Below are 113,242 nucleotides of genomic sequence, written 5' to 3' on the forward strand. Positions count from 1 at the left end.
ACACGCCTTCATCAAGGCCTCAGCCACCTTGAAGCGCATAAAGGGAACATATTCCAGGTTCTGGACCTCGATGTCCTTGACTTCAGCCAGGAAGTGCAGGAGAGCCTCAGGTCGAACTGTCACCTTGCGTACTCGAGAGTGCGTCTCATGAGGGGCCACCTTGACGGCTCCCGAAGACAAGCCCTGGGCGTCGCTCACGTCATTCATAATGTACCTCTGGTGAAGTGTGTATGTGGACTCATTAGAAGTGACACCGTGCGATTGTTAAACATGCGGCCAGCGATAGTTTGTTCGATATGAGCGATAAAAATGTCGAAACGCGCACGTTGCGCTATTTCATAGCAGTGGCGGAGCACCTCCATTTCTCAAAAGCTGCCGACGCGCTGGGAGTGTCGCAGTCGGTCCTGAGTGTGGCGATCCAAAGACTGGAGACTCAACTGGGCGTCAAGCTGCTACAGCGCAACAAGCGACAACCCGTCTCGCTGACTGATGCCGGCAAGATCTTTCACGCGCATGCACTCATCGCTCTTCAACATATAGATCTGGCAGTACAGATCGGGATGCAGGCCGCGCGTGGCCTGGCGGGCATTGTCAGGGCGGGCTTTGTTGGTTCGGCAGTCACCACGGGCGCTCTCCAGGGCGCACTGAAACGTTATCGTGCGGAACATCCGGCCGTCCGTGTAGAGATCGTGCCTATGGAAACGCCCGTGCAACTGGAAGAACTGAGGACGGGCGCCATCGATATCGGCATTGTCCGAGCCAGGCGTGCGTATCCGGAAGGCGTGGCCGCTATCGAATTTCAGTCAGAGCGACTCGCCGTCGCCATGGCAGAAAATCATCCACTCCACTTGAAGGACGAGTTGTCGCCCTCAGATCTTGCCGGAGAGGTTTTCATCATCCCTCAGTTTGATGAGAGCGAAGGCTTTTCGGAGATCTTGGCGGACTTGGCCAAGGCGGGAGGCATTCTTGGGCAGCAGCATCAGCGCGTAAAGGACTTCATCTCGGCCGTTGCGCTCGCCGCCGCGGGATATGGCGTGGTATTGGCCCCAGAGTCCATCGTGAGGCTTTCGCCGCCCGGTATCGTATATCGGTCGATCACGGCGTTCGATCGGCGGGTAAACCTTGCTCTAGCGTTTCGAACTCGTGGGAATTCTCCGGCAGTCGTCGCTTTGATCGATACTGTGCGCGGGGGCAACCACTAGAAGAAGACTGCGTCCATTGCACGCTTCTGCCCGCAAGGGGAACTAGAGTCAGTTGAGGCGCTTGGTCGGGCACTCTCGGCGACCTTCAGTCCTAGCAGCAGCGGCGGCGCGAACTGGTACGTACTTCAAAGCACCTGGTGAAGGGCGTTTAAGGTAGCCCTTTAGGATTGTTGCAAGTTGCGCATCCGGAAAGCCTGCCGATACGCTGACGGAGAGGTATGGATCTGCTCGGCAAATTTCTGCCGTAGGGATAGCGCCGATCCAAATCCGACGGCGGTCGCCACCTGTTCGATCGGGAGATCTGTAGTTTCGAGTAGTTGCTGTGCCTTTGAGACTCGTTCAGAAGCTAGCCACTTGATAACTGTAGTGCCAGTTAACTCTCGAAAACGGCGCGTAAAGGTTCTACGGCTCATCCGTGCGACGTCTGCAAGGTCGTCTACCGCTAGCGGTTGCGCAAGGTGCGTCCGCGCCCAATCAAGCACACCGGGTAACCGATGTTCGCTTGGCAAGCTGGGCACGGGCTGTTCGACGTACTGCGCTTGACCTCCCTGGCGATGGGGAGGCGTCACCAACCGCCGTGCAATGCGGTTCGCGACATCTGCTCCAAAGCGTTGACGCACCAGGTTAAGACAACAGTCAATTGCCGCGACTGTGCCAGCCGAGGTAACGGCGTTTCCGTCATCCACATACAGCACATCGGGTAGGAAGACGGTCTCTGGAAAGCGCTGCACGAATAGGTCGCGGAACGCCCAGTGCGTCGTTGAGGATCGGCCATCAAGCAAGCCCGAGTCACCTAGGACAAACGCTCCTAAGCAAAGACCTACAACTTGCGCGCCACGCCTGTGTGCCCGCTGCAACGCCTCTGCGACCGTAGGGGGCGTGCCCTGTTCGGGGTGATTCCAAGCGGGGACGATGACGATGTCAGCGGTCTCCATAGCCTCCAGGCCAAGTGTCACATCAATGGCGATCCCTTGGTCCGAGTGAATTCGTCCGGTCGTGCTGGCGCAATACTGAATGTCGTAAAGGGGGGAGCCCTCGTTGGAGGTCTCTCCGGCGAAGACGATGCCCGGAACGGAAAGGTGAAAGAGGCTCACCCCGTCAAATGCCAGCACAACAATCCGAATAGGTTCCACCAGAGTCTCGCTATGTCAGTTTGGCCCAATTTTATCGAAGATAGTCATTTGGGCCAATAGCGCTGTACTTGGCACTTAGAGACAATTTCAGCCTGAAATCTCTCGAGGCAAGCATTGCGCCTCTAAACTCATGACGAACCAATGAACATGACGAATTTCTTGCGGTCCCCTTTTTTTATAGGCTTCCTGACGGCGGCGGCCGTCGTGGCCCTACCAACAGGAGCGGTAGCCCAACAACCCGCGTCGGGGAAGGCACCCGTCGTGAATTTCCAGCAGATTCGCAACGCGACGATCAAGTTGAGCTACGCCAACACGACATTTTTGGTTGATCCCATGCTCGCCCCGAAGGGCGCCTACGCTGGCTTCCCGGACACCCCACGCAGCGAACTGCGAAATCCTCTGGTGGATTTGCCCATACCAGTGAGCGATGTGCTGAAGGCTGACGCGGTGATCCTGACACATTTGCACGCCGACCATTGGGATGCAGCGGCGAGAAGTCTGGTACCGCGAGATATGCCAATTTTTACGCAAAACGAGGAAGACGCCACGACGGTGCGCAAGGACGGCTTTACCGATGTGCACGTACTCACGGAAGCGGGAACCGAGTTCAAGGGAACAAGGATCTTCAAGACCGGTGGACAGCATGGCACTGACCAGATGTTCGTAGTGCCTCAATTGAAGGATTTATTGGGTATGGCGATGGGTGTGGTCTTCCAGCGCCCGGGCTACAAGACAAGCTATGTGGTGGGCGACACCATCTGGCGCCCCGAGGTTGAACAGACTCTGACTAAGTTCAAACCAGACGTGGTTTTTCTGAACACGGGCTATGCGCAAGTCAATGGCTATAACGGGTCCATCATCATGGGCAAGGACGACATGCTGCGCGCATACCGGTTTGCTCCTGAGGCCAAAGTGGTCGCCATTCATATGGAAGCGGTCAACCACGCACTCCTGTCGCGCAAGGAACTGCGTGACTTCATCAGCAGCAAAGGTATGGACAGCCAACGGACCATGGTGCCCGAGGATGGCGAGTCTCAGGAATTTTGACGGCAGCTTAAAAACTTGCGACTCGACCTGTGCCGCGGTCCGTCGCGTTCAATCCCAGGAAACAAGCAAATGAACAATCGTGCCTTTCTCGTTGTCGATCTTCAGAACGAGTATCTCCCTACCGGTCAACTTCCCTTGGTGGGGCTTCAAGAGGTAGTCGCCAATGCCGCACGCATTATTGCCGCGGCCCGTGAGCGCGGCGACTTAATCGTCCACTGTTGATTTGCAGGCAGAGTTGACCCACTTTTACGTTTGATTTGCATCTAATTCTGACCCACCTCGTGAACACTATCCTGCTCGGTACCCGTGCAGGAGACAGGAGTGATCGACGTGGCTCTTCTCAGCATTATTCGCCGTTGGCACTTGCGTGATCATGTCTCTTTACGAGAGATTGCCAAGCGACTTGGCATATCGCGCAACACGGTGCGACGCTATCTGCGCTCGGGCACCATTGAACCAACCTACAGCCGTGCGGCTGGGCCTACCGTTCTAGACGGCTATGCGGAGAAGCTTTCGGCATGGCTCAAGGCCGAGACCAACCGCACGCGCAAGCAGCGACGCTCGCTGTTGCAGCTGCACCAGGATCTCTGCGCTCTAGGCTACACGGGCTCTTACGACCGTGTCGCCGCTTTCGCGCGACGATGGCGACAGGAACAACAGGAACGATCTCAGACTTCAGGACGGGGCACGTTCGTGCCATTGACGTTCGCACCAGGCGACGCCTTTCAGTTTGACTGGAGCGAGGACAGTGCGGTGATCAACGGCGAGCGCACCAAGCTCCAGATCGCGCAGTTCAAGCTTTGCCACAGTCGCGCCTTCTTCCTGCGCGCCTACTGGCTCCAGACACACGAGATGCTGTTCGATGCGCACCATCACGCTTTTGTGGCGTGGGGAGGCATCCCGCGTCGAGGTATCTACGACAACATGAAGACCGCTGTGGATAGGGTCGGCCGCGGCAAGTCGCGCGAGGTCAACGCCAGATTCTCCAGCATGGTCAGCCACTATTTGTTTGATGCGCAGTTCTGCAACCCCGCGTCAGGCTGGGAGAAGGGACAGATCGAGAAGAACGTGCAGGATAGCCGGAGGCGGATCTGGCAACGCCTGCCCCACTTTTCGAGCTTGGAAGCGCTTAACGACTGGTTGGCCGACGAGTGCGCCAGGCTGTGGCAACAGATACGCCATCCGGCATGTGACCAGAGCATCTGGCAGATATGGTCCGAGGAACGCCCATTTCTGATGCCTGTTGGCCAGCCGTTCGACGGCTTTGTGGAACACACCAAGCGCGTTTCCCCCACATGCTTGATCGCCTTCGAGCGTGACCGCTATAGCGTCCCCGCGTCCTACGCCAACCTGCCCGTGAGTTTGCGGGTCTATGCGGATCGCCTCGTTGTCGTCGCCGAAGGTCACGTCATCGCGCAGCATCCTCGCCACATCAACCGGCGCCATGACCGTGGTGCCACTTTCTACGACTGGCGGCATTATCTCGCCGTGCTGCAACGCAAGCCTGGCGCGCTGCGCAATGGGGCGCCGTTCACCGCGTTGCCGGAAGCATTTCGCCAACTTCAGGCACTGCTTCTGCCTCACGCTGGCGGGGATAGAGAGATGGTGGAGATCCTGTCGTTGGTCTTGTTGCATGACGAGCAACTGGTCCTCGCCGCAGTGACCTTAGCGCTGGAGGCCGGTACGCCATCGAAGCAAACCATTCTCAACATCTTGAGCCGACTGCTCGACGGCACACCGCTACCGCCGCTGACGGCGCCCCAAGCGCTCTCGCTCACAGTCGAACCCGAGGCGAACGTCGGCCGCTACGACACCCTCCGCACTCAGGAGCCACGTCATGCAGCATGAACTCATGATCGAGCGCTTGAAGGCGCTCAAGCTGCACGGTATGGCTCAAGCGCTCACCGACCTCGTGCAGCAAGACTCTCCGGCATACCAGAGCTGCTCTCCCATCTTGAGCCAGCTTCTACGGGCCGAGCTTACCGAGCGAGAGGTACGATCTATTGCCTATCAGATGAAGGTGGCCAAGTTCCCAGCATATCGAGACTTACAAGGCTTTGACTTCGGATGCAGCGAGGTCAACGAAGCCCTTGTTCGGCAACTGCACCGCGGCGAGTTCATCGAACCCGCTCACAATGTCGTATTAGTTGGCGGCCCTGGCACCGGTAAGACGCATCTGGCGACGGCCTTCGCGGTTCACGCCATCGAACACCTGCGTCGCCGAGTTCGCTTCTTCTCCACGATCGAGTTGGTGAACACGTTGGAGCTCGAGAAGCAGGCCGGCAAAGCTGGACACCTCGCCCACCGGCTCATGCACTCGCACGTCGTGATTCTCGACGAACTCGGGTATCTGCCATTCAGCCAAGCCGGCGGTGCGCTGCTGTTCCACCTCATCAGCAAGCTCTACGAGCACACAAGCCTCATCATCACCACCAATCTCAGCTTCGCTGAATGGGCGAACATATTTGGGGACGCAAAAATGACGACTGCTTTGCTCGACCGACTCACCCACCACTGCCACATCGTCGAGACCGGCAACGACAGCTACCGATTCAAAAACAGCAGCACACAGCCCAAAAAGGAGCGTAAAACAGCCAAATCTGTAGCAACCCTGACCCAATCAAATTAGGGCTGGGTCAGTTTTCGATGCAAACGCTGGGTCAGTTTTCACTGCAAACCAACATTCAAGCGTTCTAGACAAACTCGGACTTGTTCGCGAATGTCGTCGCGTCCCGCTAGTTCGGGAGGGGGGCTGCCAGCGCCCGGGGCATACGGATTAAGTATAGGGTCCATGTGTACTGAAATTAGAAAAGTTATCGTAATTCAATAATTTCACTAATTTAACTATAAGGCAAGCCAAACACAAGGGTCATCAACTGTCTATCCATTGCATCCACCAGCCTTGATAGTACTTGCAGCCTGCAATTTCTTCGAAGCCGACCACCATCATGCCTCGGTCCGAGCTAAAGGTCAGAAGTTGAGGATCCAGCAGGTCCGGGATAGGGCTGGGCAGCTTGGCGCCGAACTTGGCCAAGCCCTCCAGCGTCATACAGGGAACGTGACGATTCAGCCCCTTGTGCAGCATGGAGTACATGTGCACGGTTCCTACTACGGGCTCCCCTAGGTCGTGGTCTCGGCGACATTCGCCGAGGACGTGGGTCCGAAGGACGCTGCATTGGAAGTTCAAGGTTAGCCCCGAAATACTGTATAAAAACACAGTATATTTAATCTCGGAATCCGCGGCATTTGACCCCGATTCCGGCTGACTGGGGACGGAACATGACTAGCGACGAATGGACGCAGCGGGACACGTACTACTGGCAAGGTCCGGCTGGATGGACGATCTGCCGTGTCTTCGTTGATGGCATGTGGCAGTACGAGCTGTGGTTTAGTCGTGGTGAAAATGGCACGATCTATGGCATGCGCGCCTCGCTCGCGGCGGCACAAGATCTCTACAAGCAAAAACTGGGCTAGCGCTATTTGGTCGGTGGTTCCGCGACCAGGCGATCGGCGGGGAAGGGCACAAGGAAGTCGCGGCTATCGGTCGCCGACGCGGTCAGCCAGTCGTTGTAGGCGCCTTCCGGCAGAATCACGACCATGCGCTTTTCCTTGCCAGCCTGGTGGTAGTCGCGGAACAGTGGATCCTGATCTGCGTTTATGGTCAGCATGGTGTAGCTCTCCTGCACCTGGCCGGCGGCGTCGCGCCATCGGTCCCATAGCCCGGCAATCCCCAGCGGCGCGCCGTCGGCCCGGGTGAAGCGCGTGGCCACCGCGGCGCCGGATCTCCAATCAGGTTCGAAGATGGCTTCGGCCGGGACGATGCAGTGTTGCCCGCGGCGCCAGGCATTTCCGAAGGTGAAGGACTTGGGCGCCGTTTCGCTGCGGGCGTTGAAGGTCGACAGTTTGCCGGCTTTGTCCAGACCGTCCGCCTTTGTCATCGCGCTGATCAGACCCCACCGCCCTACGACGGCTTCGCGCTCCGGAACCGCTTCGTCGCCGGCGTCATGCTCCGCCGGCCGGCGCACGAACACGCCTTGATACCTAGGCCACATGTCGTATCGCGCGATCGTGGGCGGCTTCTCGTGAACGCCGAACTTCTTGAGTAATAGCTCGGCGTCCTTCAACGTTTGATAGTGGCTGCACATAGCGTGGATCTCCCAAGACACGCCTCATGATAAATTGCCGGCGTCGTGCCGAAAGCGACCATAAAGCCCCGCCTATTCGTTTGGGTGGTTTATGTCAGATGTTGTTGTTTTTCTCAGGAGTCAGCCGAGGTTCGGCGATCAAATCGTAGCGTATCCGGCACTCAGCCTCGTGAAGCAATTTTGGCGCGATAAGCGGGTCCGCGTGGTGTCTCGTTACGCGGTAGGGCATTTCTACGCAGGCCTTCCCTGGGTCGACGAGTTCGTCCAGGCCGACGCGTTCGCTGCGCAGATGCGCGCGCTCCCACGCAAAGCGCATGCGGCATTGAGCCTTCACCATTCAAGCGAGCGCTACCCACTGATCAGCTTTCTTCGGAGGCCAGTCCTGCGGATGGGATTCGAAAATGATCGTTTAGGCGACCGTGTGTGGACCCATTCGCATCGCAAGGACATCAACGAATACATTGGACTCGCAAACCTGCGTTTGCTCGCAACGCATCAGGATCATGATCCTGAACGGACGGCACGGCACGCCTTCATGGAAATCGCCTCTGCCCATATCGGCAAAGTGGAGCCGGCGGACATAGTTCTGATACCGGGTGGCGGGGCAGGGGACTTTAAGCGCTGGGCGTTGGACCACTATCTAGTCCTTGCTGACCTCCTTAAGAATCACCTCGGCGGCTCGGCCGACTTCACTTTTGTTCTTGGGCCTGACGAAGGCAATATGCGTGATCGCATTCATAGATTAGGTCGAAGGGATTTCAAGATCGAGTTCTGCCGGACGGTAAAGGAACTTGCCGCGCTGATGCACAATGCTCGTCTCGTCGTTTCAAACGATTGCGGTCCATCACACATCGCGCAAGGCTTATGCGTTCCATATGTCGGGGTCTTCAATGAACCAAATCCAGAGTGGTTCTGGAAGCGGCGCTACACCCGCGACGTTGTACCGGACAACAGCATGGCCGAAATCAATTCCATCGTGCCGGCACGGGTCCTACGGGCATGCCTGGACGTCCTCGTCCAACCCCGATTTTCGTGAAACGGGGATGTCCGCGTCAACACGCCTTTGGCAGGGGCTGGCCCCTCTATCGAAATAAAAAAGGGGCGGATAGGCGGGCCTTGAGTTTTTGGCTTTGGCCCCCATCAAGGTAGGTCCGGTGGCGTTATCACCGCCACCGGACACCCGCCGCCATTCGCGCTGCGGGTAACTTTATAGATCCGAAAGGAGATCTATGACGAAAGGTCAATACACCTTGAAGACCAAGGAAGAAGCGCACGAACTGAACGAGCTGTTCAAACGTTACGGCGCTGGCCTGACCGACGAGGAACTGCAGCGTATCGAGAAGTCCAAATACGCCAAAGTGCGCGTCCCGCTGAACGCTCCCAAGGACTAACCTTCGGAGCTGGAAGTCGAATTGGTACCCGAACTTCCTATAAGGGGAAGGTGCTCCAACACCTTCCCCTTATTTTTTGGGTGAGCACTTTGCTGTGATCAGGGCGAAATATACAACATCGCGGCCAACCTCAATTTAGGCATTCTTGACTGTCTACTAAGACAACCTCGTGCATCGGTTCTTTTCAGACTGCCGCGGATGTTTAGGCGATCGTAACTTTCCGCGTATCCCAGCTGTGGTCCAGTTCGCTTAGGAAGCTGTGTTCGTACCGCTCGTCGACACTCCGTAGCAGCTATCGTCAGATACCAACTTCGAAAAAAAAGGGCCACCCTTATGGGGTGGCCCGTCCTCCTTGAGGGACGAAGTCAGCTTACCAACTGCTTCGCAAGGGCGACTTCAATGCTGTCGCCTCCCTGGTTGAGAATGTCGAGACCGGAATCAGGCATGTCGCCAGACGTGGACTGCGATACTGCAATCTTCTGTGCCATGAGTTGAAGGCAGCGCATTTGTGCCGACCCCTGATAGCCAAGAAAATCAACGTCAACGTCGCGCGTTTGCCCGATCCGCCAACTACGCCTTGCGGCCTGCTGCAACGTGTAGACGTTGTAGCCGGTCTGCATAAACAAGATGGTCGGAAACTCCAGCATATCCAGACCAGTCTTCACCAGCTCGGGATTGCAAACAAGCGCATCGATGCCGCGATCCACCTGCTCCATCACCCAGTCCTCCCGCTTTTCGGCGCACACGCTGGAACGAAGCACGGCACTGCGCAAGCCAGCCTGGTCAAGCAAAGCCTTTAGCCTGGCCGAAGTGTCGCGCGTGCCGGTATACGTGGTGTAGACCAGCGTGCGCCGACCATGCGCGGCCTCCCGCCTTACACGTTCCAGTAGCGCGCCTTCTTTGGGCGTCATCTCCTGGTTTCCGTATAGAGCCGGCAAGCTCAACAGCACCGACTTGGTATGCGGGTGCCGCACAGTCTCCGGCCGAAAACAACATTCCGGCCATGCCAGAAGGGCGTTTAGAACAACCCCCATGAGAGACTTATCGCCGGCGCGAAGCGCGCGACGAAGTTCCTCAACCAAAGTACGCTCAAGGTACTGATAGGCGGACTCCATGTCCGGTGACATAGCGACCTCCACCATGCTCTCGCGATAAGGTGGAAGGACATCTTGCCCCAGTTGCGACAGTTTCAAGAACGCCGTGTAGGGGACCACATATCGCATGATTCCCTTCGGACCAAAACCCGGTCCTTTCACGGTTGAAACTGTCTTCTTGTCCCCCTTCGCCGTCCGATGGGATCCTGAATTGGATTCCTTATGGATGTCGATCAGGACGCCGTGCTCGCGCATGAAGGCCATTGTGGCCGAGGCCATTGAGCCCTTGGAATTGAAGTTGAACCCGTCCTCAATCATCATCCGCGGATGCAGGCGATAAAGAAGGTGGTAGAGATCGTCGGCATAGCCACCCATCAACGTGCCAGTCAGTGCGAGAGCCTTTGAGCACTTGCGTGCCAACACCCCCATTGCCTGGCCTTGAGCTGAGCCTTCGTTCTTGTACTCATGGCCTTCGTCTGCGATAAGCAACCCGAAGTACCCCTGGGGCAGATAGTCGGGTAGGGACAGGCCATTGCTGGCCCATCCCCCCCTAAGAACCGTACGTGAGAGTTTCCCCTCATACGGCTCAAGCCTTTCAAAGCCCGCTTTCGCGAACCGGCTTCACCACCTTGAGACCATTGACATGAATCTGGTTATGACAGTTCGGATGCACCATGATGAGATTGGTGTTCCCATCTTTTCCGCCATCGACCCGCCGGATGATGTGGTGGACATGCCACCCCGTCTCCTGCGTGATCAACTCTTGGCAGATCGGACAACGACGATCCTGTTCCAACCAGAGGTTGATGAGCTTCTTCCTGCCCCTCAGTGAGTTCTGCATCTTGAGGCTTACACGCTCCTCAAAGTACGTCTCCCACGTCGGGTCGAATGGATTGGCTTCCAACTTGATTGGCCGGTGTCGCCGAATGGGCGTATCCGTTGCCTTCCGCAGTGACGACAGGATGGGATTCCCATCAGGGAACCTTTCACCCGTTGCCGCCGCAAATACCCAGTTACGGGTGCCTACGGAGTGGAAGTAGCGCTGCTTGATCCAGACGCTGCTTTTCTGCGGATGCCGACGAACGGCCCACTGCCACAACACACGCCAAATCTCATGATCGACACGCGCGAACGTCGCTTTGGACACGACGTGCTGGTGATAATTCGCCCAGCCTTGGATCATTGGGTTGAGCATCCGAATCAGCCGAGGCTGATCCAGCGCCTTATTGCCTTTGACAGCCGAGCGCACTTTCTCCAAGAAGGTCGCCACGTTCGCGTTCGACGGCTTGATCAACAGCTTGCCGTTGTACTTGCGCACGTTTTGTCCGAGGAAGTCGAAGCCCTCGTCGATGTGCGTGATCTTGGTCTTCTCGGGTGAGAGCGTGAGCCCCCGTTCCCGCATGAAGTCCTTGATGATCGGCATGACCTCCTGCTCCAGTAGCTCTTTCGAGCGTCCCGTCACAATGAAGTCGTCCGCATACCGCACATAGTTGACCATCAAACGGGTCTGTACACCGTTGGCGTACCGCTTTCTTCCGAACGCGGCATCCAGTTTGGCTTCCAGTCCGTCGAGGACGAGATTCGCCAGGGTTGGCGAGATGATGCCCCCTTGCGGGGTACCGGCTTCAGTTGGAAAAAGTTGCCGATCTTCCATGTATCCGGCCTTGAGCCACTTTTTCAGGATCTCGCGATCCGTCGGTGCATGACCCATGAGCCAGTCATGGCTGATGTTGTCGAAGCAGCCTTTGATGTCGCCTTCGAGAACCCATTGCGGTGCCACCTTCTTGGACAGTGCCGTGAAGCACTGTTCGATGGCGTCCGCCGTGGATCTCTCCGGTCGGAACCCAAACGAGCGTCCGTCCGCTGTGGTCTCGGCCACGGGTTCAAGAGCCAGCAGGTATAGCGCCTGCATCGCCCTGTCTCTCATGGTCGGGATACCCAGCGGTCGCATCTTCCCATTGGCTTTAGGAATATAGACACGCTTCAGCGGTTGGGGACGATACCCGCGCCGCTTGATTGACAACATGGCTTGAGACTTGGCTTCCGGGGTGGACCACGTGATGCCATCCACACCCGGCGTCTTCTTGCCTTGGTTCTCGGTGACTCGTCTGACGGCTAATGCTTTGCCGCTGAACGAGTGGGTCAGAATCCACTGCAGGGCTTTCACCTTGCCGTGTTTTCCTTGCCGTGTCGCCTTTACGATACGCGCTTGGAGCCTTCGCACCTCACGGTGACACGCAGCCCAGTCGATGCTGTGCCATGTGACCGATTCGTGTGAGGGCGCACCCGCGCAAGCAATTTCTTGCGTAGTCATCTGCATTCCCTCTTGTAGAAGGTTGGACAAGTTTTCTCGTAGAGAAAGACCAAGTGGAAGTCTGCCCGCTTTCGCGTGGGGTGATGTCGCCTTGCGGCTCAACCCCTATCCGCCCCATTACAGGACGGCATTCGCTTTCTCCACATTCCTTTACCCGCACCGCCAACAGCATTCCTTGCGGTCTGCCTGCCCCGAAGGGCAGCGATACGGGCTTACCGTGTTTCACCTGAGTAACGAGATGGGTTAGACCCTGCCTTTCCACCGGCGGTCATGATGTCCGTGTGCCCCCAAAACGGATAAAGGGCAACCGACCGCATACCTTTTGGTTCAAGCCTGTCAGCATCTTTGGCTTGTTGTTCATAACGGTGTTTAACAGCAGTTCACTTGCGTTGGTCATACCACCCAGCCTAGCGCTGTAACCGCATTGATGCTCGCAGGTAACACCTTGCCTCACGGCATCGGTGCGGCCCGAAGGCCCAGCTACATTGTCTCGGCAGCTTCACACAAGACCGTTACCAGTCCTGCATGTGCCGGTAGGCTACTGATGACGGAACATCAGGTTCCTCGGCGGGGTTGCCCCCGTTGGAACAATTACTCAGGCGACTTCACGTCGCACGCGTTTGATGAACTCAGTGGGCTGAAACCCCCCTTGTCCAAAAGATACCTCCGTATAGGCAAGTGCCCGTTCCATGCGTTTAGCCTGGCGGTCCGAGAACACCAAGTCACCTTCTTCATCCATCAGATTGATGAACTCGTAGACGTTGTCCTGCAGCATGTCACCAAGCATGTCCTCGCCAAAGCGAGTCAGGAGATTGTCCGCAGTGCGGGGACCCACCGTTGGCATTTGAACGAGCGCCTTCTTGACCATATCGCGATAGGTCGTCGGGGTTGCGCGCTTTGGGATCAAGGTCCAAAGCCGCTCGCCACAATTGCACGCTCCACGACGTTCGTTTAAGGCCGAAGTCGCGAGCGCAGGGGTAAGCGGCACGCCATCTTCATTGCACACAAACTGACCGCAGCGCGGGCAGCAAGCGGCGCTTCTGCAAACCCGTCCCAATTCGGAATCGAACAGTACCGGCCGTGTTGCAAACGCAGGACGCCAATCGAACCCCATACGCATCCGGACACGCCCCAAGATGAAGAACTGAGGCGAAGTCGGCCGGTCGCGCATTGTCCGCAATTGAAGGAGCTTTCGAAGGGTGTCCGGACCGTTGAGGATCCAAACTTGCGCACCGGGCACAGTTGCCCGGATTTCCCGTCGCCATTTGTAAACCAAATGAGGCGGTGCGAGCACGAGCGTTCTAGGGAGACCAGCGTGATGGAGAAGTGTGGCTACGAGAATGCCCATAAGGGTTTTTCCCGTCCCCATCTCCGCATTGATAATTCCAGCAGGCGAATGCTGGGTCAACAAGGTGGTGATCGCGTGAACGACACGACGCTGTGCAGGAAAAGGTGTCCTCAACAAGGAGTCGATGATGACATCCCAGTCGGCACGCTCAAGGTCATCAAAGATGGGAGGATTTTGTTTGCGTACAGCTTGCAGCAGGCCAGACCCGAACTTGCTAATAAAGTCCGATAGCGGAATCCGACGAGTTTGATCCGGTTCAGCCTCGTTCAAGGCGGCGGCTTCTTCATGAAAGGTTGCATTCATCGTGGTGCTCCAAAAAAGAGAGACACCAAGCCCGGCCGGGATGGTGTCCCGGAAGGGTAGGGAAAGCGGTATTTACGCCTCGACGACGAGCTTCAATTGGCCGTTGCGGACGTACGACGAAATGCGCGCCGAGAAGTCGATAGGTATGCGCACAAAGATCGGGTGAATTCTCCCGGCCGGCCGGCACATCTCGTCAGTAAGATCGACGAGCAGCTCTGTGCTCAGCTCGCCCAAGATAAATTCACGCCAGTGGTCCATTAGAGGCACTTCGGAGACCTGTTTAACCAGGTTCCATACGCGATCATCCGCCGCGTCGGCCTCCGATGTGTCGACGCAGTCTTGTAGAACCCAACCACTGCGCGTTGCCCGTGATGGCTTCAATAGGGATGGGTCATAGATCCAGCAGTGTAGAAGTCCGCCAAAAAGGGTCTGTTTCGGCAGTCTGCCAGTGTGCTTATCCAACCTTTTGACGTCGCCGATCGAAATGACGGTTTCCACTGATGATGAAGCCGTAACCAGTGTCAATTGCCGTAGCCCGCCCTCCTGTGTACCGAGCTGCAGCGATGCGAAAAGTTGTTGTACGGAACCATCTCGGCCGTAGAAGGAAAGGAAGGCGAGATCGCCATTGGGAAACCGGACGCAAGCGTCCACGAACAAGTCTTGCAGTTCGCGAATGCGGAAAATCATAGAAGCGCTCCTGTAAACATAAGCCGGTCGCGCCGGCCAGAAGAACTAGACCGCTGTAAGGTGCGGCAGCAGGTCGCGGATGTGTTGAATGGATCGAGCGGAAAGGCGTACCTCGAACAACCGGTCAAGGTCTACGATTTGCTCCTCCAGCGACGGGGCTGCGTCGCACACAATGCGGCAGAAGTCCAAGAGGCTTCGCGCACGAGTTTGTAGTTCCAGCTCGTGGACGGTGGCGTCAGGAAGCGGAAACGGCGCGCCGTCCAACTGCTCAACGTACCGTTCCATAGCTTCGCCATCGTCGTGGAAGTCGTCGTGGAGGAGCCTGTGGGAACTGCGTGTCTCCCATAGAGAACCGGAGTTGAACGCCGATTCCGCCAATTGGAGGGCAGTACCAACGTTCGATGCTTCCACGCCGATCTTGATGCTATGTATATGAGGAATTTCGAAAGTGACGATGAATTTGGAAAGCGTTGTCATTGGGCGAATCCAAGCGACAGCGGGAGCCCCCTGCGGGGTTACCCGCAGGGGTTAGAAGGACACTCCAGGTCAGAGAGACCACGGTCAGGGCGTGAACCCATGGAGCCAAACCGAAAGGATGCCGGTTACGCCGGCGGCGGCCCGAGAACGTCGGGCTACGTAAAACGCTGTCATAAGCGCACCGAATATGCGCTTTTGGCAGCACCCTCGCCAAGGCGAGGGGCTGGACAGACGTGGCGCTTGCCACAGTCATCAAGTCATTCAACGGATATTGACGAGTTGGCCCAAATCCGGACCCGGTGTGAAGTTGATTCCAACGATCGTGGGAACGAACTTGTCGCGCATCACTATCGTGGTTCGCACATCGCCGTTACTGGCCTCCTCAAGCTGCACCTCTTGGTCCTTGACCTTGATGGTGTCGCCGCGGATCAATAGCTTTGTGCCGTCGTCTCCTTCAACAACACCGCTTATCTGGCCGGCCGCCAGCGCGAGCGCCAAATGCCAGTCAGAGAGGTTGCATAGAGGTCGCCTGTGTGCGACTTGGCCAGTATTGAAGATACGGCCAAACTGCGGCCACAAGGTCGCAGTTTCAACACGTTTAAGCTCGTCATGCAGCTGCTCTGGGTCGATCTTCGTGGAGAAAAAAGCAAGCTCGCCGGAAACGTTTGGGATCAGGTAGGGCGCAGTTCTCCATTCCTTGGGAAGCTCTGGCGGCAGCTCGCCCTGACCAATCGTGCTGAGCCGCTTAACCACTTCCGGATCTGGTGCCTCAGAACGCCTTTTGACTCCTAGCACGACAAGCTGGCGAAATTCCTGCTCTGGCGCAAGGAAGGCTTGTATGCCCTCGAAGTTACGGGAGATCATCGTCGCGAACTGCTTGTCCATGACGTAGTGCGGGACTATCAAGACCAGCACACCGCCAAACGCTAGCGCCGGAACGGAGGCCTGATAGAAGACTTTCTCTAGGCGGTCATAATGCCTATCACCGGTGTGGCCCTTGTCGGCCACCACGGCGCCGTAGGGAGGATTCAGAAATAGAAGTCCCATCGAGCGAGCAGATACGAATGCGTCGTGTATATCCGCGTGCAGTGCGGTGCGCAAAAGATTCTTCGCGTGCCAGGCACGACCTTTGTCGAATTCGACGCCATACGTCTCCGTAGTTGGCGACCCATGAAGCGTGTCTACAGTCGACGCTATCCAGTGAAGTGCTGCGCCTTCTCCGCAGCAGGGGTCATATAGTCTGGCGCCGGCATCGGGCTCCAAAAGTTCAAGTGCTGATGAAACCCGCGTAAGTGTTTCTTCGTCCGTTGGGAAATAGCCGTTTCGAACGAAGTTCTGAGCTAGCCTGGGGAAGATAAGTGCCATAGTGAGCTACTAGGAAGAGTTGATAGGGCAGGCCGGCAGATGCCGGCCCAGGATGTAGGGCAAAAGTTCCTACTTGGAATGCCACGTTTGAGAGGCCGCACGGAAGCTGTAGTCGAGCCGCTTACCGAGCCAGTCCCGTTGAGACCGAAATAGCGCGCGGTCGACAGAAGGATCAAGCTTCACTGGCTGACGGGCTTTGATTAGCTCGCTGAGCTCTGCGCCGAAGATTTCCTGCAGCTCGCTGTTTTCAATATCGCCAATCGAGGCCACGGGCTCGTCGGCTGCGATCGCTTCAATAGTGGCCGGCGCTGGCAGAGATACAGACACCGGCGCAGGCATGGTGTCTGCTTCTGATTGAGCCGTGACAGGCCGGGACGTACGTTCCTCGTCGGCTGGATCAGGCTCGCTAGCTTGAGTCGGCATTTCGGCGTCGTCGGGTTCATCGCTTTCAAGCATGACTTCGGCCAGCGCTGCCCGTATCTCAATCGTGATCTTTCCGTACCACGTGTAGGAGTGCGGATAGATTTTTGAGATCAAGAATTCACCTGGATAGGTGCCGGATTGGAACTGCTCCAGGATCTTGTCTTTGATCTTGAACTCACCGATCGCTGTTTGCAGCTCGCCGACGTTGAAGTCGCCATTGCCGCCTCGAATCGTCTTGACCTCCAGCGTGCCGGAAATCTTAATCATGGTGTTGCTCCAGAAATAAAAGCGGCCCCCGGAGGGGCCAAGATGAAAATGAGGGGCTGCGGGCTAAAAGCCCGCACGGGGGATTGAAAACTATGCGTCAGGATCTAAGAGGTTCGAAGGTCCTGGTGCGGCTGGGCGAATTGCTGTTCACTTTACGAAGAAGCTGGATGATCAAGATGTCGTTCAAGCTTCGCCCTAATTTCCTTTGCTACGCCCCGCCATGAATGCGGGTGAAACAGCGGATTCTCGGGCCACTCTTCGAGCGCTTCGTCGCTGAGCTGTGACACGGTTGTTGCGTGCTTGAGCAAGGCGTCGACGACGAACATCTGGGCAAGCGGTCCGAAAGAGGAATACTCCATCAGGTCCGCGACGCATTCGACGTTCGTCATTCGTTCGCTGGGGGAAGGGTGGGTCATAACAAGGCCTTCAAGAATATGAGGCCCCCGATCGGGAAGCCCCGATGGGTGAGAGAACGGCAAGCCCTACTTAGAGCTTTCGGTGAAGGAGCCGTCCGCCTGGTGCGTGACGACACGGTTTCCGACGTTGTTGAGACTGTCGTGCAACGTCTCGATGAACATGCTTTCCGGCACGACTATCCCAAAATTATTCAGGACGGTGCGGTAATAATCGAGATTTTTGCCGAAGGCGTTCGATTCGAGAAGATTGGAGTAGAGATAGAAATCCGCTTCATCTGCCTGGGTGGCATCAAGAAGCTCGACCGGCCTGAGAATGACCATGAAGAAGTAGCTCAATTGGCGGTCCCAACCGAGATTCACGGTAACGGGATGATCTTTGTGAACGGTGTCAAAGTAATGGTTGCTCATTGCAGACCTCGAAATAGAACCCTATCGCCCCACGGGCGTGGGCCCGGATTGGGAAGAGGCAGGGCGCCGAGTGGACGCCGCTGCCTGGGCTTAAATCGGGACGACGCGTGTCGCGCCGGCACCGCTCAGAACATTTACCCGTTGACCGGGCTTTAACGGAACGTCCGCCTCTTGGGCGACCGCCTGCATCTGGCCGCTATCGAGCCTCACTATGACTTCGATACCCGCGGCTTGAGATACCTTGCGCTCGACGGAATTACCTGCAATTCCGCCAATCAACGCGCCCAGGGCCGCTGCGACATAGGACCCCTTATGGTTTCCAATGAAGCTGCCTGCCAAGCCACCGAGTGTGGAGCCCGCAGCCACGCCTGCACCAGAGTTGTAGCTGGCCTGTATGGTGATAGGTCGTGCCGAAAGGACCGTCCCCGATTGGACCTGCTGCACCTGCTGGGCTTGCTGGTAGCTGTACACGCCACCTGATGCGCTTTGATTCGCACATCCGGCGAGTAGGCCGGCCATCACTACCGTAGTAACGGCGGCCGCGCGGCGTGTTTTTTGCGAGATGATCACTATGCCGTCTACGCGAGCGCGGACAGCAACAGTGAGCCTTGAGCCGAGCGCAAAGGCGCCCCAGATAAGTGAGCCAACGCAAATGCCAAAAGCGATGGAAAGGGCTGCAACGCTGAGGGTTGAACTCATGTCGGTTCTCCAAAATGAAAATGGGGAACCGCCGCCCCAGTCGGGGAGGAAAGTTCCCCGATGGGCTGAAAAAGACACTCCTGGTCGCTAGACCTGCGGTCACCGAATGGTGGAGCCAAACCGCGCACTGCAAAAGATGTCAGATGAGCTCTGACGGGCGTACTGGGCGGAATCCTACACACAACATGCACGGTTTGGCAAGAGCGCTACAGAGCTTTTTAGCTCCCGCGGAGCGTTCTATCATGTGCCCGTTGTGCTGCGCGGTGGCCCGCGATCTGGTCGCAACATAGGATAGAAATTGAACCTCGAACTGTCATCCCCGAAACGCATGAAGCGAAAGGCTTCAGCGGCAGTCTTCCTTGTCGCAGCTATCGGTATATCTGGTTGCGCTGGGAAAGTCCAAAGTCTCCAAGTGGCGCCTGATGGCTTAGACTTTGACTACACGGTAGACACTGGCGCGGCGCTTGGGGTTGTACGTGCCTTCGGGGATCAGGGCAAGACAGTTGTGGTGCTTGATCGGCCGTTGCCAGGCGATATCCGGTCTGTACCCATCTATCTGCAAGGAGGCGTACAGGGGTCGGCAGATGTGCAGGGGAACTACATTATTCTGGCGGGCAAGCCCGATCGGTTTACCGTGCTGCTGCCAGCAGGGAAGGTCGACGTCGTCCGATCTACTGCGCCTGCACAACCGCCGCGGGAATCCGGTGGCGAGTTAGAGGATAGCCCTCAAGCGGAGGCAGCAACGCATCCGGACGACGGGGAGGAAATCGAATCCAACCTGGACTGGGGCGCGGTCGATGGCCAGCGTGCCGGTGCCGCTACATATCGCGGGGGGCAGGTGCCCGCGAGGCCAGCCGGCCCTAGCGATGGACGGCAAGGCCCCCTACCCCAAAGCATTGAATAACTTGAAAAGGAATTTGCGATGAACATTCTCTCTCCCTGGATCAATAAACTGGCAGTGGGTTCGAAAGCAATGCACGCGCGCCTTGGTGACGTGACAGTGCTTGCCGTGTGCGGTGAGGAGCGGGAAGATCGAGAGGTTGAGTCAGTGTTCCTGGACGCGGACGGCAACACGCTAATGGTTATCGAAGTTGTATCCGCAGCAGAGCTGAGCGAGATAGACCCTTGCCGGGACCTGGCGCCCCGTCGCACTGCGACCGCGACGATATTGCCATTCAAGGCCGCAAGTCCACAGTAAAGGACTCGTGGGGGTCTGGAATTTCCCCACCGCGGGGCGCAAATCTCGTTGATTTCTCGGCCTCGCAAACGTAAGATATCGGCTAGAAAGCGCTCCGACTGCTTATGTCGGAATCTTTTGTAGCAAAGCGGTTTGGCTCCACCATTCGGTGACCGCAGGTCTAGCGACCAGGAGTGTCTTTTTCAGCCCATCGGGGAACTTTCCTCCCCGACTGGGGCGGCGGTTCCCCTTTTCTTTAGGAGATCCGTCATGGCTCAAGCAAACACCCCCAAGTACTTCGACGCCCACCTTCGTGGCCTCGGCTATGTCCGTCGCGTCCGCGAAGTTAAGCCCAAGAAAGGCGCGCCATTCCTGTCGTGCAGCATCAGCATCTTTCACGGTGAAGCGCAGGAAGGCAATGCGGATTCACTCACCTGGCTGAATTGCGACGTCAAGATTGTCGGCAAAGAGGCCATCAAGGTCATGACCGAAAAGCTTCAAGAAGCTGCGAACGACTCCAACCGAAAGGTCTTGGCGTCCGTGACCATCGGCGATCCGTACATCGATACCTATAAGATCACGACCGGCACTCGTGCAGGTCAAACAGGAGTAGTCCTTAAGGGCCGCTTGCTGAAGATCCACATGGCGAAAGTCGATGGCGTGTTGGTCTATCAGTACGTTGAACCCGAAGCTTCGGCTGAAGGTGTTCGAACTGGCACGGACGGCAACTAAGTCCAAGCCAAACCCCGAAACTCCACTTACGTGGAGTTTTCTTCAATGGACGCCGCCAGCGCCTATTGAAGAGAACTTCGCAGGTTGTTCAGTGCGCGCCGCACTCAAAATGGCGCATCCCGAGTATCTGGTTAGGCTGCTGAACAGGCCAGATGAAAAAAGCAGTGTCCTTCACCCTCATTCGATTCGGCGAATTGGCGTTCCTCGATCGAGACTGAGCTACCCGTCGCGGCCCTGAACCGGCCGCGGCTTTCTCTACGATTCTCCGCTCTGCTAAGGCAGGGCACTTATAGCCCGAGTAGGCTTGCCAGAGGCGATCTCGTCGCTTCTGGCAAGCCTACAATTGAGCTTACTCGGGCGCCAACCCCCACCCTACATCCCAGGCCTGCAGCGGCCCATAACGCCTGCAACCTTAGCGCAAGAGCGCATCAACCCCCGCACGGCACTGCCTGGCGGGGGTTTTTTGTTGGAGACGTGCGGTCAGAGGACGTACACCACCGCACCTTCCGGGATAGCACCAGGCAGCACAGCTACTGCCGCTCCTGCCGATGGCGAGTAGAGGTGGCCGCTTCGGGCTATGCCCACCAGGTAGGGCAGCCCCGTCTCCTCTTCTGGGAACATCAGATACAGGTCGGGCTGGGCATCGCCGGGAACGAAGAAGACGTATGCCCTGCCGGCGTCGATGTGATTGGCAGTCCCGGCCTGCGGCTTGAACCAGGTCGGTAGATCAAGCGAGCTGTTGGGCGCAGGCCCGGAAAAGGCGGGGTTTACACGGGAAAACTGCGCGACTGCATTCGCATAGATCCGCAAGCTTCCGCCGGCGGAGCTCGCCTCCTGGTGAAGCAGCACATCAACCATGGTTTGGTCGGAACTTGACGCCCAAGCCGCTAAGAGCGTCAGCAGGGCGAATAGGGGAAGCATAAGCAGGCCCATAGAGTCGACGTCCTGTTAGAAAGCTAGCGCGACAGAGGCGATCATGAAATACCGCAGCATGTGTATCCCTGCCCGACGTTGCCGGCATACAGGCTCTTGCCCATGACCGTATAAAAATTCTGATTGCTGCCGGAGCTCGTCACGCTCGTGACGATCATGCCGGCCGGGCACCATGAATTATCTGCAGGGAGGTTGTCGCTTGCACGGCCGGCGAAGTAATACTCGCAACGCAGCTGCCCACCGCCGGACTTGCGCCAAACGCCTGACTGGCACGCCAAGGGCTCTCCGATTCCTGTGCGGGCCACTAGACCATTTGCTTCGCAAGCCCAACCCTCGTTGGCAACGCCGCCGACGTATAGATACTCGTAGGCGTTGAGCCGGCCATGCGAAAAGGTTTGTCCCATTGAACGCACGGCGCCGCCTCGAATCTCGCCATTGGTGACCACGTGGTTGTCGTGCAAGACGCGAAGCCAACCGTCATTGCCGGCGGTGTACCAGCCCGTGCTGCTTGCACCGTCGCTGCTCTGGACGATAAGGGCTCCCTTGGTGCTGACATTGCCGGAGGCCTCGACCGTCTGTGTTCGAACAGTGCGGACGTTGTTGAGATCGTTGCCGTTTACGTCGATGCTTGTGTTCATCCGGTTGACTTCCGGCCGGCCGGCGACGGCATTCCGGTAGAGATAGTCGGTTACCTGTCCGGCACTATTGAAGAACAACGCGGTGGCCAAGTTTCCGCCCGGCAATGAAAGCCCAAAGCTGGCGACCGGCACCTGCCAACTGCCCATCGACCCCTGAGCGATCGCGGGCTGCCTTGTGAGTACGAAGCCGCCGCCTTCCAGCATGGCGGCAGTTCGGCGCAGGTCCGTCTCTGACACATCCGCCCCGCCTCCGCTAACGAGCAGCGCTTCAAGGATGGCCTGCCCGCCTTGAGTGGCCCGACGAACGGCGAGCGTGTAAGCCTGGCCATAGGGGTTGAGAAGAGGCACGGCTGCGGGCAAGTTTCCGGCGTTCCGTATTGTGTCCAGCGAGACAGTAACGGGTCCGCCCGCGGTAGAGGTCAAAAGCGCAGCGTAGTTGTTCTTGACATAAGCGGCGGCGGCATTACCGACTTGCTTTTGATGGAAAGCAGCCTGCCGGCTTGTAATCGTTGCGACGTAATCGGCTTGATACCAGTTCCACAGTCCCATGACCGCTGCGAACAGAAGGGTCACGAGCAAGGCCTCAAGCACCGTGAAGCCAGCTTGCTTGCGTCTGGTCGCGCCTACTCGATAGTGTCGTTTCATGTTCGATTCCCAAATATCGCTGCCGCCTTCTGGGCCGCAATTTCCGTGTTCAGCCCGGCGAAATCGCCTTTCCGGATCTTCGCGCGTATTGCGGTGTCTTCTTTGCCATCCAAAACCAGCCAGTTGATCTGTAGGCGCTTCGCAATACCCGTAGCTGTCTTTACGGTTTCAAGTTGTTGATGGATCACTGCAGCGATGTTGTCGGCCAGCATTGCATTGAAGGATTCGACAGAAGCGCCGGATCCGGCGCATAGCGACTGCAGCTTGGTGAACGTTAGCTCGGGGCTGTCGGCGTGGAGCGTTGTCAGCACAGGCCATCCATTGCCGCTCACGCGAACGACCTCAATGGCTGATGGCGGGTCCCGTGTCTCGCCCAAGTAGAAGATGTTGGCGCGAGATCGAAGGCCCCGCATTAGCTGTTCCTGATAGCCACCGTGCTCGCGCGCCACCTCGATCTGGATGGCACGTCCCTTTCCGTGAATTCCGTTCAGCGCCGTCTCTGGCGGGTCGGCTAGAGCAATGCCAAGGCCACCGTGCCGTTCAAGGCGGTCAATAAAGATTGCGTCGGCCGTGGAAGTCTTCCCGTGCCGCATGCCCCCCGACACCACAACTAGGCCGCTCAGTTTTGGCCGAGTTAGGTGATTGAATAGCCGCTCTGCCATGCCGAGCGACTTCAATGGCCTTGTCTTTACGTCTGCCCTGGCAAGGATGAAGATGTCTTGAGAATCGACGTCAAAGAGCTGCGTCACTCGGAATTTCTCTTCAGCCAAGGTGGCGGTAAATTCGGATTTTGTCAGCGTGCGAAGCGCCTGCCTGCATTGCTGTCGCAGCAAGATGACGTCGGCCTGCAGATGGCCCGGCACCTTATCGGTGAGGGACTGGCTACCCTCCAGCTCACGAAGCTCCGCGTAATCAGGGCCGATGATCATGTCGACGAATCGCAGGTCAAGCAGGCTTGTAGCCTGCTCCAAGGTAACGGGCATCGTCTCCATCAGCGCGCAGTCAGTACGAGGTCGACGTTGCCGGTGGTCGGGCAATTCGTCATGCTGACGAACTGAGCCGTACGGGACAGATTGGCACGCAGCGGGATGCAGTTGCTGCTCGGGACCGCCCGATAAGTGATGACGAATTGCGTCGCGGTGCCCACAACGGTGACTTCTCCGTTCCAGCTGTGATAGAGGGTGCCGGTGGTCGCGCCAATCATATTGCTAGGAATCGCGCCGGCGGCCTGCAATGCGGCGGTGGTCACATTTCCATAGCCGTTCATGTCCCGCAGAAGCTTGGCACCCTTTACCAGCTGCGCGATGTTCTGAGCTTCTTGGTTGTTCTCGGTATCCTTGTTGAGGACGTAGTAGGCCCCGAAGATCGCCGCAGCCACCACAACCGCCAAGAGCATCCAGGCCAAGAAATTATCAACGGAAGCTCCTGCCTGGCGGGCGAGCGGTGTACCCGCATGAGGCAGGGCGTGTTGGTCGGTCACCTTCACATCGCGCTCCGGCGCGGGCTCGCATTCAGCCAAGTGGTGGTTGATGGAGGAAGGGTTAACGTAGGTCGTCATGTAATGCTCCAAGGATGAAACAGTTGATGCTCTGCGCAATTCGCGCGCGGTTAGAAAGCTCGATCGCCCATTGCGGCGGTTTGCAGTCCGAATAGGCCAAAAAAGATGAGAGCTGCAAGGGCGGTCACGCTGATCAGGCCCACATAGAAAAAGGCCTTCCCAGAGGCTTCAAGGCGCTCTGCAGCAGTCTCTGCGGAGTTGGTCGCAAATTCAGACAGGGCAAAAGCGAAGCCCTCGCGAGACGCGATCGTGGTGATGTATGCGATGGATTCTTCGTCGGGGAACTTGTGGCCAGCAAGCTCCAAGGCGACGCCCAGGTTCTTGCCCATGCTCAGTCCATACATGGTGTCCTGCAAGCGCTGTTGCAGCCACGGATTGGCATGCTTGTGAATATGGACCATGGTCTGCAGGAGATCAGCGCCGGCATTGAGCAGAATTGCGAGATTGGAGAAGAAGACCGCACCCTGCATCGTCTTGTATGTCGACCACGGCGGCAGGCACTCAAACGCCGGACGTAGACGCCCCGTCCAGTTTGGCAACGACCACCGGATTGCGTAGCCCACGCTGACAAGGCCTAGCAGAATGAAGATGCCGTAATGCCGGACAATCTCGCTCATCCAATAGACGACGGCAGTCTGTCCGGTCCATGTTGCTGGATCGGAGCCTCTGGCGTATATCGGAACAACCTTAAAGGACACAAATGTGAGTAGGACTATCGCCATCACGACGATCACCGACGGATAGGAAACAGCGCTGACGATGGCTGATCGAACTCGCGCTTGACGCTTGATGTGCTTGATCGCGTCGTCGCAACCCGTGGCAATGTCGCCGGCCTTCTGGGCAGAAGCCAGCATAGAGATCTCGGTCGGCGGGAGCCATCCTTCGAACGCCTCTGCAAATCGGTCCCCGCTCATGCCACTGGACAGTCTTACCAGAACCTCGTGCGCAAAAACGGCGATTACCGCCTTGGGGCGTCGCCCGTTTCGGCTGTGCGCCTTTTGAATGTCGACCAACGCGTCGTAGACCGGCACCTTGGACCGCGCCATGGAATACAGGGTGCGGTAAATGAGCATTCGCCGGCGGGAGCTAAGCTTTGCCATGGCGAGACCTCCATTGGCTAAACAGCGATCCGCTCTTACGTCCATGCAAGCGATCTGGTCGTTGCGGTCGCGCAGCTTCGTTGAGCCAGTCGTCACTATCCAGTGGCCGCACCATCAGCTCACCGAGGTCGGGGTCCACTCGGCCCGCCTCAATCAGGCGAATTAAGTGGGCGCACTGGGTGATCCCGCCCATCTTTTGGACCCAGTACTTTTGGGCGGCGAAGGTTCCCTGTTTGCGATAGACCGACATCAGGGCTGGGTTAGGAGAGACGACCTCGGCGCAGACTGTGCGTCCGACTAGGCCGCGGCGGCAACTAGGGCAACCAGGCCCTCGTACACGAACGCCTGAGACGTCGCAGAAGCGCCGTACACGGTCTCGGAGCCCCACCTCAAGCCGATCCTCTACGTCGAAAAATGGAGCGCTGCAGTGCTGGCACAGGATAGGCACCAGCGCTTGATTGATGATGCCGATGAACAGGGTCGGGTCGGTTAGCAGGTTTCTCGGGACCCCCGAGTCTTCCAGGCGGTCGAAAGAGCTCATTGCGTCTTTCACGTGGAGCGTGGCCAGTGTTGGGTGGCCTGTGAGCGCTGCGCGAATTGCCGAGCGTACGGACGCCTTGCCACGAATTTCACCAATCAGGATCGAGTCTGGGTCTGATCGAAGCATGTGATCGATCGCGTCGACCCAGGCGGCTTCAATCTCTTCTTCACTGGTACCGGCCGGGATTATTGGCTCTTGGACAGCGACATAGACGACATCGTTGCCATCGCGCTTGGTAACCACGCGAATGGGTTGTTCGACGGGGTCCTCGGCCGTGGCGATGATAAGCTCGCCCTCGGCATGTAGAAGAGCCTGCTTGAGATAGTGGTTGAGTGTGGTGGATTTTCCGGAGCCGGTCGTGCCGGTCACCAGCACAATCCCGGACGTCTTGCGCGAAAACTGGCGTATTTGCGTGCATTGTTCCGGCAGATACCCAAGTTCCTCCATCGACTTCGGGGTGTCACCCGTGTCGGGATAGAGACGGATGACGAGCTTCCTCCCGCGGGCTGCTGGGCCGGTCGCGACTCGGCATACGAATAAGCCCGACTGGCGAGCGTAGCGTTCCATCAAGCGGGCATTCTGCTTTCGTGATGGCTCGTAGTTGTCGGGCTTTTCACACATCGACGTGTAGAGCGTCGATACCAGATCTTCGGCGACGGCTCGATCGAGCGTGAACCGAGCTTCCGGAATGCCGTTGATTCGGTATTTCACATAGGTTTTATCCACGTCCGGCAAGAAGTGGATGTCGCTTGCACCGAGGCGCGCCGCCTCGGAGATCATTCGATTTATTTGTTCTTGCTGCGCTGTCTTTGTACTTCCTGGGCCTTCGGTGATCGATAGCGAAGCGCCATCCTTGGCGGTCTGCTGCAGTCGTTTGATTTCGGAGTGGCTAACCAGCCGCGGGGAAAACGTCACACGGTTAAGGCGCAGGCGCGACATATAGGACATTACGCGCATGTCATCGCTGTGCTCCTCGTCGACGTAGAGCACACCGTCATCGGCCAATACGACGCGGTCGATGACGTACTCGGGAGCCTGCCACGCGCCGCCCACCGCGCTCAAGTTCTGAACGCGACGGAGCGGCTCGGCCGCTGAGGGGAGCTCCAGGTCCTCGATGCCAGGGGCATTTGGGGCGTGGATCGTGGTGTCCATGGTCGCTTACCTTCCGGGTTGGAATGGCATGGCAGTGCCAGGGAACGGAGAGTTAAGCCGAACCGGGCCGTCGGATACCGCTTGCGGAGCTTCTGCGGAAAAGCCCAAGCGGAGATCTTGACCGTTGCGGGACAAAACGACGCGGTCGACAGAAACGGCCTTCACGCGGTATCCCCCGGGCACGTCTTCGCCGAGCCGTGCAGTCGCCTGGGCGCCGCCGGCATACACGAGAACGGCGTAAAGCTGGCTGCCAACGCCTTGGACAGAGCGGACAGCGGGAACACCAGTCGCGCTGCGGTCTTCGACCCGCGAGGTCTTTTCGTAGGCCAGCTTTGCTTCGTTCATGCCGGTGAGCGCTTCGTACGTAAGCCGGCGGAGTTGAATGTCGGCAAGTTCCGCAAGCGTGCCCGCCGGCGGCGGGCTGTGATCGGTCGTTCGCGCGACTTGCGCGCCGGCGTGTGGGGCCGAAGCAAAAAGCAAAGTCAGGGCCGCGCAAAGCGCGGCTACGGTCCTACTTTCCATAGATCTCACCTTTCATCGAGTAGGAGAGCTTTCTCTCCTTGATGGTCGTAGACTGTTCCAGCAGGCGCACGCCTCGTGTGTCGAACCCCCTGAAAATGGAGTCTGCGGGCCAGTCGGAAGTTATTTCGAAGGTTGCGGTCGCCCAGTCCGGTGGTTGTGTGGTCCCTTGGCTACCTAGTTCTCCCGGACTGGGCGGAGCCTTTGGCGAGACCGTGATCGGAATAATCTGCTTTTGGAGATGCGACACCAGGCTGTCGACTCTGAAGCCGATGTCCGCCATCTCGTCGTCTCCGCCGGCCGGTGCTTTGGATATGACTCGTACGGTCGCCTGGTTGGCGTCTGTTTGGATAGAAACGGTGGCGCCTGGCGGGAAAGCGGAGGCTGCGGCCGCTCGGAAATCCAGGACAGTCGCGCGTGGTAGTCGCACGTACGCTGCCTCGAAGCCACTGGGCGTGCAGTTGAGACCTTTGAGTTCCCACGCGCTGACATAAAGTGGAGCTGATCGCGCGGCGTGCTCGCAATGTGCAATCATGGCCGGCACGGACGGCGTGGTCGTCCATGGATGCACCAGAGCTGCCGGCAGGACATTTTGGCCGCTATCCAGTTTGACGCGCGCCAGCTCTGCCAGGCGCAGCTGTTCTAGGCGTTCTTGCCGTTCACGCTCATGCTCACTCCACACGTAAAAGGCGATGGCGGATGAAATTAGCGCCAGCACCGCAGCTGCAACAAGCACCCATTCCCGCCGGCTTAGGCCAAAGCGAAGAGGCTTCAGCTTGTGTTCCCTTGCTGCAGCTTTCTCAAGAGCCGCCAATGTGACGGACGCATCCCCCCCAAATTCGAGCTCTGGGGGTGCGTAGACCGTAACTTCCTTGCCCTTGGATGAGAGAAGGGCGTAGAGGGCTCGCACCGCCTCTTGAGCTTGCTCGAGGGTTTGAAAAACAACGTCGGAATCCGGTACTACGCCGCCGTCCTTAAACGCGACAATCGCGAACCGGCCATCTCCTACGGCGAAGGCTGCAATAAGGGGGTCCAGAGTGGACTGCCCTTCTTTGCGTAGGAGCAGGTCGGCCACGATCGAAGCCAGGCTGAACATGCCTTTCTGAACGCCCGCTTGTTTGCGGACGAAGCCGGCCTGAATGATCGTGGGGAGTCGCCGGATAGCGACGATGTCCATGCCGTCCCGCTTTCCGATCTCCCGAGCCTCCTTCATCACCTTTTGAGGCTGCGATAGCGTCTGCCAGTAAAGCCCGGACACGAGCGACTTCGAGCCAGCAGAAATGACCGTCACGCTGCCAGCGTGTGCTTGGGTTTGAGCCATAGTAGCCACCTCAGCTAGACCTCGCGCCGTACTGGCCAGAGGTATCCGTCATTTCTTGAATCTCGGAATCGTCCTCTAGCACAATCGGGGTGATCAGAATGACGACCACTTCACGCCTGTTGTTGGTGGAGCCGCCGCCGCCGGTAAGCCAATTCGACGCGCTGAACATGCCGCTGCGATTGCCCCGATCGACGTTCTGCTCGAAGCCGGAGAGAATCAGCGTCTGGCCAGATCTCAGTCGCACGCGCTGCGAAAAGATTCGGCTATCAACCTCCGGAACCTCGATTGAGTTATCGCCACTGGTGACGGTTCGCAAGCGCGGGTCTGTGGAGAGGTTCATCGTGAACTGCAGGAGCATTTGATCGCTGTCGATCATGAACGGCAGCAGGTCCATCGAGAATCCCGTCGTGACGGTGCCGGGCGTCAGGGCCGAAGTTGATCCGACCTGCGCGGTTGCGGTGTTAGACACGGCGGCTAGGTAGCTCGTCTGCTTGGCAACCTGGACGGGCACGGGTTGATAGTTGAGTGTGGTGACAGAGGGCTGTGTCACGATTGACACGCGGCCTTGGCTCGACAGCGCGCGGAGAATGGCCTTTGAACCGGCGAACTGGCCAGCGGTGCCGGTTGCGGTGTCCAAGATCCCTATCGATGCAGACCCAGCACTCGATGCAGCAGTAAATGCATTCGCGACTGTGATCCCATAATTGCCATTCAACGATTTATAGACCGCTGTCAGGTCCAAGCCCTGGTCGTCGGTCTCCGTCCGCTGTACGACCGCGACGGTGATGTTGAATAGCGCCTGACGCGTGATATTGCGATTCTCGGTCTTGAGATATGCAGCGATCCGGCTGAGCACGTCCGGTGTGTCTGTGACGGCGACGGTCCCCGTGCTGACAGACAGACTGGACTGCCCTAATCCGGGCGTCAGCATGCTCTTTATCATGCGATCGACGTCTTCGGCCAAGTTCGACTCAATCGAGACCATAGTGGTCTGCGTCGAGCCCCCTGAGACCGTGCTTCCGCCCGACCCGGAGGACGAAGTGGCGCCGGACGCGCCTTGGCCGCCAGCGCCCGATGACGAGAGCTGGGTGCCGGACTGGACGACCGACTGCATATTGGTTTTCGACTGGATCGCGTATATGCGGAAGACCTTGGTGTCTAAGTAGTGGATCTGCACGGCGCCGTCGCGGAAGCTCCAACTCAGCCCGAGGCGCGCGGTTACCGCGTCAAGGAGGCCAGGCAAAGGCTTGCCGTCCCAACGAATCCCTGAAATCGTCGTGTCACGAGCAGACATGGAGAGGGGCGCGGAGGCGGATCCGCCGGCGCCCAGCGCGCCTACACCCCCTGGCGGCATGGGTCCGCTTGCGCCGCTTGGTGGTGTCATATCGGGCGTCCGCGATCCCGCGCGGCTCCCGCCGCTCAGCGCTGCGATAGCGTCTGCCGTGATTCGGACGGGAACGCCGCATAGAGCCGTTACCGTCTGCCCGAATTCAAAGACGCTGATCGGCGCGGCTGGAACAAAGGTGATTGGACATTGAAGCGGTGCTGGATACGCCGCGGTCGATGGCCGTAGGATCGGGGTTTTGGACACCCAAGGACGATCGATTACCTCGACAGCGCGATCGCGCACTTTGCGCATACTGGCCGCGGATGCGGCGTGTTCGCCATAGGAATCATCAACGCGTGCCTCTGTGTCTTTTATCCGCTGCAGGGCGCAGCCTGAGAGTGTCGTCGCTACAGCCACAGCCAGTACGATTGCCCTTTTCATTACTTCTTCTCCCAGACTTCCAATACCTTGTTGTCTCGATATGCGAGACCTCGAAACTTCCTTTTCGCGACGTCGTACGCTGACAAGAGATCGTTTGCCGCATCCCAGAACTCGCCACGAAACGTGGCCGGAGCTTCAATGGCGTAGTCGAAGTCAGGTTGCCATTTCACGGACTGCCAGCCAGCCGTCTGCGCCCATTCGTCGAGCGTTTGCTGGACGGTCTTTCCGACATCGGCATGCCACTCCTGGACGGGTGCTGGCCCGACCGCATTGCCGGTGATGGGAGCGTCGGTGCTGGATACGTCGACGGTAGCCACGACCGGGCCACTGCCCTTGGTGTCTACAGGCACCGTCTCGGCAGGGTGGGAACGACCGGTCGCAACGTCCGGCGCAGACGCTCCGATCGCGACTCCCATGAATGCCGCGAGACTCGACCCGTCAGGCACAGACGGGATCAGAGGCTGTGCGGCTGACTGGATGGGCGGGGCCGTCACGACGATCGGCTTGTAGGACGGATCCGGGCCTGCCGCTGCATCAGCGGCCGTGCGGCGAAATGCCAACTGTTCCCTGGTGGCGGGCGTCGACGCGCTACCGGTCTGCCTAGAAGGCGTCGCCATGCCGGTATAGCTACCCTCCGGGGGTAGGCCAGCCCGCCAAGCAAGTGCCTCCCGTCGCCCCAGCCTGAAGGCGAGGCGGGCTTCCATATGAGGAATGACGATATAGGGGGACTGGGCTTCCCATGCCAGCAAGATACGACCGCCTGGCGCATCGGCAAATATGGCGGGAATTTCGGTGCCTGGCGCGAATTGCAGATAAACCCTTTGGCCGTTGTCGAAGACCTGAACAGGAGAAATGCCACTGTCTCCCGATTGCTTCCAGTTGAATTCATAGAATGCGGGCCTCGCAACGGCAAACTCAGGCTGCGCGGCGACGGAGATCGGCGCGAGCAGCGCGAGGCAGGCGCCCGCGAATAGGGAGGAAAGGCGATGCTCCATTTAGTAGCTCCTGACGATGTTCGGGTCGAGCACGAGGTCTCGCGCGACGACGATGTTGATCTTGTCGGCCGGTTCGAGCGTGAGCGTTCGCTTGATCGATTGATTCCGCTGCAGGATTTGCCTGACCGTATCGCTGAGGGCCTGGCCAGCAGTGCCCGTCAGCGTCGACGTGGAGCTGCCGTTGTTTGATCCACTGCCGCCGACGTTGATTGTCACGTTCTGGCTGTTGTCATAGCGGCCCGCCAATGCCGCCACAGCAGCCACGCCAAATGCACTGCCAAACCGCTCCCAGAAGTGGTCGTCGACTTTCGCGGCAATGCCGGCAGCTCCTGTGCGATCAGATATGTCCCAACCGCCCAGGGCCACTCTGGCGCCGCTCGGAAAGTCCATTCTGTTGACCGACATAAGCATGCGGCTTTGGCCTTCGGCTATATCCGTGCTTACCTCCCCGGTAAGGGCTGTACCCTTTTCAATCAGAAGGTGCGTGCCATGAACGCTGTCGTAGATATCCGATGTCACCAATGCTCGGAAAGTGCCTGGGGCGTCAGTGTTTAACGACTGTTGAATCACTGCTGGAATGATCCAGCCTTCTCGGATGTAGTACGGGGATGGGGCAGCGGACGCGAAAAGGGGGGATTTGATGCCGGCAGAGTTACCGACCTGTCCTCCAGGGGCGGCCTGCGGCCCGACACCTTGCCCGACCGTGTTGGCCGACTGGCCTCCTGGCGGGACCGGAGGCACATTCGGTCGCGCGAATCCGCTGGTATCAATGCCGGCCGCGGCGGCGATCGCCGTGACGTCGCGAAGGGCGGATTCGGGTGTAGCCATTGCGCGCGGTGATGGGCCGGAAGCGCCCGCCACAGGTTCATCCTGCTCTTGGGATTCCCAGAAGCCAATTTCGATACCAGAGAGATCCTCTTGCTGTGCCAGTCTCGTATTGCCGCGGTGCTCTTCGATCCGTTTGGCATCGGCTTCTGTACGTGTGGGCTGAGATGGCGCCGCAGGCTCTGCCGGCTGACTCGGATCCTTCGCGGGCGCATGGACTGTCTCTTCCTCGTTGCGAGCCAGGCGGTCCCGAAGCTGGTCTGCAATCAGTCGTTGGACCGCAAACGGGTTACCAGCTTCCTTCGCTGCGCGATCTTGCTCTTCTTTTTTGGCGCGAGCTTCCGCGGCAGACTCGGGTGCCACCCCGGCGATTCGTCGAATCACGACAAAGCCGAGAACGACCGCAATGAACGTGATCAGCACGATCTTGACCAGTCCACGGGACACAGCTGTGCGACGCTGCGGAGACGCCCCGGCAGGAGAATTTGTGACGGCGCTCATTGGTACGACGCATTGTTGAGGTTTTTGACACCCGACACGCCGCAACCGAACAGGCCGCAGGCCTTACCTCGGCGGTTGAATACACGGACTTCGTCCTTACGCAGCTTGAGGAGCGCGCCGTCGGGAAACAGGCGCTGAACGACAAAGTAGTTGCGGCGTACCGTAAAGTTGACGAGCTCAGCAGTTCCATCGGCACCCAGCGCGAAGATGGCGGGAATCTCCTGTACATCGGAAGGAAGCTGGATCCAGGTGAACTTGCCGTCATCGAACACCATGGCCGGCTTGAAAGGTGCAACCCCGTCAATGCGATAGTCAAAGTTCGCCTTGGAGATGTCGACAATATCGGCCGGCCGTGCGTCGTGGTCTGACCGGCCACTAGGAGCGGGGCGGCGGGCGGCAGGCCCGGGAGCCTCCCACTCTGAGGCGGCCATCGGCCCATTCTGCATGCTCGGCATGGCGCTATTGCCGCCGAACGTGTCCAGGCCGGCCGAGGCCAGATCTTGGTCGGCGTCTCCGGTCCAATTCACGCGCTTGTAATACGAACCTTTCGAGGCAGAGACGAACGTGACCTGGTAGGTGCGCAGGTTCGTGATAATCGTGGCGGTATTGAGCAGGTTGTCGCCTTTCGACATCACAAACAAGTCGCGCTTCGTGCGCGCCGGCTTGAATGTCCAGCGGCTCGCGCTAGTGTCCGACGCGTAATAGCCCTTGAGGGTCTCCCCTGGCGCGAACTCCAGGTGGACCATCGTGAATGGGCGCATCAGCACGGGATAGTCGTAGTCGCGGTCAAAATTGAACGTGACCAGTCTCGCGTCTAGGGGCATAGGGACGGCCGCGTTGGGACCAGCATTGGCCCGTTTTTGAGCAAGTGCCACCTCTGCTCTGACGTCGCTCTCTTGTGCTGCGATGGTGCCCGAGCACAGCAGGCAGACGACAGCGGTAAGAATGCAAGTGACTCTGCGCATTACTGTGCTCCCAGAGGCCGGACGCTGCTGGGGCCGAAGTAATCGGTGAGCGTCCACCACTCGACCTTGACGCCCAGTGGATTGGATCGTTGCTCTTCGATGCCCTGTTTGTCTGTGGATAGCAAAAACCGGACGGTCAAGAGCTTGGTCTTGGGGTCGCCAAACTCCTTCCCGTTGACGCGCTCCTGAAGCGTCAGGAGCATGTAGGCTTGTTTGCCGTCTACGCTGTACGTAGTGGAATTCTCGGTGACCTCGCGTGTAAGGCCCTGCTGGTCTGCGATGCGAGCCCCAATGGGATCTACCTTGGCGAAGTAGTTCGTGACCTGGTCTGTGGCTGCGCCGATGGTCCAGCTGGTCGCCTTGGGAATGTCTACGTCGATTGAGTCGGACGGATTGGGCTTAATCGTCAGCAGCCAGGTCGCCCATTGGCGCAAAAAGAACGTCTTGTTAGCCGTTTCCGGGGTAAAGCGCTCTGCCACGCGATCAGAGATCCAGACGGCACCTGACCGCGCATCCCACTCGACAAAGTAGGGCGTCTGCTGCTTAAGCGGAACCAGTTGGAATAACGCAATTCCCTCAACGGTCGCAACGAGGAAAAATCCAAACGCGACGATTGCTGATCGATCGGCTTGTTGTAGGGGACGCTGAAAAACCGCGTAGTACAGGCGATGGGCGCGCTCGGTCAAGGGCAGCACATGTGCATCGAATTCTGGTGTGGCGGGTGCTTGACCAGCGGGGCCTGTAGTGTCCGCAGGGCGAAGATCGGGACGGCGGCGGCTCATGAAGCGGCTCATGAAATTGAGGGGCATGATTAGGCTCTGCGATGTTGGATGAGTGATGGCGCCGTGCGGTGAGCAAGTCCAATGCACTTATCTCTTGAAGAAAGTCCGTAGGAAGGGATAAACTGGGCCTGAAAGTTCGATCCGTGGCCTCGATTTATCTTGGCCAAACCAGCGGGCAGGGCGTCCATGCGGAGGCCCTCCATACCAGAATGATCCGAATTGCCGTTTGGTAGACTCGGATCCGTCGAACAAGAAACGTATGGGGTACTTTCCATGTCCAGAGCAAAACTCGTATTGCTGCTCACAGTCGTCGCGATCGCCGGCGGCGCGACGGTATTTGCGCTACAGAAGCCGCAAGAGCGCGCTGCAACTATGTCGATTGAGCAATCCAGCGTGGCGAAGCGCGAGTCTTTCAAGCAGATGACACCGCTTTGCCTGGCGGGCATGGACTGCCCTGCAAACGCAGCTGCTGGAGAGAAAAAATGAGCGGACTTGTTGGCTTCGTTGTTCTCGGGCTCTTGGCGCGCGCCTTCCTGAAGGGGTTCGCCTCGGCCGGCCGCGAGGAAGGCGGCGGCGAGACTTACGCGACCCGCTTCGACAAAGAATGGGAAGAAGACTGGGACCGCGAAGCGCGGGAAGGCTGATCGCATTACCGCTTGCCTCCGCTACGCAGGATTTTCGCGGCCACACCTCGGCCTACCATTCCGCGCCCGAAGCTCTGTGCGTTAGAGCTGCCGCCCGACACGAGCCCTTGAGCAAGACCTGGAACTTGCCACATCATGAAGGCTGCGATAAAGCCAAGAAGCGCGATAGCGATCATCGCGATCTCATTCGAAGCGAAATAGAGATCAGCTTCTTTTCGACTGTCGATCTTGTCGTAGAAACCGACCAAAGTCGGGACGATCCCTTTCGTTACCAGAACAGCGACGAACCACGCGACTAACTGCTGCAGCGACGCGGCGATCATGAAACGCAGCCAGCCATCGAACAAAAATGAGACGGCCGGAATGATGGAGAGGCCCACGAGCAATGGACCAAGGGCCAGGCCGAGCTGCAACATGACATACGACATTTGCAGGACGACGATGAATGCGATCGACATCAGCACCATCGCGATGATGGCAAGTACTTGGCACAGGAAGATCACCAAGATAATCGGCAGGTTCTTTAGGATCTCGAAGAAGCCAATCTGATCCTTGCTGACACATTCTGAAGGACGGGAGTCGACGATCCAGTCCAGAGGGTTCAGCGACCATCCACCGTGGATCTTGCAATAGAGCGACTTTTCAGATTCCTTCCGCTTGCCGTCGGCAATTAGCGAAATGGTATCCATCGTCAGCTTCAGTATTTCGACGGGATTCGCCGAGCCCTTTGTAATCTTGGTCGCGGCCTCTTGAGTGGCCGTAACGAACATATCGCGCGGCACCCCGTTCATGCTCTGGACGATTACCATGACAACCCCCATCCTCAAGATCAGGTTGAACAGGCTCACCAGAAACTTGACGGTGTCGCTGGCTAAAAAATAGTCGCGTAACAGGAACCACACGGCTGTGCCGGACGCTCCAACGGACAGGATGATCAGGCCTTCTTCTTTGAAGATATCGGCCATGGCAAAGCCTGCCGTGTTGACCGCCGAGAACGCTTGATTGAATAGGCTTGCGACGTCCACATCAGCCTCCGAATTGCCAGCCGAGCGTTCGCACGCCGGCGTCGAGCGCGTAAAGCGCCGTCAACGCAATCACGACGGCAATAAAGCCGGCGAGCGCATTGGGTGATGTGCAGTCGATCTGCACGATGGCGAGGGCCACCGAAAGGCGCAGGGATTTCGCTGCGGCACGTAGCGGTTTGTGCTCAAGTCTCCCGCGCGCGGCTATTTCAACGCGATACCTACGCCGCTCCCTGCACACGATTCTGAGCTCGTGACGACTACGGCAAAGGACCAAGAGCACCCGCCGGAGAGGCTTTCCAGTCATGTCTATAGACCGAATTCGAGTGCCGGCATCTTTCCGATGGCGGAGCGCTTGCTGGCAGCTTCCTTCGCGACCGCGTCGTAACGCAGTTGGGCACCTTCCACGGATAGCTTGTTGAGGTCTTCTTTCGTTGCTCGGTCTTGTAGATCGAGGACGACCTGACGCTGCATAAGGCTGCGCATTTCAAGAAGCTCCCCGGCCAAGACACTCGACTGCTGGTTCAGCAGCTGCAGGCCTTGGACGTTTCCCTCAATGCCCGGTATCTGTCGGGACAACTGCCGGAGATTCGCGGCACGAGACGCGAAGGCCTCCATCGTTGCAAAGTCCTGGTCTAGCTGTTTGCGGTAGACCCCGCCTTTAGTTTGTGCGAGGTGAACATAGGCCGTCCCCCAGCGCTCAGGCGTCATGTCTAGCGACTTCATCTCAGCGCTGGCGCTGTCGTACATGCGCTGAAGCTGCGACCCCGCCTGGTACAGGTCGGAGACACTCGAAACGAGATCGCGCATGGACAGGCCTTGGCCCCCATAAGCCTGATCCGCCAGGTTCAGCACGTTGCCGCCCAGGCGCTGTAGGTTCGTGATGTTCTGTTGCACCATCATCGTCTGTTGAGTCAGCTGCTGGGTCTGGTTCATAACGCTCAGCAGTTGTTGCGCGAAGTTGGCGCCGTCAAAGGTCGGAATCCCCGATGCCCTCGGCGCCGCGGTGATGCAACTTAGGGCGACCGCCGTGGCAGCGCGGATGAACGTCCTTCGGGTTGGTGATTGCATGCTCGGCTCCTCAATAATGAACACGGTTGTAGATTGCACCGTCGATGATTACGTCGATCGCGCGTGGCCCCTTGTATGGCAACCACACGACGCTGCTGTACACGTTTACGGTCGTCGGTACGCCGCCGCCTGCGTCGCCACCGAGACCGCAGTTATCGCAGACGTCCAACTGACCCACATACCCGCTCACGCACGCACGTGCACCGGCCGAGCCACCGTCGTCGCTGCTCGACTCCGATGGGGCGTAGCTTCCCTGAAGGAGGTACTTAGGCCGCAAGGGCCTTGTCTCGTCAGTCGCCGCACCTTGAGCGACGAATTGGCCGCGGCGAGCCGGCGTATAGCCTGTTGGGCAAAGGTCATAGGGCTCCCGCGATTTTTTGGCGTAATTGTTGTTTCCCGCGATGGCGCATGTCGGAAACGGGCCCGGGGGAACCGCGTTCAAGACGCGCCATAGGCGATTGAGATAGCCATTGCATTGGCTGGGAGGCCTCATCCCTGCAAGGCACAGCAACACACCGCATCCCCATTCAGATCCGCCAGGCTCGTACTCCGATGTGTCTGGAAGGTGGGGCAGGGCCCCTGCCGCGTGCGTGGCCAATGAGGCCAGCAGCAACGTAGCTGCGACTCCGACAACGAACTTACGGATTTGGGACACGTGACACCTCCTGGAAATATGCCTCACGCCAGTCCGGACGGCCGGATGCTCGGTGATGGTCAAACAGGGCCTGCGCATCAAGCTCGCTTCTGAGCACAGCCAAAGATCGCGGGTCCAGGCGGAGAGCTACCTTGCGCATGAACCCATCCTTCTGCGTGAGGAAGTAGTCTTGTTTCGGCGTACCTTCCGCCAATTGGTCTATTTGCTGAGGATTCAGGCCGAGTTCGGTGAAGGCCTTGCGCAGCGAAGGTGACGTCTTGGCTGCCGGGTACGGCAGAACGATTCGGTTCGGGACGTTGTCGCGGATAGAGGCGTAGATTGGGGAGTTGATGTAGCGCTCAGGCGATTGAGCGTCCATCCATACGCAGCCGAGGAGCTTGCGTAACGTGTCGATCCATTCCGCCAGTTTTCGTGCAAATATCGGCTCCTCCAGGTACCCCCACACCTCGGGCAACCCGATGAAGGTGGGCGCAACAAGGCCTGAGTTTCTGCGACTCTCGATCCTGTCCTGAATGCGATAGAAGCAATACAGAAGATAGGGAACGAGGACGTCTGGCTGAGACAGGAGCTTTCCCATTTCAATGCCCAACGCAGCGGCTGCCCGGCCAGTGGCGATCTCGTCAAAGATATCGAGTTCGTTATCGAACCAGCGTGCGTTTAAGCTATCTCCAACCCATTCCGAAAGTGCATTGCGGAATGAACCGACGGGGAGTTGGACGTAGACCGCGTGGAGCTTCCAGTCTTTGCGCCGCAGCTTTATGGTTCCAAGGAGGGCCTTTTCCAGCTCTTCGCGATCGGCGCTGGTTGCCGAGTAGCCGCGTCGTTCGGACAGCGTGCAGATCCAGTCTTTAACGAACTTAAGGTGTCGTACTTCGCCGATCAACGACAGTGGATTGACCGTCAGCCGGTCTGCGCTGGTGTCCTCAGGATCGCAGTAGACGCCGCCCTGCATCATGATTGGAATGCGGCTCGAAAATGTGCGGTCGAAGATGAATACGTCCGATCCGGTGTACTTGCGGAACAAAGTCCAGCCTAAGTTCACAATCGTTGTCTTGCCTAGGCCGGTCTCGCCGCAGACGAGCGTGTGCCCGATGTCATGGTAGAAGCCAGTCCAGAAATACGGGGTGCCGTAATCTGTGGGAAGCCCTGCAAGAGCCGGGGATGGGCGCTTCATCGTGGTGCTCAAGTGCCGATTCTCTTTCGACCCTTGCGACACGGTGCGCAGCGGTACTGCACGCGCCACAACTTCAGATCGAAGCGGTGCCCAGCGCGCGATGTCTCGCCAGGCGCCGGGGATGGACGCAGACCATGTGGATAGGGTGCCAAGCGTCTCGACGAGGGGCAAGAACTTCGCACTTATCAATGCGTCTCCGACTTTTCCCGCTGTAGCTCTGGCCTGTTTCATGGCCTCGTCCCAATCCTCGACGCGCTCGCCCTGGAACGGCGCGGAAAACGAGGTCACGCTGAGGGTGTACTGGCCGTAAGCGATCTTTCCCCGGTTCACGTCTTTCTTCAGGTCTTCCGTTTCGTCGGCTGCTTCAACGCGACCTCTGTCCTCGCGCGGCGAGTAATTTGGATCGCCGGAGTTCGCTGCTACAGAAGCCAAAGCCCGCAAGTCCAAAGCGCTGGTGCGGTGGTATGACCCCATCTTCTCGATCATTCGAGTGCTGGCGCTGGCATCTTGGATTCGATAGACGTGGCTGATTGTCACTTCGCCGGGAACCTTAAGAAGGTCGTCCAGCGCATGAGGACGGAGACGCGAAGGATAAAACTGGTGCGCGGCTGGCACGCCCGTGACCACACCAATGCGCTTGTAGCTCTCGGCTTTGAACAGGACGTAGTCCTCAGCGGGTATAACTTCCCCATTAGCCATCGATTCATCGAGGAAATCGACCATGGCCACCTCCGCACGACGTGGCGCCGCTGGAGCTGCGCACGACGCCAAGAAGGCGCCCAATGTGTCGCCGATGAGCCTTGTCAGCGTCAGCCCTGGCAGGCTGGCTCGCATCCGGGATAGGTGGTTTTCAAACTCCTTGACTGCAGCACTGAGCTCCACCGACGTATAGGCGAAGTCGGCTTGGTCGGACCATATGCCACGAAGCGCGTGAACGATCGCTTGGACAGGGCCAGCCTTTTCATGGGCCATCGCGTGGAAGAACCTGCCCGCGATGCGATCCAAGCCGGCGGAAGCGCTTAACGCGATGGCGACATAGTGCCGGTTTATGAAGTTGGATTTAGTCTTGAACGCGTTGCTGCGCTCGTCTTCGACGATCTGAGAGTACGGATCCGGCATGACCGCGGCGGTGTACGGATCACACTTTCGACGATGCGTGATGAACCAGAATGTCAACGGGTAGCGGCTGGCGACCTGAAATGCGTGTTCAGCTTGCTGCATGAGACCAAGCAGTTGCGCAGATGATTGACTATCGGTGTCTGGACCCGTGTACTCGAAGCAGGCCATCAACGAGGAATCCTTGTTGACGACGATTTGGTCGTTGTATCGGAACATCCACGGCAACAGTTCAGCCGTGGGCGCAAGGCCGCTTGCCCGGGCTGCTTCCAGTTCGCCCAACGTGCCGGCGTCGAGGCGGTAGCCCTCTTTCTCTGTCAATAGCATGGGAAATCTCTGCCGAAGCCGAAGGGGCGCTTGTTCCGCTTTTGGGTCCCAATAGCGCGAGGTGCGTAGTGGTCGTGCTGAGTCTTGTACGCCTGGTACACGTCGATCTTGTCGGGATCCTTGCTCATCACGTACCGCAGGCCGAAATAAATAGGTATGCCTATGAGTGCCAACCAGAAGCTACGGCTTATGACTGCAAAGAGCGGCACGAGCAATAGGAACGCGCCAGCAGCTCGACGGTCGAGGCCGATGATGCGGCGCTTCTCGATGAGGGCTTTGTCGATCTCGACTTCGAGCTCGTCGACCAGGTCGCGTTCGTCCATCGCCTTAGGCCCCGATGGTGCACATCAGGTTTCGCCCGGATATCAGTGCCACGACAGTCGCAATACCGAATATCGAAGCTATGCCTCCGGCAAGGCGCAGAGCGAAGACCTTAACTTTCGACTGACCATCGTCGAGCAACCACAGCAGAATTGCGCCTACGCAGGCGACTAGGACCACAACAGAAATCAGCTCGTTGTTGACCACGGCTTGGAAGCCGCTGCACAGTCGGCCGCCAAAAATGCTCTGCGCAGATGCAGGTGCTGGCATGAGCAAGGAAACTACTGCATAGCTCATTAGCAGTAGTCGATCTGCAGGCTTGGCGAGGGAGCGACCACGGGCCCATACTTGGAGCTGGTTCAGGCGGGGACTATTCATAGTGTTGGTCCTGGAGTTGGATTTTCGAAAACAACAGTCGGGTTTGGTACGAGCCGTTCGCGTCCACTCCCAAGATCTCTCTGATCTCGCGCGGGCCCCTGGATGGCCCGACGCGCTGGGCGTGGACAACGAATCTGAATGTGGATGCGATCTGGCGGCGGAGGTCGTGCAAGGGCCAGTTCTGGGTCTCTGGGGCCATCCGCAACATTGATTCCAGCCGCGGCAGTGCCATCGCGCTGGAGTCAGCATGTAGAGATACCTGGCTTCCCGGATGCCCGGTATTCAATGCATCCAATAGGTCGAAGGCTTCGGCACCGCGTACTTCGCCGAGAACAATGCGGTCAGGCCGACAACGAAGGCTGAGCCTCACGAGGTCGCGGACGCTGATTCCCAGCGCTTGGTTTGCCTCAAGCGCGACATGGTTGGGAACGTTCAAGCGTAGTTCGGCCGTATCCTCGACCGTAATGACCCGATCCGAGCAAGGAACGAGGTCCAGCAATGCGTTGAGTAGTGTCGTCTTGCCTGCTGACGTGGACCCGCTTAGAACAATGTTGTGACGCCGCTCCACAACCCACTGAAAGAAGTCCCGGATTGTTGAGCCACCACGTCGCATTGCGGCTTTTAGCGAATTGAGCTCACGCTGCTCGCTGGCGGCTTCTGAAGGATCCACCGCGACGACGTCGAAAGCGCCGTTTTCCACGTAGCTGTCCAGCGAAATCCGCCGGGCAGCAAAGCGGCGGACGCAGAGCATGGATCCGCGAAGTGCTGTGGGTTTACGCGCCGCCGCGATTCGGAGACCTGGCAGGCGCGCATCGAGCAGCGGGGCGTTGGGTTTTCCGTTCTTGCTGGCAATCAACGTGATCGCTCGATCGACCTGTTCTTCGCTCAACGTGGCGTCGACCCGGCGCATGACGCCCCGCTCCTCCACCCATATGTCGTCAGCAGCGTTGACCATTACTTCATTGATATCTTCGGAAGCGAGGTAGGGTTCAATCGCGCTCAAATGCTGGCGGAGGATGTCTTCGGCATAGGAGGTGGAAATATCCATCAACGGCGCCCCTCGGAATCTTGTGCCTGGGACTGCGGCTGATGTTGGGCCGACGTGGCGGCGAGCGTCGGGCCAGCCGCGGCAGCCTGCTGTGTTGCTGGCATCCGGCCTACTTGCAGGCCCCTTTCGCCTCGGGGCACAAAAGGAACGTGGACAGGGATCAAGGTTCCCGCGCGAATCGCACTGAGCTTTGCCTGGATCTTGTTCGCGTACGCCACACGCTTGTTGGGGCTTGCGGCGTTGTAGGCGCCTACGGCATCCCAGGTGACGCCTAGACGTTCAAAATTCTCGGCAAGGATCCACGCGCCTACGTACGCGGATACGCAGGGGTTGAAGAGGTCCTGTTTGGACACGCCAAACCGCTGCAACCGTTCGAGGTGCATGCTGTTTATCTGAGTCAGGCCGTAGTCGCATGAAGCGTTTGAATTGGCGCAATTGACAGCGTCTGCTTTGCCCGAAGATTCCTGCATAACAATGGCTTGCAAGAGTTGGACGTCTATTCGGTGGTAGGCGGCTGCTGCTGCGATGCAGTCAGCGTGCGCCGGCGAGGGAAGGAAGGCCCACATCGCTATGGCTGCGGCGAATCGATACCTGGTTGGGAACTGCACGGCGCACCTTGAAGGAAAAAGCCCCGCCGGGCACCGAGCCCGGCGGGTAAGCCAGCGGATCGGCAACGAGGGAAGCCGACGTGAGCACTTTCGCCGCGCGTCGGACATTTGGCACCTAGTGAATTAAAAAGCGTCGAAACGTTACTTTGCGACTGCGCTTGTCAGCCACTAAACGGTGTGATATCGGCTGGTGTCTATAGAGCGGCGTGAGGCGTATGTTTCCAACGCCGTGCCACTGGACGGAAACGTTTGGAAGCAAAGTGCTTCGAAGTAGTCGTTTCTTGCTGCGTGACAAACGAAACCAAATGCTTCGAAGGGGAAGGGGCCTAACCAAAGGCCGGGCACTTAAATATGTGCCCTCAAAAGGCGCAAACGCTTAAGGGTTAAGGGCGGAACCCAAGGGGGAAGGGCAACCGCAAGGGCCAAAAAGGTCGACAAAGGTTTTTGGGCGCCTCGATCTTGGGGCGGTGAAGATCACCGAGGCTCTCCTTTTGTCAACATGTCGCAAGAGGTTACGTGTTGGAGAGGCCTGGTTTTCGCATTGACCCGTAAGCACGCTGGCGGCGAGGCTTGTCGCATTTTCCTCGCTGCCCACGCCCCATGACATACCTTCGGCATTCCACCTTTCGCCCGATTCGGCCGCCTGGGGCAATGCCGTTGCCGGACAAGGCCAAAGCGGAGATGCACCGCGAGCTAGGGCGTGTCTGCAACGCGGCTCAGCTCGCAGTTGCCCTTATTTGGCTTGGTCGATTTGATGGCTGGCAGACGGCCACTAGCGGCGAAGGTGGTGCGGAACTCTACGACGTTGCGTGCCAACAGCTGAAGCGCCTGCGTGGCCCGTTCAGCAGTCCTATTAGCTTCGTGGAATGGCTCGTCGACCTGCCGTGTACTCGTTGGCGTGCAGCCACAATCGACTCTACCAGCCAATGGGACCCCCTCGCCGAGCGCTTTACAGACTTTCAAGCCGCTTCGGGCAAGCTTGTGGTGGTTTACGCCTCGGACGTGGGCGCAGACGCATGGCGCAGTTATGTTAGAGGCTACCTGGCAGCGGCGTTGGTGCAGCTTGAGAGTACGAATCATGCTGGCAATCGAGTCTGACGTTGTATTGCTCGCCTGTGCGGGCGCAGCCGCCGGCGCGCTGTATTGGTTGCGGAGGCCGATGACGGGCACGTCAAGCCAATCGCAGGTGGGGCCGGGCCCAGTCCAACAATCGGCTCCGAGCGCGCGGCACCTGGAAGTGTTGCCGGCACAACGCCTCTTTGACGTCACAGGGACCTGGCCTCTCGTAGAGTTGATTCGCCAGCGCATGGGATTCACTCCCGAGAATTTCGAGCGTGACGTGCGTCCGCTGCTAGCGGCATTTGCGGAATTCGTTCAGCTACTTCCAGCGTCTGAGTCGCATCATCACGCGCAACCAGGTGGGCTCCTGGTGCATCTGCTTGAGGTCGCTGCGCACGCGCTGCACTTCCGGGATGCCTACAAACTCCCACTGGGTGTGGCGCCGGAAGAGCAAACGCGGCTGGCTGCGCGGTACACGTATGCCGTGCTCGTCGCGGGCCTGCTGCACGACATTGGGAAGCCTGTTACCGACGTGGTGGTGCAGCTCCAAGGCGCATCTGGAGAATCAAAGCCTTGGGTGCCTTTGGGCGGAACAATGCAAGAGCAAGGGGCTGACTGGTACACCGTCGATTTCCCGGCTCAAAGAGAGTACCGGAAGCACGAACGGTTGGGGTTGCCCTTGTTGCGCACCCTTGTTCCAGGTAAAGCGCTTGCTTGGATTGGCGAACATAGTCCCCTTATGGACGAGCTCTTCGACTACTTGGGCGGAGAACAGAGAAAGGGAGTGATCGCCGAGCTCGTGGGTCGAGCCGACAGGGAATCGGTAGCGAGCAACTTAGCCACTGGTCCGAGAACGCGCTTTGCATCGGCGCGCGCCGTTCCTCTCATCGAACGGTTGATGGGCGGGCTGCGCCGCGTTCTGGCAGAAGGGTCTGTTTCGATCAATCGGGCTGGGGCAGTCGGATTTTGTGATGGTGAGTCGCTATGGTGCGTTTCCGGGTCAATTGCCAAGCTTGTCAGAGACCATCTGGCGCAGACCGAGCAGCGTAGGCCTGGCGCAGCGGGCATTCCAGACGATAACTCGCGGCTATTCGACACCTGGCAGGAATATGGCGCAGCGATATCAAATGAAGCTGGTGCAGCCATCTGGACCGTAAAAATCGCGATTGGGACGTGGTCCCAACGCCTTACCGTCCTTCGATTTCCCTTGTCGATACTGTTCCAGGACCCAGCCCAATATCCGGCGGCCCTGCCGCCTGGTGCAGTCTCTGTAGTTGATGTAAAAGCCCCGCGCGGCGCGGCAGGCGGAAACGCCGACGACCACTGTCCGCCCGCCTCGCCTGTGGCGCCATCGGCGCCGGCAGAGCAGATGCCGCCTGCGCACGAAGAGCCGATCATAGAAGCTACCGATGTTGGTGCAGGCGATGACACGCCTGTTGCTGGCACGAGCCCCGGCGTTGAAGACCTTCCCGAGATGGATGATCTCGATCCAGATGTTGTTGGCGTGGTGCAGGACAGCAATTCGTTACCTGCCTCGATCGAATTAGAAGCGGATGATCAGTATCTCGACGATATCGATAGCGCGATTCCGGAGCTGGTCCAATCCCCAGAGGTTGAAGCACCCGAATTGATGAGTGCGCCAGTTGCCCCACGTGTGAGGGCTGCGCCAGCTCCGGCGGCGCTGCCTGCCATGCCGGCTCGCAAGGCGAACGTAGAGCGCTTCATGGCCTGGATTCAATCCGGTGTCAGTTCTGGATCAATTGCATACAACGAGGCCAACGCCGCAGTGCATTTCTGTGAAGAAGGCATGCTTCTGGTGTCGCCAAAGATCTTCAAGGACTACGCGGACAACTTCGAGGCGCGGATCGACATGCCCACGTCTACAGATGGCGCGCCATCCAAGGAGCCGTGGCGGGTTCTGCAACAGCAGTTTCAAAAGTCGGAGTACCCGCAGAAGAGCGGAAGCGGCTCTTTTCTCCACCGATACAACGTCAGTGGTCCAGGCGGCAAACAGTTGACGGGGATCTTGATCCCCGGACCGGAACGCTTCTTTCAGCCCGTCCCTGCGGCCAACCAGTTATTGAAATCGGCGTCCGCCGGTGCGAGCGCCTGATCTATGTCCCACCCTTACGAGAACCTCTTTCGGCGCCCATATGAAGTAGTTTCGTCGATGGCCGCACTTGCATCGGTCGGTGCGCTTTGGACCTATCAAGGGTTGTTTTTGGTTACCCCTGCGACAGGGGGAGTTTTAAGTGTAGGACTGCTCTCGCTGGCCGCCATTCGAGCTCGGCAAGCGAGACGCCTCATCCGATTCCAACGCAACCTCCGGAGTCTACCCACCTATTCGCTTGCCGCTGACGAGATCCCGTGCTCGTCAACAGAGTTGTTCCTTGGTAAAGGCTTCTATTGGACGCAAGAACACACGCAGCGTCTGTACACCGCCCGCCTTCCACAATACAAGCACTTGACGGCCCGCAATGAGCTGTATCAGTGGGCCCGTCGGATGGAGCGACAGCACTCTGGTTGGATCGCAAATCAGCTCAAGAGGGACGCGTGGTGGAACTCGGTCAAGCCGCTGCCGCCAGTGGGCGGAGACCCCGTTATTCATGGCGTCGAGCCCGACGAGCGCGATATATGGTCCAGCCTTGGGGAGCGTGTCGGGCATACGCTTGTACTGGGAACTACGCGCGTCGGCAAGACTCGCCTTTGCGAATTGCTGGTGACGCAGGACATTCGCCGCGGCGACGTTGTAATTGTTTTTGATCCCAAGGGAGACGTTGAGCTGCTGCTCCGAATGTATGCGGAAGCATGCCGCGCGGGCCGCGAGAAGGACTTCCACTTTTTCCACCTCGGATATCCGGATGCCTCGTCCAGATATTCACCAATTGCGACTTTCTCGCGTATTACGGAAGTCGCAACGCGGCTCGCCGGTCAGCTACCGTCCGAGGGACAAGCCGCTGCGTTCAGAGAGTTCGTTTGGCGCTACATCAACGTGATGGCGCGCGCGATGGTGGCGCTGGGGATGAAGCCCAGTTATGAGGTCATCTATCAAAACGCGGTAAACATCGACGACCTGTGCTTGAAGTATTTCGAATACTGGCTCGACCGCGATCACATGGGCTGGCGTGACGAGATGTCGGAGCCGGACAAGCAACTCCAGGCACAAGCGCAAAAGACAGGTCGAGCGATGTATCCGCTCCAGATCCTCAAGCTAATCCGGGACAAGGGCTGGCATGACCAGATCGCGGACGGTCTCGCGAGCGTTCTCACAAACGACCGATCGTATTTTGAGAAGCTGGTGTCGTCTCTCTATCCACTGCTGGAAAAGCTAACCACTGGACCAGTATCCAAGCTCCTGTCTCCAGATTATTCGGATCCCTCAGATCCGCGCACTGTATTCGACTGGCAGAAGATCATCGACACAGGCGGAATCGTCTATGTGGGACTGGACGCGCTCAGCGATTTCGAAGTCGCCGGCGCAGTCGGAAATTCAATGTTTGCCGACCTTACCTCTACTGCCGGGCGTCTATACAAATTCGGCTCCGGTTATGGACAGGCAATTCCCGGTAAAAAGCGAAACGTGTGTATCCATGCGGACGAGTTCAATGAGCTTGTCGGGGACGAGTTCATTCCGATGGTAAACAAGGCCGGCGGCGCGGGCTATCAGGTCACGGCGTACACCCAGACAGGCTCGGATGTGGAATCCAGGATCGGGTCGAAAGCGAAGGCGGATCAGATCTTCGGCAATTTCAACACGCTCGTGATGCTCCGAGTGAAGAACCTGCCCACAGCTGAAATTCTCACAGACCAACTCCCGAAGGTACAGATCTACACGCGCCAGTTGGACTCTGCGACTGGGGATGGAACAGATGATGGAGTAACCGATTTCACATCCCGAACGCAGGACAAGTATTCGCCGCGGGAGGTGCCGTTAGTAGACCCGTCAGACCTGGTGCAGTTGCCAAAGGGGCAGGCCTTCGCCCTTATTGAGGGCGGTCAGCTCGTAAAGCTGCGGCTACCTTTGGCAAGTAAGGATTCTGATCACCTCATGCCTGCCGGCTTAGCCGACGTCGTTAAGAGCATGCGTTCGACCTATAAGGCGTATTCGGACGCAGTTGATGCCGGCCTGTCCGTCGACATGCACGACTTCGACAGCACGGTTTCAGCCTCTGAGCGTGCGGGCGAGGTCTCGTCCAATGTGACCGTGGAGGGTAGTGGCCGTGGCTTCTAAGGACAGAGCTTCCGGCGAGGATGCGGTGCGTGCCTTCTTTTGGCCTATTCACGCCGTTCTGCATCTATCAGTTTGGCTAATCGTGGTGATGTTCCTGTCCATCGTGGTGTCTCTCACAGTCGCGGTGGCCTTGCAGACCGACAAAGCCCCATCCAGGTACATGAGCGACCTGGTCGACTACTACCTGGAGCAAGCTCCAAATAAGAAGGCCGCCAATGACGCTGCCGGAATTTCTCGGGCATTGGTATTCGGTTGGCCTGGTGTGGCCGCTGCCCTGTCCGACGAGGCGAAGCCGGGTCCTAGCCTCCTTGGCGGGGCGATGCAAAGGTCCACACAGGGGCAGGGCCGCGAGCTGATACTGGTGACCATGCACGCCGTTGAGCTGCTGGGTGTCCGACTGCTATTGCTGTTTAGCGCGTTGCCGGCGCTCGGGTTGTTATTGACGATTGCACTAACGGACGGCCTGGTCGCGCGGTACGTCCGGCGAGAGTGCGGGGGGCATGAATCCGCAACCCGACACACGCGCGCCAAACGTCTGCTGAATCGGGGCATCGTGCCAATGGTAGCCGTGGTATGGCTCATCGTGCCAGCCCGGATGTCTCTGGCGCTGTTCTTCTTACCCGTTGCAGTGGGTGGCGCGGTCCTCGTGTGGGTCATGGCCAAGTACTTCAAGAAATACTTATAACAACGAACTGAACGCCGTCCTAGGACGGTCAGGATGAACGAATGAAAGAGATCATGCGCTTTGCAGTTGGGGACGTCTTTCTGTGTGTTGAGGAACAACCCAGTGCGGAGCACGTAGTGCTGCGCGTTCGCGAAAGGAAGGGCAATGGCCGCCCTGGTCGTACATTGGGTGCGGAGACACAGCGGCGCTCAGAGCTGTTCGCGATCGGGATGGGGCTGCACGCCGTCGCGAGTACGCTGATTCCTGAGCAGTCGTTCGATCAAAGCAAAACTATGGGAGCTTCACGAAGAAAGATGAATCGGATTCCCCTGCGTGAGCAAGAACGACAAGCCTTGAATCGAATTCTGGCTGGGGACCCGACGGAGCCTCAACGCAGCATCCAGATTGTCAATGCGATGTATCGCAAGCTGCAACGCCGAATGCACGTCGTTCAGCGGTGCGTGCAACTAATGGAGGTGCTGAGCGACCAGGATGCGCATCAGATTGACCTGCTGCTTGCGCTCGCGGCAACGGGGCGTCCGTTGCCGTTTTCGATCCACGTCGGTCTGGAGCCGTCCGGGGAGTTAGAAGGAGCGCGCAACGGTGTCACGCATTGACAGTACGCATCGGCTGTTGAAGCCACGCGTCTTCCAGTCGTCGCATGGCGTCATGGACCTGGTTCGGAGCCAGATGCGCGTATCGCTCCGTCATTTCGATAGACGAGTGACCGAGAAGGTCGCGCACGACCAGCAATGGTACGCCGGCCATCACCAGCCACGACGCGCATGTGTGGCGAAGATCGTGGATCCGGAAGTCTTCGATATTTGCCTTGGTGCAGACGGTGCGAAAGCCCTTCTGAACGGTGCTCAAAGGCTTGGTGTGGTCTCGGGGAGAGGGAAAGACCCAGGGCGATGTGGGGCAGTGTTCCGCGCGCCATGCGGCCATGGTGTCCAGCGCCTCAAGCGCCGGTGCGTTAAGCGGGATGATGCGGTGCTTTTTTGTTTTCGTGTCTTCGCTTTCGAGCGTTATAAGACCCTCTTCAGTGCGCACGCGCTGCAGACGCAGCCTGAGCAGTTCATTCCGGCGGCAGCCGGTGTGCAAAGCCAATTGGATAAACGAGGGAAGGTGCGGCCGCACCGCCATCGCTTGAGCTACAGAGATCAGGCGCTGCGCTTCGGCCCGTGTGATCCATCGTGTTCTGCCTTCGGGCACCGGCAATGCCATGCCGACAAGGGCATTTGGCAAGTTGAGCTCGTGCAGGAAGTTGTACCAATTGATCGCCGCGCTCATGTCGTCCAGCTCGCGGTTGATCGTAGCAGGGCTGACGCCAGCTGTTTTCCGAAGGGTGATGTACCGATTGACGGTGGCACGTCTCAAACTGCATACCGTACGCCCCTTGAAGAAGCGGTCGAGCTGCAATTGGCTGTACCGAAATCGCTCCGTATCTTTGCCGGACGCCTGGTACACCTGCATCACAGCATCGTAGGTCGGATTCTCGTCGACCACGCCTTCGTCGTGGATGTTCTGCGCTGGGTCCTTCACGCCATCGATCGGCGGACGCGCTGGGGCCAGTTGGCCGGGAACGTGGTGGGCTGATGCGAGAGTATGGTCCATGTCAGTGGCCGGCCGTTACGCGCGGAAAGCGCTCGGGGAGGAGGTCACGAACGACCGACATTCGCAAATATCTGGCAAATGATGATAACATATTGACATGAATCGATATTTTCGCATAACCGCGACGTCCTTTGCCCGTAAGCGCTCAGAGTGCTTGCGGGATTTCGTCCTGGAATCGGGCCAGGGCGGAGCCAAAGACGTATCGATTCAAAAGCTTGGCGATTTTGCTCGGGCCTCGAAGACCACTGCGTTCGGGACGCAGGAGTCGGAGGTTCGAATCCTCTCGCCCCGACCACTCATGTGGTCGAATTCATGAAGGTGTTTCCCGACGCCTTTGGCTGAAAGCCGGTATCGCGCAAGCGTTGCCGGCTTTTTTGCATTTGCGTGTCGGACTCAGTCATGCCGCCGTCATTCCGCGTCTCTAGACTCCCGCCTTTTTCGAACAGGCAGCAGAGATGACGAAGGACAGCAAGCACGGCCAGGGTAATACGCAGATCGTGGAGCAGGTGGCGGATGCCTTGCCGCAGGCGCCCGACAACCGGCGGCGCAGCCTGCTGCGCGCGGGCTTGGGCGTGACGTTGTTGCCCATGGGCGGCAGTTTCCTGCTCAGCGGCTGCAACGGCGGCGGCGATGATGATGACGATGAAGGCGACGGCGGTACCGGCAAGCCCCAACCGGCCCTGGTGTCGAGTTTCGCGCTCGCGGTGCTGCCGGATACGCAGTTCTATTCGCGTTACGCCACCGACGCCGAAAATCAGCAGTTCATGCGCAAGTACGGCAGCGAGCCCTACCAGGCGCAGACGCGCTGGGTAGCCGAGCATGCGAAGGCGCTCAATATTCCGTTCCTGGTCCATCTGGGCGACGTGGTCGACCAGCAGGGCAAGCCCGACCAGTGGAAGGTGGCCAGCGCCGCGATGAAGGTGCTGGAAGACGCCAAGGTGCCGTACTCGATCCTGGCGGGCAACCACGACGTGATCGTGGACCGCGACTATGTGGACGAGAGCAGCCAGTCGGCCAACACCGACGCGCAGCGCGACCTGGCCAAGGAACCCTACCTGCAGCACTTCAGCGTCACGCGCGCCAAGCAGCAGGCCACCTTCGGCGGCCGCGACGCCAGCGGCTTTCACGAGTACCACGTATTCGAGGCCGAAGGGCAGAAGTTCCTGGTGCTGTCGCTGTCCTGGCGCGCGTCGAACGACGCCCTGGCCTGGGCCAACCAGGTGTTGCGCGCCAATCCCACGCTGCCCGCCATCCTGATCAACCACCAGCTGCTGAACATCGACAAGGATGGCGTCAGCCCGCTGGAAGTTCCTTACGGCAAGATGCTGTGGGACAAGCTGATCCGCGACAACGATCAGATCTTCATGACGCTCAATGGCCACTACCACGGCGCCACCCGCCTGACCAAGACCAATGCCTACGGCCACGCGGTGGAGGAAATGGTGGTGGATTACCAGATGGCCTATCAGGGCGGCAACGGCCTGATGCGGCTGTACGAATTCGATCTGGGCAACAACGAGATCCGGGTGCTGTCGTTCTCGCCCTGGGTGCCGCAAAAGCCCAAGGACACGCTCAACGCGTTCGATCAGGCGGTGCTGACCACGCCCAACGAGCAGTTCACCATCAAGATGGACTTCGCCAGCCGCTTCTCCGGCTTCAACAAGACGTTCAAGGCCGCGGCTCCTTCGCACACCTCGCTGGTGGAACAGGCCACGGCGCTGATCCTGGCCAACTACACGGATCCCGCGACCGTCGAACAGAAGCCGGCCGCCGACAGCAATGACTATCCGCTGGTGGCGGGGACGCTGGCGCATTGGCGCTTCTTTGGCGGCAAGGCCGGCCTGCCCGTCAAGGTGGGTGAAACCGTCGCGGATCTGACCGGGCTGAATCCGATCCGCCGCGCCGCGCTCAACATCGACGGCGTGGCGGGCGCGCAGGAAGGCGACCTGGTCTGGTCGGACGATCATCACTACCTGTCCGCCGCGCCCGGTTCGGTGCGCTTCCTGAACACCGACAAGAACACCGCGCGCATGAGCTACTTCACCACTGAAGCGGCTGCGGCGATCAACAGCGCCACGGTGCCAAACGGCTACACGGTCGAGGCGTTCCTGAAGATAGACCGGGACTGGAGCGCGCAGAAGCACGCCTGGATGAACGTGATGACGCGCGACGGCAAGCGCGGCGACCTGGCGGGATTCAATGGCGGCGATCCGGAATCTCCGCCCCTGATCTTCGCCGTGTCCAGTCTGCGCGAGATCCAGTGGGAAATCGTGCCGGTCGTGGCCGGCGAGCGCGGCGGCAAGACCAACTGGTCGGGTGAGATCATTGCGGACAAATGGTTCCACGTCGCGGTGGTCAACGACGCCGACACGCACGAGACCATTCTGTACATCGAGGGCGCGCCGGTATTGCGCAACGTCAGCAATGCCCCCGGCCTGGCGACGCTGGCCGCCGACATGCCCTGGGTGATCGGCGCGGGTTCGTGGGACGGCGAGCGCGCCGACGGCTTCTTCGGCAGCATTGGCGAGATACGCATCGTGGACAAGGCGCTCAAGCCCGCGCAGTGGCTGACCGCGCGCCGCGTCGGCTAGCCTTTCATGCGGGGCGCGCGCCACGCGTCCCGCATGCGCTCAGCGCGGCGCCGCCGCGTCTGCAGCCTCGGCCCGCAGGCACTCGATCAGATCCCGCATCCGCGGCGACAAGTCCAGGCTGTTGTGCCGCACGATGCCCAGCGGGCCGAACACGGGCGGCAGTTCTATATCCAGGATGGCGATTTCGCGGCCGCCGGCGGCGTGCCGTGCGACGCAGCGGGGCAGCAGCGACAGCAGGTCGCTGTTGGCCATCAACATCATGTTGTTCAGGGCCGACGCTGATTCGATGCGTGAAGGCGGGTACAGGCCATGGCGCTGCAACAGCATGTCCAGACCGATGCGCGCCGGGCTGCCGCGCGGCGGCATGATCCACGGATAGGCCGCCAGTTGCGCCCAGGAAACCTGGGCTACATCCATCAGCGGATGTCCGCTGCGCGCGCACACGCACATCGGCTCTTCGTACAGCACTTGCGTCAGGGTGTCAGGCGTGCGTGCGGCTGCGCCCATGCGCGCGACCAGCAAGTCCAGTTTGCGGGTGTGCAGGTCCGGCATCAACGCTTCCAGTGAACCCTCGCGCACCAGCACATTGACGTTGGCCGTCTGCTGTTCGAAACGCAGCAGCGCGCGCGGCACCAGGTAAGCCGCTGCCGCGGAGTTGACGCCGACATGGATGGTTTCCACGTCGAGGTCGGGCGCGGCGGACCATTCGCCGCTCATGCGTTCCAGGTCGCCCAGCACCCAGCGCGCATGGCGGATCAGGGAGTCGCCGTGGGGCGTGGGGAAGGTGCCTTTGGGCGTGCGGTCGAACAGCCGCGCGCCGAGCATGTCCTCCAGTTCCGCGATCATGCGCGACACGGCGGGCTGGGTGGTGGCCATGCGTTGCGCCGCCACGCCCACGTTGTGGACTTCGTCCAGCAACAGCATGAGCTGCAGATGGCGCAGGCGCAGCCGGCCGCGCAGATACCAGCCTGGCTGCAGGGGAGCAGCGGAGTCGGGAGGGCTCATCTCTACATATCAACTCTGATATGGAAAGTGAAAAATATATCATTGGACTGGAATGATGGGCTGGCCGAAGATGATTGCCAGCGAGCCGTCCGCGAATGAGGCGAGCCGCAGGATGGAGACAATCATGCTGAAACTTGCGCGCGGCGCCCTGGCCGCCCTGAGCCTGGCCGTACCTCTGGCTGTTCCCCTGGCGGCGGCCGCGGCCTATCCGGACCGCCCCGTCACGCTGGTGGTGCCCTCGGTGCCCGGCGGCGCGGCCGACGTGGTCGGACGCCTGGTCGCCGCGGAAATGTCCACACAATGGGGCGTTCCCGTCATCGTGGAAAACCGCGCGGGCGGCGCCGGCGTCATCGGCGCCCAGGCCGTGGCGCGCGCCAAGCCTGATGGCTACACGCTGCTGCTGGGGCCGGACGCCTCGTTCACGGCAGTGCCTTACCTGATGCAGGACGTGCCTTATCGCACCGAGGATTTCGCGCCCGTCGCGACGCTGGCGACCCTGCAATACGTGTTGGTGGCGGCGCCTACAGCGCCATTCAAGTCCTTGCGTGAACTGCTGGAGCAGGCGCGCGCCCGGCCTGACGCCATCACCTACGCCAGCGGCGGCCCGGGTTCGACTCACCATTTGGCGATGGCACTGTTCGAGCACGCGGCCGGCATCTCGCTCAAGCACGTGCCGTACAAGGCCGCGCCCCAGGGCTTTGTCGGCGTGATGGGCAGCCAGGTCGATCTGATGTTCATCGTCGCCAGCACGGCCGTGCCGCAGATCAAGGCCGGCAAGGTGCAGGGGCTGGCCAATGCGGGAGCCGCGCCCATCGCGGGCGCGCCCGACCTGCCGATGGTGAAGGACGAAGTGAAGGACTTCACGTTCTATAGCTGGTTCGGCCTGTTCGCGCCGGCGCGCACGCCTGCGCCGGTGCTGGCCGATTTGCAGCGCGCCGTGGCCACCGTCCTGAAGAGTCCAGAGGTCCGGGACAAGATGCAGGCCCAGGGCATGATCTTGGGCGATCAGGACGGGTTGGGCTTGAGCGAACGCATCGCCCATGACACCCGTGTTCTCGCGCCCGTGCTTTCCGACATCAAGACCGCCACCAGCAAGCAGCAATGAAACGCCCCAACATTCTTCTCATCACGACCGACCAGCATCGCGGCGACTGCCTGGGCTTTGCGGGACGCCGGGTCAAGACGCCGCACATCGACCTGCTGGCGAGCACGGGCACGCATTTCGCGGCCTGCATAACGCCCAACGTCGTCTGCCAGCCTTCGCGCGCCTCCATGCTGACCGGCCTGCTGCCACTGACGCATGGCGTCTGCGACAACGGCATCGACCTGGATCTGCGCGCCGGCGAGGCAGGCTTTGCCGGCAGTCTCGCCGCTGCCGGCTACGACACGGGCTTCATCGGCAAGGCGCATTTCTCCACGCACCATACCTTCCAGGCCACCGGACGGCCCGAATGCCAGTACAGCGAGGCTGGCATGGGACCGGACTGGGCGGGGCCGTACATGGGCTTCAAGCATGTGGAGCTGGTGGTGGAGGGCCACAACTATTGGCTGCCCACGCCGTTGCCCGGCGGCCTGAACCATTCGCGCTGGCACTACGGCGACGGCTTGGGCGAACTGCGCAACCAGCTGTACGAGACCGACCTGGGGCCGGCCAGCGGCGCGCCGCAGACCTTCAATTCCGCCTTGCCCGCAGCCTGGCACAACTCCGCCTGGATCGGCGATCGCACCATCGACTACCTGCGCGAGCATCGCGACCGGCCGTTCTGCCTGTGGGCCTCGTTCCCCGATCCCCATCACCCCTTCGATTGCCCCGAGCCCTGGTCGCGCCTGCACCATCCCGACGAGGTCGATCTGCCGCGCCATCGCGTCACCGACTACGATCGCCGGCCTTGGTGGCACAGGGCCAGCATGGAGAGCAAGCCCATGGGCAACGCCGAAGTGCAGGCGGTGCGGCAGAATTTCTCGCGCATGCCGACCCAATCGGACGAGGCGCTGCGCCGGATCATCGCCAACTACTACGGCATGATCTCGCTGGTGGACCATCAGGTGGGGCGCATCATGAAGGCGCTGAGCGAGTACGGGCTGGATCAGGACACCATCGTGATCTTCACCTCAGACCACGGCGAATGGCTGGGCGACCACGGACTGATGCTCAAGGGGCCCATGCCATATGAAGGCCTGCTGCGCGTGGCCATGGTGGCCAGCGGCCCTGGCATCGCGGCCGGGAGAAAGGTGGAAGACCCGGTTTCCACGCTGGACCTCGCCGCGACCTTCTGCGACTACGCCGGAGCGTCGGCCTTGGGGCCGCAACACGGCCGCAGCTTGCGCCCATTGCTGGAAGGCGGAGATGCCTCCCGCGAGTTCGCCTTGAGCGAATGGGATGTGGCGGCATCGCGCTGTGGCGTGGAGCTGAAGCTGCGCACCGTGCGCACGCGCGACTGGAAGCTGACCGTCGAACTGGGCAGCGGCGCGGGTGAGATGTATTGCCTGACGGAAGATCCGGACGAGATGGACAATCTCTTCGATGATCCGGGTCATGCCGCGAAGCGGCGGGAACTGGCCGCCATGCTCGCAACCCGGCCCGCGGACCAATTGCCGGCGCGCGTGCCGGCATCGGGTATCGCTTGAACGCGCGGCGCAAGAAGGGGTCAAGCCTGCTCAGTGGCCGGCTGGGCATCAGGCATGGCCACGGCGCTTTTCACTGCGGCGAGCACGTCGTCGCAGATGCGCGCCACCGCGTCTGCCGATCCGCGCACGCCTGGCTGGTTCAGGCGGGTATCCAGCTGAGCGCACTGTTCGGCCAGCGCGGGCAGGCGGAAAATGGCCAGCATGCCACGCAAGGCGTGCAGTTCGCCGCGCAGGCGGCCGCTGTCCTCGTCGACGGCAGCGCGTTTGATGGTGTCCAGGGACTGCGAGCAAGATTGCTCCAGCGTGCGCAGCAGCGCCGGGGGAAAGGCGCGTCCGCCGGTCAAGGCCTGCGGACCGTTGTCGGCCGCCTCCGGGGCTTGCCGCGGGCCGGGTCCGGTTTGTCCGCATACGTCCAGCAAGGCGAGTTCGAGTTCGGCTAGCGGCAGGGGCTTGGTCAGCACCCGCGCGATGCCGGCTTTGCCGCAGCGCTGCCGCTCGTGCTTCGTCACGCAGGCCGTGGCAGCGATGACGGGCATGTCCGGCCGCATGGATCGGGCCTGTCGGGCCAGCGCGTAGCCGTCCATGCCGGGCATCGCGAGATCGGTGACCAGCACGTCATAGCGCTGCGATGCCAGCAGCGCGCAAGCCTGCGCGCCTCCCTCCGCCAGATCGACTTCACAGCCCAGCAGTTTGAACTGTTCTTCGAACAGGCCGCGGTTGGCGGCGTTGTCTTCGGCCACCAGCACCCGCAACGAACGGACCGAATGCCGCGGTGCGGGCGTGGACGCCGCGGTAGCGAGAGGCGCGTCCTGCAGCACATGCCGCAAGGCCGAGGACAGGCCATGCAGCCCGTACATGGAAACGCTGAGCTTGCGTCCCGTGTCCTGCGGCGTGGCGGGCCCCAGCATGCCGCAATCGATCACCCATGAAGATTCGTCCAGCAATCTGTCTTCGTCCTCCGGCTGCCAGTCGATCTTGTCGCCCCAGATGATGAGGACCGTCGCTTCGTCCAGCATGTCTTCGTCCAGTTCGGATGGATGGCGGCGGGCGTTGACGCGCAGTCCCCAGGTCCGCAGGATGGCTTCCAGGCGGTGACGGCAGTTGTCGCGCGCGGCCAGCAGCAACACCTGCTCGCCGGCGAACCATGGCCTGTCGGCCTCGCGGGCTTCGATGCCCAGCGGCAAGGAAAACGCGAACAGGCTGCCGCTTCCAGGTTCGCTGCGCACGGACAGGGAGCCGCCCATTGCCTCCACCAACCGGCAACACAGGGTCAGCCCCAGGCCCGTGCCGCCATAGCGCCGGCCTATGGTCGCGTCGGCCTGGCTGAAAGCGCGAAAGACACTCTGCGCCTGTTCTTCCGTCATGCCCATGCCAGTGTCCTCGACCTCGACGGCGATGCCGGCCGCGTCGGTCCGGGTACGCAGTACCACCTTGCCTTGGTCGGTGAACTTGATGGCATTGGAGAGCAGGTTGTGAATGACCTGTCCCAGCCGGGTGGCATCCCCTCGCATTGGCTGCCTGAGCGCAGCGCCCAGATCGCCCAGCAAGGCCAGTCCTTTGGCCTGGGCCTGGGGCGCGAACATGGACAGCGCGTGCGAGGTGACTTCGAGCAGGTCGAACTCCGCCTGCTCCAGGCTGAGTTCGCCGGCCTCGATCTTGGAGAAATCCAGCACATCGCTGATCGTGGCGAGCAGCAGTCCCGAGGACGCCCGCACGGTTTCGAGACGGTTGCGCTGGACCGGCGCCAGGCGCGAGCGCGAGAGCAGCTCCAGGTGTCCCAGGATGGCGTGCAGCGGCGTGCGTATTTCATGGCTCATCGCCGCAAGGAAGGCCGACTTGGCGGCATTGCCGCGGTCCGCGGCGGCCTTGGCTTCGCGCAGGCGGTGGGCTAGCTGGTATTTTTCGGTGACGTCGATGAACGCCGCCACGACCACGTTCGACCCGCGGTAGCGCGCGCCTGCCATGCTGACCGACAAGGTGACGGGAGTGCCATCGCGGGCCACGAACGAGAGGTCTTCCTCGACCACATCAGTGTCGCGCTTACCTGTGGGCGCGCTGGCGCGCCGCCGATAACGATTGGCCAGCTCTGCCGAAAGGCTGAATTTTCCCACGCCCACGCGCGCGGTCATCTTCTCCATGGCCGGGCTGTGCAGCAGCGGACTGCCGCTGGCAGCGTCGATCAGGCCCAGGCCCACGGGAGCCGTCTCGATGAGCGTGCGGTTGAGATGCTCGCTCTCCAGCGCCAGCCTGGAACGGTTCATCAAGGGTCGGACCACGCGCAGCTCGAAGTAGAGCAGCAGCGCCCATATCAACGCCAGCGTGGTTGCAGTCATGATCGCGGGCGTGGTCAGCTGCGCGCTTATGGCATTGACGATGCTGCTCCAGTCCAGCGTAAAGACCAGCACCCAGTCCGTGGGCCCCAATCCTTCCGAAATCGAAAACTGGCCAGAGCGCGTCCTTTCCTGGCGCGTTCCGGCAGGAATATCGGCGAGGTCGGCGGCCGGAGCCATTTCCTGAGCGTCGCCGGCACCGGCGCCCGGCGATGCAGCGATGAGTTGGCCGCTGGCGGACATGATGGCGAAGTCGCCCGCCTGCCGGTTCACTGCCTGCGAAGCGCCGGGTTGCAGGGGGGAATACTCCGTCACCAGCACGGCGACCGGCACGCCCTTGTCCAGTATGGTTCCACCGATGCGGAATACCTGCTTGCCCGTGATCGGATTGGCGACGGGAGGGATCCAGCGCAAGGAGCGCCATGTGTCGGTGCCGGCATCGGTGGCGATCAGCATGCGCCGGCTGACTTCGCCGGTCAGCAGGGCGAGGTAGCGGTCGCGGTCCGCCAGGATCCGCTGGCGGACCGCTGCTTCGGGGGCGGGAACCAGGCCGGCGATGCTGCCATTGACGCCAAAGAAGAACGAGGCCAGCGAGTTGTCATGGGCTGCGGGCCCGCCTGAGGGAATGCGGCCGATCTGCTCGGCCAGATTGAAGAACTTTCCTGTCGCACCGTTCGTCACCCGGCCGCCGCCCGAACCCAATATCCATTGAGAGCGGGAATCCTCGTCGGACTCCACCAGCAGCTCTTCGCCCCGGCTGCGGTACTTTGCTATCTGAGCGGCATCAAAGGGCGCCGCTTCCCGCCACATCAGCTCCGCGCTTGCCTGGCTGATGCGGAAGGCGTTCTCGCGCGTGTAGATTTCCTTCATGAGCACGGCGTGTTCGGCCACGAACGATTGGCGCACGTACTCCAGATATTTTTCGGCGGTGGTCTTGGCTTCCAGGGCGAAGGTCAGCAGCACCGCGACCGTGATCAGCACGCCGCCGCCCAGGCTTTGCCAGCGCTGATAGCGGCGAAAGCGCGTCACGGTGTCGAGCCGCGAGGGGCTCAGGCGGTGGCGTAGTCGAATCAAGGCGCGGGGGATGCGTGTCAGGCGGCGCCGGCATGCGGTCGTGGATGGGGGCGCTGCAGGTTTCAGGGGGGGCGGGCGCAGTTACTTGAACATTTTTCCGACAGGCGTGGCGCAAAGGCGTACCGGCGGTTTTGACATGGATCAAGCGGCTGCCACTCGGGCTCGGTCGCGTTCAGCGTGTCGACATTGAACAAGAGGCAAGCGCAGCCGTCGCCGGAGATTCAGCCGCATTCTCATCCTCCGCTTCGGGTAGCGTCACGTCGGTCATTGGCAGGGCAGCGCAGCCGTAACGGATCAGGTCCGCGTCGCGTTCGATGCCCAGCTTCCTCATCGCGCTGCGCTTCTGGGAACTGACCGTCTGCACGCTGCGGCTGGAGATCTGCGATATCTCGGTAATGGTGGCGCCCGCGCAAAACAGACGGATGATCTCTGCCTCTCGCCGCGTCAACCGTGGCTGTTGCGCCGAGAGGGATTCGCGGATGATCATGTCCTTCACGGTCGGCGAATAGTAGGTCCGGCCGCGGCTCATCGCGTGTATCGCTTCGGCGATATGGCGCGTTGAATCCGCCTTGCTGAGGATGCAGAGGTTCTTTTCGGCCAGCAGCGCCCGCAGCAGCGTGGGATGCTCGACCATGGTGAGCACGGCCACTCGCAGCGCCGGGTAGCGTCGCCGCAGAAATCCAATGAGCCCCAGCCCGTCGCCGTGCTTGCCGCCCGGCATCGCGTAGTCCGATACCACCGCGTCGCAGGGTTGGGTTTCCAGCAGGGCCACCAGGTCCGTGGAGTTCCTGGCGCAGCCGATCACTTCGATGGCCGGGTCTCGCGCGAGCTCATGGCTCACGCCCAGGGACACGATGGGATGGTCGTCGGCAATGATGACGCGGATGCGGCCGTGTGACATGTTTCTTTTCCCGTTCATCCAGAGCCTGCTGCGGAACTGTCGTGCGTCCATGGCGATTGCCGCCAAGTTTCGCAAGCAGACGTTTGAAACGCTGTATGTGCGCGGCGGCTGTGACTATGCCGCTTGCAGCCATATTACCGATGGCGTCCTCGCGAAAGAATAGGAGGAGTACTAAAGTACGGCGCTTGCCGCAACCGCAGCCAATCGCGCTGCGCGGCGGGCGGTCGCCAAATCGTAGAAGTACGACTCCGCTTTCGTAGTCTTCCCACAGTTCCACGCTCGTCCGCTCCGTATTCTGCCGGCAAGACGAGTATCGCCCGGCATGGCCGGCGCGTCAGCCGGTCGGGGACGAGCGCTTCCCGTGCAAGAACGGCAAGGAGCGGGGGGATGGGTGATGAAAGGGGAGAAAGCGCGCTATCGGATGGCCGCGCTGGGCGCCGGGCTGGCCATGGCCTTGTGTGCGGACGCTTTGCGGGCGCAGATCCCGGATGCGGGGCGCGCCATTCGTGACCTGCAATCGGTTTTGCCCGCCATGCCTTCGGGCCACACGGCTCCCGAGGTGCAGTTGCCCGGGCCGCAGCCGCCTGCAGCCGTGTCCGGCGATGCGGCCGCAGGCCCCGCCGTCCGGGTGCTCGAGTTCCATGTCGAAGGCAACCACGCCTTTGACGCAGCGACATTGCAGGCGGTGCTGGCCGATCTGACGGGCGCGGCACTGACGTTCCCGGACCTGCGCGCCGCCGCTGATCGCATCACCGCCTATTACCACGATCAAGGATATGTGCTGGCGCGCGCCTATCTGCCGCCGCAAGCCATCGATGCGGGCATCGTGCGCATCGCCGTGTTGGAGGGCAGGTATGGCGAGATTGGCCTGCGGAACCGCGCGCGGGTCCGCGATGCCGTGCTGGAGCAGGCGCTCTCCGCCCTGCGTCCGGGGCAGGCGGTGCAGGCCGGCGAGCTGGAGCGCGCGCTGCTGCTGTTGAGCGACCTGCCCGGCGTGGCGGTCAAGGGTACGTTGCAGCCTGGTGCGGAAACCGGGACCACCAGCCTGCTGGTGGACGCCGAAGCGGGACCGCTCGTCTTCGGCAGTCTGGACGCGGACAATTTTGGCGGCTACTACACAGGCGAGTACCGGCTGAGCGGAAGCATCGGCGTCAACAACCCCCTGCGCCTGGGCGACCAGCTCAATCTGCGGCTGTTGGGGAGTGATGGCGGCCAGCGCTACTACAACGCCGCCTATCAGCTTCCACTTGGCTCCCGGTCCACGCGCGTCGGCATGGGCGTGTCCAGCATGCGGTACGAACTCGGCAGGCGTTTCGGCCCTCTGGGGGCGCACGGCCGCGCCGACGTGTCGACCGTGTTCATCCAGCAGCCCTTGGTGCGCTCGCGCCACGCCAGCTTGCGCCTGCAATTGCAGCACGAGCGCAAGCGTTTGGTCGACAGCATGGATCTCTTCGAGGTAAGCAGCCGCAAGCGTATCGGGCTATGGACTTTGGCCCTGGCCGGCAGCAGCGAGGATGGATGGTTCGGCGGCGGACGGACCGCCTTGCAACTGTCGCATGGTCGAGGCCGGCTGCGCCTGGCCGATCCACAGGCCGAGGGCGAGGACCGCCAGACAGTGCGCGCCGCCGGCTGGTTCGCCAGGACCAATCTCTCGATCAGCCGCTTGCAGCAGCTCACTGGCCGCTTCCAGCTATATGCGCGGGTGGATGCGCAGTGGGCTTCGAAGAACCTGGACAGCTCTGAGAAATTCAGCCTGGGCGGGCCTTATGGCGTGCGCGCCTATCCGTTGGGCGCGGCCAGCGGCGACGAGGGCTGGCTGGCCGGCGCCGAACTGCGCTACCAACTGGCTCCCGGGTGGCAACTGAGCGCCTTCGCCGACCGGGGCAACGTGCGCCTGAGCAAACGCCGCTGGACGCCCGGCCGCAACCACAACGGCCTGGCTGCGGCGGGACTCGGCGTCACGCAGTACGGCGCCAGCCATCAGGTGAACCTGAGCGTCGCCTGGCCGATGGGCCGGCAGCCGCCCGCCACGGAATCCGACCGGGAGCCCCGCTTCTGGCTCCAGGCGTCGCGCTATTTCTGACTCGGGCGCACCACGCGCGCAGTTTTCTTAACCGGCGCGGCCTGCCATTGCGGCGGATCCGCCATTCTTGCGAGGCAATCATGAACAAGACATATGCACTGGTATGGAACGAGGCCAGACAACGCTGGAACGTGGCGCGCGAGTCCGCGCGCCGCCGCGGAAAAGCCGGGAGCGGCAGGCGCGGCCGCGTTGCCGTGCTGGCCCTCGCCGGCCTGGCGGGCCTGTCTTGCGCGCATGCCGCGCCGACGGGCGGAACAATCGCGGCCGGCAACGGAATAGGCGATATCCACGCCACGCTGGACCAGAAACAGGTGTCGATCAATCAGCATACGCAAAAGCTGATCATCGACTGGAACAGCTTCAGTATCGGCGCGGACGAACGCATCACCTTCAACCAGCCCGGCAGCGGCTCGATCGCGCTGAACCGTGTGAATGGCCTGTCGCCCAGTTCCATCCTGGGGCGCATGGACGCCAACGGTCAGGTTTTCCTCGTCAACCCCAACGGCATTGTTTTCGGCAAGGGCGCGGAGGTCAACGTGGGCGGACTGGTCGCCTCGACCAAGCAGCTTTCCGACGCCGATTTCAACGCGGGCAACTATCGCTTCACCGGGTCATCGGAGGCCTCCGTGCTGAACCAGGGCGTGATTGCCGCGCGCGACCGCGGCAGCGTCGCGCTGCTGGGCGCCAAGGTCAGCAATCAGGGGGTGATCCGGGCGCGGCTGGGGCGGATCGCGCTGGCGGCCGGCGGAGAGTTCACCGTGAACTTCGACGGCAATGGCTTGCTCGATCTGCGGATGGATGGCGCCGCGCTGTCCGCCCTGGCCGAGAATGGCGGCATGCTGAGTGCCGACGGCGGGCAGGTGCTGATGACGGCCAGCGCCGCGGGAGCGGCCTTGCGCACGGTGGTCAACAGTCAGGGCATCATCGAAGCGAAGACGCTGCAGGGTCAAGGCGGCAAGATTATGTTGGACGGCGGCGGTGACGGTCTGGTGGTGGCTGCGGGCAAGATGAATGCCAGCGCGCTTGCCTCGCATGGCAACGGCGGCGAGGTGGAGATACGCGGGCAGCTGGTGGCCGTGCGGCTCGGCGCCGAGGTCGATGCGCGGGCATTGAACGGCGATAGCGGAACCTGGCGCATCGCGTCGGCAGAGGTGACGGTGGGCGCTAACGCCACGGCGGCAAACGTCACGGTGCACGCGGACACCGTCGCCAGCAACCTCGCGGCCACCAACATCGTGCTGGAAGGCGCTGCGGGTGACGTCGCGCTCAATGGCCCGATAGCGTGGCACAGCGGCAACGCGCTCGGCTTGGTTGCGGCGGGTGATATCGCGGTCAACGGAGACCTGGCCGCAACCGGCCAGAACGCTGCCATCGCCATGTCCGCCGGCGGGGAAATCGCGCTTACCGGCAAGACTGCCATTAGCGGCGTCAATGGCGCCCTGTCCTTGCAGGCGCCGGGAGGCCATGTGCTGGGCGAGGGGGCGGCGATCACGCTGTCCGGCGCAGGTGCGTCGTTCAGCGCCCATGGCCAGCGTTACGCGGTGATCCAGAACCTCGCCCAGCTGCAGGACATCGACCGCAATCTGAGCGGCTTGTACGTGTTGGGCAACAACCTGAGCGGACGCGGTTCGATCCAGGCGATAGGCGGTCCGTATGGCATCTTTTCCGGCACGTTCGACGGTCTGGGCAATACGCTCGGCGGCTATTCGGTCAGCGGCGCCGGTCCCAACGTGGGCTTGTTCGCCGCGTCGTCCGGCAGCATCAGCAATGTCAACCTGGCGTCGATGACTGTCAATGCGCCGGCCACCGGCGCGGCATCCATGTCGGTGGGCGCGCTGGTGGGCCGCAATTCTGGCCAGATCGTCAATGTGTCCACGACCGGAATGTACGTGAAGGGCAGTTCGTATCACCGTAACGTGGTGGGCGGTCTGGTGGGCACCAACGCCGGCGGCAGTATCGACCGCGCCACCGTTGCAGGCAGCGTATATGCAGGTTCGCACACGATCGCCATAGGCGGGCTGGCAGGTGAAAATCTGAATTCCGCGGCGAGCCGCGGCGTCATTACGCGTAGCGTCTCGCGCAATGTCGTATCGGGCGCGATGCAGCGCGATGAGCTGGGCGGCATGGGCGGTCTGGTTGGCGTGAATCGCGGCTTGGTTGCGGACGCGTCCAGCCACGCGAACACGCAGGCCACCGGCGCAGGCCTCAATGTTGGCGGGCTGGTGGGCAGCAACCTGGGCGGCGACATCGAGCGCTCGATTGCGACCGGGCGGGTGCAGAACGGCAGCAGCGCATACACCGGAGGCCTGGTTGGGGTGAATAGCGGGACCATTTCGGGCTCGGCCGCGGAAGGTGGCGTCAGTGCCGAGGGCGGCGGCTCCACCGGCGGCTTCGCAGGACGCAACAGCGGTGGCGGCCTGCTGCTGGATGTCAAGGCCGGGGGCGATGTGACGGCCGCCTATGGCGTCAATGTGGGCGGCCTGGTCGGCGCCAACGATGGACGCATCGATACGGCGGAGGCGGGTGGCGAGGTCAAGGCCGGCTACAACCGGAATGGAGGCCGGGCCGGCGGTCTGGCCGGCTACAGCAGCGGCACGATAGAGGCCTCCGTAGCCCGCGGCAAGGTTGCGGGTGGAGACTACGGATACGCCGGCGGGTTGGTCGGCTACAACACCGGGACGCTGGGAACGGTCAACGCCAGCGGCAACGTGACGGCCGGGAAGAACAGCGCGGCAGGAGGACTGGTCGGGGCCAATCAGGGCTTGATCGTTTCCGCGATGGCCAACGGCAATGTCTACGGTGGCATCAACAGCCGCGTTGGCGGCGTGGTGGGAGAGAACGGCGACATGGGGGAAGTCCTGCAGTCGTCTTCCGCCGGTGAGGTGGGAGGCGCCGGCCAGGCTTACCTGGGTGGCATCGCGGGTCTCAACCAGGGCGCGGTTTCCTATTCCAGCGCGAGCGGCAAGGTGAATTTCGCCAACTCTCTTCAGCATACCTATGGCGGACTGGCGGGCGCGAACTACGGGGTGATGCGCGCCAACAGCACGTTGGGGCTGGCATCCCTGGTGCCGCCGGTGGGCTTGAACTACGGCATCGTCGAGCGTTGATGGACAGTGCATGAACAAGGGCCATGGGCGCGCGCGTCCATGGCCCTGTTGGCATGAGGCGCCCTGGTCTCAGGGAAACTCGAAGGTGAACTCCGCGCTGCCGTCGGCGATGCCGGCCTTGACCGCTCCGTCGACCGGCGCCGTTCGGATGTAGTGGGCCCGCAGCGTCAGGACGGCCTGGTCGCCGACGCGCTGCATGTCATACGCGGCGCCGAAACGGACCGGGACTTTGCCGGTATCGTTGATCATGGCGATGCCTATGCCCTCGGCGGCTTCAGACCCGGGCTTCAGGTTCAGCACATGGGGATCGGTGTTGGGGCCGTACTTGTCGGCAAAAGTAATGGTTGGCTTGGCCGAGGCGCTGCATTGGGTGAGCACGATGGAGAATTCCTTGGCAGGCGAGGTGGCTCCCGGTGTATCGAACAGCGAGAGGGGCAGGTCGCCCAGCGAGACAGGGATCGTCCGGTAGGCGCCGACCTCGCATTTGTTGGGGACGATTACCCCCGTGCCGCCGCCAATGCCGATGACGCCGGTGCCCTGGTAGGAAAACGGCAGGCTGCCGCAGACGCCGGTAATGCCCGGTGTCCAGACGGGAAAGTTCTGGATGGGCTCGCCGTAGCTCACCGCGCCCTGCTGGTAGTTGATGGCATAGAGCATCAGCGTGATGTTGGGGTCCACGCCCGTCACTCTCAGTTCACCGCTGGGCAGGTTGGCCGCGGCGTCGGTCAGTACCAGGCGCTGAATGTACTCGGTGACGGTGGAGTTTTTCTGCGACGCGGACCCGGCGGTGTCGTAGTACACAGGACGCTTGTCCATGACCACGGGCAGCGCGCCGGGTTTGATCCGTCTTTCGACGCCGTCGGCGCCCATGACGGATACCTGTAGCCCGATGCCGGGTACGTTTGTCTGCGCCGTGCCGTCGGCGGCCACGCCTGTATTGGGGCCCCACTGCGCAGCGGCAACCAGTTCGTGCAGGATGCCTGCTCCCACGCCCGAACCAAGCTGGAAATTGTTGAATAGCCCGGCGCCCCGCTCGAACAGCACATCGCCGATCTGCGAGGAACTGGTCAGCGGCGAGACTTCACGCCAGGGGCCGCCGGCCTGGTTCGACTGGCTGCAATGGATGGCGGGGCGGTTCATGACCAGTTCGCCGCGAACCGGGGCGCACGGCAATGCCACCGCGGCGGCCAGCAGGAGTAGGGCGGGCCGTGCCGGTTTTTCGATCGTACGGGTGCGTACGGGAATAGAGAGCTTGCTCATCAGGGTGTACTCCTGGAAGCCGGGATCGGCTCGGACTCAGTTTGCGGCTGCGAGCGCTGCCGCGCCGTGGATCAGGTCGCCGGTGTCATCGGCGGCCTCGTAGCGCAGCGTGCTTGCGTGCGCCTGGGGTTGATGGCCGGCGGGCAGCGCGAAGCGGGCGGTGGCGTAGGGCGGCAAGGTCAAGCCGTCCAGGCGTTGCAAGCCCGCCGCGGCGGGAAGCTCCAGCCGCGCCAGGGACACATGGAAAGGGGTGGGGTTGTGCGCTTCCAGCAGCCATGGCGCCGCGACGTCACCCGTGCGCCGATACTTCCAAGCGACTTGCGCCGGGGCCTCCCGAGGATCGCCTTGCAACTCCGGCGGACGGAACAAGACCTTCATCCGCAGCCGGAATGACAGCTGCAGCTGGTTGCGGCGCGACGGCCGCAGCGAGGGGATTTCAAGGAAATTGATCCAGAATGCCGATTCGCGGTCGCGCGGCAGGGGTTCGCCCGTGTAGCGCAGTTCCAGCGCCTTGCGCTCGCCGGCATCCAGCCGGTAGACCGGGGGTGTCAGCACGAAAGGAACGGGCAGCTTGCTGGGATCGGTGCGCGCCTGCGCTTGCTCCTGATCCAGCCAAGTCTGCACCAGGATGGGCGTCTCCCCCGAGTTGCTGGTGCGTATCGTTAGCGACCTGGCTTGCGCAGGATAGATGAAGCGTGTGCCGGTCACGGTCAGATCCGCATGCGCCCAGGCTGCCATGCCGGCCATCGGCAGGCAGGCGGCCAGGCGCAGCGCGCATGCGCGCAGAAGGCGCATCATCGGCGCGCCAACGGGCCGGGGCCCGCAGGCCTGCCGCCGTCCGCCGGCATCGGCGCGCAGGTGAGGGAAAGCGCGTCGTAACCCCGGGCGCGTTGCCGCGCGCGCTCGGGCAGGGCGTAGTCGATGGCGCAGCGCTGCTGCGGCCCGGGTCCCCACTGCACGATGACGCGGCCCTGATCCTGCTCCACCCGCATGACGATTCGGCTGCCCTGACCCACCGCGCCCACCGGCTTGCCGTCGGCGGCGTTCAGCACTTCCGCGCCAAAGGGCAGCGCGGCGCCGTCGGCCTGGCGGGCGTCGATCAACACCGGCCGGGCCACGCGGGTCGGGTAGGACAGCAGCACGACTGCGCCGGCGCGGGGCGCCACGTTGCGCGAACTGGCCTGCAGCTCTACGTCGTCGGGAATGTCGCGCGGATCGATGTCGACGGTGTTGAGCTGGTAGGGGCTCAGGCTGGCGACGACGCCGTAGCCGCGGCCGTCCAGGCGGTCGCCGCCGTAGCCGATCTGCGCGCCTTCCGCGTGGTCAGCGCTTACCAACGCGATTGTTTCCCCCAACGTCTGCGAGAAGGTCACGCCGCCAGCATGGACAAGCACCCCGCCCGACGCGTTCAGTGACGCCTGGCGGTAGCCTGCTCCCTGCGAAATGCCCGCTCCCACCCAGGACTGCGGCAGCCGGTAGCCGATGTTTGCGCTTGCCGAGTTGGCGTTCTCGCGGCTGGCATGAGACGCGGATACCGAATAGGTGCCGCGGTCGGACTCGCCCATCGAGCCGGCGACCGAGGTGGTGAAGTTGGCGCCGGCGCGGGAATCGGCGCTGTAGTAGCTGTTAAGCGTAGGGGCGCCGCGCTCGGCCCGCCCCAGGGGAATCGAAAGGTTCACGGTGACCAGGGTGGAATTGTCGCGGCCGCCGCCCTGGTAGGAATTGCGGGTGGCCAGGTTCTGCATGCGCTGCACGCCGAAGGAATAGGAAATGTCGCGCCAACGGTTGCTGTAGCCCAGCGCGAAGTTGATGGTGTTGCCACGGCCTTGCCAGTATTGGATGGCCGACCCCGACAGATAGACGTTTCCGCCGTTGACACCCAGTTGCTGGCTGATGTTGGCGTCGAGCCGTCCGCGCGTGCGGCCCACGTCGCCAAACCAGCGGTAGCGTTGCGGCGCGCCTTGCAGCGCGATGCTCTCGCGCAAGCCCACGAAGCCGCTGGTGGAATAGCGGTAGGCCAGGAGCGAAAAGTTGGTACCGCTATTGGGCAGGTTCTTGCTGTACGACAGGCGGTAGCTGGCGCCCGTCCGCGTGCCTTCGTCCGGAAGCTCGGCGCGGGATAGCGTGACGTCGGCCGCGAACGCGCCCAGCGCGGTGTTCACGGCGGCGCCAGCCAGCGCCGAACCATAGTGCCGGCTGAAAGCGAGGCCGCCGTAACCCGTGTACATGTCGCCCAGCCCGCGCTTGAACGTGCCCTGCAGCAAATACTGTGAGCTGCTGCCCAGGCCCAGATCTATCGCCCGCCCCGCGGTCAGACTGTAGCGGCTGGTGCCGGGCCGCAGCAGTTGGACTGTCGTGGCGAAGGGCACGACGAAGCTGCGCGCGCTACCGTCCGCCTCCACTATGCGCACGTCCAGGTCGCCGCCATATCCCGCCGCCTGCAGGTCTTCGAGCGCGAAGGGGCCGGGCGCCACGGTGGTTTCGTATACGAGGTAGCCACGCTGATACACCGATACCTGGGCATTGCTGTTGGCCGTGCCGCGGACAACCGGGGTATAGGAACGCAATGCGCTGGGCAGCATGCGTTCGTCGCTGCCCAGTTGCACGCCCCGAAACGATACGGAGTCGAACAGGTCGCCGTCGGTGGAACTCTCTCCCATCAACAGCTGCGCCTTCCATGCCGGTACGTCGGTCTTCAGATAGGTGTAGCCGCGCTGATAGTTCGCGCCGTGGCCCGGAGACCAGGTTGCGCTGCCGTAGTGGCGCAGCCGGAATGCGCCCACGTTGATGCCGGCATTCAGGCCCGCATAACCGCGCGTGGTGCGTGTGCCGCGGCTTTCAGAGGTGAAGAGATTGCTGTTGTAGTTCAGCCGGGCCGCGGTCACGCCGAAGTCCCAGTTCGACGGATCCACGTAGACGCCGGGCGTGGAGATGCGCAGATAGTACTTGGGTACGGTGAGATAGAGCTTCTGTTCGGCCACCTCCAATTTGACCTGCGCGCCGGGCACGTAGCGCGACAGCTCGCCGCAGGCGGCGGTAGCGGATAGCGCAAGCATGCCCTCGCCGCGCGCGGCCTTGTCGACGTCCAGGCCCAGGCGCGCCAGCAATGCGCTGTCATAGCACGGCGTGGTGCTGTCGCTGCCGGCCAGGAGGCGGAACGGGACCTCCTCCACGCCGCGCCACTGGCCGTTGACGTAGACGTCCAGCTTGTGCAGGCCGGGCTCCATGAAGTTGCCGCGCTCGAAGCGGCTGGTGTCGATGGCCGTGTCGCCTGCGCCTTGGAACATTATCTGGGGGTCGAAGAACGCCTGCTTGCCGTGTACGGGAGCGACCCAGGCCGCCGCCAGCGCGGCGGCAAGAGCGGATGCGAGCCTTTCCGCCGCCCGGCGCCGGTTTGCGGGGCGAGCAAGGTCTGGCAAGCGGGGGCAAGCCCTTGCGTGTAGATTTTCCATCGGGACGTGTCAGCTCTGTGGTTCGCGGGCGCAAGCCGCGCCGCGCCTTTACTCGGTAACGGCCTGCTCTGCCTTGGTGGTTCCGCCGTAGTCGGTGATGACCTCGTACCGGACCGAGACCGGGCCCGCGGGTTTGGCCGCGCGGGGCGGCAACGCGAAGCGCGCGGTGTCGAATGGGGCGACCATGCCGCCCTCGAGCGCGCTGCGCTTGTCGCCCGCGACCAGATCGACGCTGGCGAAGGAGACGTGGTAAGGCGTCGGGTTCGTGACTTCCAGCGCCCGTCCGCGCAACTTCCAGCTCAACAGGGCCGGCGCGGCCTGGACGTGGGGGCGCAGCGAGGCGGGCCTGAAGAACACCTTGATGCGCGAGCGGAACTGGAAGATCAACACATTGGAGTCGTTCGGATCGCGCGGCGGCGTCTCCAGCACGTTGAGATAGAACAGGCTCTCGCGATCTGCGGGCAGCGGCTCGCGGGTGTATGAGATCCGCAGCACGGCGCCGCTGTCCGGGTCCACGCGCACGACCGCGGGCGCCAGGACGAAAGGCACGCGCATGTCCGCCGGTGACCTGTCCGCATTGCCATCGTCCAGCCAGCTCTGCGCCAGCACGGGGCCGGCGCCCGCGTTGCGGATGGCCAGCGTCGTGTCGCGGGAATCCGGTGAGATGACCAGGCGCGTGCTTTGCAGCACCAGTCCGGCCCGGACCGGTGTAGCCCAGGCGCACAGGGTCATGGCGCAGACGGCCGTCAGGGATGAAACGATGCGCGCTATCGACGCCATGACTGGCCGGCGCTTAGTTGTAGGACAGCAGATACTTGATGCTCGACGCGCCGGAGCCAGCGCCCGCCGCGCCGCCGACCTCGACATACTTGGCGGCGTACTTGAGTTCCGCCGTGCCCGGATTGCCCGTGATCGTGGCGACCTGCGGCGTGATTTCCGAACCGCCAATGGGAATGATGCCGGTGTTGCCAGCCGCGTTGTTGCGAATCTGGATCTCCACGTTGGGCGCGCGGTCGGCGTCCAGCAGCGCCAGGTTGCCCGCTGAGGTGCCGTTGGTCGGGTCGAACATGATGCGGACCTTCCTGCCGTCGGTACAGCCTGCCCCGCCTGCGAGATTCAGCTGGAATTCGGCTTCGACGGCATTGCCCAGACCGACCTCTTCCGGCGTGGGCGTGCCCAGCTGCACTGTCTGCGTGTTGCCCAGGCCCGGGGTGTTGCCGTTGATGTCGCAACCGGGCGCGCGGATGACGCCCATGAAGTTGATGACGCCGTCGACCGCATGGGCAGGTACCGGCGCGAGCACGGAGATCAGGGCTCCGGAGGCCAGGAGAGAGGCGACGAGACTGCGTTTCATGTTGTGTTTCCTTTGAAGCTAGGCTTGCCCGCGGCGATCGAAACTGCCCCGGGCGCGGGACGGACCGGGGTCCTTGCGCGTTCGGAAAGCAGTGATCTTTCTGGGGATTCATGTAAGGCCGGACGCCGCGAATGCGGTGATATCCAGGCGGTTCGTACCCGTCGGCCGCATGCTCGAATCTGTGCGAGCCGGCGAGTACGAACACTTTATGGGGCAGGGCCGGGAAATTTAGTCGGAAGACATCGATTTCCGCGTCTGAGGATTACGAATTTGCGTAGGGTTGCGTTGGTCGGGGACGTTGCGGATGCGCCGGGTGGTCAGAGGCATCCGGCCAGACCTCGCGTTGCGGATCCGCAATACTGCAGTATTGGAGATCATGTCCGCGCTGTCGGGCGCATGGCCGAATGCGGGCTTTTTGTGATCGGGGGCCAGCGGTCCGAGGGTTGGAATCGGCTCACTTGTACTCAAGCGTGAACGTGGCGGTGCCATTCGCCACCCCGGTCGTCACCTGATCATCTTGCGTCTGTTCAACCGGTGACGCATTGGCTGGCGCTGTTGAGCGGATGGACGAAGGTGTAGCCCTGCCCATAGCTCGTGCGCAGCGGCAGTTCGATTCCCGCCATGCGCGCCCTCCGGCGCAGGCGGCCGACCACGCTGGAAACGATGGCGCGTTGCAGATGCACGGGGCGGCCTGCGGCATCCGGCCAGACCTCGCGGTGCAGGTCCGCAATGCTGCAGTATTGGAAGTCATGCCCGCGCAGGCACGACAGCAGCGCAAATTCCTTGTTGCTCAACGCGATCTTGCCCGCGCTGTCAGGCGCGTGCAGCGCTTTCTCCGTTTCGACCAGCGCCCATTCGCGGACCGGCGTCACGCGGACCGTCGCGATGGTCCCCGCCAGGGCGCGGCGCTGCCGCGCCAGGGCTTCGGGGGCAGTGGCGGCTTCACGCTGCAGGCGCGTACGCAATGTCGAGGACAGGCGTTCCAGGCTGCTCAGCGCCGCCAGCAGTTCATCGATGCCCGCGTTCGAGGCCAGGCAGGCGTCGGCGCCGGCGCATATCAGTTCGGCCCGCGCATTGGAGGAGTCATTGGCGGTGATCATGACCACCAGTCCGGCGACGTAGGGGCCGCGTCGCGCGCCCAGCATGGCGGCCAGCCACTCCACGCTGCCGTGCATGACGACATAGTGCAATCCTGGCTCGGCCAGCTGCTCCTGCAATCGAAGGACGGATTGGGTCAGGCATACCATCTGGACGCGGTCGCCCAGTCCCTGCACCAGCGTCGCGGCCGGCTCTATGGCTTCGACGCAAACATGGACGGTGTGGTTGAAAGCGGGTTTTTTCATGATCAGTGGCCTGTGGTTCGTGGGTTCGATGGGGCTCATTTGTATTCAAGCGTGAACGTGGCCGTGCCGTTCGCCACGCCGGCGGTAACCTGGTTTGCAGTCTGGTAGTAGCGAGCGTGGAATGGCACGTCGTAGACACCGTCCTTGGACATGCCGACCAAGTTGCTTTGGCCGTAGGTGACCGGCTGGCGGTCCTTGTCCAGGATCTGGATGCCCACGCCGGTCGCCGCATTGGCGTCGGGGCTCAAGGCGATCACGCCGGGTATCCCCGAGGCGTCGGGTTTGGCGTCCATGCGCAGGTACACGGCATTCAGTTCGGGTTTGGCTTCGCGGCAGTTCAGCTGGATGTTGAAGCGTTGTTCGGCGGCGGTGCTGCCGACCGAGCTGAACAGGTTCTTCCAGACCTTGCCTAACTGGACGGGCACGGTAGGGACGGCGGTGCATGACGGGGTGACGATGGACGTGGAGCGCCCGCTGACGGTCACTTGCAGAGCCTTCAGTGGCTCGTGGGACGAGTACATGGCTGCGTACTGTCCTGGTTCGAGAGCTCCGTTCCCGGTGGTTTGGCCAATCTTGAAGAGCTGGGCATGTATTACCCAGTTGGGGCTGGTGCTTGTTCCGTAGCTGCCCTTGCCCATAGGCACCGTAATGGGGAAATACTGGGTTCCGTCCTGCTCCCACATCCGAAATCCGATTCGAATGCCGATGCCGGGAATGTTCGTCCGAAACACGGAGGTGGAGCCGCTTACCGGCGCTCCTTTCAGGATGGAGCCCATCCTGGCGCCGTCGATTTTGCTTTTCCTGCAATCGATCAGGACTATGCTCTTGTGGCTGATCCGAAATCTCTTGTCAGCTATCGGGCTGGTCAGGCTCACCGGCGTGTTCGGCGGTACGACAACGGGACCAAAGTCCAGAGTGATCACATTCTTGTCTATCCCTTCTCCCAGTACGCATTGCGCGAGAGTTTGCGGCGCATACCCGAACAACGTCAGCGCCAGGCATGCCGCCGCCAACATGCCGCTTATGTGTTTTCCCTTGACCGCGTGAGGTGCTTTCATCTCATATCCGTTCTTGTGTCTTGCGATTTTCAATGCGCGCATCATTGGCACACGTAGCTGACTTCCCGTATGGGGGCGGGACGCTCCTCTTGCGGCAGGCTGTAGGACACGCCACAGCTGTCGCTGGCGCCACGGCCCCACACGATGCGCATCTTTCCGGACTGTTGAGCACCCGTCACGAAGGCTTGGCCGTCCGGCCCCACGATGCCGATTTCCTGGCCCGCTTCGTCGTCGATGCGCGCCCCGAACGGCACCACGCTGTTGTCCTTGCGGGTCAGCGTCATCATCAGGCGATAGCCCACGACCGTATCGAATCCCGCCTGTATCACTGCGCCGCGGGTGGGAACCAAGTTCACCGCCGCGTTCCTGACTTCAACGGTGTCGCCCAGATCAGCGGTGCGCATGGCCAGGCGATTGGAACGGTAGGGACTCAGGCTCGGGACGATGGCGTAGCCGCTGGCGTTGGTGCTCACGCCTGGATGCGATTCGAAGCGCACATCCTCGGCTGACGGCGCGCGCACCAGGGCAACGGTTTCACCCAGGGGTTGGCCCAGCGTCACGCCGTCGGCATGCGCCACGATCCCGCCCGACAGGCCCAGGTTGATCTGGTTGTAGCCGCGTCCCTGCGACGCACCCAGGTCGAAGCGGCCAATCTTGGACAGATAGCTGGCGTTGCCGGTGCTGCTGACGCCGTTCTGATTGGACGTGGCGGCCGTCAGGTTGTAGGTAAGCTGGTCGTCTTCGAGCGCGGAGCCGAAAACGCTGGCCTGATGGCTGGTCTGGCCGTTGTTGCCCGTGACCACGGAATACTGCGCGCTGCTGCGCGAGGTACCCAGCGGAATCGACACGGACAACATGACTTGACGGTCGTTCGAACCATCGCGGCCAGTGTTCATGTTGACGAAGACGTTGTAGCTGACCTGCCTGTAGAAGCCGGAGTATCCGACTTGGATCAGCCGTTCCTTCTGATTCGTCTGCCAGTACGACTGCTGGCGCGCCGACGCGTAGACCGACCCCCAGGAACCGAGCGACTGGGCCACGTCCAACCGCAGTTCATTGCGGCGGTTGGGCATTCTGCCGCCCAGTTCGAATTCGTCGGCGCCGGTCGCCTCCTGGAAAGTCCTGTAGCCGCTGGTCGAATAGCGATAGCCGGCGATGCGGAAATTCGTGCCAGCTTCGTCGAATGACTTGGCATACAGGAAGCGCACCGATTGCCCCTGAGTCTTCAAGCGCTCGGTGGAGGTGCGGGCATGTGACAGATCCAGGGAAACCGCGCCGAAACTGCGCAGGTTCTTGCCCACACCCACCAGTCCGGATTGATAGATGCTGGCTGCGGTGACGCCACCATACAGCGAGAATTCCTGGCCCAGGCCGCGCGCGACGGTGCCTTGCACAAAGGTAGGCTCGCGTTCGCTGGAACCGTAGGCGTTGCGGTAGCGCCCGGCGGTGGCGCTGTAGCGCCAGGTGCCTTCGCGCAACAGCGTGGGCACCGAGGCATAGGCTTGCACGTAGCGGTTCTGGCGGCCGTCCGATTCCGTAATGGTGACTTCCAGGTCCCCGCCGGAGGAGGAGGGGTACAGATCGTCCAGCACGAAGGCGCCGGGCGCGACATAGGTGCTGTACACGATGTAGCCGTTCTGTCTGACGGTGACCAGCGCATTGGTCCGCGCGATGCCACGTATGGTGGGCGCGTAGCCTTGCATGCTGTCCGGCAGCATGGATTCGTCCGAAGAGACCTGCACGCCGCGGAACGGCACGCTGTCGAAGAAGTTGCCGGGCGTGTTGCCGTCGCCGATCAACAGATGGCCATTGATCGAGCGCAAGTCGCGCTGCAGATTGGTTTCCACCGTCTGCCATTTACCGCGGCCGTCGGAGCCGCGGTTGTAGTTGGAGCTATGGCGCAGGCGCCAGTCGCCGAAGTTGAAGCCGCCGCGCAGGCCGGCGAAGCCCATATAGGGCGATTCGGCGCCGTTCTTGGATGAGCCGTCGTCGCTGCGGGATGAACCGCCGCCTTGGCGGGACATGTTGAGCTGATAGTCCAGCAAGGCCGCTGTGATGCCTCTATCCCAGCGGGCCGGATCGACAGAATCGCGGGCCGTGCGTTTGACTGCGGCCTGCGGAATGCTCAGGAGCAGCCGCTGTTTTCCTCCGTCGAAGCTCACCGTCGCATCCTGTATCAGCGCGGCCAGGTCTACGCAGGAGCCGTCCGCGCCTGCCGATTCGGGCAGCGCGGCCATATTGACGCCCCAGGTTTCCAGCTGGTTTCGGGTCAGACAGACCGAGGGCTGCTGCTGGCCTTCCTGGGCTTGGATGATGATTCTGCTCTTGCCCAGCGACTGGTCGTTGACGATTACGTCGGCCAGGTACTCGCCCGGCAGCACGCTATTGCCGAAACTGAAGATGGACAGGTCTGCCTGCGGCTGGTCGCCACCCGTGCCGAGGAATTCCTGATTGAAGACAGCGCCCGCCGGCTCGGCGGCCTGGCCTGAAAAGGAGGCCAGGCCCAGCAACAGCGATGCCAATGCCGCGGAAGGGGGCATGCGACCCTGCGATACGCCTTTCATTGCTTGAGCTCCGGGCGTTAGCGGCTTGCGGCAGGCGCGACGGGTTCGGCCTTGACGTGAACCGGGACCTGCGCGCTGGGCACGCGCACTTTTTCCTCGGGAGTCTCGGCGCCGTAGTCGTTGATGGTCGTGAACACGACGTCCAGGTCTCTAGGCGCGGACAGTCCGGACAAGGGGTACTCCAGCACGGCGCCGGGCGACACCATTCCGCCGTTGATCTGCTGTTGGCCGTTGTTGATGTTCAGCGTGGCGAAGGTGACGTGATAGGCGGACGGATTGGCGATCTTCAGCACCGTGCCGTTGCCGCCGGAGGCGACAGCCCATTGCAGCTGCTGACGCTGTTCGCCAGGTTTTCCCGACAGGCCCGCAGGCCGGTAGAACAGTTTGATGCGGGTGCGCACTGCGATCTGCAGCACGTTCTCGTCCGGGCTCTTTTCCGGGATTTCCTTGACGTTCAACCAGAACACCGATTCGCGGTCGAGAGGCAGATTGCCGGCCAAGCGCAGGATGCGCAGCACGTTTTCCTGGCCGGGGTCCAGCCGCGACAGCGGCGGGCTGGCCACGAACGGCGTCTTGGTATTGCCTTCGCCGCTATCGATCCAGGCCTGCACGACGTAAGGGGAAGTGCCGGTGTTCTTGACGGGAATGGAGGACTCGCGGTCCTTCTCATTGAAAATGACGCGGGTGCCGCCGACCAGTACGCCAGCCATTGCATTGGCGTGGGCCAGCGTGGCCGCCAGGGCGAAAATCATGAAGGGTCGCGCCTTGAGCACGAACTGTTGCGCGATGTCTTTCAGCATGAGGATCTCGATGTCTTGCTCGCAAGCCTTCCATGGGCTTTGGCGGCGATTCAGGTCGCGGTTTCGTTGGAACCGTCTGCGCTGTGGAGGCTTGGCGCCGGCCCCGCGCGGGGCCGGCGGTCGGGCAAAACGGCGTCAGTTGTAGTTCACCGTGAACTGCGCGGTGGCGTTGGCCGGGCCGGGGGTGACGGTGGCGGCGGTCGAAACGTAGGCGGCCTCGAACTTCAGGTTGTTGGTGCCAACGCCGAGTACATACTTCGGGGAGGGCGAACCCAACGCGATCTTGGCGCGTGAAGCGTCACGCAGTTCGACGGCGACGCCGGAGGCGCTGGCGGTCAGGCCGCCCGAGTTCGAGATGGCGAGCACATCGGTGCTGATGCTGTCCGGCGTGCCGCTGAACGTGATGCTCGCGCCCTTGGCCGATGCGCTGCAATCGGTCAGCTGGATCTCGAATTGGGCGGGAGTCGAATGCTTGCCCGCGGCGCCGTCCATGCTGGCGCGCGAAACCTTGCCCAGGGGGACGACCAGATTGGTCGCGCCAGGGGAGACCGAGCAAGGCGCATCGACGATTTCGCCGTTGAATTGGACACGCCCGTCTTCGGCCAGGGCGGCTTGGGAAACCGCTGCCGCCGTGGCGAGCAGGGCAAACTTGGCAATCGTATTCTTGTTCATGGAAGTAAATATCCTGAGTCGATTAATAATCAAAAGCGCCGCCTGGGGTTATTGAAAACAGGGGGCGACCGACTTTCGAAATGCTGTCTTTCGGTTTTCAGGAATTAACTTCCGTGCGATCCGGCTATTATCGAAATTCAATTCGAATATCGATGAAAGGGCGCAGTCAAATAATCCATTTTTCTGCTCCTCCGAATCCCGCTGCCTGCATTTCGTCGGTGACTGAAAATTAATGGAATCAGGATTCTGATAGTGTAGGAATCCTCCCTTCTTGTTGTATGAAATTTCATATGAAAAAGATGATTGGCGATTCTTGCCAATAATTGCCAATATTGTCCGAATAAGGCGTCTTGATTGGTATTTTTTGGGCTCTTCTGGATCGTGATTTGAAAGCAACGTTCCAACGGTTTTACTGACGCGCGGACGTGTGCAATAGGATGACGGCAGGCCTTCTGCGATAAAATCGCCGCTGCGCAGCGCATACCAAATCCAGCCACAGGCACGACCACCGACACTCTCCAGATGAAGCCGGAAGTTCTTGCGAGCGCCATGCAGCGCGGCGGCGTCGTCCGCGCCCGGTCGGCGGTTGGGGCGGCCGCCATTCTTGTCTCCCTATGCGCACTGGGCGCGCCGACTGCTGCCGCGTTCTGGCAGCGGTTCGCATTGGCCGAGCCCCTGTCCTGGGCGCTAAACGGCGTATTGCTTCTTGCCCTTCTGTGGGGCGGGCTGAGACTGAGGCGCACCACGGCACAAGACCGCGATCCGCAGCGGCGCTTGCAGCAAGCCGTGCATCTGATCGCTGCGGCACCCGTGGATATGTCCGTCCGCGAAAAGTCGCTGCGCCTGGTCGGATCCAGCGCGGGTATGCAGCGCTATGCGGACATTGTCATAAGGAATGGGTGGGCGAGGCCCGAGTACATCGATCTGGGGTTCTTGTCCGGCGAGGAGAAAGACCAGATTCCGTTGTCTCGCAACACGGCCGAGCTCGTGCAGGTGTATCGCGCCGCAGTGGCTGCGGGAGAAACTTGCGCGTTTGATTTTTACAATGAGCTGGAAGCTGTCGGCATCAGGGTGCCATATCAAGGGCTGGCCGCGCCTATACGCGGGTTGGATGGCCACGTCATCGGCGTGCTATGCGTGGGCAGCTACCTCCTGGGTCATAGCCAGTCGCTGGACGACTCGGCAGGCGCACACCGCAGGGCGGAGCGCATCAACAGCATGAAGACCCGATTCCTGGCTGCGGTCAGCCGAGGTGTGCGCAATCCCTTGAACGCCATGGCGGGCCTGTTGGAAATGGCGTCCTTTGACGCCGCGATGCCGCGGCAGTCGAAAGAAATGTTGGCGACCGTGCGTTTGTCCACCCAGTCTCTGCTCCAGTTGATTCCGTCCATCGTCGATACGCGCAGGATGGAGACTGGCGATCTGGCGAGCGCGCGCGTATCCAATTCGGTGCCCAGGGTCTTGGCCGACGTGGCTTCGTTGTTCGCGCCTAGCGCCTACGAGAAGGGCATAAGCCTGACGGTTGAAGTGGCTCCCGGGGTTGCCGCCAGCCACATGATGGACGTTCAGGGGCTGAATCAGTTGCTCAACAACTTTCTTTCCAACGCCATCCGGTACACGGAACGGGGTGGCGTCCGGATACATCTGGACGGCGCTCCGGTGGAGGATGGCCGGCAATGGCTCACGCTGTCGGTGATCGATACCGGCAGCGGCATAGACCCTTACATACAGCAGAAGCTGTCGGCGTCCCGCTACGAAGCGGGGTTGAGCGCCTCGCCCGATGGCGCCGGACTGGGCTTGCACTATTGCCGGCAGATAGTGGATCGTGTTGGAGGAACCATCCGCATCTCCAGCGTCGTGGGCGAGGGTACGCACGTCTATGTCCGCGTGCCGCTGATGCTTGGATCCGGCGAGCAGCCCGACCCGCCGCAAGAGATCATGCTCGGAATGACGCAGCGGCCCGCCACCGGGCTGCGGATGCTTGTGGTTGAAAGCGAGGCCGGCAACCGCCTGCTGTTGAAAAGCCAGTTGGAACTCCTCGGCCATGCCGTGCAGATGGCGATTGATGGCGCGCAGGGCTTGGCGTTGATCAGGGGAAGCGGGTTCGATCTGGTCGTCTGCGCTGGTGAGATGCCGGACATGGACGGAGCCGAGTTCACGCGGACGTTGCGCGCAGGCGCGGGCGAAAACGCGGCCATTCCCGTACTGGGATACACGGCCGGTGCGCGTCCAGAGGATCGCGAGACGGGCCTGCGGGCCGGCATGAACGAGGTGTTGGTCAAGCCCGCCGGTCTGCGGGCGTTGGCGGACGCCATTGATTCCTGTCTGCCGGCGGCGCGCGGCGCAAGCGCACTGGCGCGGGACGGAGCGGCATAGTGGTTCATCGCGAGCCTGGCGCCATGCTCACGCTTTCCGTGTTCCTGAACATGGCGTTGGTCGCGGCGCTGGTGGTCATGCTGGTCTGGATCGCGCTGCGCATTCTCGGCGCCAGGTCGCCGCGCCGCGAGCTGGCCGAGCTTGCGAGCTTGGCGGATACGCTGCCCGCCGGGATATTCATCCGGGATCTCGACCTGAATCTGGTGACGCGCAACGACGCGCTCAAGGAGTACGCAGCTATCTGTCGCCGCGAGGGTTGGAACCGCCCTCTGCATGTTCCGCAGGACTCCTTGTCCGCGCCGGCCTCCGGCAGCGACCTGCCGGCCAATCTGAACGAAATAATCCGCGACTATCGCCAAGTGCTGGCGAGCGGCGAAACCTTGGTCCGCGAACATCCGTTCCAGCATGATTCCACTTGCGGGGTGGCCGCGTGGGCCGCGCCGTTGCGAGGGGAGGACGGCACCCTCATCGGCTTGATTGGGGGTAGCGCGCGTTTTCGCGGTTTTCCCGACATGTTGCGTGAAGTGTCCGAAACCCGGCTGAACATGGAAAGGGCCAATTTGATGAAGTCGACGTATCTGGCGTTCATCAGCCATGAGCTCCGTACCCCTCTGAACGCGATCATCGGCATGCTTGAACTGATCCTGTCGCGTGATGGACTTTCTGGCGCGGTGCGCGAGCGGCTTGCCATGTCGCGCCAGTCGGCGCAATCGCTGCTGTCGCTGATCGGTGGCCTGATCGACATATCCAAGCTGGAAACCGGTCACTTGCAGCTGCGGCGGCAGAATGTCGACCTGCGCGCGCTGGCGGCGGACACGCTGGCTCCGTTTCGGGCCGCAGCGCAGGCAAAGGGCCTGCAGCTAACACTGGACATCGGCGGCGACCTTGCCGAGCGTCATTTTTCGGATCCGATCCGCTTGAAGCAATTGCTGGATAACTTGTTATCCAATTCGGTCCGCTTTACGGATCATGGCCGCATCGATGTCTCGCTGAGCGCCACGCGCGCGACGGAGGAGGTGCAGTGGATTACGCTGTGCGTCGCGGACACCGGCCCCGGGATTGCCGAGGAGGTGCAGGCCAGACTGGCAGTGCCGCACTTTGAACCCATGGTTCGGGAACAAGGCGCAGGCATCGGACTGGGACTGTCCATATGCAGCGAACTGACGCGTCTGATGGGCGGTTCCATGGAAATATCCAGCACGGCCGGGCAGGGCGCCAGGGTAACGGTGCGCTTGCCCTTGGCGCTGCCGCCTTCGGAAAGCGCCACTGTGGCGGCGGCTACTGCGCCAACTGCGGCCGATGCCGGCGGCTTGCGCTTGCTCGTCATCGACGACCATGAAGCCAACCGGCTGCTGCTCAAGCATCAATTGCGGATGTTGAAGCATTCCGCGCAATTCGCGCAGAATGGCGCGGCCGGTCTGGCATTGGCGGAACGGCTGGAGTTTGATCTGATCATCTGCGACTGCGTCATGCCCGTCATGGACGGCACCGCTTTCACTGCCGCCTTGAGAGCCGGCGGCGGCATGAATGCGGCCACGCCGGTGCTGGGCTATACCGCCAGCGAACTTGAGCTCGATCTGGCTTCGGGCGCGCGTGCCAGCATGAACGCCGTGCTGATCAAGCCGGTGGATCTGCAGACGCTGCAGTCCTTCATCCTCGCGCATGCCAAGCGGCCGCCGGGCGGCACACCTAAGATACATTGAAGGGAGGGGCAGCATGTCGACAGTCTTGATTGTGGATGATCATCCAGCGTTTCGTCTGGTGCTCAGGACGCAAATCGCCCTATTGCCCAGCGCCAGCCGGATACTGGAAGCGGACAACGGGGTCGATACGCTGGCGCTGGCCCGCAGCGAACGCCCGGATCTGATCGTGCTTGATCTGGATATGCCCAAAATGGGCGGCCTGGAAGCCATTTCCAGAATCCTCGCCGTCAATCCGGACTTGCGGATACTGGTGGTGTCGGCGCATGATCCTTCGGTCTTCGCCTTGCGCGTGGCCGAGCTCGGCGCCTGTGGTTACGCCAGCAAGCGCCTGGAGATCAAGGAACTGGTCCGCTGCATCGAGTCCGTGCTGGCGGGCTACCGCGTGTTTCCGAACGCGGCCAAGACGGCCAACCAGGCGGATGTGGCAGACGCGTATCAGAAGAAACTCGAGCTGCTTTCCAACAAGGAAATGGTCGTCACGCAGATGCTGGCCCAAGGATTGAGCAACAAGGAAATCGGTGACGCGCTATTCATCAGCAATAAGACGGTCAGCACGCACAAGACCAGGATAATGACCAAATTGCAGATCGGTTCCTTGGTTGAATTGGTCGATTTCGCCAGAAAATCGAAAATATCGATGTGAAAACCTTATAGGACTTATTCCCGAGTGAACAACCCAGCGGCTTCGGCCATGCATCCCGACCAGGAAAGCTCACAGGACCAGGCGGTGGCTGCGCTGCGCGATGAACTGCTTTCCAAGGTCGGTAACGACCGGAGCATCGCGGCGGAGCTGGCGCATAGCCTGCACGTCAACCACAGGAAGGACGTCGATGCCTTGCAGCTGGCGATCGGACAGGAGCAGTGGTTAGACGTCAAACGATATGCGCATCGGATTCTGAATACCGCGCAATTGCTGGGCTGCAGCGCCCTGGTTGAACTTTGTCTGCGCGTTGAGACCACGCTAGTCAGGGAGCCTGGGCAGGCGCGTGAGGAGCTTTTGGCGGACTACGTCCCGGTCGTCAAGAACCTGAGCGCGGTTCTGGAGCGCGTGAGCCGCACATTCTGAATCCTCCTACATTTTTCGTTCCCGAAGCGCCTTAGAGTGGCTGTATGTGAATGTCCTCCCCTGTCCACCAGGAATGATGTATGAAACGCGCTGCAGCGCAATGCCAGCAACTTGGCGACCACGAAGTCATGTTGATGGCATGGCGAGGCAACGGCTTGAGCGTCGCCCTACAGCCGCAATTCAACCTGCTGAATGGCGAAATGGTCGCCGCGGAATGTCTGGCTCGTTGGAAACACCCGACCATGGGCGATATCAGCCCGGCTGATTTCGTGCCCGCCGTCCATCGACTGGGCCTGGATCTGTTTTTCTTCGAGCAGATCTGCCGGCTGGCGGTTGACGCGGCGCAGGCGCTGCAGGAGCAGGGAATCGACGTGCCGCTGGCGATCAACGCGTCGGCCTCAACCTTGGTCAGCCATGATGCGGTCGACGTCCTGACGGGCTATGCCGCCGCGGCAAACATCCCAATGACGCGCTTCCGGATCGAGCTGACCGAAGACCAGCCCATCACCCGCCTCGAACTGCTGCGCAAGTCCTTGAAGAAATTCGCGAAAGCCGGCTGCCAGGTCAGCATGGACGATTTCGGAACCGGCTATGCTTCCTTGCAGCTATTGAACGCCCTGCCCATCGCCGAGCTGAAGATCGACGGACGCTTCGTGCGCCGCATCCGCCGCGACCGGAAAGCGCGGGAAATCACGCGTCTGTCGGTGTTGCTGGGGGAACGGCTAGGCCTGCGCGTAATCGCCGAAGGCATCGAAAGCGCGCCGGACATCGCTCTGCTCCAGTCCATGGGGTGCAGCCACGGGCAGGGCTATGTGCTGTCGCCGCCCGTCGTATTGTCCGAGTTCATCGAAAGCCGGAAGCGGTAGCCACGCCTGGCGCGAAATTCCTGTGAAAATACCAACTTCCAGGGATATCCGGTTTCGCGCGGCTGAGACATAGTTCAGGCTGGGCAATTCCGCCCGCCCTCATCCGATGACCGCCCACATGCTTGCTTCCGAGTCGACCCTGCCTGCCCCGGTGCTGCTGGTGGAGGACGAACCCCTGATCTGCCGCCGGCTGGAAGGCCTGCTGCTGCAGCTTGGCTATGCGCCGGAGGCGCTGGTGTTTGCCGCCACGCTGGCGCAGGCGCGCGAGCAGCTCGCCAGCCAGCCGTTTGCGCTGGCGCTGGTCGACCTGGGCCTGCCCGACGGCAATGGCATCGATCTGATCGCCGAGATGCACGCGGAGGATTCCAGCCTGGCGATCCTGGTGATTTCAGCATGGAGCACGGAAGACGCAATTCTTGCCGCGCTGCGCGCGGGCGCCACGGGCTATGTGCTCAAGGAGCGCGACGACCTGGAGGTGTCCCTGTCCATCCGCAGCGTGCTGCGGGGCGGGGCCCCGATCGATCCCTTCGTGGCTAGGCGCATCATCGAAGAACTGCGCCCCAGACGGGCCGAACGTGCCGACGAGGCTGCGGACGAATCCGTCGAAACCCTGAGTCCGCGCGAAAGCCAGATCCTGCGGCTGGTCTCCGAGGGACTGGGAAACCGCGAGATCGCCGAGGAGCTGCATCTGTCGCGCTACACCGTCGAATGCCACGTCAAGCACATCTACCGCAAGCTCGCGGTCTCCTCGCGGACGCGGGCCATACACGCGGCGCGCACGCGCGGCTTGCTCGATTGAAGTGGCTGGCCGTCCTGTGGTTGGCGCTATGGCTGGCGCCGGCGTGGGCCCAGCAGCCTGCTGACGCCTGTACGGCGCAGGTACTGTCGGTGCAGGTCGCCAAGGGCGGCGACGATGGCCGGCGTCCGGAGTCGGCGCAATGGCAGGCGGTGGAGCTGCCCGACGATTGGAGCGCCCGTTGGCCGGGATATAGCGGCACCGCCTGGTACCGGATCGGTTGGACCCGCAGTTGCGCCGGCGCGGCGCCCGGCCAGGTGGCCCTGGCGCTGGAATCCGTCGTCATGGCGGGCGAGGCCTATATCAACGACGAACGGATCTGGAGCGATCCGCACCTGACAGAACCGCTGTCGCGCAGCTGGAACATGCCGCGTTACTGGGTGATTCCCGATGCCTTGCTGCATCCGGGCGAGAACACCTTGTGGATCCGCGTGGTCGGCGTGGCGGGGCAGACGCCCGGCCTGGGGCCGGTGCATCTGGGCGGGCAGTGGACGGTGTTGCAGCAGTACGAAGACCTGTGGTGGCGCAACCGCACGCTGTTCACGCTCAACCTGATCGTCTCGGCCGTCCTGGGCGGCTTGTGCTTCTTCATCTGGCTCATGCGGCGCGAACAGCGCGCCTTTGGCTGGTACGCGCTGATGGCCCTGTTCTGGGTGCTGTTCATCGCCAACGTGCTTGTGACCAGTCCCTGGCCGTTCTCCGACAGCCTGACGGCGGCCCGGGCCAACATCATGGTGTTGGTGCTGTACGTTGCTTGCTTCTGTGTCTTTACGTGGCGCTTTGGCGGGCAGTCCGTGCCGCGCATCGAGAAGGCGCTGTGGCTGCTGGCGGCCGTGCTGCTGGCGGCGATGGCCTTCGTGCCGCAGCGGCATCTGGCGGAGGTGCAACTGGGCGTGGTGCTGATCGTGTCCGCGATCTTCTTCGCCAATTGCCTGCAATTCCCGGTGCACGCGTGGCGTACCCGCCGACCCGAGCACGCCATGCTGGCGGCTTGCCTGCTGGTTTTCGTTGCCGCCTGCGCCCACGATCTGCTGCGGGTGCTGAGGCTCATCGACAGCGATGCAACCTATACGCCTTTCACCAGCGTGGTGGTCATGCTATGCATGTCCGCGGTGCTGGGGCTGCGCCATGCGCGCAGCGTGCGCCGCATCGAGCGCTTCAACCAGGAGCTGGCCAGTGGCATCGAGCAGGCGCGCACCGAACTCGCCACCACGTTGGAACGCGAACATGCGTTGGCGCTGACGAACGCCCGGCTTCAGGACCGGCTGCAGATCGCGCACGATCTGCACGATGGGCTGGGCGGCTCCTTGGTCCGCATGATGGCCGTGGTGGAGCAGGCCAGCGCACCGCTGCACAGCCAGCAGTTTCTTTCCATGCTCAAGCTGTTGCGCGATGACCTGCGGCAGACCATAGACAGCGGTTCCAGCGCGGGCGTCACGGTGCCGGCCACGCCGCGGGAATGGATAGCGCCGTTGCGCCACCGCTTCATGCAGCTGTTCGACGAGCTGGACATCAGCGCCACCTGGCGGGTGCCGGAACTATGGCGCACGCCGCCCAGTGCCCTGCAATGCATGGCGTTGACGCGGCTGGTTGAGGAATCGCTGGTGAATGTGCTCAAGCACAGCCGCGCCCGGCGCGTGGAGCTGGAGCTGCGGCAGTCCGAATCCGACCACCTCGAACTGCGCATCGAGGATGACGGCGTCGGCTTTGACGTGGCCGCGGTGCTGCGCGCGGGCATCAGCGTGGGCATGCGCAGCATGCATACCCGCATCGCCAGGGTAGGGGGCGCGCTGGAGGTTGCGTCGCAGCCGGGACGGACCGCGCTGACCGCCACGCTGGGGCTGCGCGCGCCTCAGGCTTGATGGCTGGTTATTTCGCGGTGTTTTCGTCGTCCACCGTCAGGCCACCGCTTTTCATGATGCTCTGGGCGATTTCCTCCGCGGACTTGCCGGCAAAGCCATGTTCCCCCGCTGTGATGCGGAAGCTGTCGCCCTCAAGGGGGCTTTGCAGCGTGGCGGACGACAGCAATACGCCGCCTGAACGCAGCTGGATGCGCTTGCCCACGCGGTCGCGGGTGAAGTCGGCCAGGGCCTGGCGGCTTTCGGGTTTCAGCTCGACGTCCACTGTCCGGGCGGAGGTTTGCGGGTCGGCGCCGGCGGTGGCCCGCGCCACCTGCAGCACGACCGTTTCCGCGTAGGCCGCGCAGGGCAGCAGCAGCGCAAGTGCGGCCGCGCGGGCGAGTTGTCTCATTGATGGCATGGCAAGCTCCTTCTGATGGACATCCTGGCCTGGCCCCATTTGAGGGCTCGGGCGGGTTCCTACATCCTAGCGCATGTATCGCGGGCTGATCTCTGGCGCAAATCTGACCAGCGCGAGCACGCAATGGGCGCTATGCTTCGCGGCGCAAGGTTCAGCGCGGCATCCGCCGTGCGATCCATACGAAGAGAGTCGAAACATGTCGAACATCACTGCCGGCGCGACGCCGCTTGCCGCGCTTTACCAACATGTGGTTCAGGAAGAGTTGGGCCTGGTCGCCCGGGTCGACGAAGAGGGCGATGTTCTGTTCCGCCATCCCGAACTGGGCACCCTGTATTTCAGCCTGACCGCCGATGATCCGGAGTTTCTGCGCCTGGTCTATCCGTCTTTTGTGGATGCGGCCGACATAGGCCTGGGCCGCGCCGAGCTGTTGGAGATCATCAATACGGTCAACAATCGCTGCAAGGCGGTGAAGCTGTACATCACGCAGGGTAGCGGAGACCCGGTGACGAACCGCGTTTCGGCTGCGATCGAGAGCTTTGTGGCGGCACCCGACGCGCTGCCCTCGGAGGCCTTGCTGCGCGGCATCGTCGCGCGTTGCCTGTCGGCGATCCGCCATAGCGCCGCCGAGACGCTGCGGGAAGCCGGCGTGCTGAAGCCGGCGGACGAAAGCGCGCACTGATATTGCGTAATGATCCCGGATCAAGACCGGGGCCCACGAAGGAGAGTCTCATGGCGGTGCGAGGAATTTGGTTTGCGGCCTGCTTGTCGTTGAGCGGCGTTGTCCATGCGGGATCTGCACCCGCCGAATTGAACTGCGTATCCGAAAGCGGCAAGGTCAAACTGGAAGGCGCGATCCCATCACCATCGTCCGAGGAAATGAAGCTGAAGCTGAGCTACGCGGACGGCAGCCTGACGTTCGACTCGGATGCGACCCAGGGTTTCGTGGTGGCGGACTTTCCGCAGTCCGTATTCACGCTGGTGATCGCGGCCCAGGGCCAGCCGCTCACGCTGTACGCAATGCCGTCCAGCCTGACGGTGAAGCGGGAAAGCAATGGCGACGCCGCCGGCAAGTTTCAGGCCAAGCTGATGGCGCCGCGGCCGCGCAGCGTGTCGGGCGTGCAGGCCGATACGCCGCTGAAGGCCACCCTCAACTGCGAGTACCGGTACTCGCTGTAAGGTTGGGCGACGCGTGGCTGGGAGTCTGTCCAGCCCCTTTCCCCAGAGGATTCGATCTCTGGAGAAAGGGGCTTTTTTCATGCGCAAAGCCTGAGGATGAGCGCCAATGCGCGCGTGCTGTGAACAGATTGATGCGCACGGATTGTTGCTATCGCGCCGCATTATGGTCTTTTGATCCTGCCAAATTCCACAAAATTGACAATTTTCTGAATAAAACCTGACTATTTGTTGAATGTAAAAATAAGAATGAATATCATTGGCACTCTTAAAAAACCAAGACCGCGCTGATAGCGCAGCCGCCGCGGGGCGGTTTCTGACAGAGTCCAATGAACAAAGCAGATACATCGACGGCCCATGCCAAGGCCGGTGGGAACACTTCGACCTCCATCTATGCAGCGGTGTGCGGCGCGCTGATGTCGCCGGGCCTGGCCCTGGCGCAGGGCAGCGTGGCGCCAGGCGCCGTGCACGAACTGTCGCCGGTGCACGTGCAGGGGCAAGCGGTCAGCGATGGCTACGAAGCCAACATCGCCTCGTCGCCCAAGATGACGGCGCCCCTGCTGGACACGCCGCGTTCGGTCACCGTGATCACCGAACAGCTGATGCGCGACCGCGCCGCGACTTCGCTCATGGATGTGTTGCGCACCGCCCCGGGCATTACCTTCGGCGCCGGCGAGGGCGGCACGCCCACCGGCGACCGGCCCTTCGTGCGCGGCTACGAAGCGAGTACCGACATGATGGTCGACGGCATGCGCGACCTGGGCCGTTTCGCGCACGAGACCTTCAACCTGGAGTCGGTCGAGATCCTGAAGGGGCCAAGTTCCGCATACTCCGGCCGCGGTTCGACCGGCGGCAGCATCAACCTGGTCAGCAAGAGCCCCAAGCTGGAGAACTTCGCGGAAGGCACCGTCGGCGTGGGCACCGACGACAACTGGCGCCTGACCGGCGACGGTAACTGGGCGCTGGGCGAAAGCTCGGCATTCCGCCTGAATTTCATGAAGCAGGGCGGCGACATCCCGGGCCGCGACCACGTCGAGACCGACCGCTGGGGCGTGGCGCCCTCGTTCTCGTGGGGGTTGGGCACGCCGACGCAAGTCACGCTCAGCTACTACCATCTGCAGAACGACGACACGCCCGACCTGGGCATTCCGTTCAAGAACGAGTCGCGCCCGGACCGCGTCACGCCGCCCAAGGTGGACCGCAACAACTACTACGGCCTGATCGGCCGCGACTACCGCAAGAACCAGGCTGACATGACCACCCTGATGGTCGAGCACAAGTTCAGCGACAAGCTGAAACTGCGCAACGGCACGCGCTATAGCGAGTCCACCAACGAATACGTGATGACGCGCCCGTCCTTCGACAATTGCGCGGCGCGCGTGGGCGGCAGGCCCAACCCCGCCTATGGCGTGGCGCCGTGCTCGAACGAGGCGGACGGCGTGAAGATGAGCAAGGCGCTGCGCAGCCTGAACCAGACCAACCGCTCCTTCATCAACCAGACCGACATGTTCGGCGAATTTACCGCCGGCGGCCTGCGGCACAGCTATGTGGCCGGCCTGGAGTTCAGCACCGAGACGATCAGCAAGCGCGACGGCGTGCCCTCGGGCGGCTTCGACAAGACCCTGCAGGACGACCTGTACAACCCCAATCCCCGCCAGCCGTATACCGGCAGCCTGCGCTGGGGGCCGCGCTACGACGCCGCCAAGACCATTACGCGCGCGGCCTACGTGTTCGACACGGTCAAGTTCAGCGAGCAATGGGAAGCCAACGCCGGCCTGCGCTATGACAACTACCGCGTGACCAGCGGCAACGTCGAGCGCACCGACAACATGTGGAACTACCAGCTGGGTCTGGTCTACAAGCCCGCGCCCAACGGCAGCATCTACGTGTCCTATGGCACCTCGTCCAACCCGTCCGGTGAAACGGCGGGCCAGTCCGGCGGCGCGGACGGCGCGGCAGGCGGCCGCCTGACCGCGGGCACCGCGGCGTTGGCGCCTGAAAAGAGCCGCAGCATCGAGCTGGGCACCAAGTGGGACGTGTTCGACGAGCGCCTGTCGCTGACGGCGGCGGTGTTCGAAACCCGCAAGACCGATGCCCGCAGCTCCGATCCCATCACGGGCGATGTGACGCTGTCCGGCAGCAACCGCGTGCGCGGCATCGAGCTGGGCGTGGCGGGATCCATCACGCCCAAGTGGCAGGTCTGGGGCGGCTACAGCTACATGGATCCCAAGGTCACCAGCTACCAGAGCGGCGGCACCGACTACAGCGGCAATCAGATGAAGTTCATTGCCCGCCAGAGCGCCAGCCTGTGGACCACCTACAAGTTCCTGCCGGAGCTGACGGTGGGCGCGGGCGCCACCTACACGGGCAAGCGCTATGTGGACGATGCCAACGTCTATCAGCTGCCGTCCTACTGGCGCTACGACGCGATGGCGGCCTATCAGTTCAACAAGAACTTCGGCCTGCAGCTGAACCTGAACAACCTGACCGACGAGACCATCTACGAGGCTTCGCACGTGGGCCTGTTCAGCTACGTGGCGCCCGGCCGTTCGGCGATGCTGACCGCCACGTTCCGCTACAACTGATGCGCATCACGCCAGCGCCGCAGCCGCGGCGCTGGCGTCGTGCATGCCGCCTTAGTCGATGCGCGCGCCGGAGATCTTGACGGCCTCGGCCCACTTCGCGATTTCCTGCCGCACAAAAGCCTGGAACTGTTCGGGCGTGGAAGGCGTGAATTCACTGCCGGAAGCGGCGAGCTTCTCCTTGGTCTTGGGATCGGCCATGACTTCGCGCATGTCCGCCGAGATCTTCTCCACCAGCGGCTTGGGCGTACCCTTGGGGGCGAAGAAGCCCGACCAGGGCGGAGCGGCGTAGCCGGGGAAGCCTTGTTCGGCCACCGTGGGATAGTCGGGCGCGCTGGCGAAGCGTCCCGCCGTGGTCAGCGCCACGATCTTCAGCTTGCCGCTCTTGGCATAGGCCTGCACCGCGGGCAGGCCGGTGACGCCTACCTGGATCTGGCCGCCCAGCAGGTCGGTCACCATCGGCGCGCTGCCGCGGTACGGAATGTGGGAAATCTCGAACTTGCCCTGGTTCTTGATCAGCTCCATGCCCAGGTGCGATGCCGTGCCGTTGCCGTCCGAGCCGTACGAATAGTGCGCATCGGGCTTTTTCAACAGCGCGATGAGTTCCTGGAGATTGTTGGCCGGCACATCGTTGTTGACGATGATGGCATTGGGATACAGCGTGGCTTGCGTGATGGCCTCGAAATCCTTGACCGGGTCATAGCGCATGTTCTTGTAGAGCGACGTATTGATGCCGTGCGAACCCGTCACGCCCAGCACCAGGGTGTAGCCGTCGGGCGCGGCGCGCGCCACGTATTCCGAACCGACGTTGCCGCCTGCGCCGGGCTTGTTTTCCACCACCACGGGTTGTCCCCACTTCTTGGACAGGCCTTCGGCCACCAGGCGAGCGGTGATGTCGGTGGCGCCGCCGGCCGGGAAGGGCACGACGATGGTGACCGCACGGTTGGGAAAGTTGTCCGTGCCCTGCGCAAAGACGGGGGCGGCGGCCAGCCCGAAGGCACCGGCAAGCAGCGCCAGCATGCTGCGGCGCAGGGCCGGACGCGCCGGGCGTCCGTGCGTTGCGGAGGTGGTGGTGATGTGCTTCATGGTTCTACCCCTTGCTGTGTGATGTAAGTCTTGTGTGAAGTCGATGGTGGCGGCCGGAGCTATAGCGCGGTGTAGCCGCCGTCCGCGCGTATGTCCGTGCCCGTGATGAACGAGGCGGCGTCGCTGATCAGGAAAACTGCGGTCTGTGCGATCTCCTCGGCCGTGCCGAGGCGTCCGGCTGGGTACTTGGCCGCCAAGGCGGCGCCGGCGGCCTGCGCGCTGCCATAGCGCGCGACCAGCCTGCTGGTCAGGACCGCGCCCGGCGACAGGCTCAAGGCGCGGATGCCATCGGCCGCGTGATCCACGGCGATGGCGCGAGCCAGCGCGATCAGACCGGCCTTGCTGGCGCCATACGCGCCACGGCCCGGCGCGGCCACGCTGCCCAGCTGCGAGGCGATGTTCAACACGACGCCGCCGCCCGCCTGCGCCATGTGGGGGATGGCGCACCTGCTCATCAGCCACGCGCCCGTCAGGTTCACGTCCAGCGCCTGGCGCCATTGCTCCAGCGTCAGGTCCGCGATCTTGTTGCCCGGCGTGACGGTGGCGGCGTTGTTCACCAGGGCGTGGATCGCGCCCCAATGCGTGGCCGTTTTTTCGACGGCTTCGCGCGTCGCTTGCGCGTCCGTCACGTCGCAGGCGATCGCCAGCGTCTGGGTGTCAGGTGCAGCGAGGGTCTGGCGGGTTTGCGCGAGCAGTTCCGCGTCGCGGTCCAGCAAGGCCACGCGGGCGCCGGCAAGCAGGCATTGCGCCGCGATCGCCTGGCCCAATCCACCGGCCGCGCCGGTCAGGATCACGACCTTGCCATGCAGCGTGGGTGCGTTCGCCTGCGTCATAGCGGCATCGCTCCCAGCGAGGCGCCGCCGCAGACGTAGAGCGTCTGCCCGGTGATGGCGCCTGCCTGCGCGCCCAGGAAGAAGGCAATGGCCGCGGCGACTTCGCCCGCGTCGATCAGGCGGCCCAGCGGCAGCTCCACCTGCGGCGGAGCGCCGCGCTTGGGATCGCGCAGCATGGGCGTGTCGACCGCGCCGGGCGCGACGACGTTGACGGTGATGCCGCGCACGATGAGTTCGGCGGCCAGGCTGCGCGCCAGGCCGATCTGGGCGGATTTGGTCGCGGCATAGGCCAGGCGCTGCGCGCGGCCCAGCACGGCGCGGCTGGACACCAGCACGATGCGGCCGCGGCTGTCCGGCAGTTGTGGCGCCAAGGCGCGGACCAGCGCCATGGGCGCCGCTCCGTGCAGTTGCCAAAGCCAGTCCGCGTCTTCCGGGCGCGTGTCCAGCGCGCCGCCGGTGCGCACGGCGCCGGCGCAATGCGCCAGCGCCGTCGGGGCGCAGCCGTCCAGCAGCGCGCATAGACCGCGCAAGGCGGCGGCGTCGGTCAGATCGCACACCAGATGGCGATACTGTCCATGGCCTTTGATGGCCGTCGGCGCGATGTCCACGCCCGTCACCTGCCAGCCGGACGCGAGCAGCAGTTCAGCCAGCGCCAGGCCGATGCCCGACGACGCGCCCGTCAGGACGCAATGCGCCTGCGCATTCCGCTCAGTCATGGCGATGCGCTCAGTCGGCCAGCGTCGTCAGGCGTTTTTCCATGGCGCGCATCTGCTCGTAGCCCATCAATTGCATGATGTCTTCGATGCCAACCAGCAGGTCGGGACGGTCGGCCGGCTCGCCGCTGGCGATCACGCCCTGCATCACCTGCAGCGCCTGGCGCATGCCGTAAATGGCGGCGGCCGGCAGCATGCGCGGCAGGCTGATGCGCTTGACGCCGATTTCCTTCAGGCGCGGCAGGGGAATCAGCGGCGTGGTGGGACGGTTGCGGATGCCGAATCCCATATTGATGCTGACCGGAATGCCGGCGGCGTCCACCAGGCGCTTGATGTCGTCCTCGGTGCGCACGGCGTCTGGGAACAGCATGTCGGCGCCGGCCTGAGCGTAGGCGCGGGCGCGCTTGACCGCGCCTTCGATGCCCTCGATCGCGAGCGAGTCGGTGCGGGCGATGATGACGAAGTCATCGTCGCGTCGCGCCAGGCAGGCGGCTTCGATCTTCTTGACCATTTCCGCTTCGCTCACCACGTCCTTGCCGGGCATGTGGCCGCAGCGCTTGGGGCTGACCTGGTCTTCGAGGTTGATGCCGGCGACGCCGGCTTCCTCGAACATCTGCACCGTGTGGTAGACGTTCACCGGGTTGCCGTAGCCGGTGTCGGCGTCAGCCGTGAGGGGAATGGAAACGGAGCGTGCCAGATGACGGCAGTGGGTGACGTTTTCCGACAGGCCCATCACGCCGATGTCGGCGATGCCCAGCAGTGCATTGGACACTGCCGCACCGCTGGTGCAGGCGGTCTTGAAACCCGCGGCCTCGACCAGGCGGATGCTGTATCCATCGTACACGCCGGGGGAGACGATGAAGGGTTCGTTCTTCAGCAATTGCCGGAACTGGTGGCGCGGGTTGTGCATGTCGTACTGCTCCAAAGAGTGTCAGGCAGCGGAGACGGGGTGCCCGGCGATGCCGGACGCCCCTTCCGCCAGATGTTCAAAAAGGTGTTGCGCCGCGCGTTCGATGTGCGAGCGCATGAGCGATTCCGCCAATTCGGCGTCGCGTGCGCGGATCGCGCGCAGGATCTGCCAATGTTCGGCATAGGCGTCGTCCTTGCGCTCCAGCACGGTGCCGGAGTGCCGGCGGTAGACGCGCAGCAGGTGATAGAGGTCGCCGCAAAGGGCGTTGATGATGCGGTTGTTGCCGCTGGCCCGCACGATGCGCTCATGGAAGTCGAAGACCCGCGGCGCGGGGGCGCCGCCATTGGCCGCTGCCAGGCGCCGCTGGCGGTCCTGTTCCAGCTCGGCCAGCAGCTGCGCGATTTCTTCGTCGCTCATGCGGCGGGTGGCCAGATTGCAGGCCACGCCTTCCAGTGCCATGCGCATCTGGAACAGTTCCAGCGCGGATTCCGCCGACAGCGTCACCACGCGCGCCTTGATGTAGGGCTCGCGCGTGATCAGCTGGATCCCTTGCAGGCGGCGCACGGCTTCACGCACCGGACCGCGGCTGACGCCGAATTCCTGCGCCAGCGCGACTTCATTGATGACGCTGCCCGGGGCCAGCCGGCCCTGGTAGATCGCGTCCAGCACCTGGTCGAAAACGACGTCGGCCAGCGGGCCGGAGGCGTCGTCCTTGATGGCGATGGAGGTCGTGGCGATGTTCATAGTGTTGACAGCCTATCAAAGGAATTTAAAAAGTGTCAACTCTTTTGGAGTTGGCTTGAGTGTGAAATCGATGCCAGATCGGCGGCATCGCCATGGATTTTTTGGCTATTTTACCGATGTTGTAAGGGGTTATCCCTAGGCCTCCGATGAGGCTCCATCTATTTACACTTCACTTGCGTAAGGCAAAAACTGTTTTTGATGGGTCTCTATCTGATTTTGAATAATGCGATAGTGTTGACACTATTCTTTCGTAAGCCGTAAGATGGCCTCAGTTGAGATTTTCCCGATTACCGCTGCCATGATCCAGTCTTTCTCCTGTTGCGGCAGGACGCTGCGCTACGCGGACCTGTCCGCCGCGGCCCAAGCCGCGGGGCGTGACATTCACGCATATCCCTATGTCATCCGCGTGCTGCTTGAGAACCTGCTGCGTCATCGCGCCTGGGGCGCCGCCGTGTCCGACGAAGAGATCGGCAGGCTCTGGGATTGGCGCGAGCATGCCGGCGCCGACCTGCCGCTGCACGTGGCGCGTGTGATCCTGCCGGATTCCAGCGGCCTGCCGGTGCTGCAGGATCTGGCGGCGTTGCGCGACGCGGTGGCCCAGGCGGGCGGGGACGCGGCGCGGGTGGACACCCGGATTCCCGTGGACCTGATCGTGGACCATTCCCTGCAGGTCGACCATTGGGGCGATGAGGGCGCGGTGCAGCGCAACCTGCGCCGCGAGTTCGAGCGCAACGACGAGCGCTACCGCTTCCTGAAATGGGCGCAACAGGCCTACAAGGGACTGCGGGTCATCACGCCGGGCATCGGCATCATCCATCAGGTCAACCTGGAGTACCTGGCGCCGGTGGTCGCGCGCCAGTCACGGCCGGACGGCGACTGGGCCTATCCCGATTTCGTCATCGGCGGCGACTCGCACACGCCGATGGTCAACGCCCTGGGCGTGTTGGGCTGGGGCGTAGGCGGCATCGACGCCGAGGCGGCCCTGCTGGGGCATGCCTATACGTTTCCGATCCCGGAGGTCGTGGGGGTGCGGCTGCGCGGCGCCATCGAGGCGCCCGCGCTCACCACCGACGCCGCCCTGCTGATCACGCAGCAGCTGCGCGCGGCGGGCGTGGTGGGCTGCATGGTCGAATTCTTCGGCCCTGCGGCACAGGCGCTCGGCGTGCCGGAACGCGCCACCATCGCCAACATGGCGCCCGAGTACGGCGCCACTTGCGGCTTTTTCCCGATAGACGCCCGCACGCTGGACTATGCCCGCATGACCGGACGCAGCGACGAGCAGCTGGCGCTGATCGAAGCCTATGCCCGCGCCAACAGCCTGTGGCGCGATGCCGGCGAGGTCGTACCCGTCTATAGCCGGGTGATAGAGATCGACCTGTCGGCCGCGCGTCCCAGCGTGGCGGGTCCGCGACGGCCGCAAGACCGCATGGACGTGGGCGAGGTCGCGGCGGACTTCCGCCACCGCCTGGGCCAGCCCCTGGCCGAGGGCGGATTCGGCGTGGACGCCGACGCGTTGGTCGCGTATCCGCCCAGCCGCGCTTCCCTGGGCCATGGCTCGGTGGCGCTGGCGGCCATCACCTCCTGCACCAATACGTCCAATCCAGGCGTGATGCTGGCCGCCGGCCTGGTCGCAAAAAAAGCGTTGGCGCTGGGCCTGACGCCGCCCGCCTGGGTGAAGCGTTCGCTGGCGCCGGGTTCGCGCGCGGTGACGCGCTACCTGGAATCCGCCGGCTTGCTGCAAGCCTTGCAGGCGCAAGGTTTCCACGTGATCGGCTACGGCTGCACCACTTGCGGCGGCAAGTCCGGTCCTTTGGAGACGACGGCGGCCGATGCCATCACCGAGGGCGGCCTGGTGGCGGCGGCCGTGCTGTCCGGCAACCGCAATTTCGAAGGCCGCATTCACAAGCTGCTGCGCGCCAACTACATTGGCTCTCCCGCCATGGTGGTGCTGTACGCGCTGGCCGGCAGGATAGACCTGGACTTCGAACGCGAACCGCTGGGGCCGGGCGCCGATGGCGCACCCATCTATCTGCGCGATGTCTGGCCCAGCCAGGAAGAGATCGCGGCCCTGCTGCCGCTGGCCGCGGATCCGGTCTTGTTCGCCGAGGTCTATGACCCGGCGAGCCTGGACAGCGCGATCTGGCGCGACCTGCCGGCACCCTCGGGGCTGCGCTTTCCCTGGGACCGGGAATCGCAATACCTGGTCGAGCCGCCATTCTTCAGGACCGAGCCCGGCCGCGATGCCCTGGCCGACCTGGAATCCAGCCTGACGCACGGCCGTGTGCTGGCCGCGTTCGGCGATTCGCTGACGACCGACCACATCTCGCCCAGCGGTGAGATCCCGACGGATACGCCGGCTGGCGCGTACCTGATCGGCAAGGGCGTGGCGCCGCGCGATTTCAATACCTATGTGGCGCGCCGCTGCAATCACCATGTGATGACCCGCGCCACCTTTGCCAACATCCGCATCAAGAATGCACTGGTACCGGACATGGAGGGCGGCGTGACCCGCCATTTCCCCAGCGGACAGCGCATGGCGGTGGTCGACGCGGCCGAGGCTTACCGCGCCGAGGGTGTGGCCAGCGTGATCCTGGGCGGCAAGGACTACGGCATGGGCAGCAGCCGCGACTGGGCCGCCAAGGGTTCGGCGCTGCTGGGCGTGCGCGCCGTGATCGCGGAATCGTTCGAACGTATCCACCGGGCGAATCTGGTGGGCATGGGGGTGTTGCCGCTGGCTTTCGCCCCGGGCGAGGGTTGGCGCCAGTTGGGCCTGACGGGGGCGGAAACCCTGCGTTTCGACAACGTGGCTAATGGTGTGCGCAAGGGCGAGCCCATCACCGTCGTCGCCGAAGACGGCGAGCGCCGCATCGTCTTCCAGGCCTATGCCCAGGTGCTCACTCGCGCCGAACGCAAACTCATGGCGGAGGGCGGCATCCCCGCCAGCGTCCTCAACGGATTCTTGAACGACACGCAGGCCGCGGACGCGGCCCATTGCTGAAAACACGCATCTATCGGGAAAAACCACATCATGCTGGATCTGCTACTTACCAACGCCAGACTGTACTTGCCTCAGCAGGGGCTGACCGAAGGCGTGCTCGGCGTCATCGACGGCCGGATTGCCATCATTGCCGAGCCGGGCGCGCAGTTCGAGTCCCGTGAGACCATAGATTGCCAGGGCTTGTGGGTACTGCCGGGACTGATCGATCCGCACGTGCATTTCGGCTTCGGCTCGCCAGAGACCGACTTCGAAACCGAGTCGCGCTTCGCCGCCCTGGGCGGCACAACCTCCGTGCTGTCGTTTCATCGCTCGGCGGATATCCGCGAATCCTTCGATAAGGTGCGCGATCGCGCCTTGTCGCAGAGCTGCGTGGATTTCGGCTTCCATTTCGGCATCACCAGCAATCTGCACGTGGAGACGCTGGAGGAAATCTCGCGCCGCTTCAGCGTCAATTCCTACAAGCTCTACATGATGTACAAGGGCGCCGCAGGGCTGTCCAAGGGCTTTACCGATATCGACGACGGTCTGCTGTATTCAGCGCTGCGCGCCACCGCGGCGATCCCGGGCGCGATCATGGGCGTGCATTGTGAAAACGTAGAAGTGATTCCGGTCCTGCGGGACCCGCTGCGCGCCGCCGGCCGCGACGACCTGAAGGCCTGGAACGAACAGAGCCCGGACTTCCTGGAAGCGGAGAACGTGCACCGCGTCTGCTACTTCGCATCCAAGACCGGCGCCGCGGTCAACATCGTGCACCTGAGCAGCCGCGAGGCGCTGGACGAGGCGCGGCGCCACCGCCGCACGCCCGACGCGCCGCCGATCTACGTCGAGACCTGCCCGCACTACCTGTTCCTGAATGACGAATCGCCCGCCGGGACTTATGCCAAGGTCAATCCGCCGGTGCGCGGCCAGGCCGATGTGGACGCGATGTGGGAGGGCGTGCTGGACGGTTCCATCACCACTATCGGCACCGACCACGTGCCGCGCAAGCGCGCCACCAAGGACACCGACATCTGGGCGGCCAGCAACGGTTTTCCCGGTACCGGCCTGATGCTGCCGATTTTGCTGCACGAGGGCTATCACCGCCGTGGCGTGCCGCTGGAAACGCTGATGAAGGTCGGCACGGAGAACTCCGCCCGCATCTATCGCATGCCGGCCAAGGGCAGCATCGAGATCGGCAAGGATGCCGACCTGGTGCTGGTGGATCCGGACCTGGAGCGCACCGTCGATCCCGCTGCGCTCGAATCCAATTCCGATTACTCGCCCTACGAGGGCATGACCCTGAAGGGTTGGCCCGTGCGCACGTTGGTGCGCGGGCGCACCGTGGCGCTGGACGGCCGCATTACCGACGCCGCGCGCAGCAATCCGGGCGGCCGCTATCTCAAGCGTCTTTGAACTGAACCTACTCTCTTTCTGGCAGGCATTACCATGAGCGAAACCAAGCGAATCTGGGACGATTTTCTGACCGAGCGCGACAAGCAGGTGCTGGCGCAGGCCGGCTATGGCAAGCGCGGCGGCTTCGGCAAACGTCCGGCCCTGTTCATCATCGACGTGCAGTACAACTTCTGCGGCGACACGCCCCAGGACATCCTGGAAGGACTGAAGCAGTACCGCACCCATTGCGGCCGCGAGGCCTGGGACGCGGTGGCGCACATCGTGCCGCTGCTGGAGCTGGCGCGCGACAAGAACATACCGGTCTTCTATACCGAAAGCGGCCGCCGCGCCGACCTGCTGGACAGCGGCGTGCAAGTGGGCAAGAACCATCGCGGCGGCGAGAAGACCGTGCTCGCCAATACCCACGCCACGCAGACCGTGGAGCCGCTGGCGCCGCGGCCGCAGGACATCCGCATCACCAAGCAGAAGCCGTCCTGCTTCTTCGGCACCATCTTCATGAGCCACCTGAACTTCCTGGACGTGGATACCCTCATCCTGGTGGGCTGCACGTCTTCGGGATGCCTGCGCGCCACCACGGTGGATGCCTATTCGTACAACTTCAAGGTCATCATTCCCGAAGAGGCTGCGTTCGACCGCTTCCAGGCCAGCCACGCGATGAGCCTGTTCGACCTGAACTGCAAGTACGCCGACGTGATTCCGTCGCGTGAAGTGCAGGACTATCTGCGCAACCTGCCCGCGCCCGCCGCGGAACAGGCCTGAGCTGCCCATGCCCACGACCGCCGGACCGTTGCCGGTCTACCTGCTGACGGGCTTCCTGGGCAGCGGCAAGACCACGCTGCTGTCGCGCCTGGTGCGCAGCCCGCGCTTTGCCGACACGGCGGTGGTCATCAACGAGTTTGGCGAGATCGGCCTGGACCACATGCTGGTGGGCCGCGCCGACGATACCGACGTGGTGCTGCTGGATTCCGGCTGCCTGTGCTGCGCGGCGACCAGTTCGCTGCAGGATACGCTGGAGTCGCTCTATTACCGGCGCCAGCGCGGCGAGATCCCTGCGTTTACGCGGGTGGTGGTGGAAACCTCGGGGCTGGCGGATCCCTGTCCGGTCATCAACACGCTGGCGGCGGATCCGCTCATTGCCCGCCACTACCGCTTCGGCGGCGTGGTGGCGACCGCGGACGCGCTGCATGGCCTGCCGACGCTGGACGCCTATCGCGAAGCCAGCACCCAGATCGCCATCGCCGACCGCATCGCGCTGACCAAGACCGATCTGGCCGATGAGGCCGCCGTGGGTGCACTGCGCGTTGCGCTGCGCGGCTACAACGCCAGCGCGCCCATTCGCCCCGTGTCGCCGGACACCGTGGATGAGGACGCGCCCGCGCTGTTCGACGGACTGCGCGCCGAGCATCTGGATGTTGCGGCGCTGCACGCGGCGCCAACCGCGGGGCCGCTGGCGCACGTGTTGCGCTACGGCATCGTGTCCTACGCCTTTACCCAGAGCCGGCCGGTGGGTTGGGAGGACTATGCGCGCTGGACCCGGCACGTGCAGCGCCAGGTCGGCGACCGGCTATTGCGTGCGAAGGGGCTCTTGCTCTGGACGGACGGGACCCTGCGGGCTGTCCACGGCGTGCGCCATGTCTTCTCGGTGCCCGAGCCTGTGGAAGGAGCGGATGGCGCGCAGCGGGCGGGCGCCATGGTCCTCATCGTGCAGGACATGTCGGCGGAAGACGTGGACGAGGCGATCCGGCCGCTGGGCTTGTGATGCCGCGCCGCTGGCGCGAAACGCCAGCATTCAGGGGCGCGCGCCGTGGCCCAGGTGCAGCGCCACCACTTCGGTATCCGCGCCGCTCAGGCCCGGATACCGCGTCCTGACCAGAGGATCGTGTCCTGGCACGATGTGGTCGGGCGATTCCGCGAATTTCAGCAGGATCTCGTAGCCCGCCAGCATGTCGGCCACGTTGTCGACGATGGGAAAGGGCGCATCGCGGCCCATGTTGTCGTAGTAGTGGCTGGCGTCGGAGGCCAGCACCATCCAGCCGCGCGCGGTGTGCACGCGCACCGCCTGCAGCCCGCGGGTGTGGCCGCCGATGTGCAGCAACTGCAGGCCGGGCGCGATCTCGTCGTGGCCGTGGTAGAAGGCCACGCGCTTGTCGTACACGCCCCGCACCACGTCCACCACGTCTTCCACCGCATAGGCGTGGCGCAGCATGTCAAAGCGCATATTGCAGCCGCAGGCGTAATGAAGCTCGCTTTCCTGCAGATGCAGACGGGCTTGCGGCAGCTTGCGGATGTTGCCGGCGTGGTCGTAGTGCAGATGCGTGACGATGACGTCGCGGATGTCGGCGGGCGCAATGCCAAGTTTCGCCAGCGCCTCTATTGGGCAGCGCAGGAACTCGCGGCCACGGGCGCGCGCAGCCTCTTCATTGAATCCCGTGTCGACCAGGTAGGCGCGCGCGCCGTCGCGGATTACCCAGACGAAATAGTCCATCGGCATGGGGCCGTCGTGCGGGTCGGGCGGCGTGATGAAGTTCTGGCTGCGCTGCCGCGCCACCGTGGCGTAGCGCAGGGCGTAGACCTCGTAGTTGGGCAGTGTCATGCGATGGCTCCGTGATTGCGCAGGCGGTCCAGCTCGGGCCGCAGATAGTCCATGAGGCGTTGCGGGTTCTCGACCATGGGGAAATGTCCCAGTTCCGGCATGGCCTGAAAGCGCGCGCCGGGAATCAGGGCCGCGACCCGGCGGGAATCCTCGGGGCTGGCCGAATAATCGTAGGCGCCAGTCAGCAGCGATATGCCGAAGGCATCGGCGTTGAGGCCGGCCAGGTGCTCGGCGGCGTTGAAATCTTCGCTGTAGAACCAGAGATCGTTGGCATAGACATTGAAGCCGCCCTGCGAGTAGATCCAGGCCGCGTCGCGCCGCGCTTGCAGGGTGGAAGCCGGCCCCATCAGGCCGCGCACGTAGGCGGGGTTGTGCGCCGCCTGGTTGACCTGGGGGTGGCACAGCATGGGGGTGCGCCGTCCAGCGGCCTTATAAGGAGCCTCCAGCGCGACCACGCCGGCCACGTCGGCGGGGCTGCTTGCCGCGACCACCAGCGCCATCGCCGCGCCCATCGAGCAGCCCAGCAGCGCCGCCGGCGCGCCCGCGATCTGGCGGATCACCGCCAGGCAGGTCTGCAGATAGGCGTCGCGCGTGAGACCTTCAGCGGTCCAGGCCTGGCCGGACAGGGGCATGCTGCGCCCGTGCCCGGGCATGTCGAAGGCGATCATGCGCCATTGCCGTCGCAGTTCGGGATCGGCCATCAGCGCATGGTACTGGCGGGAGTCCGCGCCCGCCGTGTGCAGCATCAGCAGTGGGGGGCCGGCGTCGAGGCCGCTGGTTTCATAGTAGAGAGAGGTCCGGGCCGGGCCGATATCGAGGGTGGCGTAGGCGCCGGAAATCGGGCTGCGGTCCAGCCATTCGGGAGTGGCGGCGAGCTGGCCGCGCAGGATCTCGAACAGCCGTTCCAGCGGGTGCAGGGCCTGGGCGACGGCCAGCGCGTCGCCGCTGACGCGCAGGCCTTGCGCCTGGCGGCGGGCCGCGGTGAAGGAGTGGTAGCCCGGGGGCGGGGTGTCGCTGAGCAGCTTGTGCCAGGTTTCGGGCGGCGCGCTGACGACAATGCATTGCGAGGGGGCGGCGGGCTGGCCGGCCCAGGCCGCGATTCTTTCATCGGGAGCGGGTCCTGCTTGCAGCCAGATGGCGCAGGGCAGGCCGCGCGCGGCCAGGATGAATTCGCTATCCTGCTGAGCCAGGGCTGCCCCGGCCTTTAGTTTCTGGACGATCGCCTTCACTGTCGGATGTCTCCTGTTGCTGGCGCTTGAGCACTTCGAGCGCGGTGCGTTCCGCGTTCACGATATGGCTCTGCGCCGCGCTTTGCGCGCCTTGCGGATCCCGAGCCCGGATGCGCTCGAAGATCAGGTCGATTTCGGCCATGCTTTCCGGCAGGCGGTCGGCGCGCGCGAACGAGGTGGCGCGCAGCAGATTGATGCGCGACAGCAGGCCCGGCAGCATGTCCTTGACCAGGTCGTTGTCGCAGCCGCTCAGCAGCACGTCGTAGAAGTCGCGCTTGGCCGCCAGCAGGGCCGCCTTGTTGCTGCCCTTGGCCTGGCGGTGCAGGGCGTCCACCGCCTTGCGCAGGCGTTCGACGTCGGCATCGCTTGCCAGCCTGGCGAATTCATGCGCGGCGTAGCCTTCCAGCAGGGCGCGCAGGGCATAGAGGTCGCGGGCCGCTTTTTCGGTGATGCGCACCACGGTGGGGCCGCGGTGCGGTTCGATGGAAATCAGGCGCTCGGCCTCCAGGGTGCGCAGCGCCTCGCGCAGCGTGCTGCGGCTGATGCCGAGCTGATCGCACAGTTCCTGTTCGCGCAGGCGTTCTCCGCCCTTGATCCGTCCGTCCATGATGGACGCGCGCAGGAATTCCTCCACGCGGGTGCGCAGGGTGCCGGGTTTTTCGAATACCGCGCCTGTCGGGCTGGCCATGGCTGTCTCTCGCTTAAGCTGGCGGCGGGCCGGCGCGCCGGCGCAGGCTCATGGCCGCGCCGCGGCGAACCGCCGTGTCTACGTAAAGACGCAATATATCCCGTCGGCGTGCCATGGCTACAAACCGAGGTAGGCCGCCCGCACGCGGCCGTCTTCCAGCAGTTCGGCGCTGGGGCCGGACAGCACCAGGGAACCCGACTGCAGCACGTACGCGTACTCGGCCACCGATAGCGCCAGGCGCGTGTTCTGCTCCACCAGCAAGATGGTCAGGCCGCTGCGGTGGATGTCTATCATGGCCTGGTGCATCTCCTCGACGATTTTGGGTGCCAGGCCGTGGCTGGGCTCGTCCAGCAGCAACAGCCGCGGCTCCAGCATCAAGGCGCGGCCGAAGGCCACCATCTGCTGCTCGCCGCCGGATAGCGTGCCGGCCTGCTGGCGGCGCCGTTCCCGCAACCGTGGAAACAGCGCGTAGATCCGCTCGCAGCCGCGCCTGACCGCCGCCATGTCGCGGCGGCGGGTGTAGCCGCCCAGGTACAGGTTTTCCTCGACCGTCATTTCCGGAAAGACGTGACGGCCTTCCGGCACGTGGGCGATGCCTAGCTCGGGGACGCGGTGCGGCGCCAGGCGCAGGATCTCCTGCCCGTCGAACCTGATGCTGCCGCCGACCTTGTCGAGCAGGCCGGAGATGCAGCGCAGCAGCGTGCTCTTGCCGGCCGTGTTGGCGCCGACCACCGCGACGAAGCCGCCCGCGGGCACGTCCAGCGTGATGTCGCGCAGCACCGGGCTGCGGTCGTAGGCGGCGGTCAGCCCCTGGATCTGCAACAGGCTCATGCCGGCACCTCCAACTGCTCCAGCGACTTGCCCAGGTAGACCTCGATCACCGTGGGATCGGCCGCGATCTGCGCCGGGCTGCCCTCGGCGATCTTCTGGCCGAACGACAGCACCAGGATCCGGTTGCACAGGCGCATGATGGCGCGCATATGGTGTTCCACCACGATGAAGGTGATGCCGGACTCGTCGCGCAGGGTGCGGATCAGGTCCAGCAGGGCGTCCATCTCGGATTCGTTCAGCGCCGCCATGACCTCGTCCAGCAGGAATACCTTGGGGTCGGTGCACAGCGCGCGCGCCAGTTCCACCCGCGCCTGCTCGGGAAACGACAGTTCGCCGGCGGGCTTGGCGGCGATGCCGGACAGGCCGACGCGGTCGAGATTGTCCAGCGCAAGCCGGCGCGCCCGGCCGACGTCGTGGCGCAGCAGCCCGCCGACCAGCACGTTGTCCAGCACCGTCATCTCGGGAAACAGCGCCACGTTCTGGAAGGTCTTGGTCATGCCCAGCGCCGCGATCTGGTGGGGCCGCAGGCCGCTGATGTCGCGCCCTTCCAGTTCGATGCTGCCGCCATTGCCGCGGTACAGCCCGACCAGCAGGTTGAACAGGGTGGTCTTGCCGGCGCCATTGGGGCCGATGAGGCCCAGGATGTCGCCGCGGGCCACGGTGAACGACACGTCGTCCACGGCTTTCAGGCCGCCGAAGCGGCGCTGGATGCGTGAGACCTTGAGGATGTCAGGCATGCTGGCCTCGCGTCAGGTTGCGCAGCCGGGTCCACAGCGCCGACAGGCCGCGCGGCTCGATCAGGATGATGGCGATCAGGATCAGCCCGAAGGCCAGCTGCGATACGCCCGCGGTGTGGCCCGACAGCCAGTCGTTGAACGTCTCTTCCAGCGGGATGATGACCAGCGCGCCGATCAGCGGGCCGGCTACCGTGCCCACGCCGCCGATGATGCAGATCAGCGCCACGCGCACCGAGATGCCGACCAGCGAGAAGACCGTGTCCGGGTCGAAGAAGTAGATGAACTGCGCGTACAGCGTGCCGCAGGCGCCCATCAGCGCGGCCGAGATGACGGCGGCAAGGATGCGGGTGCGGGCGGTGTCGACGCCGATGACTTCGGCGGCCTGCGGGTTGGCCTTGACCGCGCGCAGGCGGTAGCCGAGGCGCGAATGGCTGATCAGCGCGAACACGATCGAGGTAATCACCGCGGCCGCCAGCATCAGGTAGTAGTAGGGGATGCTGGACTTGAACTGCATCTGGGCCAGTCCTTCCGAGAACGGGATGGACACGCCGACCGGCCCGCCCGTTACGGAGGCCCAGGTGTTGGCGATGGCGCGCAGCACTTCGCCGAAGGCCAGCGTGGCCAGCGCGAAGTAATGTCCGCGCAGCCGCATGGTGGGCAGGCTGAGCAGCGCGCCCGCGGCCGCGGCCACCGCCATGGCGGCGACGATGCCCAGCCAGGGCGAGATCCCGTAGCGCATGAGCAGCAGGGTCGAGGTGTAGGCGCCTAGTCCGAAGAAGGCCGCATGGCCCAGCGAGATCTGGTTGGCCAGGCCGCCCACGATGTTCCAGGACTGGCCCATGGCGGCAAACAGCAGCACCAGCGTCAGCACGCGGATACCGTAGCCCTGGTCTTCCATCAGCCACGGCACGATCAGGGCGGCCGCCAGCGGCAGCGCCCACAGCAGGAGTTGTCGGTTCTTGGTCATCAGCCCGCCCTTTTCAGAAGACCTTCCGGGCGCACGGCCAGCACCAGGATGAAGATGGCGAACAGCGCCAGGTTTTGCAGCTGCATCGGCAGCACCAGCGACGACAGCGACTGGATCACGCCGACCGCCACGCCGCCCACCACCGCGCCTATCACGCTGCCCAGCCCGCCCAGCACCACCGCCGTGAACATCAGCACGCTGAACTGCGCGCCGACGGTGGTCGAGGCGGTCAAGTAGGGCAGGATGATGCCGCCGCCCAGCGCCGTCATGCCCACGCCCAGCCCGAAAGCCAGTTGGTGCACGCGGTGCGTGGAGATGCCCGACAGCCTGGCGGCCATGGGATCCTGGGCGGTGGCGCGCACCGCCATGCCCCACCAGGTTTTCTTCAGCACCCACCACAGGGCCAGGCCCGCCACCGACGCGACCGCGAAGGCCAGCAGATAGGGCGCGCTGAGCAGGATGGGGCCCACGGCCAGCGCGGTCATCTGGTAGGGCGTCTGTACCGAGCGGAACTCGGATCCGAACAGGATCAGCGCCAGGTTCTCCATGACGATGAGCAGGCCCACCGTCAGGAAGATCTGCGCGACCGCCGGCGCCTTCAGTACCCGGTTGATCAGGTACTTCTGCGTCAGCACGCCCAGCGCAAAGGCCACCGCGAACGACAGCAGCGACCCCAGCAGCGGGTCCAGGCCGAGCAGCTTCCAGGCGAAGTACGCCACGAACATGCCCACCATCAGGAATTCGGCCTGGGCGAAGTTGACGATGGACACCACGCCGAAGACGAGCGTGAGTCCGATGGAGATGACCGCGTAGACCCCGCCCAACAGAATGCCGTCCACCAGTGCCTGCAGGAATTGCATGACCGTGCTCCGCGCGTGGGGTTCAGGAGGCCGTGATGACGCGGCCCTTGGCCAGCGCCTGCGGCCAGACCGAGACCAGTTCGCCCTTTTGCCACTGGACCATGATGGGCTGCGCCATGGTGTTCAGGCCGTTGGCGTCGAAATGCACGCCGCCGCCCGACATCACGCCGGCCCAGCCCTGGTCGTACTTCTGCGCGCGCAGCGCCTGGGAGACCGCTTCCGGCTTGTCGGACGCGGCGACTTCCAGCGCCTGGGCCAGCACGCCCGCGCACACCGCATGTTCCAGCGCCTCGTGCGGCATGAAGGTGCCGAAGCGCTTTCGGTAGCGCTCGGTGTATTCGGGCGCCTGGTCGTAGTTGGCGGGGGCGATCGACAGCACCGCCTCGGAGTACTGCCCCAGGGCCTTGGCGAAGTCGGGAATGACGTAGCCTGCGGCTCCGCCCACGATGGGCACGGTCAGGCGCTGCTGCCGCATGACGCGGATGATCAGCAGGCTGTCGTTCAGGTACGAGATCGGGAACACGATCTGGGCGTCCGATCCGCGCAGCTTGCTGATCAGCGGCGTGACGTCGGTGATGCCCAGCGGATAGGCCTCGTCCAGCACGACCTGCGCGCCCGCCGCCTTGGCCGCATTGCGCACGCCGACCGCCTGCGAGGTGCCGTAGGCGGTGTCCTCGTACAGCAGCGCGATCTTCTTGATGTCCGAAGCGCCCGCCACCACCGAGGCCGCATAGTCATACTGCGCGCGGCCCAGCACCGAGCCTTTGGATACCACCTGGAAGATGTGCTTGAAGCCGCGCTCGGTGAGCACGTCGGAGAACGACATGGTGAGCAGGGGGATGCCGCGGCGCTCGGTCACTTCCGAGATTGCCAGCGTCAGCGACGAGGCGTAGGCGCCGATGATGGCCACGCAGCGGTTCTGCGTGATCAGGCGCTGCGCCACGGTGGCGGCGGTGGTGGGCTGGGAAGTGGCGTCGGCAATGATGAGCTTGAGCTTGGCTCCACCCATGGCCTTGATGCCGCCGGCTGCGTTGATCTCGTCGGCGGCCAGCTCCAGTCCCTGGCGCGAATTGATGCCGAACTGGGCGTTGGCGCCCGACAGCGGCAGGATCACGCCGACGTTTATTTCCGCCGGCGCGGCCAGCGCGCGGCCGGGCAAGCTGGCGGCCAGCGCGGCCGCGCCCAATCCAGCGACGAATTCCCTGCGCCCGCGGCGCATGGCCTGTTGGGGTTTTGTCATGTCTGTCTCCTGGCTTTTTTCGGGTGTGGCGCAAGGCTGCCGGCCCGGCGCTCTGCGGCACATTATTCTGCTCAAATCTTAAGCAGTCAAGAAGATTGTCTGACAATCTGACTATTGACGATTGCGGGAAAGTTGCCGGACAATCAGACAAAATGGACCAGGCGGACGCCTGCTCCGCAACCCCTCACCCCATCACGCAAGAGGAACTCATGGCAGACACCAAATCCGAAACCCAGGCCCTGTTCGACCAAGGCCTGAACCTGCGCCGCGAAGTGCTGGGCACCGAATACGTGGACGGCTCGCTGGCCCGCGCCAATGAATTCATGATGGCCTTCCAGCACATCACCACCGAGTGGTGCTGGGGCTACACCTGGGGCCGCCCGGGGCTGGAGAAGAAGACGCGCAGCATGCTTAACCTGGCCATGCTCACGGCACTGAACCGTCCCGCCGAGATCAAGTTGCACGTCAAGGGCGCGTTGAACAACGGCGTGACGGTCGAGGAGATCAAGGAAATCCTGCTGCAGGCCACGGTCTACTGCGGCATTCCGGCGGGGCTGGATGCATTCAAGGTCGCCAACCAGGTGCTGGAAGAAGAGGGCGCCTTCAAGGAGTCCAAGGCATGAGCGCCGCGCAGGAGCGCGTGGGCCTGATCGGCATCGGCAGCATGGGCTGGCCCATGGCGGCCCGTCTGGTACAGGCCGGCTTTGCCGTCACGGTGTTCGACGCCGTGCCGGGCCAGGCGGACAAGTTCGCCCAGGAAGTGGGCGGCCAGGCCGCCGCCACCTGCGCGGAATTGGCGGCTCAGTCCGACATCGTCTTCACCATGCTGCCCACCAGCGCGATCGTCGAGCAGGTGCTCAACGGCCAACAAGGCGTGCTGGCGGGCCTGCGCCCGGGCAGCGTGGTGGTCGACATGAGTTCCGGCGTGCCGGCGCATACGCAGCGCCTGGCGCAGGCCGTTGCCGCCGCCGGCGGCGTCATGGTCGACGCCCCGGTGTCCGGCGGCGTGCCGCGCGCACGTACGGGTGAGCTGGCCATCATGTACGGCGGACCCGCCGCGACGCTGGAGCGGGTGCGCCCGGCCCTGTCCAGCATGGGCACGACGATTACGCCGGTGGGCGAGGTCGGCAGCGCCCACGCCATGAAGGCCTTGAACAACCTGGTGTCGGCCGGCGGCTTCCTGATCGGGGTGGAGGCGATGCTGATCGGCCAGCAGTTTGGCCTGGATCCGAACGTGATCGTCGACGTGCTCAACGCGTCGACCGGCATGAACAATTCGACCCAGAAGAAGTTCAAGCAATTCGTGCTGTCGCGCCAGTTCAACTCGGGATTCGGCCTGGACCTGATGGTCAAGGACCTGGGCATCGCGCTGGGCATCGCGACCGATACCGGCACGCCCACGCCGTTCGCCTCGCTGTGCCGCGAACTGTGGGCCTCGGCCGGCAAGACGCTGGGCAAGGGCCAGGACCATACCGCCGTTGCGCGCCTGTCCGAACAGCTCGCAGGCGTGGAGCTGGGCGCCAAGCCCAAAGGCTGAGCAAGCCGCGGCCGGGCTGTCGCCCGCGCCGCTTCCCTTCCAACGTAGCGCAAGAATCCGCCGGCACAAGGCGGAGGGCCGGCTGTTGCCGGCAACCATGAAAACCGAGGAGCAAAACCATGAGGAAGACCATACTGGCGTCTGCTGGCGCCTGCCTGTTTGCATTCAGCGCCCTGGCGGGGGCGCAGGGCTATCCCGCCCGCGCCATTTCGATGGTGGTGCCTTATGCGCCCGGCGGGTCCACGGACGGCCTGGCCCGCATCGTGGCGCAAGCCATGGGCGAGAATCTGGGGCAACCCGTCGTGGTGGAAAACCAGGGCGGCGGCGGCACGATGATCGGCAACCAGCGCGTGGCGCGCGCGGCGCCGGACGGCTACACCATCACCTTCGGCAATATGGGATCGCTGGCGATCGCGCCGTCGCTCTATCCCGCAAGCAAGTTCGATCCGCGCCGCGACATGACCGCGATCGGACTGGTGGCGACCGTGCCGATGGTGCTTTCCGTCAGCAAGGCCAGCGGCATCACCAAGCTGTCCGATTTCGTCGAACGCCTGCGCAAGCAAGGCAAGGACGTGAACTTCGGCAACGCCGGCTCGGGTTCCACCAGCCATATCGCGGCGGCCTATTTCCTGCACGTCACCGGGACCCAGGGCATGCAGATTCCGTATCGGGGCGCGGGGCCGGCGATCAGCGACCTGATGGCGGGCACCGTGGAAGCCGTGATCGACCAGACGGTCACCATGATTCCCATCCATGAAGGCAAGCGCGTCACGGCGCTGGCCGTGGCCAGCCCGAGCCGGCTGCCGCAGATCCCCGATGTGCCTACGTTCGCGGAAGGCGGCGTGCCGCAATTCAATATGAGCGTCTGGAATGGCATTGCCGCGCCGGCGGGCACGCCGCCGGCGGTGGTGGCGCGGCTGGAGGAGGCGCTGGCGGCGGCGCTGAAGAGCCCGAATGTGCGCGAGTCGCTCGACAAGCTGGCGGCGCAGGCGCCGGGGACGCAGGAGCAGGGCTCCGCGGCCTTCCAGGCCTTGATCGCGCGCGACGTGCCGCGTTTCGCCGAACTGATCCGGGATGCCGGGATAACGGTGAACTGAGGCTGGCCGGGCAGGGATCGCGGATTCCTGCCCGGGACTTACCCTGGGTGTCTTTTTTCGCCAGAATTTGTATGATGACCTTATGAATTCTGAAGAATCCCGCATTCGCGAAGAGATCTGCGCCGTCGGCGCCAGTCTCTACAACCGCGGCTATACCGTGGGCGCCGCCGGCAACATCAGCGCGCGCCTGGACGACGGCTGGCTGATCACGCCGACCGACGCCTGCCTCGGACGGCTGGATCCCGCCGAACTGTCCAAGGTCGATACGGCGGGCAGGCACGTGTCGGGCAGCAAGCCGTCCAAGACGCTGGAGCTGCATCGCGGCATCTACCAGGCCAGTCCCGGCGCCCGCGGCATCGTGCACACGCATTCCACGCATCTGGTGGCGCTGACGTTGGCGGGCGTCTGGCGGCCCGATGAAGTGCTGCCGCCCATCACGCCCTATCAGGTCATGAAGGTCGGCCGGATTCCGCTGATCCCCTATCGCCGTCCCGGCGATCCGCAAGCCGCGGCCGAGGTCGCCGCGGTGGCCGGCGAGGTGCGCGGGGCGCTGTTCGAGCGCCTGGGGCCGGTGGTATGGGAACGCTCCGTGGCGCATGCCTCCTATGCGCTGGAAGAACTGGAAGAAACCGCCCGCCTGTGGCTGATGAGCAATCCCCGGCCGGCGCCATTGAGCGCCGCGGCCATCGATGAACTGCGGGTCGTGTTCGGCGCGCGCTACTGAATCAAGGAACCGCGATGCCGCGCCTGGCCGCCAATCTCAGCATGATGTACACCGAGCATCCCTTCCTGGACCGCTTTGCTGCGGCTGCGAGGGACGGGTTCGCGGGTGTGGAGTTCCTGTTTCCCTACGAGTATCCGGCGGCCGAGCTCCAGGCGCGGCTGCAGGGGCAGGGGCTGACCCAGGCGCTGTTCAACGCGCCGCCCGGCGATTGGGCCGC

General features: G+C 62.4%; 102 protein-coding genes and 1 pseudogene (2 of these 103 cut by a window edge). 40 read left to right on the forward strand and 63 right to left on the reverse strand.

Going from position 1 to position 113,242, the window contains the following annotated elements:
* On the reverse strand, positions 1–207 hold the 5' end (the start) of the coding sequence (gene glaH, locus ACM1PE_RS31255) for a glutarate dioxygenase GlaH (RefSeq protein ID WP_175156542.1). 717 nt of this gene lie to the left of the window's left edge; 207 of the gene's 924 nt are visible here — the first part of the coding sequence; it begins with the start codon at positions 205–207; its stop codon lies off the left edge, out of view.
* A gap of 89 nt (positions 208–296) precedes the next feature.
* Here glaH and ACM1PE_RS31260 point away from each other — a divergent pair, with 89 nt between their 5' ends.
* Entirely contained in the window at positions 297–1,202 is a 906-nt protein-coding gene (locus ACM1PE_RS31260) for a LysR family transcriptional regulator (protein ID WP_175156541.1), read from the forward strand.
* A 161-nt stretch (positions 1,203–1,363) separates the two neighbouring features.
* Here ACM1PE_RS31260 and ACM1PE_RS31265 read toward each other — a convergent pair whose 3' ends face one another.
* Entirely contained in the window at positions 1,364–2,335 is a 972-nt protein-coding gene (locus ACM1PE_RS31265; RefSeq protein ID WP_175156540.1) for a GlxA family transcriptional regulator, read from the reverse strand.
* A 141-nt stretch (positions 2,336–2,476) separates the two neighbouring features.
* Here ACM1PE_RS31265 and ACM1PE_RS31270 point away from each other — a divergent pair, with 141 nt between their 5' ends.
* The 4 genes from ACM1PE_RS31270 (at position 2,477) to istB (ending at position 6,011) form a co-directional block, all read left to right on the forward strand.
* On the forward strand, positions 2,477–3,382 hold the full coding sequence (locus tag ACM1PE_RS31270) for an MBL fold metallo-hydrolase (protein ID WP_175156539.1): 906 nt from the start codon (positions 2,477–2,479) through the stop codon (positions 3,380–3,382).
* Positions 3,383–3,451: 69 nt separating this feature from the next.
* Positions 3,452–3,604 carry an isochorismatase family protein gene (locus ACM1PE_RS31275; protein ID WP_175156538.1) on the forward strand — a complete coding sequence of 51 codons (153 nt, stop codon included), beginning with the start codon at positions 3,452–3,454 and terminating at the stop codon, positions 3,602–3,604.
* A gap of 99 nt (positions 3,605–3,703) precedes the next feature.
* Positions 3,704–5,230 (forward strand): IS21 family transposase, encoded by a 1,527-nt coding sequence (istA, locus tag ACM1PE_RS31280; RefSeq protein ID WP_175156537.1) that lies wholly within the window; start codon positions 3,704–3,706, stop codon positions 5,228–5,230.
* Entirely contained in the window at positions 5,220–6,011 is a 792-nt protein-coding gene (gene istB / locus ACM1PE_RS31285; protein WP_054458908.1) for an IS21-like element helper ATPase IstB, read from the forward strand. The genes istA and istB overlap by 11 nt, the downstream gene beginning before the upstream one ends.
* Positions 6,012–6,254: 243 nt before the next feature.
* On the opposite strand, the gene ACM1PE_RS31290 is transcribed toward istB, so the two are convergent.
* Positions 6,255–6,476 (reverse strand): hypothetical protein, encoded by a 222-nt coding sequence (locus tag ACM1PE_RS31290; protein ID WP_175156536.1) that lies wholly within the window; start codon positions 6,474–6,476, stop codon positions 6,255–6,257.
* Between the two features lie 185 nt (positions 6,477–6,661).
* Between ACM1PE_RS31290 and ACM1PE_RS31295 the strand changes: the two genes are divergently transcribed.
* Positions 6,662–6,856 carry a hypothetical protein gene (locus tag ACM1PE_RS31295; protein ID WP_175156535.1) on the forward strand — a complete coding sequence of 65 codons (195 nt, stop codon included), beginning with the start codon at positions 6,662–6,664 and terminating at the stop codon, positions 6,854–6,856.
* A 2-nt stretch (positions 6,857–6,858) separates the two neighbouring features.
* Here the strand turns inward: ACM1PE_RS31295 and ACM1PE_RS31300 are convergent, their stop codons facing one another.
* A complete protein-coding gene (locus ACM1PE_RS31300) occupies positions 6,859–7,527 on the reverse strand; it encodes an SOS response-associated peptidase (protein WP_175156534.1) in 669 nt (222 codons plus the stop codon).
* A gap of 91 nt (positions 7,528–7,618) precedes the next feature.
* Between ACM1PE_RS31300 and ACM1PE_RS31305 the strand changes: the two genes are divergently transcribed.
* Both ACM1PE_RS31305 and ACM1PE_RS31310 read left to right on the forward strand, forming a co-directional pair.
* Complete coding sequence (locus ACM1PE_RS31305; protein ID WP_175156533.1) at positions 7,619–8,563, forward strand: glycosyltransferase family 9 protein; 945 nt, start codon at positions 7,619–7,621, stop codon at positions 8,561–8,563.
* 193 nt (positions 8,564–8,756) lie between these two features.
* A complete protein-coding gene (locus tag ACM1PE_RS31310; RefSeq protein ID WP_158218661.1) occupies positions 8,757–8,918 on the forward strand; it encodes a hypothetical protein in 162 nt (53 codons plus the stop codon).
* A gap of 365 nt (positions 8,919–9,283) precedes the next feature.
* Here ACM1PE_RS31310 and ACM1PE_RS31315 read toward each other — a convergent pair.
* The 10 genes and pseudogenes from ACM1PE_RS31315 to ACM1PE_RS31360 form a co-directional block, all read right to left on the reverse strand.
* Positions 9,284–10,525, reverse strand: a pseudogene (locus ACM1PE_RS31315) (helicase); the annotation flags it as partial.
* An 82-nt stretch (positions 10,526–10,607) separates the two neighbouring features.
* A complete protein-coding gene (gene ltrA, locus ACM1PE_RS31320; protein ID WP_057386398.1) occupies positions 10,608–12,326 on the reverse strand; it encodes a group II intron reverse transcriptase/maturase in 1,719 nt (572 codons plus the stop codon).
* Positions 12,327–12,921: 595 nt separating this feature from the next.
* Complete coding sequence (locus tag ACM1PE_RS31325) at positions 12,922–13,977, reverse strand: SNF2-related protein (protein ID WP_419342086.1); 1,056 nt, start codon at positions 13,975–13,977, stop codon at positions 12,922–12,924.
* 72 nt (positions 13,978–14,049) lie between these two features.
* Entirely contained in the window at positions 14,050–14,664 is a 615-nt protein-coding gene (locus ACM1PE_RS31330; protein ID WP_175156531.1) for a hypothetical protein, read from the reverse strand.
* Positions 14,665–14,709: 45 nt separating this feature from the next.
* Positions 14,710–15,141 carry a patatin gene (locus ACM1PE_RS31335; protein WP_175156530.1) on the reverse strand — a complete coding sequence of 144 codons (432 nt, stop codon included), beginning with the start codon at positions 15,139–15,141 and terminating at the stop codon, positions 14,710–14,712.
* A gap of 261 nt (positions 15,142–15,402) precedes the next feature.
* The gene (locus ACM1PE_RS31340) at positions 15,403–16,506 is read right to left on the reverse strand and encodes a DUF6094 domain-containing protein (RefSeq protein ID WP_175156529.1); all 1,104 of its coding nucleotides are present in this window, start codon (positions 16,504–16,506) and stop codon (positions 15,403–15,405) included.
* 69 nt (positions 16,507–16,575) lie between these two features.
* Positions 16,576–17,196, reverse strand: a complete 621-nt coding sequence (locus tag ACM1PE_RS31345) for a DUF3275 family protein (protein ID WP_175156528.1) — start codon at positions 17,194–17,196, stop codon at positions 16,576–16,578.
* A gap of 152 nt (positions 17,197–17,348) precedes the next feature.
* Positions 17,349–17,585, reverse strand: a complete 237-nt coding sequence (locus ACM1PE_RS31350; RefSeq protein ID WP_175156527.1) for a hypothetical protein — start codon at positions 17,583–17,585, stop codon at positions 17,349–17,351.
* A gap of 93 nt (positions 17,586–17,678) precedes the next feature.
* Positions 17,679–18,020: a hypothetical protein gene (locus ACM1PE_RS31355; RefSeq protein WP_175156526.1), complete on the reverse strand. Its 342-nt coding sequence runs from the start codon at positions 18,018–18,020 to the stop codon at positions 17,679–17,681.
* Positions 18,021–18,110: 90 nt separating this feature from the next.
* Entirely contained in the window at positions 18,111–18,719 is a 609-nt protein-coding gene (locus ACM1PE_RS31360; protein ID WP_175156525.1) for a glycine zipper 2TM domain-containing protein, read from the reverse strand.
* 922 nt (positions 18,720–19,641) lie between these two features.
* On the opposite strand from ACM1PE_RS31360, the gene ACM1PE_RS31365 reads away from it, so the two are divergent.
* The gene (locus ACM1PE_RS31365; protein WP_100854032.1) at positions 19,642–19,917 is read left to right on the forward strand and encodes a hypothetical protein; all 276 of its coding nucleotides are present in this window, start codon (positions 19,642–19,644) and stop codon (positions 19,915–19,917) included.
* Positions 19,918–20,166: 249 nt separating this feature from the next.
* Positions 20,167–20,628 (forward strand): DUF3577 domain-containing protein, encoded by a 462-nt coding sequence (locus ACM1PE_RS31370; RefSeq protein WP_088588768.1) that lies wholly within the window; start codon positions 20,167–20,169, stop codon positions 20,626–20,628.
* 480 nt (positions 20,629–21,108) lie between these two features.
* Here ACM1PE_RS31370 and pilM read toward each other — a convergent pair whose 3' ends face one another.
* The 13 genes from pilM to ACM1PE_RS31435 all read right to left on the reverse strand — a co-directional run bounded on the left by pilM (position 21,109) and on the right by ACM1PE_RS31435 (position 34,898).
* Positions 21,109–21,486 (reverse strand): type IV pilus biogenesis protein PilM, encoded by a 378-nt coding sequence (gene pilM / locus ACM1PE_RS31375; RefSeq protein ID WP_223264753.1) that lies wholly within the window; start codon positions 21,484–21,486, stop codon positions 21,109–21,111.
* Positions 21,487–21,602: 116 nt separating this feature from the next.
* Complete coding sequence (pilV, locus tag ACM1PE_RS31380; protein WP_175156524.1) at positions 21,603–22,844, reverse strand: shufflon system plasmid conjugative transfer pilus tip adhesin PilV; 1,242 nt, start codon at positions 22,842–22,844, stop codon at positions 21,603–21,605.
* The gene (locus ACM1PE_RS31385) at positions 22,841–23,827 is read right to left on the reverse strand and encodes an ATPase, T2SS/T4P/T4SS family (protein ID WP_254607194.1); all 987 of its coding nucleotides are present in this window, start codon (positions 23,825–23,827) and stop codon (positions 22,841–22,843) included. The genes pilV and ACM1PE_RS31385 overlap by 4 nt, the downstream gene beginning before the upstream one ends.
* An 8-nt stretch (positions 23,828–23,835) precedes the next feature.
* The gene (locus ACM1PE_RS31390; protein ID WP_241740276.1) at positions 23,836–24,402 is read right to left on the reverse strand and encodes a type 4 pilus major pilin; all 567 of its coding nucleotides are present in this window, start codon (positions 24,400–24,402) and stop codon (positions 23,836–23,838) included.
* 50 nt (positions 24,403–24,452) lie between these two features.
* The gene (locus ACM1PE_RS31395) at positions 24,453–25,502 is read right to left on the reverse strand and encodes a type II secretion system F family protein (protein WP_175156522.1); all 1,050 of its coding nucleotides are present in this window, start codon (positions 25,500–25,502) and stop codon (positions 24,453–24,455) included.
* A complete protein-coding gene (locus ACM1PE_RS31400; RefSeq protein ID WP_175156521.1) occupies positions 25,489–27,195 on the reverse strand; it encodes a GspE/PulE family protein in 1,707 nt (568 codons plus the stop codon). The genes ACM1PE_RS31395 and ACM1PE_RS31400 overlap by 14 nt, the downstream gene beginning before the upstream one ends.
* 6 nt (positions 27,196–27,201) lie before the next feature.
* Positions 27,202–27,717 (reverse strand): type IV pilus biogenesis protein PilP, encoded by a 516-nt coding sequence (pilP, locus tag ACM1PE_RS31405; RefSeq protein WP_175156520.1) that lies wholly within the window; start codon positions 27,715–27,717, stop codon positions 27,202–27,204.
* A complete protein-coding gene (pilO2, locus tag ACM1PE_RS31410; protein ID WP_175156519.1) occupies positions 27,707–29,035 on the reverse strand; it encodes a type 4b pilus protein PilO2 in 1,329 nt (442 codons plus the stop codon). The genes pilP and pilO2 overlap by 11 nt, the downstream gene beginning before the upstream one ends.
* A gap of 10 nt (positions 29,036–29,045) precedes the next feature.
* Positions 29,046–30,803: a PilN family type IVB pilus formation outer membrane protein gene (locus tag ACM1PE_RS31415; protein ID WP_163107857.1), complete on the reverse strand. Its 1,758-nt coding sequence runs from the start codon at positions 30,801–30,803 to the stop codon at positions 29,046–29,048.
* Positions 30,803–31,798, reverse strand: coding sequence for a TcpQ domain-containing protein (locus tag ACM1PE_RS31420; protein ID WP_175156518.1), 996 nt, complete (start codon positions 31,796–31,798; stop codon positions 30,803–30,805). Before ACM1PE_RS31420 ends, ACM1PE_RS31415 begins: the two co-directional genes overlap by 1 nt.
* Positions 31,799–33,046 carry a TrbI/VirB10 family protein gene (locus ACM1PE_RS31425; protein WP_175156517.1) on the reverse strand — a complete coding sequence of 416 codons (1,248 nt, stop codon included), beginning with the start codon at positions 33,044–33,046 and terminating at the stop codon, positions 31,799–31,801.
* A 74-nt stretch (positions 33,047–33,120) separates the two neighbouring features.
* Complete coding sequence (locus ACM1PE_RS31430) at positions 33,121–34,089, reverse strand: TrbG/VirB9 family P-type conjugative transfer protein (protein WP_175156516.1); 969 nt, start codon at positions 34,087–34,089, stop codon at positions 33,121–33,123.
* A complete protein-coding gene (locus ACM1PE_RS31435; RefSeq protein ID WP_175156515.1) occupies positions 34,089–34,898 on the reverse strand; it encodes a VirB8/TrbF family protein in 810 nt (269 codons plus the stop codon). Before ACM1PE_RS31435 ends, ACM1PE_RS31430 begins: the two co-directional genes overlap by 1 nt.
* 246 nt (positions 34,899–35,144) lie before the next feature.
* On the opposite strand from ACM1PE_RS31435, the gene ACM1PE_RS31440 reads away from it, so the two are divergent.
* A complete protein-coding gene (locus ACM1PE_RS31440; RefSeq protein WP_100854041.1) occupies positions 35,145–35,357 on the forward strand; it encodes a hypothetical protein in 213 nt (70 codons plus the stop codon).
* The gene (locus ACM1PE_RS31445) at positions 35,354–35,515 is read left to right on the forward strand and encodes a hypothetical protein (RefSeq protein ID WP_157814457.1); all 162 of its coding nucleotides are present in this window, start codon (positions 35,354–35,356) and stop codon (positions 35,513–35,515) included. Before ACM1PE_RS31440 ends, ACM1PE_RS31445 begins: the two co-directional genes overlap by 4 nt.
* Before the next feature lie 5 nt (positions 35,516–35,520).
* Here the strand turns inward: ACM1PE_RS31445 and ACM1PE_RS31450 are convergent, their stop codons facing one another.
* From ACM1PE_RS31450 to ACM1PE_RS31485, 8 genes are all read right to left on the reverse strand, one after another.
* A complete protein-coding gene (locus ACM1PE_RS31450; protein ID WP_100854042.1) occupies positions 35,521–36,540 on the reverse strand; it encodes a type IV secretion system protein in 1,020 nt (339 codons plus the stop codon).
* A 1-nt stretch (position 36,541) separates the two neighbouring features.
* Positions 36,542–36,679, reverse strand: coding sequence for a hypothetical protein (locus ACM1PE_RS31455; protein ID WP_286898397.1), 138 nt, complete (start codon positions 36,677–36,679; stop codon positions 36,542–36,544).
* A 167-nt stretch (positions 36,680–36,846) separates the two neighbouring features.
* Complete coding sequence (locus tag ACM1PE_RS31460; RefSeq protein WP_088588783.1) at positions 36,847–37,608, reverse strand: hypothetical protein; 762 nt, start codon at positions 37,606–37,608, stop codon at positions 36,847–36,849.
* A gap of 638 nt (positions 37,609–38,246) precedes the next feature.
* Positions 38,247–40,880, reverse strand: coding sequence for a VirB4 family type IV secretion system protein (locus ACM1PE_RS31465; RefSeq protein WP_175156514.1), 2,634 nt, complete (start codon positions 40,878–40,880; stop codon positions 38,247–38,249).
* A complete protein-coding gene (locus ACM1PE_RS31470) occupies positions 40,871–41,203 on the reverse strand; it encodes a VirB3 family type IV secretion system protein (RefSeq protein WP_088588785.1) in 333 nt (110 codons plus the stop codon). The genes ACM1PE_RS31465 and ACM1PE_RS31470 overlap by 10 nt, the downstream gene beginning before the upstream one ends.
* Before the next feature lie 4 nt (positions 41,204–41,207).
* Positions 41,208–41,579: a hypothetical protein gene (locus ACM1PE_RS31475; protein ID WP_088588786.1), complete on the reverse strand. Its 372-nt coding sequence runs from the start codon at positions 41,577–41,579 to the stop codon at positions 41,208–41,210.
* Complete coding sequence (locus ACM1PE_RS31480; protein ID WP_175156513.1) at positions 41,572–42,627, reverse strand: CpaF family protein; 1,056 nt, start codon at positions 42,625–42,627, stop codon at positions 41,572–41,574. The genes ACM1PE_RS31475 and ACM1PE_RS31480 overlap by 8 nt, the downstream gene beginning before the upstream one ends.
* Complete coding sequence (locus tag ACM1PE_RS31485) at positions 42,627–43,193, reverse strand: lytic transglycosylase domain-containing protein (RefSeq protein ID WP_276529890.1); 567 nt, start codon at positions 43,191–43,193, stop codon at positions 42,627–42,629. Before ACM1PE_RS31485 ends, ACM1PE_RS31480 begins: the two co-directional genes overlap by 1 nt.
* Before the next feature lie 1,120 nt (positions 43,194–44,313).
* On the opposite strand from ACM1PE_RS31485, the gene mobH reads away from it, so the two are divergent.
* From mobH to ACM1PE_RS31505, 4 genes are read left to right on the forward strand one after another with little or no spacing between them, the layout of a single operon-like run.
* On the forward strand, positions 44,314–46,407 hold the full coding sequence (gene mobH / locus ACM1PE_RS31490) for a MobH family relaxase (RefSeq protein ID WP_175156511.1): 2,094 nt from the start codon (positions 44,314–44,316) through the stop codon (positions 46,405–46,407).
* 3 nt (positions 46,408–46,410) lie between these two features.
* A complete protein-coding gene (gene traD / locus ACM1PE_RS31495; protein WP_175156510.1) occupies positions 46,411–48,525 on the forward strand; it encodes a type IV conjugative transfer system coupling protein TraD in 2,115 nt (704 codons plus the stop codon).
* Positions 48,515–49,210, forward strand: a complete 696-nt coding sequence (locus ACM1PE_RS31500; protein WP_263903128.1) for a DUF4400 domain-containing protein — start codon at positions 48,515–48,517, stop codon at positions 49,208–49,210. The genes traD and ACM1PE_RS31500 overlap by 11 nt, the downstream gene beginning before the upstream one ends.
* 41 nt (positions 49,211–49,251) lie before the next feature.
* On the forward strand, positions 49,252–49,806 hold the full coding sequence (locus ACM1PE_RS31505; RefSeq protein WP_175156508.1) for a hypothetical protein: 555 nt from the start codon (positions 49,252–49,254) through the stop codon (positions 49,804–49,806).
* Here ACM1PE_RS31505 and ACM1PE_RS31510 read toward each other — a convergent pair.
* Entirely contained in the window at positions 49,796–50,803 is a 1,008-nt protein-coding gene (locus tag ACM1PE_RS31510) for a site-specific integrase (protein ID WP_254607190.1), read from the reverse strand. The two genes, ACM1PE_RS31505 and ACM1PE_RS31510, sit on opposite strands and share 11 nt — an antisense overlap.
* A gap of 455 nt (positions 50,804–51,258) precedes the next feature.
* Here ACM1PE_RS31510 and ACM1PE_RS31515 point away from each other — a divergent pair, with 455 nt between their 5' ends.
* Positions 51,259–53,394: a LamG-like jellyroll fold domain-containing protein gene (locus ACM1PE_RS31515; RefSeq protein WP_419342091.1), complete on the forward strand. Its 2,136-nt coding sequence runs from the start codon at positions 51,259–51,261 to the stop codon at positions 53,392–53,394.
* A gap of 39 nt (positions 53,395–53,433) precedes the next feature.
* Here ACM1PE_RS31515 and ACM1PE_RS31520 read toward each other — a convergent pair whose 3' ends face one another.
* Complete coding sequence (locus ACM1PE_RS31520) at positions 53,434–54,399, reverse strand: LysR family transcriptional regulator (RefSeq protein ID WP_059378152.1); 966 nt, start codon at positions 54,397–54,399, stop codon at positions 53,434–53,436.
* A 124-nt stretch (positions 54,400–54,523) separates the two neighbouring features.
* Between ACM1PE_RS31520 and ACM1PE_RS31525 the strand changes: the two genes are divergently transcribed.
* Both ACM1PE_RS31525 and ACM1PE_RS31530 read left to right on the forward strand, forming a co-directional pair.
* On the forward strand, positions 54,524–55,504 hold the full coding sequence (locus tag ACM1PE_RS31525; RefSeq protein ID WP_419342092.1) for a tripartite tricarboxylate transporter substrate binding protein: 981 nt from the start codon (positions 54,524–54,526) through the stop codon (positions 55,502–55,504).
* A complete protein-coding gene (locus tag ACM1PE_RS31530; RefSeq protein ID WP_059378149.1) occupies positions 55,501–57,027 on the forward strand; it encodes a sulfatase-like hydrolase/transferase in 1,527 nt (508 codons plus the stop codon). Before ACM1PE_RS31525 ends, ACM1PE_RS31530 begins: the two co-directional genes overlap by 4 nt.
* Positions 57,028–57,047: 20 nt before the next feature.
* On the opposite strand, the gene ACM1PE_RS31535 is transcribed toward ACM1PE_RS31530, so the two are convergent.
* Both ACM1PE_RS31535 and ACM1PE_RS31540 read right to left on the reverse strand, forming a co-directional pair.
* Positions 57,048–60,431 carry an ATP-binding protein gene (locus tag ACM1PE_RS31535; protein WP_419342093.1) on the reverse strand — a complete coding sequence of 1,128 codons (3,384 nt, stop codon included), beginning with the start codon at positions 60,429–60,431 and terminating at the stop codon, positions 57,048–57,050.
* Positions 60,432–60,603: 172 nt separating this feature from the next.
* Complete coding sequence (locus ACM1PE_RS31540) at positions 60,604–61,383, reverse strand: response regulator (RefSeq protein WP_419342094.1); 780 nt, start codon at positions 61,381–61,383, stop codon at positions 60,604–60,606.
* A 343-nt stretch (positions 61,384–61,726) separates the two neighbouring features.
* Here ACM1PE_RS31540 and ACM1PE_RS31545 point away from each other — a divergent pair, with 343 nt between their 5' ends.
* Positions 61,727–63,415, forward strand: coding sequence for a ShlB/FhaC/HecB family hemolysin secretion/activation protein (locus ACM1PE_RS31545; protein WP_419342096.1), 1,689 nt, complete (start codon positions 61,727–61,729; stop codon positions 63,413–63,415).
* An 80-nt stretch (positions 63,416–63,495) separates the two neighbouring features.
* Complete coding sequence (locus ACM1PE_RS31550) at positions 63,496–66,522, forward strand: filamentous hemagglutinin N-terminal domain-containing protein (RefSeq protein ID WP_419342098.1); 3,027 nt, start codon at positions 63,496–63,498, stop codon at positions 66,520–66,522.
* Between the two features lie 69 nt (positions 66,523–66,591).
* Here the strand turns inward: ACM1PE_RS31550 and ACM1PE_RS31555 are convergent, their stop codons facing one another.
* From ACM1PE_RS31555 to ACM1PE_RS31600, 10 genes are all read right to left on the reverse strand, one after another.
* On the reverse strand, positions 66,592–67,782 hold the full coding sequence (locus ACM1PE_RS31555) for a fimbrial protein (protein ID WP_419342099.1): 1,191 nt from the start codon (positions 67,780–67,782) through the stop codon (positions 66,592–66,594).
* Between the two features lie 36 nt (positions 67,783–67,818).
* The gene (locus ACM1PE_RS31560) at positions 67,819–68,580 is read right to left on the reverse strand and encodes a molecular chaperone (RefSeq protein ID WP_419342100.1); all 762 of its coding nucleotides are present in this window, start codon (positions 68,578–68,580) and stop codon (positions 67,819–67,821) included.
* Positions 68,577–71,234 (reverse strand): fimbria/pilus outer membrane usher protein, encoded by a 2,658-nt coding sequence (locus ACM1PE_RS31565; protein WP_419342101.1) that lies wholly within the window; start codon positions 71,232–71,234, stop codon positions 68,577–68,579. The genes ACM1PE_RS31560 and ACM1PE_RS31565 overlap by 4 nt, the downstream gene beginning before the upstream one ends.
* A gap of 48 nt (positions 71,235–71,282) precedes the next feature.
* Complete coding sequence (locus tag ACM1PE_RS31570; RefSeq protein ID WP_223283296.1) at positions 71,283–72,014, reverse strand: molecular chaperone; 732 nt, start codon at positions 72,012–72,014, stop codon at positions 71,283–71,285.
* 13 nt (positions 72,015–72,027) lie between these two features.
* Entirely contained in the window at positions 72,028–72,588 is a 561-nt protein-coding gene (locus ACM1PE_RS31575; RefSeq protein ID WP_059378141.1) for a fimbrial protein, read from the reverse strand.
* 527 nt (positions 72,589–73,115) lie between these two features.
* The gene (locus ACM1PE_RS31580) at positions 73,116–73,931 is read right to left on the reverse strand and encodes a winged helix-turn-helix domain-containing protein (protein WP_419342103.1); all 816 of its coding nucleotides are present in this window, start codon (positions 73,929–73,931) and stop codon (positions 73,116–73,118) included.
* A gap of 35 nt (positions 73,932–73,966) precedes the next feature.
* A complete protein-coding gene (locus tag ACM1PE_RS31585) occupies positions 73,967–74,989 on the reverse strand; it encodes a fimbrial protein (RefSeq protein ID WP_419342104.1) in 1,023 nt (340 codons plus the stop codon).
* A 41-nt stretch (positions 74,990–75,030) separates the two neighbouring features.
* Entirely contained in the window at positions 75,031–77,529 is a 2,499-nt protein-coding gene (locus ACM1PE_RS31590; protein ID WP_419342105.1) for a fimbria/pilus outer membrane usher protein, read from the reverse strand.
* Positions 77,530–77,570: 41 nt separating this feature from the next.
* The gene (locus ACM1PE_RS31595; protein WP_419342106.1) at positions 77,571–78,353 is read right to left on the reverse strand and encodes a molecular chaperone; all 783 of its coding nucleotides are present in this window, start codon (positions 78,351–78,353) and stop codon (positions 77,571–77,573) included.
* 135 nt (positions 78,354–78,488) lie between these two features.
* Positions 78,489–79,025, reverse strand: coding sequence for a fimbrial protein (locus tag ACM1PE_RS31600; protein WP_118931633.1), 537 nt, complete (start codon positions 79,023–79,025; stop codon positions 78,489–78,491).
* Between the two features lie 522 nt (positions 79,026–79,547).
* Here ACM1PE_RS31600 and ACM1PE_RS31605 point away from each other — a divergent pair.
* The 7 genes from ACM1PE_RS31605 (at position 79,548) to ACM1PE_RS31635 (ending at position 87,694) form a co-directional block, all read left to right on the forward strand.
* Positions 79,548–81,401, forward strand: coding sequence for an ATP-binding protein (locus tag ACM1PE_RS31605; protein WP_059378126.1), 1,854 nt, complete (start codon positions 79,548–79,550; stop codon positions 81,399–81,401).
* A 23-nt stretch (positions 81,402–81,424) separates the two neighbouring features.
* Entirely contained in the window at positions 81,425–83,104 is a 1,680-nt protein-coding gene (locus ACM1PE_RS31610) for an ATP-binding protein (protein WP_419342107.1), read from the forward strand.
* Between the two features lie 13 nt (positions 83,105–83,117).
* Positions 83,118–83,747 (forward strand): response regulator transcription factor, encoded by a 630-nt coding sequence (locus ACM1PE_RS31615; RefSeq protein WP_118931636.1) that lies wholly within the window; start codon positions 83,118–83,120, stop codon positions 83,745–83,747.
* 48 nt (positions 83,748–83,795) lie between these two features.
* On the forward strand, positions 83,796–84,170 hold the full coding sequence (locus tag ACM1PE_RS31620; protein WP_419342108.1) for an Hpt domain-containing protein: 375 nt from the start codon (positions 83,796–83,798) through the stop codon (positions 84,168–84,170).
* An 80-nt stretch (positions 84,171–84,250) separates the two neighbouring features.
* Positions 84,251–85,036, forward strand: coding sequence for an EAL domain-containing protein (locus tag ACM1PE_RS31625; protein WP_059378119.1), 786 nt, complete (start codon positions 84,251–84,253; stop codon positions 85,034–85,036).
* 106 nt (positions 85,037–85,142) lie between these two features.
* Positions 85,143–85,835: a LuxR C-terminal-related transcriptional regulator gene (locus tag ACM1PE_RS31630; protein ID WP_306634425.1), complete on the forward strand. Its 693-nt coding sequence runs from the start codon at positions 85,143–85,145 to the stop codon at positions 85,833–85,835.
* Positions 85,832–87,694 carry a 7TM diverse intracellular signaling domain-containing protein gene (locus tag ACM1PE_RS31635; RefSeq protein WP_059378116.1) on the forward strand — a complete coding sequence of 621 codons (1,863 nt, stop codon included), beginning with the start codon at positions 85,832–85,834 and terminating at the stop codon, positions 87,692–87,694. Before ACM1PE_RS31630 ends, ACM1PE_RS31635 begins: the two co-directional genes overlap by 4 nt.
* A gap of 7 nt (positions 87,695–87,701) precedes the next feature.
* Here ACM1PE_RS31635 and ACM1PE_RS31640 read toward each other — a convergent pair whose 3' ends face one another.
* Positions 87,702–88,091: a SecDF P1 head subdomain-containing protein gene (locus ACM1PE_RS31640; RefSeq protein ID WP_059378115.1), complete on the reverse strand. Its 390-nt coding sequence runs from the start codon at positions 88,089–88,091 to the stop codon at positions 87,702–87,704.
* A gap of 196 nt (positions 88,092–88,287) precedes the next feature.
* On the opposite strand from ACM1PE_RS31640, the gene ACM1PE_RS31645 reads away from it, so the two are divergent.
* The 3 genes from ACM1PE_RS31645 to ACM1PE_RS31655 all read left to right on the forward strand — a co-directional run bounded on the left by ACM1PE_RS31645 (position 88,288) and on the right by ACM1PE_RS31655 (position 91,849).
* Positions 88,288–88,770, forward strand: coding sequence for a hypothetical protein (locus ACM1PE_RS31645; protein WP_059378114.1), 483 nt, complete (start codon positions 88,288–88,290; stop codon positions 88,768–88,770).
* Positions 88,771–88,898: 128 nt separating this feature from the next.
* A complete protein-coding gene (locus ACM1PE_RS31650; RefSeq protein ID WP_223283298.1) occupies positions 88,899–89,267 on the forward strand; it encodes a hypothetical protein in 369 nt (122 codons plus the stop codon).
* A gap of 326 nt (positions 89,268–89,593) precedes the next feature.
* Complete coding sequence (locus tag ACM1PE_RS31655) at positions 89,594–91,849, forward strand: TonB-dependent receptor (RefSeq protein WP_419342111.1); 2,256 nt, start codon at positions 89,594–89,596, stop codon at positions 91,847–91,849.
* 51 nt (positions 91,850–91,900) lie between these two features.
* Here ACM1PE_RS31655 and ACM1PE_RS31660 read toward each other — a convergent pair whose 3' ends face one another.
* Genes ACM1PE_RS31660 through ACM1PE_RS31680 form a run of 5 tightly spaced genes read right to left on the reverse strand, consistent with a single transcriptional unit; the run spans position 91,901 to position 96,132 of the window.
* Entirely contained in the window at positions 91,901–92,932 is a 1,032-nt protein-coding gene (locus ACM1PE_RS31660) for a Bug family tripartite tricarboxylate transporter substrate binding protein (protein ID WP_306634416.1), read from the reverse strand.
* Positions 92,933–92,991: 59 nt separating this feature from the next.
* Entirely contained in the window at positions 92,992–93,765 is a 774-nt protein-coding gene (locus ACM1PE_RS31665) for an SDR family NAD(P)-dependent oxidoreductase (protein WP_280015722.1), read from the reverse strand.
* Positions 93,762–94,481 (reverse strand): SDR family NAD(P)-dependent oxidoreductase, encoded by a 720-nt coding sequence (locus ACM1PE_RS31670; protein ID WP_419342112.1) that lies wholly within the window; start codon positions 94,479–94,481, stop codon positions 93,762–93,764. The genes ACM1PE_RS31665 and ACM1PE_RS31670 overlap by 4 nt, the downstream gene beginning before the upstream one ends.
* A 10-nt stretch (positions 94,482–94,491) precedes the next feature.
* The gene (locus ACM1PE_RS31675; RefSeq protein ID WP_059378107.1) at positions 94,492–95,388 is read right to left on the reverse strand and encodes an isocitrate lyase/PEP mutase family protein; all 897 of its coding nucleotides are present in this window, start codon (positions 95,386–95,388) and stop codon (positions 94,492–94,494) included.
* A 21-nt stretch (positions 95,389–95,409) separates the two neighbouring features.
* Positions 95,410–96,132: a GntR family transcriptional regulator gene (locus ACM1PE_RS31680; protein WP_059378105.1), complete on the reverse strand. Its 723-nt coding sequence runs from the start codon at positions 96,130–96,132 to the stop codon at positions 95,410–95,412.
* A gap of 298 nt (positions 96,133–96,430) precedes the next feature.
* Here ACM1PE_RS31680 and acnA point away from each other — a divergent pair, with 298 nt between their 5' ends.
* The 4 genes from acnA to ACM1PE_RS31700 are packed head-to-tail and all read left to right on the forward strand — an operon-like array spanning position 96,431 to position 102,281.
* Positions 96,431–99,130 carry an aconitate hydratase AcnA gene (gene acnA, locus ACM1PE_RS31685; protein ID WP_419342114.1) on the forward strand — a complete coding sequence of 900 codons (2,700 nt, stop codon included), beginning with the start codon at positions 96,431–96,433 and terminating at the stop codon, positions 99,128–99,130.
* A gap of 30 nt (positions 99,131–99,160) precedes the next feature.
* Positions 99,161–100,522: a dihydroorotase gene (locus ACM1PE_RS31690; protein WP_419342115.1), complete on the forward strand. Its 1,362-nt coding sequence runs from the start codon at positions 99,161–99,163 to the stop codon at positions 100,520–100,522.
* Between the two features lie 33 nt (positions 100,523–100,555).
* Positions 100,556–101,281: an isochorismatase family protein gene (locus ACM1PE_RS31695; protein WP_059378098.1), complete on the forward strand. Its 726-nt coding sequence runs from the start codon at positions 100,556–100,558 to the stop codon at positions 101,279–101,281.
* A gap of 7 nt (positions 101,282–101,288) precedes the next feature.
* Positions 101,289–102,281 carry a CobW family GTP-binding protein gene (locus tag ACM1PE_RS31700; protein ID WP_419342116.1) on the forward strand — a complete coding sequence of 331 codons (993 nt, stop codon included), beginning with the start codon at positions 101,289–101,291 and terminating at the stop codon, positions 102,279–102,281.
* A gap of 30 nt (positions 102,282–102,311) precedes the next feature.
* On the opposite strand, the gene ACM1PE_RS31705 is transcribed toward ACM1PE_RS31700, so the two are convergent.
* From ACM1PE_RS31705 to ACM1PE_RS31740, 8 genes are all read right to left on the reverse strand, one after another.
* Positions 102,312–103,115, reverse strand: coding sequence for an N-acyl homoserine lactonase family protein (locus tag ACM1PE_RS31705; protein WP_059378094.1), 804 nt, complete (start codon positions 103,113–103,115; stop codon positions 102,312–102,314).
* Complete coding sequence (locus ACM1PE_RS31710) at positions 103,112–104,344, reverse strand: alpha/beta fold hydrolase (RefSeq protein ID WP_419342117.1); 1,233 nt, start codon at positions 104,342–104,344, stop codon at positions 103,112–103,114. Before ACM1PE_RS31710 ends, ACM1PE_RS31705 begins: the two co-directional genes overlap by 4 nt.
* A complete protein-coding gene (locus tag ACM1PE_RS31715) occupies positions 104,289–105,032 on the reverse strand; it encodes a GntR family transcriptional regulator (RefSeq protein WP_059378088.1) in 744 nt (247 codons plus the stop codon). Before ACM1PE_RS31715 ends, ACM1PE_RS31710 begins: the two co-directional genes overlap by 56 nt.
* A 117-nt stretch (positions 105,033–105,149) precedes the next feature.
* Complete coding sequence (locus ACM1PE_RS31720; protein WP_251878103.1) at positions 105,150–105,863, reverse strand: ABC transporter ATP-binding protein; 714 nt, start codon at positions 105,861–105,863, stop codon at positions 105,150–105,152.
* Positions 105,860–106,600: an ABC transporter ATP-binding protein gene (locus ACM1PE_RS31725; protein WP_280015730.1), complete on the reverse strand. Its 741-nt coding sequence runs from the start codon at positions 106,598–106,600 to the stop codon at positions 105,860–105,862. Before ACM1PE_RS31725 ends, ACM1PE_RS31720 begins: the two co-directional genes overlap by 4 nt.
* Positions 106,593–107,567, reverse strand: coding sequence for a branched-chain amino acid ABC transporter permease (locus ACM1PE_RS31730; RefSeq protein WP_118931650.1), 975 nt, complete (start codon positions 107,565–107,567; stop codon positions 106,593–106,595). The genes ACM1PE_RS31725 and ACM1PE_RS31730 overlap by 8 nt, the downstream gene beginning before the upstream one ends.
* Positions 107,567–108,427: a branched-chain amino acid ABC transporter permease gene (locus tag ACM1PE_RS31735; protein WP_059378080.1), complete on the reverse strand. Its 861-nt coding sequence runs from the start codon at positions 108,425–108,427 to the stop codon at positions 107,567–107,569. The genes ACM1PE_RS31730 and ACM1PE_RS31735 overlap by 1 nt, the downstream gene beginning before the upstream one ends.
* A gap of 22 nt (positions 108,428–108,449) precedes the next feature.
* Positions 108,450–109,667 (reverse strand): ABC transporter substrate-binding protein, encoded by a 1,218-nt coding sequence (locus ACM1PE_RS31740; RefSeq protein ID WP_059378078.1) that lies wholly within the window; start codon positions 109,665–109,667, stop codon positions 108,450–108,452.
* A gap of 209 nt (positions 109,668–109,876) precedes the next feature.
* Here ACM1PE_RS31740 and ACM1PE_RS31745 point away from each other — a divergent pair, with 209 nt between their 5' ends.
* From ACM1PE_RS31745 to otnI, 5 genes are all read left to right on the forward strand, one after another.
* A complete protein-coding gene (locus tag ACM1PE_RS31745; protein ID WP_059378339.1) occupies positions 109,877–110,290 on the forward strand; it encodes a carboxymuconolactone decarboxylase family protein in 414 nt (137 codons plus the stop codon).
* Positions 110,287–111,204, forward strand: coding sequence for an NAD(P)-dependent oxidoreductase (locus ACM1PE_RS31750; RefSeq protein WP_251878101.1), 918 nt, complete (start codon positions 110,287–110,289; stop codon positions 111,202–111,204). The genes ACM1PE_RS31745 and ACM1PE_RS31750 overlap by 4 nt, the downstream gene beginning before the upstream one ends.
* A 119-nt stretch (positions 111,205–111,323) precedes the next feature.
* Positions 111,324–112,301 (forward strand): Bug family tripartite tricarboxylate transporter substrate binding protein, encoded by a 978-nt coding sequence (locus ACM1PE_RS31755; RefSeq protein ID WP_059378074.1) that lies wholly within the window; start codon positions 111,324–111,326, stop codon positions 112,299–112,301.
* Between the two features lie 82 nt (positions 112,302–112,383).
* The gene (locus ACM1PE_RS31760; RefSeq protein ID WP_419342119.1) at positions 112,384–113,025 is read left to right on the forward strand and encodes an aldolase; all 642 of its coding nucleotides are present in this window, start codon (positions 112,384–112,386) and stop codon (positions 113,023–113,025) included.
* Between the two features lie 14 nt (positions 113,026–113,039).
* On the forward strand, positions 113,040–113,242 hold the start of the coding sequence (gene otnI, locus ACM1PE_RS31765; protein WP_419342120.1) for a 2-oxo-tetronate isomerase. Its footprint extends 598 nt past the window's final position; only the first 203 of its 801 coding nucleotides appear in the window; the start codon lies at positions 113,040–113,042; its stop codon lies off the right edge, out of view.

The organism is Achromobacter sp. PD1 (genome assembly GCF_048541815.1).
Classification (GTDB): domain Bacteria; phylum Pseudomonadota; class Gammaproteobacteria; order Burkholderiales; family Burkholderiaceae_B; genus Achromobacter; species Achromobacter bronchisepticus_A.

What these genes read in the sequence shown, in the direction of transcription:
- ACM1PE_RS31735 (WP_059378080.1), bottom strand. Translation starts at nt 108,427, where the DNA reads ATGCAATTCCTGCAGGCACTGGTGGACGGCATTCTGTTGGGCGGGGTC.
- ACM1PE_RS31435 (WP_175156515.1), bottom strand. Translation starts at nt 34,898, where the DNA reads ATGCCCCTCAATTTCATGAGCCGCTTCATGAGCCGCCGCCGTCCCGAT.
- ACM1PE_RS31465 (WP_175156514.1), bottom strand. Translation starts at nt 40,880, where the DNA reads ATGCTATTGACAGAGAAAGAGGGCTACCGCCTCGACGCCGGCACGTTG.
- ACM1PE_RS31555 (WP_419342099.1), bottom strand. Translation starts at nt 67,782, where the DNA reads ATGAGCAAGCTCTCTATTCCCGTACGCACCCGTACGATCGAAAAACCG.
- ACM1PE_RS31755 (WP_059378074.1), top strand. Translation starts at nt 111,324, where the DNA reads ATGAGGAAGACCATACTGGCGTCTGCTGGCGCCTGCCTGTTTGCATTC.
- ACM1PE_RS31350 (WP_175156527.1), bottom strand. Translation starts at nt 17,585, where the DNA reads ATGACGAACGTCGAATGCGTCGCGGACCTGATGGAGTATTCCTCTTTC.
- ACM1PE_RS31385 (WP_254607194.1), bottom strand. Translation starts at nt 23,827, where the DNA reads ATGCCCGTTACCTTGGAGCAGGCTACAAGCCTGCTTGACCTGCGATTC.
- pilP (WP_175156520.1), bottom strand. Translation starts at nt 27,717, where the DNA reads ATGGAAAGTAGGACCGTAGCCGCGCTTTGCGCGGCCCTGACTTTGCTT.
- ACM1PE_RS31480 (WP_175156513.1), bottom strand. Translation starts at nt 42,627, where the DNA reads ATGGATATTTCCACCTCCTATGCCGAAGACATCCTCCGCCAGCATTTG.
- ACM1PE_RS31570 (WP_223283296.1), bottom strand. Translation starts at nt 72,014, where the DNA reads ATGGCGTCGATAGCGCGCATCGTTTCATCCCTGACGGCCGTCTGCGCC.
- ACM1PE_RS31705 (WP_059378094.1), bottom strand. Translation starts at nt 103,115, where the DNA reads ATGACACTGCCCAACTACGAGGTCTACGCCCTGCGCTACGCCACGGTG.
- ACM1PE_RS31610 (WP_419342107.1), top strand. Translation starts at nt 81,425, where the DNA reads ATGCTCACGCTTTCCGTGTTCCTGAACATGGCGTTGGTCGCGGCGCTG.
- ACM1PE_RS31275 (WP_175156538.1), top strand. Translation starts at nt 3,452, where the DNA reads ATGAACAATCGTGCCTTTCTCGTTGTCGATCTTCAGAACGAGTATCTC.
- ACM1PE_RS31340 (WP_175156529.1), bottom strand. Translation starts at nt 16,506, where the DNA reads ATGGCACTTATCTTCCCCAGGCTAGCTCAGAACTTCGTTCGAAACGGC.
- ACM1PE_RS31520 (WP_059378152.1), bottom strand. Translation starts at nt 54,399, where the DNA reads ATGAGCCCTCCCGACTCCGCTGCTCCCCTGCAGCCAGGCTGGTATCTG.
- ACM1PE_RS31700 (WP_419342116.1), top strand. Translation starts at nt 101,289, where the DNA reads ATGCCCACGACCGCCGGACCGTTGCCGGTCTACCTGCTGACGGGCTTC.
- ACM1PE_RS31295 (WP_175156535.1), top strand. Translation starts at nt 6,662, where the DNA reads ATGACTAGCGACGAATGGACGCAGCGGGACACGTACTACTGGCAAGGT.
- ACM1PE_RS31430 (WP_175156516.1), bottom strand. Translation starts at nt 34,089, where the DNA reads ATGCGCAGAGTCACTTGCATTCTTACCGCTGTCGTCTGCCTGCTGTGC.
- mobH (WP_175156511.1), top strand. Translation starts at nt 44,314, where the DNA reads ATGCTGGCAATCGAGTCTGACGTTGTATTGCTCGCCTGTGCGGGCGCA.
- ACM1PE_RS31530 (WP_059378149.1), top strand. Translation starts at nt 55,501, where the DNA reads ATGAAACGCCCCAACATTCTTCTCATCACGACCGACCAGCATCGCGGC.
- ACM1PE_RS31355 (WP_175156526.1), bottom strand. Translation starts at nt 18,020, where the DNA reads ATGAGCAACCATTACTTTGACACCGTTCACAAAGATCATCCCGTTACC.
- ACM1PE_RS31560 (WP_419342100.1), bottom strand. Translation starts at nt 68,580, where the DNA reads ATGATGCGCCTTCTGCGCGCATGCGCGCTGCGCCTGGCCGCCTGCCTG.
- ACM1PE_RS31740 (WP_059378078.1), bottom strand. Translation starts at nt 109,667, where the DNA reads ATGACAAAACCCCAACAGGCCATGCGCCGCGGGCGCAGGGAATTCGTC.
- ACM1PE_RS31580 (WP_419342103.1), bottom strand. Translation starts at nt 73,931, where the DNA reads ATGAAAAAACCCGCTTTCAACCACACCGTCCATGTTTGCGTCGAAGCC.
- ACM1PE_RS31630 (WP_306634425.1), top strand. Translation starts at nt 85,143, where the DNA reads ATGACCGCCCACATGCTTGCTTCCGAGTCGACCCTGCCTGCCCCGGTG.
- ACM1PE_RS31720 (WP_251878103.1), bottom strand. Translation starts at nt 105,863, where the DNA reads ATGAGCCTGTTGCAGATCCAGGGGCTGACCGCCGCCTACGACCGCAGC.
- ACM1PE_RS31665 (WP_280015722.1), bottom strand. Translation starts at nt 93,765, where the DNA reads ATGACGCAGGCGAACGCACCCACGCTGCATGGCAAGGTCGTGATCCTG.
- ACM1PE_RS31670 (WP_419342112.1), bottom strand. Translation starts at nt 94,481, where the DNA reads ATGACTGAGCGGAATGCGCAGGCGCATTGCGTCCTGACGGGCGCGTCG.
- pilM (WP_223264753.1), bottom strand. Translation starts at nt 21,486, where the DNA reads ATGGTTGATGTGCTGCTTCACCAGGAGGCGAGCTCCGCCGGCGGAAGC.
- ACM1PE_RS31620 (WP_419342108.1), top strand. Translation starts at nt 83,796, where the DNA reads ATGCATCCCGACCAGGAAAGCTCACAGGACCAGGCGGTGGCTGCGCTG.
- ACM1PE_RS31505 (WP_175156508.1), top strand. Translation starts at nt 49,252, where the DNA reads ATGAAAGAGATCATGCGCTTTGCAGTTGGGGACGTCTTTCTGTGTGTT.
- ACM1PE_RS31590 (WP_419342105.1), bottom strand. Translation starts at nt 77,529, where the DNA reads ATGCCCCCTTCCGCGGCATTGGCATCGCTGTTGCTGGGCCTGGCCTCC.
- ACM1PE_RS31600 (WP_118931633.1), bottom strand. Translation starts at nt 79,025, where the DNA reads ATGAACAAGAATACGATTGCCAAGTTTGCCCTGCTCGCCACGGCGGCA.
- ACM1PE_RS31420 (WP_175156518.1), bottom strand. Translation starts at nt 31,798, where the DNA reads ATGGAGCATCGCCTTTCCTCCCTATTCGCGGGCGCCTGCCTCGCGCTG.
- ACM1PE_RS31625 (WP_059378119.1), top strand. Translation starts at nt 84,251, where the DNA reads ATGAAACGCGCTGCAGCGCAATGCCAGCAACTTGGCGACCACGAAGTC.
- ACM1PE_RS31525 (WP_419342092.1), top strand. Translation starts at nt 54,524, where the DNA reads ATGCTGAAACTTGCGCGCGGCGCCCTGGCCGCCCTGAGCCTGGCCGTA.
- ACM1PE_RS31330 (WP_175156531.1), bottom strand. Translation starts at nt 14,664, where the DNA reads ATGATTTTCCGCATTCGCGAACTGCAAGACTTGTTCGTGGACGCTTGC.
- traD (WP_175156510.1), top strand. Translation starts at nt 46,411, where the DNA reads ATGTCCCACCCTTACGAGAACCTCTTTCGGCGCCCATATGAAGTAGTT.
- ACM1PE_RS31680 (WP_059378105.1), bottom strand. Translation starts at nt 96,132, where the DNA reads ATGAACATCGCCACGACCTCCATCGCCATCAAGGACGACGCCTCCGGC.
- pilO2 (WP_175156519.1), bottom strand. Translation starts at nt 29,035, where the DNA reads ATGGCTCAAACCCAAGCACACGCTGGCAGCGTGACGGTCATTTCTGCT.
- ACM1PE_RS31470 (WP_088588785.1), bottom strand. Translation starts at nt 41,203, where the DNA reads ATGGACGAACGCGACCTGGTCGACGAGCTCGAAGTCGAGATCGACAAA.
- ACM1PE_RS31305 (WP_175156533.1), top strand. Translation starts at nt 7,619, where the DNA reads ATGTCAGATGTTGTTGTTTTTCTCAGGAGTCAGCCGAGGTTCGGCGAT.
- ACM1PE_RS31575 (WP_059378141.1), bottom strand. Translation starts at nt 72,588, where the DNA reads ATGAAACGCAGTCTCGTCGCCTCTCTCCTGGCCTCCGGAGCCCTGATC.
- ACM1PE_RS31565 (WP_419342101.1), bottom strand. Translation starts at nt 71,234, where the DNA reads ATGGAAAATCTACACGCAAGGGCTTGCCCCCGCTTGCCAGACCTTGCT.
- ACM1PE_RS31485 (WP_276529890.1), bottom strand. Translation starts at nt 43,193, where the DNA reads ATGTGGGCCTTCCTTCCCTCGCCGGCGCACGCTGACTGCATCGCAGCA.
- ACM1PE_RS31400 (WP_175156521.1), bottom strand. Translation starts at nt 27,195, where the DNA reads ATGGACACCACGATCCACGCCCCAAATGCCCCTGGCATCGAGGACCTG.
- ACM1PE_RS31370 (WP_088588768.1), top strand. Translation starts at nt 20,167, where the DNA reads ATGGCTCAAGCAAACACCCCCAAGTACTTCGACGCCCACCTTCGTGGC.
- ACM1PE_RS31645 (WP_059378114.1), top strand. Translation starts at nt 88,288, where the DNA reads ATGTCGAACATCACTGCCGGCGCGACGCCGCTTGCCGCGCTTTACCAA.
- acnA (WP_419342114.1), top strand. Translation starts at nt 96,431, where the DNA reads ATGATCCAGTCTTTCTCCTGTTGCGGCAGGACGCTGCGCTACGCGGAC.
- ACM1PE_RS31750 (WP_251878101.1), top strand. Translation starts at nt 110,287, where the DNA reads ATGAGCGCCGCGCAGGAGCGCGTGGGCCTGATCGGCATCGGCAGCATG.
- ltrA (WP_057386398.1), bottom strand. Translation starts at nt 12,326, where the DNA reads ATGACTACGCAAGAAATTGCTTGCGCGGGTGCGCCCTCACACGAATCG.
- ACM1PE_RS31595 (WP_419342106.1), bottom strand. Translation starts at nt 78,353, where the DNA reads ATGCTGAAAGACATCGCGCAACAGTTCGTGCTCAAGGCGCGACCCTTC.
- ACM1PE_RS31760 (WP_419342119.1), top strand. Translation starts at nt 112,384, where the DNA reads ATGAATTCTGAAGAATCCCGCATTCGCGAAGAGATCTGCGCCGTCGGC.
- ACM1PE_RS31515 (WP_419342091.1), top strand. Translation starts at nt 51,259, where the DNA reads ATGACGAAGGACAGCAAGCACGGCCAGGGTAATACGCAGATCGTGGAG.
- ACM1PE_RS31395 (WP_175156522.1), bottom strand. Translation starts at nt 25,502, where the DNA reads ATGGCAAAGCTTAGCTCCCGCCGGCGAATGCTCATTTACCGCACCCTG.
- ACM1PE_RS31390 (WP_241740276.1), bottom strand. Translation starts at nt 24,402, where the DNA reads ATGACGACCTACGTTAACCCTTCCTCCATCAACCACCACTTGGCTGAA.
- ACM1PE_RS31545 (WP_419342096.1), top strand. Translation starts at nt 61,727, where the DNA reads ATGAAAGGGGAGAAAGCGCGCTATCGGATGGCCGCGCTGGGCGCCGGG.
- ACM1PE_RS31290 (WP_175156536.1), bottom strand. Translation starts at nt 6,476, where the DNA reads ATGTACTCCATGCTGCACAAGGGGCTGAATCGTCACGTTCCCTGTATG.
- ACM1PE_RS31715 (WP_059378088.1), bottom strand. Translation starts at nt 105,032, where the DNA reads ATGGCCAGCCCGACAGGCGCGGTATTCGAAAAACCCGGCACCCTGCGC.
- ACM1PE_RS31695 (WP_059378098.1), top strand. Translation starts at nt 100,556, where the DNA reads ATGAGCGAAACCAAGCGAATCTGGGACGATTTTCTGACCGAGCGCGAC.
- ACM1PE_RS31335 (WP_175156530.1), bottom strand. Translation starts at nt 15,141, where the DNA reads ATGACAACGCTTTCCAAATTCATCGTCACTTTCGAAATTCCTCATATA.
- ACM1PE_RS31655 (WP_419342111.1), top strand. Translation starts at nt 89,594, where the DNA reads ATGAACAAAGCAGATACATCGACGGCCCATGCCAAGGCCGGTGGGAAC.
- ACM1PE_RS31605 (WP_059378126.1), top strand. Translation starts at nt 79,548, where the DNA reads ATGAAGCCGGAAGTTCTTGCGAGCGCCATGCAGCGCGGCGGCGTCGTC.
- ACM1PE_RS31460 (WP_088588783.1), bottom strand. Translation starts at nt 37,608, where the DNA reads ATGCAATCACCAACCCGAAGGACGTTCATCCGCGCTGCCACGGCGGTC.
- ACM1PE_RS31415 (WP_163107857.1), bottom strand. Translation starts at nt 30,803, where the DNA reads ATGAAAAGGGCAATCGTACTGGCTGTGGCTGTAGCGACGACACTCTCA.
- ACM1PE_RS31730 (WP_118931650.1), bottom strand. Translation starts at nt 107,567, where the DNA reads ATGACCAAGAACCGACAACTCCTGCTGTGGGCGCTGCCGCTGGCGGCC.
- ACM1PE_RS31585 (WP_419342104.1), bottom strand. Translation starts at nt 74,989, where the DNA reads ATGAAAGCACCTCACGCGGTCAAGGGAAAACACATAAGCGGCATGTTG.
- ACM1PE_RS31550 (WP_419342098.1), top strand. Translation starts at nt 63,496, where the DNA reads ATGAACAAGACATATGCACTGGTATGGAACGAGGCCAGACAACGCTGG.
- ACM1PE_RS31510 (WP_254607190.1), bottom strand. Translation starts at nt 50,803, where the DNA reads ATGGACCATACTCTCGCATCAGCCCACCACGTTCCCGGCCAACTGGCC.
- ACM1PE_RS31325 (WP_419342086.1), bottom strand. Translation starts at nt 13,977, where the DNA reads ATGAATGCAACCTTTCATGAAGAAGCCGCCGCCTTGAACGAGGCTGAA.
- ACM1PE_RS31675 (WP_059378107.1), bottom strand. Translation starts at nt 95,388, where the DNA reads ATGCACAACCCGCGCCACCAGTTCCGGCAATTGCTGAAGAACGAACCC.
- ACM1PE_RS31690 (WP_419342115.1), top strand. Translation starts at nt 99,161, where the DNA reads ATGCTGGATCTGCTACTTACCAACGCCAGACTGTACTTGCCTCAGCAG.
- ACM1PE_RS31300 (WP_175156534.1), bottom strand. Translation starts at nt 7,527, where the DNA reads ATGTGCAGCCACTATCAAACGTTGAAGGACGCCGAGCTATTACTCAAG.
- ACM1PE_RS31745 (WP_059378339.1), top strand. Translation starts at nt 109,877, where the DNA reads ATGGCAGACACCAAATCCGAAACCCAGGCCCTGTTCGACCAAGGCCTG.
- ACM1PE_RS31270 (WP_175156539.1), top strand. Translation starts at nt 2,477, where the DNA reads ATGAACATGACGAATTTCTTGCGGTCCCCTTTTTTTATAGGCTTCCTG.
- ACM1PE_RS31440 (WP_100854041.1), top strand. Translation starts at nt 35,145, where the DNA reads ATGTCCAGAGCAAAACTCGTATTGCTGCTCACAGTCGTCGCGATCGCC.
- ACM1PE_RS31260 (WP_175156541.1), top strand. Translation starts at nt 297, where the DNA reads ATGAGCGATAAAAATGTCGAAACGCGCACGTTGCGCTATTTCATAGCA.
- ACM1PE_RS31475 (WP_088588786.1), bottom strand. Translation starts at nt 41,579, where the DNA reads ATGAATAGTCCCCGCCTGAACCAGCTCCAAGTATGGGCCCGTGGTCGC.
- ACM1PE_RS31445 (WP_157814457.1), top strand. Translation starts at nt 35,354, where the DNA reads ATGAGCGGACTTGTTGGCTTCGTTGTTCTCGGGCTCTTGGCGCGCGCC.
- ACM1PE_RS31365 (WP_100854032.1), top strand. Translation starts at nt 19,642, where the DNA reads ATGAACATTCTCTCTCCCTGGATCAATAAACTGGCAGTGGGTTCGAAA.
- ACM1PE_RS31660 (WP_306634416.1), bottom strand. Translation starts at nt 92,932, where the DNA reads ATGAAGCACATCACCACCACCTCCGCAACGCACGGACGCCCGGCGCGT.
- ACM1PE_RS31540 (WP_419342094.1), bottom strand. Translation starts at nt 61,383, where the DNA reads ATGGACGCACGACAGTTCCGCAGCAGGCTCTGGATGAACGGGAAAAGA.
- pilV (WP_175156524.1), bottom strand. Translation starts at nt 22,844, where the DNA reads ATGAAACGACACTATCGAGTAGGCGCGACCAGACGCAAGCAAGCTGGC.
- ACM1PE_RS31725 (WP_280015730.1), bottom strand. Translation starts at nt 106,600, where the DNA reads ATGCCTGACATCCTCAAGGTCTCACGCATCCAGCGCCGCTTCGGCGGC.
- ACM1PE_RS31345 (WP_175156528.1), bottom strand. Translation starts at nt 17,196, where the DNA reads ATGATTAAGATTTCCGGCACGCTGGAGGTCAAGACGATTCGAGGCGGC.
- ACM1PE_RS31615 (WP_118931636.1), top strand. Translation starts at nt 83,118, where the DNA reads ATGTCGACAGTCTTGATTGTGGATGATCATCCAGCGTTTCGTCTGGTG.
- ACM1PE_RS31360 (WP_175156525.1), bottom strand. Translation starts at nt 18,719, where the DNA reads ATGAGTTCAACCCTCAGCGTTGCAGCCCTTTCCATCGCTTTTGGCATT.
- ACM1PE_RS31310 (WP_158218661.1), top strand. Translation starts at nt 8,757, where the DNA reads ATGACGAAAGGTCAATACACCTTGAAGACCAAGGAAGAAGCGCACGAA.
- istB (WP_054458908.1), top strand. Translation starts at nt 5,220, where the DNA reads ATGCAGCATGAACTCATGATCGAGCGCTTGAAGGCGCTCAAGCTGCAC.
- ACM1PE_RS31640 (WP_059378115.1), bottom strand. Translation starts at nt 88,091, where the DNA reads ATGCCATCAATGAGACAACTCGCCCGCGCGGCCGCACTTGCGCTGCTG.